This is a genomic window from Chryseobacterium vietnamense (assembly GCF_031454475.1).
GTDB lineage: Bacteria > Bacteroidota > Bacteroidia > Flavobacteriales > Weeksellaceae > Chryseobacterium > Chryseobacterium vietnamense.
The window spans coordinates 1-115,343 of record NZ_JAVDQX010000001.1 but is presented as its reverse complement, the minus strand read 5'-3'; the positions used below and the strand labels follow the sequence as shown (position 1 = coordinate 115,343).

Sequence of the window (115,343 nt, the reverse complement as noted above, 5' to 3'; positions counted from 1 at the left end):
AATGAGGATTTAAAAATTGAATCTGCTGTAATGAGGTTTGGTAATGAGATGACAAAGATTCATAAAAATATAACCGAAGTATCATTACAACAGTCTCTTCAACCAGGTAAAACAGCTTCTCTTAATTTTACACTCTCTTATCAATGGTTGGCTGTCAACGGTCATCAGTCTTTCAATGCCATTATTGAAAACGGCTCTTTTATGAGGATCAGCAGGTATTATCCTACGATTGGTTACGAAAAGGATAATGAAATTCAGGATGAAAAGCAACGCAGCCAATTCAACCTTGGAAAACGTACGGAATTGAAGAAACCGGAAGCTCCTGAAGTACAAAAAAGGGATTTTATCAATCTTACTATGACTGTTTCTACCGAAGGTAACCAAACAGCCATAGGCACAGGAGATCTGGTAAATAAATGGTCACAGTCCGGCCGTCATTATTTCAAATATAAAGCAGATCAGATTCCTTTCCGGTTTGCCGTTTCATCAGCAGAATATAAGATCAAAAGTGAAAACTATAAAGGGATTATCATCAATATCTTTTATCATCAGAAACACTTTGAAAACGTTAATCACCTTCTTGAAAATGCAAAGCTTACTTTAGATTACTGTCAGCAAAACTTTGGTCCATACCCTTTTAAAACCATCAATTTTGCAGAAATTTCTTCTTTTACCAGAGGCTTTGCGGCTACAGCTTACCCTTCTTCGATTTTTATGCCGGAAGACATGATTTTCCACGCCAATATACAGGCAGACAAAAAACAGGATGTCATCAATGAACTGGCCGGGCATGAGCTTTCCCATCTCTGGTGGGGAAACAGTCGGATCAACCCTGATGACAGAGAAGGTGCTGTAATGCTTACTGAAACCCTTGCCATGTATACCGAAATGATGATCTACAAAAAAATGCATGGCAGAGAAAAATTGATGGAAAGAATCAAAGTACATCAACAGATCTACGACAATGAAAAAGGACTGTCTGAAAATGTTCCGATCTATAAAGCTACGGGAGATGTTCCTCATATTTCCTATTCCAAAGGAGCTGCAGCCATGGTACAGCTGAGTAATTTAATCGGTGAAAATAAAGTTAATCTGGCTTTGAAAAATTTTCTAAGCAACAACCAGTACCCCAAAAAACCACGTTCATTAGATTTGATCAATGAGTTTTATAACGTTGCTCCGGATGTTTCCACCAGAAAACAGATTGACAGATTATTCAGATCTATAGAAAATATAACTTTTACTTCGGGGCGTGAAACTGCTTCTGTAAAGGCAAAACCCAAAGAATCCGGTGATAGTTTTTAATTTTTTTTGAAAATATTTTTCAGGAATTGTAACAAAGTAAAATGGTGATTTACTAATTAGTTGATATATCAATAATTGATACATCATTTTAAATCTGAAAATATGGAAAAGTTAAATTCAATTATATTCTACAACATAGACAAAGCAATCAGAGCCTACAGAAATTATGCTCAGCGGCAGCTGAAAGCCCATGGTTACACGATTACGATCGATCAGTGGCTTATCATCAAAGCGATTCTGGAAAACCCGGGAATTACCCAGAACGAAATTGGTGATCTTGTTTTTAAGGACAATGCTTCTGTCACGAGGATTATTGATTTAATGGTAAAATCCGAATACATTATCAGAAAAGTTCATCCTGAAGACCGAAGAAAAACCAATCTGGAAGTGACAGATTCCGGGGTAAAAGTAATCAAAGAGGTTCAGAATATTGTAGAGAAGAACCGTAAAACTGCTTTGAAGGGAATCAGGGAAGAAGAACTGGAAGTGATGTATTCAGCTTTACTGAAAATTTCAGAAAACTGTCTTAACCCTAAAAAGTAAAACGCTATGACCAGAATATTCTCACTTATTATTGCCTGCCTGCTGACACTGTTCAGCAGCATGATTTCTGCCCAACAGGCCATGCAGAATCTCTCTTTGTCAGGAAATATAAAATCCGATAAAGCAGATCAGATGGAAATTAACCTTTTTGATGCAGATCAGAAACTAATGAAAACGGAAGTTGCAGACGGCAATGGCAAGTTCAATTTTAATGATTTAAAAGAAGGAATTTATCAGGTAAAAATTAATAAAAACGGTACTGAGGTTTATCACTCAGAAAATATTTCATTAACCGAAAATAAGACCCTCAATCCTATTGATCTTAATGTAAAATCCATTGAAGGCGTTACCATTACGAAAACCAAACCTCTCATCGAAAGGCAGGATGGAAAAATGATCATGAATGTTGAAAACAGTATTGCCAGCACCGGAAATTCTGCTTTTGAAGTCCTGGAGAAAGCTCCGGGAGTGAATATTGACAATAACGATAATATCAGTCTTCGTGGAAAAGGAAATCTCCTAGTTCAGATCGATGGTAAAAATACACCGATGACGGGAACTGATCTTGCCAATTACCTGAAAGGAATCCCTTCTTCCACCATTGAAAAGATAGAATTCATCACCAATCCATCTTCAAAGTATGATGCTGCAGGATCCGCCATCATCAATATTAAGCTTAAAAAGGAACAGAGAAAAGGGACTAACGGAACTATTTCCAGCTCTTTAGGATCAGGTAAATATGTGAAAAACAACAACAGTTTCAGCATCAACCACAGAAATAAAAACATCAATATTTTCGGAAATTACAGCTTTGCGTACAGGGAAGCTTACAACGGATTGGTTCTCGACAGAAATTTTTATGAAGCCAATACCTTTAAGAAAGCATATGTACAGGATAATTATCTGAAATTCAAATTCAACAGCCACGTGGCCAAAGCAGGAATGGATTATTATCTGAACGACAAGAATGTGCTAGGATTTTCTGTAGGGCTGGTTTCCAACAAATTCAATATCAACGGAGATAATTCCAACGTCACGCTGGGCAGCAGCTATCTTCCGGAAAGCACATTCACAACGGTCAACAGATCGAATGACCGCTGGACCAATGTTTCATTCAATCTTAATCATAAATACACGATTGATTCGCTGGGGTCTGATATTTCTACCGATTTTGACTATATCAATTACTCCAACTCATCTTTACAGCGCTTTGATACCAGTACCCATGATATTTCCAGCGGTACAGACAACCTTGACATTATCAAGGGTGACATGGACGGAAAACTGAATATCTATTCTTTAAAATCTGATCTTACGAAAAATTTCAGCAACGACTGGAAGCTGGAAAGCGGAGTAAAAACCAGTTTTGTAAAAACAGATAATGATCTGAAGTTCTTCAATGCCAGTTCTGGTGTCCCTATTCCGGATCTCGGGAAAACCAATCACTTTATATATGAAGAAAATATCAATGCAGTGTACGGAAATGTGTCCAAAAAATGGGAAAAATTCAAAGCTACAGCAGGTGTAAGAGTTGAAAATACCAATGTAAAAGGAACTCAGATTACCACCAATCAAATCAATAAAAGAAATTATACCCAACTGTTTCCAAGCGCTGTTTTGAGTTACGATCTGACAGAGAAAAGTAATCTGGAAATTAATCTGAGCAGGAGAATTACAAGACCAAGCTACAACCAGCTGAATCCTTTTAAATTCTATCTTGATCCTACCACCCTGAAAGCCGGAAACCCTGATCTGAACCCGCAAATCACAATGAATTATGAGCTAACCTACAGTCTGAGTAATAAATATTTTGCCACTTTAAGCTACAGCAGGAATTCTGACAATATCACAGACATCTTAAAACCTGTTGTAGAAAACGGGCAGGTAGTAACCGTACAAACCATTGAAAACCTCAATTCTGCTTCTTATTTCGGGTTAAACCTGATTGCTCCTGTAAAGGTGACCCAATGGTGGGAAATGAACAACAGCGCCAATTTCTACTATGGTTCATATACCGGAAATGTCTCCGGAACACAGATCAATAATAAAGGGAATTTTACCTTCAGCATCAACAGTATTAATTCCTTTAAACTGGGCAATGGCTTCACTGCCGAACTTACCGGAAATTACAAAGCCAGAGAAATCTATGCTTATCTGAATGTGAGCCCGAACTGGTATCTTAATATCGGAGCTCAGAAGAAGTTTAAGAACAACAGTGTTCTGAAACTGTCATTTACAGATGTATTCTTTACCAGCAATATCAAGGGGCAGACAGTTTACAATGATTATTTAGAAAACTTTGCCGTAAAAAGAGATACACGCGTGGCAACCATTTCCTATACTTACAATTTTGGTTCTTCCAAAAACGGTCAGCCCAGAAAAACAGGAGGCGCGGAGGATCTGAAGCAGAGAGTGGGAAATTAATTGTAAGAAGTTGGAAAACGCAAAGACGCCAAGAAGGAGAAATAAAATACTGTCTTTAAGACGCAAAGATTTTATCTTCGATAAAATTGAGCACCAAATAACTGTACCTGTATTTTAGTCTCTCACGATTGGGCAGGCAAAGCAAATGCAAAAAATAAAACAATATGCTTGCTGAAAATCTTCGATTTTCTTGCGCCCTAATCAATATAAAATTAAAATTACTTTGCGCCTTTGCGTTTTCCAACTTATAACTTATGGTATAAAAAGCAAAAATCCCTCAAATTGAGGGATTTTTTATGTTTAAGAATGAATCTTATTAAGCTTCGTTAGATGGAGTTTGGTTTTCCACAGGTTTTTCGCTTTGCGGCTTTTCACCTTGTGGCTTCTGTCCTTCAGGTCTTCTTTGTCCCTCTGGTCTGCCTTGTCCTTCTGGTCTTCTCTGCCCTTCAGGTCTACCTTGTCCTTCCGGTCTTGGAGGTCTTGGTAAAAGAACTTTACGGGAAAGTTTCATTTTCTTACGGTCATCGTAACCCATGAACTTCACTTCTACCTCATCACCTTCTGCATAAGGAACTTTGTCTAAACGAGCCCATTCAATTTCAGAAATATGAAGAAGTCCTTCTGTCCCTTTAGCAATAGCCACGAATGCACCAAAGTCCATTACTTTCACTACTTTACCTTTGTAAACTTCACCTACAACCGGTACGAAAGTAATCTCATTGATTCTTGCAATAGCAGCATTGATCTTCTCTCTGTCTGTACCAGAAATCTCGATACGTCCGATTTCTCCCATCTCTTCGATAGCAATAACCGTATCCGTATCTTTCTGTAACTGTTGGATAATTTTTCCACCAGGTCCGATTACAGCTCCAATGAAGTCTTTTGGAATCTCCATTACCACCATTTTCGGAGCGTGAGGCTTCACGTCTGCTCTTGGCTGAGAGATTGTTTCTGTGATTTTGTTCAGGATGTGTAATCTTCCGTCTTTAGCCTGCATCAAAGCTTTCTCCATGATATCCATAGAAAGTCCCTGAATTTTGATATCCATCTGACAAGCTGTGATACCGTCTGCAGTACCTGTTACTTTGAAGTCCATATCTCCAAGGTGATCTTCATCTCCCAAGATATCAGAAAGTACAGTAAATTTACCTGATTTTGTATCGGTGATCAGACCCATTGCAATCCCTGAAACAGGTTTTGTAATCTGAACCCCTGCATCCATCAATGCCAATGTACCTGCACAAACTGTTGCCATTGAAGAAGAACCGTTAGATTCCAGGATATCGGAAACAATTCTGATTGTATATGGGTTTTCTGCCGGAATTACTGCTGTTAAAGCTCTTTGAGCCAGGTTTCCGTGTCCTACTTCTCTTCTTGAAGTACCTCTTAAAGGTCTTGCTTCACCAGTAGAGAATGGAGGGAAGTTATAGTGTAGGAAGAATCTTTCGTCGTGCTGCGTAATTACGCTGTCGATCATGTTCGCATCTTTTACAGAACCTAGAGTTACCGCCGTCAAAGACTGAGTTTCTCCTCTTGTAAATACCGCAGAACCGTGAGCTCCCGGAAGGTAATCAATTTCTGACCAGATCGGACGGATCGTTTGAGGATCACGACCATCAAGACGGATATTGTCTTCAAGGATCATCTGACGCATTGCTTCTTTCTCTACATCGTGGTAATATACTTTAACGAAAGGAGTTACTCTTGCCAATTCCTCTTCATTCTCAGCATACTGCGCTAAGAAATCTGCAAGAACCGCTTTGAATTTCTCTCCTCTTTCTTCTTTGTTAGATGGAGTTTTTGCTACTTCATATACTTTATCATAGCACTCTTTCCATACTTTTTCACGAATTTCTTCATCGTGATCTTCGTGGTTGTATTCTCTTTTAGGGAAAGATTTTCCTACTTTTTCAGCTAATCTCTCCTGAGCTTCGATCTGTTTTTTGATCTCAGCGTGAGCGAAGTTGATGGCTTCAAGCATTTCCTGCTCAGAGATCTCCTTCATTTCTCCTTCTACCATTACGATGGAGTCTTTAGTAGCTCCAACCATAATGTCGATATCTGATTTTAATAAATTCTCATAACTTGGGTTAACAGCCAGCTGACCGTCAATTCTTACTACTCTTGCTTCAGACATTGGTCCGTTGAAAGGGATATCTGTAATGGCAATCGCTGCAGAAGCTGCCAAACCTGCCAATGCTTCAGGCATTACTTCTTTATCGTAAGAAATTAATGAGATCATCACCTGTACTTCTGCGTGGAAATCTTCAGGGAAAAGAGGACGCAATACTCTGTCCACCAATCTCATTGTAAGCACTTCATCATCAGATGGTTTTGCTTCTCTACGGAAGAAATTTCCAGGAATTCTTCCACCTGCATAAAACTTTTCTCTGTAATCTACCGTTAATGGTAAAAAGTCTACACCAGGATTTGCTTCTTTGTTGGCTACAACTGTTGCTAAAAGCATAGTTCCACCACATTTCACCACTACAGATCCGTCAGCCTGCTTAGCCAGCTTTCCCGTTTCAATAGTGATTTCCCTGCCGTCTGCAAGGATAATCGTTTCTGTAAACGCTTGAGGTATACTCATAAATTTGCTTCTTTATACTCCGTATTGAGTATGATTAATATTTAAACTCTTTAAATTTTCGTTTGCAAAGGTACTATATAATAATGATATATTAAATTTTTCGATTGCTTAAATAGGCGCTTAAAATACAAAAAATTGGCTATCAATTGATGAAAGTCTGAAAATTTATATCATTAATGTGAACTTATTCACCATTTATGAAAATAAAAAGTACTTTTTTGAGGATAATGTATTGAAAAATCCTGTTGTTTTTGTATTATTGTCTCAAAAAATGAAAATAACACATTGATCTGAAAAAAGTATATGTTTCATTTTAAAAATTAGTAAAATTATTGCAAACCAATAGGCTGATCCCTATATTTGCCCTACTTCACCAATTACAATGCTGTAGGCTAAAAAAGTTAAGGAACTATCCTTATCCAGATAAATAAATGTTTATGATTAATAAAGAAGTACAATCTCAAAGCAGGAATTATACGGTTCCGTTGATTACCATTACCCTGCTGTTTTTTATGTGGGGATTCATCACCTGTATGAATGATATCCTGATCCCGTATCTGAAGCAACTATTCAATCTTACCTTTTTCGAATCCATGCTGGTACAGTTCTGTTTTTTCGGAGCTTACTTTATCGGATCACTGATTTATTTCATCATCTCCATTACCAAAGGAGATCCCATCAATAAATTAGGCTATAAAAAAGGAATTCTGTTCGGAATTTTTCTCGCGGCATTGGGCTGTGTTCTGTTCTACCCGGCAGCTACGTTTTCATATTACCCTCTGTTTCTGGGTGCTTTGTTTATTTTAGGACTAGGTTTTACAGTATTGCAGATTACCGCGAATGCTTATGTTTCACTGCTGGGAAGTGAAGAATCTGCATCCAGCCGACTGAATATGACTCAGGCTTTCAATGCGTTCGGAACAACGATTGCCCCGGTACTTGGAGGTCATCTTATTTTTGAATTTTTCTCTTCTCCGGACGGATCTTTCAGTGCGGTAGCGACAAGAATTCCTTACCTTATTTTTGCAGGTATCCTTTTACTGGTTGCTTTATTGATTTCCAGAGTTAAACTTCCTTCATTCCAGATGGGAGAAGAGGAGATTGTAAAAGGTTGGGGAGCCCTTGAATTCAGCCACCTGAAATTCGGGGTATTCGCCATGTTCTGCTATGTAGGAGGAGAAGTTGCCGTAGGAAGTTTTATCATCAGTTTCCTGGAGCAGCCACAGATTATGGGTTTTAATGAGATCATCAGTAAAAATTATCTTTCTTTATATTGGGGAGGAGCGATGATTGGCCGTTTTCTCGGAGCTATTTCTTTAAACCAGTCTTTAAGTCAGCAAAAAAAGGCTCTATATATGCTGGGAGCAGCAGCAGCCGTTTTCCTTGTGATTTTCAGTATTGTCAATCTTACTTTCAGCCAGATCAGCTTTTTCATTGTGTTTATCATCCTTAATTTTATTGCCTTTTTCATAGGTAAAGCAGCTCCGGCTAGAACATTATCCATCTTTGCCGCCATCAATGTTGCTTTGTTAATTTCTGCTATGGTAAATCATGGAGAGCTGGCGATGTACAGTATTTTAGGGATCGGAATTTTCAACTCTATCATGTTCTCGAATATTTACACACTGGCGATTTCAGGATTGGGTAAATATACCAGCCAGGGATCTTCTTTAGTGGTAATGGCGATTCTGGGAGGAGCTATTGTTCCGATATTCCAGGGATATCTTGCAGATCAGTTTGGAGTACAGCATTCGTTTATTATCCCTGTATTCTGCTATCTGGTTATTCTGATATTCGGGGCTTACTGTACCAAATATCTGGGTCATGTAGAAACTACAGAAACCAAATCAGGTCATTAAAATCAAATTCAAATCAAAATGTATAGGCGGAATATCTCAATGGTATTCCGCTTTCCTTTTTCCAATTCTAAAATGTAACTTTTCATCAGAAAAAAGAACTTATCTTATCAACAGACACTATATTATTATGAAAATACAGTTAAAGCTTGAATATGCCGCATTTCTACTGTTAGGAATCTATGCCTTTGCACAGACCGGATATTCCTGGTGGTGGTTTGCCGGACTTTTCCTTGCACCGGACATTTCTATGCTGGGATACAGTGAATACAAAAGTGGGCGCTTTTTGCTATAATCTCTTCCATCATTTTGGAGTAGCTGTCATTGTTTATTTTGCGGGAACAGCCTTGTCACTGTCTTATTTACAAATGATCGGAGCTATTTTGTTTTCTCACTCTGCGTTTGACAGAATTCTGGGGTACGGTTTGAAGTATCCGGATAGCTTTCAGAATACGCATTTGGGGAAGATTGGGAAGAAGGCTGAGTAGTGATGTTGTAAACCACCCCGTCAAAAATTCTTTGAATTTCCGCCACCCCTCCAAGGGAGGGGAATTATCGCACCTTCAGTTGATATTTTTGGTCAGGATTGAATTTCTGTTGATGCTTTTCTTGTTGGTTTAATGCGGCGGGATTCCTACGGGATGACACAATTGTAACGATGGTCTATCCATGTAGTTTGTCATTCCGTAGGAATTTACCTTTTGCTATTAAAACTCTTTGTAATATAAAACAAAAAAGCAACCTCTTTCGAAGTTGCTTTTTTATTTTGAAAATCTTTATAGATTATTTTCTTAAACCTAGTTCAGCAATAATTGCTCTATATCTTGCGATATCTTTGTTTTTAAGGTAATCTAATAAACTTTTTCTCTTACCTACCAATTTCACTAGAGATCTCTCTGTGTTGAAATCGTGACGGTTAGCCTTTAGGTGTTGAGATAAGTGATTGATTCTGAAAGTGAAAAGAGCGATTTGTCCTTCAGCACTTCCTGTGTCTTGTGCAGATTTCCCGTGTTTTGCGAAAATTTCCTGCTTTTTGTCTGTTGTTAAGTACATTCCAATATTGTTTAATGATTATTATGTAACGGGTGCAAAATTACGACTATTTTTTGATTCTGCAAACATTATTGATTTCATATATCAAATTTGATAGAAAAAAATGTTAAAAATTTCTTAACAAATTGTATGCAATCCAACGAAAAGGCAGTAATTTTGCATACGAATTACAAATGAAAAAAATTATATTCTTTACAGCGGTTACTACTTTTTTATTCATCGGATTTACTTCGGTAAAAGCCCAGAAGAATGCTGATGATAAAATAAAAAAAGTTCTTTACTTCAATCCTGAGGTAGAGCCTGATATTGACGAAATAAAAGACCCTACCAACAACGCTTTCTTTGATGCCGTTACCGATAACTTCAGTAACAGAAGAAATAAAATGCTCCGCGCTGAAGTTCAGGTTCCCTTCGACAGTATAGACAAACAAACTATTGCCGATTACTGTCTGAACAATGATGCAGATTTTGCTATTGTCTCCAAAGTGAGATATTTCAAAGTAGGATTTGGCAAGTATGTTTTCTCCAATCAGGTGGTTGTGAGTATGAAACTCTTTGGTGCTGACGGAACGCTTGTCACCGAAACCGATCATGATACCTACCGCAAAAATATGCGCCTGCTGGGTTCTACCACCAACTCTGTTAAAATAGGAACCGAAGGAGCGATCAAAGGAATCATAAAAAAACTGAGAAAGCTGAAACCGACGGAAGCAGAGCTTTAGGGTTTAAGGTTTTAAGTTTAAGGTTGAAACACACAGCCTTTTATCATCAATAGTCAATTTTGCTTCGCAAGTCAATCGTGAATTTTGTCAGGAAGATTCATGGCTTATCGGACAAATTTATCATTTATCATTTATCATTTATCATTTATCATTTATCATTCATAATACATTTATAGACTTCAACCTGTAGTATATCTCCATGTCTACCAGTGATTTGACAGTTTTCATTAGTTTAGTTTTATCTTAAATCTAAATAATTATGAAAAATTCAAATCTAAAAAAACTGAGCAGAGAAAGCCAGAAAGAAATCCTGGGAAGTATCATACGCCTCCAAAAATGTCAATATCATTTTGAATGTCCAGGAGGCTCGTGCTGTCACAGAGTATGTATTGCTTACGCATGTCCCGAATTATAAATATTTTCATGTTAAATAAAGCACTTGTTCACTCTTAAGAACAGGTGCTTTTTATTTAAAAAACACTATAAACAACTGATTAACAATTAAATATTTTCACCAAATAATGATTTATTAAATATTTTTTACTATTTTAGACTAACATTAAAACCAAAATCTCATGAAAAATTTAAAGAAACTCAGTCGGGAAAAAGCGAAACAAATTAATGGCGGATCCATGGAAAGATGCAGCGAAACGAATCCTTGTGCTGTCGGATGGTGCTGTTTTGGAATCTGTTCACCCTTCATCTGTATTGAATAAAAACTAAACTAACCCACATAAAATCAAACTCATGAAAAATCTAAAAAAACTCAGCAGACAAGTACAAAAGGAAATCAAAGGCAGCGGGCCTTTCAAAAGATGTACAGAGCATTATGAATGTCCGGGCGGATCATGTTGTCACAACACCTGTGTTGTTAATCCATGTCCTCTGGAATAATATATGATCATTACAGACACCTGCATTTGTGGGTGTTTTTATTTAAAACATTAATAAATAACTGATTGATAATAAAATATTTTCACCCCCAAAGGAATAATATAGAAATATTCACTATTTTAGTCTGACATTAAATCTAAACTATAACGCTATGAAAAATCTAAAAAAACTCAGCAGGGAAGCCGCCAGGCAAATTAATGGCGGTTTAGCACCGTTCAGATGCAGTATAACAAGACCATGTTCTGTGGGATATTGCTGCAATGGAGAATGTCTTGATCATGACTGTCCGATAGAGCCTTAATCTTAACTATATTTGATCACCATGAAGAATTCAAATCTTAAGAGGCTGAACAGGCTGGAACAAAAAAACATTAAAGGAAGTGGAATAAAAAAGTGTGGTGACAATTCAGATTGCGGACCATACCAATGCTGTACAAATGCTGTCTGCGTCTACATTCCCACCTCAGAATGCGAACCAATGTAAAGAATATTGGAATTTAAAATTTAATTTTTACACATCCGCTTCGGCGGGTGTTTTTTTTGCTCTTATCCTGAAGCCATAAACTTTAATTAATCCTTAATTTTGCCAGTTTATTGCTCAGTCTTAAAAATTTGAATTATTTTTGCATATCCAAAAAATTTCACGTTTTGAATTCTAGAGACGAACTTATCTTCAACCCTGCCGATATTGCCGAAACTCTCAGCGAACTTCCTGCTGACGAGAGGCTGCTCGCGTTCCTGAAGGTTCCGAAAGAATACAAAGCAGAAGTTTTTTCTCATCTTGACCCTGATTTTCAGGAAGAAACCATCAGAAGTATCGGAAGCGATGAAGTTTCTGAAATCCTGAATGCCATGACTCCGGATGACAGAACGGCTCTTTTTGAGGATTTCCCGGATGAGCTGATCAAGTATTCTATCAACCATCTTAACCCCCAGGAAAGAAGGATTGCCTTAAAGCTTCTTGGATACAACTCGGATTCGATTGCCCGTCTGATGACCCCTTATTATATCCAGATCCGTAAGGAATGGACCGTAAAAAGATGTCTTCAGCAGATCAAAAAGGTAGGAAAAAGAGTGGAAACCATGAACTACCTGTACGTGGTAGACGAAAGAAACCGCCTGATTGATGACCTTGCCATCGGAACTTTACTGCTGGAAGAAGAAGACACACTGGTTTCCGATATCACAGACAATCATTTTGTAGCCATTACCACCACTACTTCCAAAGAAGATGCGGTAACCTACTTTGAAAAGTATGACCGTGGTGCTCTTCCTATTATTACGGAAGCCGGTGTTCTGGTAGGAATTGTGACTATTGATGACATTCTCGATCAGATTGAACAGCAGAACACGGAGGACATCCAGAAGTTCGGGGGATTGGAAGCATTGGATCTTCCTTACATCCAGACTTCATGGACAGAAATGATTAAAAAAAGAGCTACCTGGCTGATTATTTTATTTGTTTCGGAAATGCTGACTGCTTCTGCGATGGGATATTTTGATAAAGAAATTGAAAAAGCAGTTGTTCTCGCTCTATTTGTTCCATTGATTATTTCCAGTGGAGGAAATTCCGGATCTCAGGCTGCAACGTTGATTATCCGAGCCATGGCGCTGCAGGAAATCAGTCTGAAAGATTGGTGGTACGTCATGAAAAAAGAAATTATCTCCGGATTATGTCTCGGAGCAATTTTAGGAGTGATCGGATTTATCAGAATTATGCTTTGGCAGCAGATTGGCTTGTTTGATTACGGACAATATTGGGTATACGTAGGACTGAGTGTTTCTGTTTCCCTGATTGCCATTGTATTGTGGGGAACATTATCAGGCTCTATGATTCCGTTTGTCTTAAAGAAATTAAATCTTGACCCTGCTACTTCTTCTGCTCCGTTTGTAGCAACATTAGTGGATGTGACCGGACTTATTATCTATTTTACCGTAGCCGGACTTTTCTTAACCGGAAAACTTTTGTAATTTTAGGCATCATCTAACATGCCAATATGAAAATCGTTTCACTTGTACCTTCTATTACTGAGGCTTTATTTGACCTTGGACTGACCGAAAATGAAGTGGTAGGAAGAACAAAATTCTGTATTCATCCTCAGGATAAAATAAAAAATGTTGCCGTCATCGGAGGAACTAAGAATATCAATATTGAGAAGATTAAAGCATTACAACCCGATCTTATTCTTGCCAATAAGGAAGAAAATGTAAAAGAACAGGTAGAAGCTCTGATGGACGATTATAAGGTAATGGTAACCAATATTGACACGATTGAGGACAATTATTATCTGCTTAAAAATCTCGGAAAGCTTTTCGGAAAGGAAGACAGAGCACAGCTTTTCAATCTTAAAATTTATGATGTCCTGAATCAGGCAAAACTGGAAACTCCGATAAAAGCAGCTTATCTTATCTGGAAAAATCCTTATATGACCATTGGTTCCGATACTTTTATTCACAGGATTTTAACTGAAATTGGTTTTGAAAATATTTTTAAAGACAAAATCCGTTATCCTCAAATCACCACTGAAGACCTGGCAGACGCGGATGTCATTATGCTTTCGTCCGAACCCTTCCCGTTTAAAGAAAAACATATTGATGAACTAAAGGCCTTTTATCCTGATAAAAAGATCATGATCGTAGACGGAGAGGCATTTTCCTGGTATGGAACCCATATTGCCAAATGCGAGAATTATTTTAAAGAACTTCTCACAGAAATTCATTCAATGCAGCAAAGTTAGTTTTTCACCTCATCTTTACACTTTAAACCCTAAACATTAAACTTTAAATATTCAATTCACATGTCTGGTACAGTTATATTATCTGAAGGAGCAGAATTTGATCACGTACTACAGGAGGTTTCAAAATATATTCACCTGTATGTAATGGCGTTTGAAAAAGAAGAAAGAACCATTACACGTGTAGACAAACGCGAAAATATGTATGGAGGAAACGGTACGGTATACATGATACAGATGTTTGATCAGGAAGAACTTGCCAATAATCGTTTGGCCGCCTATATGGTTTTACTGAACAATGGTGATGAATCCGGGTTTCACACACACAACCAAAGAAATGAACAGGAACTGTACGTTGTGGTACATGGAAACGGAGAATACCGTGAAAGAACCGGAACCGATGGAGCCATACGTAAGAAAGTACTTCAAAAAGGTGATATTACGGCTATCAATTCTATAGGCTATCATTCTATTGAAAATACGGGAGATGAGCCTTTAATCATGTTTGTGATTACTACCAACAATCCATAAAAAACTCCGGCTGATACAGCCGGAGTTTTTATTTTTTTACAGTAAGTTTCGATTACAAAATCTTAGAAACTTCGTTACAAAGCCATTCTAACAATTCACGGTCTTCTTTCGTGAAAGGATCGATGGTGTGAGAATCAATATCAATCTGGCCAATGTTTTTTCCGTCTTTAAAAATCGGAACTACAATCTCTGCTTTCGTATCAATGGAACAGCTTAAATAATTGCTTTCTTCATGTACATCAGGAACTACAAATGTTTCATTAGAAACTGCAACCTGACCACAGATACCTTTTCCGTAAGGAATAATTGTATGATCTGTAGGTGCTCCCACATAAGGGCCTAAAATCAATTCATCCTTATCTCCGTTTTTGAAATAGAAACCTGTCCAGTTGAAGTAAGGAATTTCCTGATCCAACAGGTGGCAGACTTTTTCAAGTTTTTCTTCTGTATTATGTTTGGGACTTTCAAGAATTGAGGAAAGTCTTTTCTTTAATTCTGACATTGTATTTATATTTTTAAGAGAATTGTTTTAGGGAAAGTTCTTCTTTATATCCGAACATTCCGCGCTCTTTAATCATTTCTGCGACGCCTTCCGGAACCTGAGTTTCCCAGCCTTTCACACAACATGCAATTTTTCTCAATATTTCTCTGGAATAAATTTCCAAAAACTCCGGATTATAATTCGTAATATCTACGATACGGTTGTTGTGTTTGAAATATTTGTATAATTCTTTCAGATTTTCTTCTACCTTCAGGTTGGAAGAATCCAACAGCTGATGAGTTTCCGGATCTTTGTAAGGATACAGGTATACTCTCATTCCGTTTCTGAAAAACTTACCGAATGCTTCAAGAATTCCTCCTGAAAGATTTTTATAATATTTCTCATCGAATACCATCAACATATTATTTACCCCCATCGCTACTCCGATATCTCCACTTGTGTAAGAGGCAAAATAATCAATCAGTCTGTAATATTCAGAGAAGTTTGAAATAATAACGGTATACCCCAGTTTGGCAAGAATGTCTACTCTATCGAGGAAATCTCTTTCATCAATATCTCCGTCTGCTCTCAGATTGGAAATAGTGATTTCGATAAGGACTTCTGTTTCTTCATGGGTACAGGTAGCATCTTTGAAGAACATATCCATACCGTTTTTAAGCATATCAATGTTGACTTTCGTTACCGGTCTGAAACTTCCTCTTACCGCGAAAATATTTTTCTTGTACAAAACATCTGCCGGAAGCATATTACTTCCCTGAGAATTGAAGATCACTGCATCAGTCATTCCATTCTTTACCAACTGAAGAGACATCAGTCTGTTATCAACGTAAGCAAAAGCGGGTCCGCTGAAGTCGATCATATCAATTTCCAGATTATCTTTTGCAATATCATCGTAAAGAGATTCTACTAAAGTTCTCGGATTGTCAAAATAATGAAAGGCTCCGAAAATAAGGTTTACCCCAAGGTTTCCTAAAGTTTCCTGCTGAAGGGTAGCATCATTTTCTTTGAATTTTACGTGGATAACGATCTCATTGTAATCTTCATTTTCTTTAGTCTGAAAACGGATCCCTACCCAGCCGTGACCTTTTACAGTTTTATCAAAATTGATAGTTGTTACTGTATTGGCATAAGAAAAGAATTTTCTATCCGGATTATTATCTCTTGAAATTCTCTCTTCAATCAAAGCTACTTCATATCGAAGCATTTTGCGAAGCCTGTTTTGGGTAACGTACCTGTTTTTTACTTCTTTTCCGTAGATGGCATCACTAAAATCTTTGTCATAAGCAGACATTGCCTTAGCAATCGTACCGGAAGCTCCTCCTGCTCTAAAAAAGTGGCGAACAGTCTCCTGCCCTGCTCCAATTTCTGCGAAAGTACCATAAATAGTAGGATCTAGATTAATTGTTAATGCTTTTTGTTTAGGAGTTAGTTTCTGATACATTAGGACATGAAATTTTTTGTAAATTTACCAAAATTAAACCAACCTCAAAACAAAATGAAGTTGAAATTTTTAGGAACCGGTACTTCACAAGGTGTACCCGTTATAGGCTGTACATGTGAAGTGTGTACTTCAGAAAATCCCAAAGACAAACGTTTACGTTCTTCCGTGATGATTACTACGGAGGAAAATAAAAAAATACTGATCGACTGCGGACCGGATTTCAGGCAGCAAATGCTTACCAACCACGAACATACCGTAGACATTGCGTTGATTACCCATGAACATAATGACCACGTCATCGGATTGGATGATATGCGGCCACTGATTTTTAAGAGTGGAAAAGATGTTCCCCTCTACTGCTATTCAAGAGTGGCTCATGAAATAAAAAACAGATTTCCTTATGCTTTTGCGGATGTAAGATATCCCGGAGCGCCTGCTTTTGAACTTCATGAAATTGAAAATAAACCTTTTCAGGTATTGGATACGGAAATCACTCCTGTAGAGGTCATTCACTATAAAATTACCGTATTCGGCTATAAGTTTAAGAAGCTTGCCTATATTACGGATGCCGGTTTTATTTCTGAAACAGAGAAGGAAAAACTGAAAGATCTGGACGTTCTGATCTTAAACTGCATCAGAAAATTTGATCCCCATCCTGCTCATTTTATCCTTCCCGATGTTATTAAATTATTTGAAGAGCTAAAACCTAAAAAATTATTTTTAACCCACATCAGTCATCATCTGGGACTGCATGATATTGAAGATAAGGAGCTTCCATCCGGAATACACCTTGCCTACGATGGTCTGGAACTTAATTTTTAAAAAAATTCTTCAAAAAGCTTTTGAACATTGAAAAAAGTTCCTATATTTGCACACCAATTTGAAACAAACATCAGGTTTGTCATCAACATCAAGCCCAGGTGGCGGAATTGGTAGACGCGCTGGTCTCAAACACCAGTTCTTAGGAGTACCGGTTCGATCCCGGTCCTGGGTACAAAAAACCTCTGAAATCATTTGATTTTCAGAGGTTTTTATTTTAAATATTACATCTTAAGACTGATTCCTCATAATTCCAAATTTTAATATTGAGTATATAGGCTCAAGATTGTTTTCTGAATCCCTGTAATGATCAAAGTCTAACCAGATTCTTCAATAAAAAGTAGAAATATTACTTATAAAAAAACAACAGAAAAATCAATCCTTATTCTTGAAAACAAACCATTAGAATTTTTAGGAAAAATATCCTATAGCTTATATCTTATACATGGACCGCTCCTTGCAATTACAAACCTTTATTTATTGAAAAACTTTGATCTCACCAATGATACCCGGCAATGGATTATATTTGTTTCGATCTTTATTTTAATCATACCTGTAACAACTATTTTTTACAACCTGGTTGAAAAGAGATTTCTCAATAAATAATACTCCATTAAATAATTTCCAGAAATAGAAAAGCTGAATAATAGTTTTATCAGGTAACTTAAAGCCACTAAGTATATGTTACGTATTATACTTCAGCTTATTAGGCAAGAATAAACCAGCTTCTGGTTTATAGTTTCTTGAGGAATAACGGTTAATTCGGATGTCGGTAAAAAACCTATAAAAAATAAAAGATGTCAGAGCTTTTATTTTTATTATCAGACATATAGAATTTTTCAGATAAAAACCCCTGAAAACTATTTTCAGGGGTTATCTTTATTTTACATTATATTTTTCAGTACCATCATCAGTAATTGAAGATTCTATTAACTGTTTATTTTTACTGACTGATCATAATACGAATACTTGTAAAATTTAATTAATATATGTTGAGTTAAAAGAAACAGATATCGGAGTACAAGCCATATTTGCTCCGGACGCAGTTCCGTTATTATATTGTCTGATCATTGCTATGTATAGCATGTGATTGCCGGCAGTTAAAAATTTAACAGAGGATAAATTGAACTGTGCCTGAGCACCTGGCCCTGACTCCTGAACTGTCTGGTAAACATTTGTAGCTACATTATCTATAAACAGAATAGCCTGATAAAAGCCTGTACCGCCACCTGAAGGTAACGAGTAATAATCGATACCCAGCATAAAATTAATAAATAAAGCCTTACCACCTGCTGGTATTGTAATATTTTGAACAGTACCCGGAACAGGAGTATACCCCAGATCATTCACACTAAAGGTTGGTGAGCCAGGAACATTACTAACTGCATTTTCAGTTGTTGATACCTGGGCCGTTGTAGATACTGCAATAACATTACCTGACGCATCCACCCCAATAGCTTGTCCCGTTCCCGTGGGTGAAGACGAGTTTAGATTCGTAAACTTCAATCCTGAAGCATTGGTGGTTCCGGAATTTACTTCTAATCTGGCCCCTGGCGTTAAAGTTCCTACGCCTACATTTCCTGTAGGAGTAATGGTCATTTTGGGACTGTTATTGGTCATCAGATTCAGGGTATTTGAAGTAGTGGTTCCCACGTAGCCCGATCCTCCTCCAATATAAGTTTCCAGACTAACTGTACCATTGGTATGTGTAACACCAAAGCTATTATCAGCTGTACTAACAGTCAGCTTAGTATTGGGTGTTGTTGTGCCTATTCCTACATTTCCACTTGAAGTAACAGTCATTTTTTGGGTGTTATTGGTCATAAACCTCAGATCATTAGCAGTAGTGGTTCCCACGGTAGCTGCCCCTCCTCCGATAAAGGTTTTCAGATTAACTGTACCATTGGTATGATTTAATCCAAAGCTGCTATCAGGCGTACTGATGGTAAGTTTCGTATCAGGGGTTGTGGTACCAAGGCCTACAAGGCCGTTGGCAGCATCCACTGATAAGGTGCTCCCGTCTACAGAAAATGCATTGGTTTGTGTTCCTGTAAAGGCAAGGGTATTGGCTCCCTGTGTAACGGTACGGTTTCCTGTTAAAGTGCCGTCTGTGTTATAAATATTGGCAGATGCAGGTGCTGCCGGCAAAGCTTTCCATGTTGCCACTCCGCTGGCATCGGATGTTAGCACCTTATCTGTACCCTGGGTACCATCTACGATTTTCAAAGCTCCGCTTGTGGTGGATTCAATCTGAAGTTTATTGGTGGGGCTCGTTGTACCAATACCCACATTTCCTGAAGATTTGATCGTCAGTCTTGGTGCGTAGTCTGTTGCATTTCTGGTGGAAAATTGTAACCCGGCATAGCTGTTGGCAGCATCACGGTCAATTCCTGAAATACTGGCCCCGGAAAGTCCTGTTTCAGATGTTGACGGAATGAACCCGAGCTCAGCAAACTGCCCGCCGGAGCCATTTAAATTATACAAAGTAATATTTCTTGATATTCCTTGTGAACATGGAGCTCCGCAATTTTCAATTCCAGCAGAAATGGTATTGGTTGTAGCTCCCGGACTGTTTTGGACTGACAGAGAAGAAGCGGGAGCTATAGTACCGATTCCCACTCTGCTATTTGCTGCATCTACAGAAAAATTTTTCCCATTCACAGAAAATGCATTGGTCTGTGTTCCTGTAAAGGCAAGGGTATTGGCTCCCTGTGTAACGGTACGGTTTCCTGTTAAAGTGCCGTCTGTGTTATAAATATTGGCAGATGCAGGTGCTGCCGGCAAAGCTTTCCATGTTGCCACTCCGCTGGCATCGGATGTTAACACCTTATCTGTACCCTGGGTACCATCTACGATTTTCAAAGCTCCGCTTGTGGTAGATTCAATCTGAAGTTTATTGGTAGGGCTCGTTGTACCGATACCCACATTTCCTGAGGATTTGATCGTTAGTCTTGGTGCGTAGTCTGTTGCATTTCTGGTGGAAAACTGTAACCCGGCATAGCTGTTGGCAGCATCACGGTCAATTCCTGTAATGCTGGCTCCGGAAAGTCCTGTTTCAGATGTTGACGGAATAAACCCGAGCTCAGCAAACTGCCCGCCGGTGCTGTTTAAATTATAAAGCGTAATATTTCTTGCTATTCCTTGCAGACATGCAGCACCACAATTTTCAATTCCTGCAGAAATGGTACTGTTTGTAGCTCCCGAACTGTTTTGCACAGACAGGGAAGAAGCAGGAGCTATGGTACCGATTCCGACTCTGCTGTTCGCTGCATCTACGGAAAAGTTTTTTCCGTTCACAGAGAATGCATTGGTTTTTGTCCCTGTGAATGCTAAGGTATTGGCTCCCTGTGTTACGGTTCTGTTTCCGGTAAGGGTACCATCTGCATTATAGATATTAACGGGATTGGCCAGCTTTGTCCATACGGAACCATTATAATAATAATAGCCAACGGCATCAATATTCACAGCAGTACCCGCTTGCGTTCCGGTAGCTACGCTGTTTACATAAATTAGGGTTGAAACAGCAACACCTGTCATACTTTGAGCTCTCTGTCGGTCCAGTCTGGTAATCAGAACACCATCTACATTGGTAGAAGTGCCTGTTGCATTTTTGGCAGTGATATCAAAAGTAGCAGCCGGGCTGGTGGTATTAATACCTACTTGTGAACGTACTTTGCAAAAAGCAAGCAACAATATCACCACTGGTAATACTTTTTTTTTCATAAATTTTTGTTTTAATTTTAATAATATCGACATTCTAAATTCGATATGGCAAAACTAAAAACAAACCAGAGCTACAACAAGATAAGCACTACATCAAAGATACAACATCAGCATATCAAGCATACATCAAAACAAATAATAAACTGAAACTCAATAACAAAAAATACATCTGAATATTCAAATAATATAAAACAACTATAATTCTTAAGAATTCCAACAACTATTTTATCTTATAGAAAAAATTTACGTTACATTCACTCCACAAGCCTTCCCCACTAATCCCCTAGTCCAATTGTACAAAAAAAAGAATTCTTAACAGCTGTTTTAATACTGAACCCTCTGGCTCTTGCGTACTGGCCATGCGCTCAAATTCTTTTTATTCCCAGCCTAAATTGTAATTTAAAACAGTATCAGCCTTTCATATTCAATCTTTCCTCCTGCAGATCCAATAGCCGCAGGTGTTTTCTGATGATATTTTCATCCAGTAAAAGTTCTTCGCGGTTTTTATGGATGAGCCAGTTTCTTTGGGTGTTGAGAATGTCAATATAAATATGCCTGTATTCTTCGTAGTTTAAAATAATTTCAGAACTGCTCAACTGATTTTCATATTTCTGTAACTGATCCTTCAACGCCGGAAAGCTTTCTATTTTATCAGCATAGTCGTTGCGGATTTTTTCAAGGGCTACTTTTGCCAGACTGTTCTGAATGTCGTAATCTATCTCTTTCGCACTTCTTATGAAATCGCGGTCTACCGGTGGAAATTTTTTAAGTAAAAAAGGAAGCGTAAGTCCTTGTAAAAGCAGTGTCAACAGGATTACAATAAATGTGATAAACAGGATCATATTTCTTTGCGGAAACGGAGACCCGTCATCTAAAGTCATGGGAATGGAAAGAGCTGCTGCCAGGGAAACTACACCCCGCATACCGGTCCATCCAATAATCAGGGGAGTTTGCCAGCCCGGTGACTGTGGATCGGCAACGGTAATAAAATTCCTCATAATTAAGGTTGTTATCAACGCACCATATCCTGCTAAAATTCGGACAATAATCAGCACCACAGTGACTGCAATTCCATAGCCTATCGCAGTATAAATATCAGTGTCACCTAAGCCGGAAACAATTTCCGGTAAATCTAAGCCGATAAGCATAAAAACGATCCCGTTCAACAGAAAGCAAAGACTTTCCCATACTGTTACGGTACGTATCCGGGATGCACTGCTTAGAAAATCATGACTCCGATAAGAAAGAAACAGTCCTCCGGTTACCACGGCCAGAACTCCGGATGCATGAAGTTGTTCTGCCGCCAGATACATAGAAAACGGCGCGATAAAAGTCAGCAGAATATCTATATTTGAATCGGTAGGCAACATTTTATGGATTTTCAGAAAAACGTATGCAATCACAAGTCCTATTCCCAGGCCTCCTAAGCACATCCATACAAAACTTCCGGCTGCTTCATGCCAGACAAACTGCCCGGTTGCAGCAGCGATCATGGCAAACCTGAAAATAATCAAAGAAGAAGCATCGTTCAGCAAGCTTTCGCCTTCCAGAATAGAAGCCAGCCTTTTCGGGACTTTTACAAATTTTAAAATTGCTCCGGCGCTCACAGCATCAGGTGGAGAAACAATTCCGCCCAATAAAAAACCGAGAGCGAGAGAAAACCCGGGAATAAAATAATTAGCAAAAGCAGCAACGGACAGTGCGGTAAAGAAGACCACTACAAAAGCAAAGCTGAAAATAATCCTGCGCCATCTCCAAAGTTCTTTCCATGAGGTTGACCATGCCGCTTCGTATAATAATGGAGGCAGGAAGATGATAAATAATAATTCGGGCTCTATTTTAACAGGTGGCACCCCGGGAATAAAACTTATGACAAGTCCGGCCAATACCAGTAAAACCGGATATGCTACTTTAATCTTATTAGCCAGCATGATCAGCATGGTAATTAAGAAAACCAGGAACAGGTAAAATTCAAAGTTTTTAAGCATAGGAAAAATTTAGAGACTTAAATATATATCAAATTTTTAAAAATTTAATCCTTTACCGGTTTTAGTCTCATCAGAAAAATGTTATCTTTTTCGCTTATACTGCAGCTGTATCAATCCGGTTTCAAATGTTTTTGCGGTAATACATTCAAGTGCATGTTCAGGCCGGCCATCTTTAAAAAGTTTTGTTCCGCTGCCTAATAATACAGGAATTACCGAAATAATAAATTCGTCTATCAGATCATGTTTCAACAATTCATTGATTATTTCAGCACCGCCGTCACAATAAATATTCTTTCCTTCCATGGATTTTAAACGGTTAACCAATTCTGTTATATCTCCGGTATAGAAAGTCGTCCTGCCTTCTTTTGGCCTTGCGGTTCTCGTGATTACGTAAACATCCCGCTGTCCGTTGTCATAATGAGATGAGCTAATTTCTCTCACCACATAATCATAGGTTTTTCTACCTATAATAATGGTATCAATTCCGGCAGTAAAGTCTGCATAGCCGTAATTCTCGCCTTCTTTTTCAACTATTTTCAGAAAACTCAGATCATCATTGGGTTTTGCTATATAGCCATCTAAACTCATGGCAATGAAAAGTGATAGATTTCGCATTGATTTTGATTTTAATATTGCAGCAAATTTACTTCTATACTACGATCTGCACTTTGTAAAAATGCGACAAATTAAAGTAATGAAGGTACAAGTCCGGTATTTCTCTTGATTCCATTGTAAGATGTGACTAATGCCTGTTCTCTATTTCTTCAAAATACCTCATCACTTTTTCCTCAGTGTTGTTTTGCAAATTGACCTTACTGTCAAAAAGTTCTGCTCTTAAGTGCCTGTATAAGGATACTGCGTTTCTCATGCTTTCCAATAAAGATTGTCTGTTATAATCCGGAATGGTAAGTTTTAATTTTTCGAGGTCTGAAGTTTTTAAAGCTGTTTCCACTTTTCTGACTCCACGAGGTAAATTTCCGTTTTTGATGTGGAGTAAAGGTCCAAACACAACCATGCGCAGAAATCCCATAAAGTCGTATGCTTCAAAATATTCTCCACGTCCAGTTTTCAGCAATGCATAATGGATCCAGGTCCAAAAACGGTCCTCTATCCACTGATAATCCGGATAAGGAAACCTGGCTTCTGTGTGATGAATAATGTTCGTAAGCTGCTCACCTTTGTCAATAAGGAGAACCGGAGTTTCAATACGGTTCTGAAATTCTTCAAGGGTTAAAAACTTGATATCCACATGCAAAAGCGGATTGTCATACAGGCATATCAGCAATCTCGGCTCTCCCACGTGCTCGCCTGTAAACCCTGACAAGAAATCTCCCAGTTTTTTTGCATAATCAAGCATTAGATTCTTATCGTGGGAAATTTTTTCTTGGGTGACAAGAATGAGATCAAGGTCTGAAAATTCATCTATTTCATCGGTAAGCCAGGAACCTGCAACAGCTAATCCTATCACATTCCCATCGGGTTCTAAAATCTCTTTTGCTCTGTTTGCGAATTCTTGCTGTATCATGGTTATTCGTTCTTTTAGGTTATCTGTAAGTGTTAAGCCAGCTTTGCAGTATATTTTGAATCACTTTTAAATATACAAAAATATCCCTTTTGCTGATCATTTCTAAGCAAAGCCTTATCTTCAACTACGGCTTATATCTTTAATTTCATTAATAATAAATCCCAGCCTGTAGTCTGGGATTCATTGTTTATAAAACATTCACATGAAATAACATATGTATAGTCGTCTTATTTAAGGATTGCAGTTCTTTTTAAAACAATCTGTTGTGAAGGGATCTTAAAGCTTCTATCTTATACGCAGATGAAACAAGCAGCGAAATATTATTTTCACTTCCTCCATAAGAAATCATTCTGATCGGAATATGTTTTACCGCCTCGGAAACAATAGTGGCATATCCGTTGTTATTTTTCCTGAAGTCTCCTACAATACACACGATAGACTGTTCGTTATCAATTTCAACGGCTGAAAAAGATTCCAGTTCTTTCACAATTTCAGAAAGATAATCGGTTTGGTCTATGGTAAGTGAAACGGCTACTTCAGAAGTGGTAATCATGTCAATAGGGGTTTTGTAGCGTTCAAAAACTTCGAAAACCTTTCTTAAAAATCCGTAAGCCATCAACATTCTTGAAGACTGAATACGAATTGCCGTAATATGATCTTTTGCTGCAATAGCCACAATCTGATTCTGATTGGTAGCTTCTCCGGAGATCAGTGTTCCGGACGCACTCAAATTCATCGTATCCAGCAATCTTACGGGAACATTATATTTTCTTGCCGGAAAAACACTTTGCGGATGAAGAATTTTAGCACCAAAATAAGATAATTCAGCAGCTTCATCGAAACTTAGTCTGGCAATGGATTTTGTATTTTGAACATATCTCGGATCATTATTGTGGAATCCGTCAATATCCGTCCAGATCTGGATTTCTTCAACCTGTAGTGCCGCTCCTAATAATGACGCAGTATAATCTGAACCTCCTCTTTGTAAATTATCAATTTCACCTTCAGCATTTCTGCAGATGTATCCCTGGGTGATAAATAAGGTTTCCTCAGGATATTCTGAAATTTTACGGGCTGCATGTTCTCTGATGTAATCAATATTGGGTTCTTTATCTTCATCAATCAGCATGAAATCAAGTGCTGATAATAATACTGACGGAATTTCAATTTCTTTTAAATGTAAATGGAAGAGCGTTGTTGAAATAATTTCTCCCTGAGCCAAAATAACACGTTCCGCACTGGAATTAAAATTTTTATTTTTAAATTGATAAAACAGATCAAATATTTTGTCAATGAACAGTAAAGCTTCTGAAGTACCTTCTTCCGTTTTAAATAATTCATGAACAAATTTTTTGTATTTTTCATACAGTACATCAATATGTTGGTAAGCAGCTTCAATATCTTTGTTTTCATACAGCGCTGATAACTTTACCAAATCGTTGGTAGTTCCGGAAACAGCTGATAAAACAACCAGATGTTTGTCTGCTGCCTGAGATCTGATGATGGGTAATAACTGTTCGATTCTTTCCGGACTTCCTACTGAAGTTCCTCCAAATTTTAATACTTTCATAATAGATATAATTGTTAAATATTTTCCAAAAAAAAAGAGCTTGTCGTGATGACAAGCTCCTGATATATTTTAGTTTCTAACCAAAGGAAAATGACTCACGACGTTCGACGTAAGTTCTGTTTCTTTGCTTTTTTAAGGTTAGATAAAATCATTTTCTTTTTTTGCTGGGCAAATATACACATTTTTATTGATCTCCGCCTAAAAAAATTGATTTTCCTAAATTCTACGTCCAGGTAGTGTTTTTTTGTAAAATGCAGTATTTATACGTAATCATATCTTTTAAAATAAAAATAAATTTGTGCCATTGAGTTCCATTTTTTCACCAATCACTTTTTTTTAACACCATTAAACTAATACTATGAGTGTATGAATGAATTATTAAAGCATAATAACCTAAATTAAAAACAACTAAGCATGAAAATCAAAAATCTTTATTCCCTGATTACAGTATTTACAGCTACAGCGATCACATACGCACAAGTAGGAATTAATACAGTAACCCCTCAGGCAACATTGGATGTTGCAGGAAATACAAGCACAACTATGAAGGATGGTATTTTACCTCCAAGAGTTTCTAAACAACAGTTGGCTTCTAAAGATGCCGGAACGTATGGAAGTGCTCAGACAGGAGCACTGGTTTATATTACAGATACTACAGCTCCTTCAGGAACTACACCAAGTTTATCACAGGTTGCCGATATCAGCAGCAACGGATATTATTATTTTACAGGATCAGCATGGGTTCCTTTTTCGGTCAACCTTTATAATGCAGATGGAATACTTTCAGGAAACAGAGTGGTAACGCAAGATGCCAGTACACTGGCATTTACTTCAACCTCTACCAATGGTTTTTCTGTGGATGGAGCAACATTTTCTGTGGATGCGGCCAATGACAGAGTCGGATTGGGAACCGCTTCACCTGAAGCAAGATTCCATGTGGTTTCTACCGTTCCAACCTTAAACCGATATAATTTAATTGATGCTACTGCCGGAACCAACCAATATGGAATTATGGCTTTACGAAATACTTCCGCTCTGGCCACAGGAAATTATTCTTTACTTGGGTTTACCAACAGCGGACCCGCTTCGGGAGGCGCCAACTGGGCATTAGGATCAATCCGTACAGGATCAACATTGACCAATGGTTCGGAAGAAGATTTTTATATCGGAAACTCTACCGGTGGAGGTTTAATCGAGAGAATGAGAATTAACCCTACCACAGGAAATATAGGAATAGGAACTTCTTCTGCATCGAATAAACTTCACATTAACGCTACCAACCCGGTAAGACTGGAAGGATTACAAGCCGCTTCAGGAACTTCAGGAAGTTTAACGGTCAACAGTACGGGTGTGGTACAACTAAAGAACTCAGCAAGCATCAGTGCTGCAAGAGGCACAGGGATCGTAACAATTACGACGAACAATACTTTTGTAAACACCTCAGTTTCGGCAAAAACTTTTGATAACCTCAGTGAAATGGCAGGAAATACTTTCATTGCGTCTTCTACAGGATTGTATAAGGTTGATTTCATTGTTAATTATCCTCAACGAGGAGCAACAGAAGATGGTGGAGACGGATATCTTGGATACGCCCAGATCAGTCTGAACGGAATTCAGCAGTCGTTTACCAATACCAAAGTCACTTTACCCGAAGCCAGTGGAGCTCCATCATTTGTTTCATGCACCAATTCTACTTTGATCAAAATGAATGCGGGTCAGGTACTTTCATTTCAGGCACTTTCTTTTGGATCTACCCCCAACACCACCAATATTGTAGCTCCTTTCACCATTAACGTAGTCCGTATCGACTAATCTTTCGGATTACAATGAAACAGGTAAAACATTCCCATTTACCTTACAGGCAAAATTCTATCAACACAAATATAAAAGAACACCGGCAACAATACTGGTGTTCTTATTTTTTGTTTAAATAGGGTAAAACCTTTGAATATTAAGGATATAATAATTTTTATGCTACATTGACTCCGAAAATATGCCCCACCAACGCTGTAATTCCCATCGCAACGGTACCCCAGAAACAGATTCTCAGTACGGCTACTTTGATACCGGAACCTCCGGCTTTGGCAGAAATTGCTCCTAAAAGCATCAGAAAGATGATTGAAAAACCATATTGGAAATACACCATTTGTTTGAGTGGTGCCAGAAGAGAAACGGTAAAAGGTAATAAAGCTCCCACAGCAAATGAACAGAATGAGGCCATTGCTGCCTGCAATGGTTTAGCCTGTGTTATTTCATTAATTCCCAGTTCATCACGGGCATGGGCACCAAGTGCATCATGTTCTGTCAGTTCAATGGCAACCTGCATTGCCGTTTCTTTGGTACAGCCTCTTTTTTCATACACTTTGGCGAGTTCCCTGAGCTCTATTTCCGGCATCTCTTCAAGTTCACGCTTTTCACGGATCAAATCTGCTTTTTCCGTATCCTCCTGAGAGCTTACAGAAACATATTCACCCGCAGCCATAGACATTGCTCCCGCGATCATTCCTGCTAATGCAGCAAGAATAATGATATGACGTTCCGGTTCTGCAGCCGCAACGCCAATGACAATACTTGTGGTGGATAACAATCCGTCATTAGCTCCCAGTACAGCTGCCCGGAGCCAGCCTACCCTGTTTACATAATGTTTCTCCAGCTGATGATGCATAATTTTTATTTTGGTGCACGTTAAAGTTACCCAATATTTCGTCAAGAATCAATTTAAATTACCTCATTTCATTTGGGACAGATTTATTTTCAGACCTTATTTTCAGTATAAAAATCCAGTAACCAATGAATAGTATTTCAAGAATACAATCGATCATATAAGTCCATCTGATCACATTGTTCAGATAATAATAGAGATCAATCCCTGCCAGCCCGGCACAACAGAGCATGATGGCGAGAATAACCAAAGGGCTCTGCTTTATTCTTAGTACATATACAATAAGAAGAATATAAGGAAAAAGCAGTAAGCTGACCGTTTTTACCAGCCATATATCCGTTTTGGGACCCGTGATTTTCAAAAAGCTTTCCAGGTGTACAAATGGCCATATGATGGTCAACAGAAAATAAAACATTTGAATATAGGCCGGAATTTGGTATTTTTTCATGAAGCACGATTTATGAAGTCCATTTTCATGAGATAATTATGTACCTCAATGATCATCTATTTATATCTATGATAAGCCATGTGCTTATTTTCCGGCCTGTCATTATCAGGAATATTTTTTTCTCTGCGCTGTTTTTCGAGATCTTTATAGAACGCATGAAGCTGTTTCATTTCATCGTCTGTAAGATTTTCAATTTCTTTTATTGTGTAGGAGCCTTTGCTTGCTGCCGTCAATTCATCAAGCTTATCCTGAAGCGCTTTTATATCTTTATTCTGTGCATTCCGGATAAAAAATACAGTAAGCCCGGCAATACCTAAAAAGGCACTTCCTTTAATATATACAGGCCAATCCTGCCATCGGTTTAAAATATCTTTAATCATACTTATTATTTTTTAAAATTACTTTTGTAAAAACAAGCCATATGGATTGCTCCATATGACCGGTTTTCAACATTAATCTCTATAAATCTATGCTAACTAAAAGAAGATCTTACGGTTTTCAATTTTAACCGTATTATTTCTTTCCAGCATTTTTATTGTTCTTATCACCGTTTCCACACAAAGCCCGGTAAGGTTAGCGAGCTGCTGTCTGGTAAGGGGTATTTTAAAAGAGAAAGGTGCTTTTTTTTCCTGAAGGTTTTTAAAACATGTCATGATCCCGATAAGCCGCTCAGCCGGATGCAGTGAGGAGTTTTTCTGCAGCATAATATACTGGTAGTACAGATGACTTGACATCGCATGACAGACATTAAAATATAAATGGGGATATGTCCTGAGCAAGCTAAAAAAGTTATTTTTACATAGTCTTAAAATGACACAATCTGTGAGCGTTACCGCATCCACAGGATATTTTCTGCCCAGGAACAGAATGGAGTCTCCAAAACTCTGCCCGGAGGAAAAAATATTCTGGATAAATTCCTTACCATCTTCACTGGTATTGGCAAGTTTTACTTCTCCCTGCATGATCTGATAGTAATAAAGTGCTTCATTTCCTTCCTGGAAAATAAATTCGCCAGGTCCGTATTCTTTAATTTCTGCTCCTGCAGAATGAAGAGTTCTTTCATTGATTGCCATAATTCTTTTTTTAATGTTTCTCCTTCAATATGTTCTTACCAATGAATTCCCATTGAATAAGATACTACTGAATGTTGTAACTTGTTATTTCATAATAAATCGCCCATGCTGCAAACACAATGACAATAATCCATATCCAGAAAGGAATGGTTTGGGGTGTTTCACTTCCATTGATCAGGAAGCTTTTCTGATTTCCTTTATCATACGCATTGATCATTAAAGAAAGTGTTCCGTCCACCACGTCTTTATTTTTAAGGCCTTCTATCCGTATTGCCGGGCCATTGGCTACGGTAAACTGTATTTTTCTGATCCCTTCTTTTCCGGATGGTGAATGACTTATGATTTTAAGGGTATGCTCACCATCTGTAAGCTTTTGGGTATCAAGATCAAAAACAATGGGAGTATCCAGTTCTGCAATAGGAGCCGGATCGTCATCAATAAATAAAAAAACTTTGCTTTTATCTTTAGTCATGATCTTGAATTTTCACCTGAAAAAACGGAATATTTAATATGGGATTTATCTTTTTCTCCCGGTCTGAACAGATATTTGGCAGAAAGTATAAAAGCCAGTACAGTTATCAATACGACAAATCCTACAATGAACCAATCCCAGTTACTTTCCGGGCCGGTTCCGTGGGTAAGGTTTCTTGTCACCTCGGGCTGCTGAAGTTTACAGGCATCGCAGGCAGATACATAAGCTGTAAACAATATTCCAGACAGTATTGCTGTTTTTTTAAAAAAATCTTTCATTGTTATTTTATTTTATCCATTATGGTTTTCACTTCTTCAGCGGTTACTTTTTTGGCATTATTTCCCCAGCTTGTCCGCTCATGATTCATAATTGCAGCCACATCTTCAGGGGTAAAATTGGCATTGGTACCCACCGGCGGCATCGTGGCAAATTCCGGTCTCGGATCATAGCCTTTCATGATGATGGTGACATACAATTCAAGATCTCCTCCAGCAACTACAGGGCTTCCTTTCAATGGCGGAAATGCTCCGGGAACGCCTTCTCCGTTAGCCTGATGACAGCTGGCACAGTTTGCGGTAAAAAGGGCATCTCCATCCGGTAAACCGGCATTTCCTCCCTGTGCTGCTCCTTCTTCTTTTTTCTGTTTATAAAGAAAAGCCGGAACAATAGATTTATCTGTATAATCTGTTTGCTTCAGAGATTTCAGATAGGCAACCAACAGCAAAGCTTCGGGGCCTGCTACAATTTTTTTATATCTGGGACGGAATTTCTCAGGAACTTTCACCTCAACATCCCCTGGCTGGAGATAATCCCTCTCTATAAAAAGCCAGGGATAGGCAGGCATTACAGATTCTTCAACGGCTGCCCTCGGCTGATAGAGATGAATCAGATGCCATTCTGCACTGGGCTGCCTTTCCCCGATACTGGTAAGATCCGGCCCTGTCCTCTGGGTTCCCATCAGATTGGCTGTATTTCTCCAGAAATCTGTACGGGTATTGATGGCAAAATCTGCCGGTATGCTTGGTCTTTTCCCAAAAACATTATCCATTTCTACATTTCTTACCTGCTGCGTATGGCAGGCAATGCATCCGTTATCTATATAAACTCTTTTACCCGCCTGTTCCTCTTTTGTCAGAATTTTAGACTGTCTTGGTAAAGGTTTATTAATCCTTTGATTATCCAAAGCAGGCAATATGGCAATATAAAGGGTAAGAGAAACAAAAAGTAAAAGTGCAGAGCCAAAAAGGATTCGGTGGTCATTTAAAAATATCATGATGTTGATCTTTATGTATTAAACTCTGTATTTCCATATTGTTTCTTTGCTGCCAGAATTTCTGCAGGTGTTCTGGGAACTCTTACCTGATCTTCTTTTCTTACCATTCTGTAGAAATTATACGCAAAAATCAAGTGGGATACCCACATTAATGTTCCTCCGATAGCCCGCCAGAGCCAGAAAGGAGCCATATTGATTACCCCTTCAATAAAAGGTTTTTTCCTGATCCAGAGTTCTCCTGTCTGTGTTCCGCCAATCATTAATGCAATAACATAAAACAACAGTCCAATCAGTGCAAACCAGAAATGAATTCCCACTAAAAGCTTCGGAGGTTCTTTTCCTGTAAGCCGCGGAACCAGCGTATAAAAAAATCCCCAAAGCATAAATGTGATGATTCCGTACATGGTAAGATGCGAATGTGCTACAGTGAAATCCGTAAAATGCCAGAGAAGATTGGTATACCTGAAAGCTTCCACTGTTCCCTGGAATGATCCCGTAAAATAAAATATGATAGACATAAAATAAAACGGAAGCGTATAGCTATTCCTAAGCTGATACCATGCACCATTAAATGTCAGAAGAAAATTGGCTGTACCTGCTGCCACAGGAATCAGCATTCCCGCACTTGCAATGATTGCTGTTGTCTGCAAACGCCAGGGAATTGCACTGAAAATAAAATGATGGGTTCCGATCAGGGTATAAAAGAACGTATGGGTCCAAAAAGCCAGTATCCCTAAGCTGTAGGAATAAATAGGCTTATTGAGCTGTTGCGGCAAAAAATAATACATCAGTCCCAGATTGATCATCATGAACCACATTCCGATGGCCTGATGCATATAATATCCCTGAATAATGGTCTCCCCAACCCCATCCTGCCAGATAGGAATGTACGCAATAACAATCACAATAACGATAAACATTGTTCCTGATACGATATACCAGTTAGACAGATAAATTTCTTTGGTTTTCCTGTGTGCAATGGGCTTAAAGAAATTATGCAGGGAAAGCGCTACTCCTATTCCGAAAGTAATCATGATCGGCCAGATATATTCCCGGTATTCTCCCCCGCCGTTATTTACCCCTGAAAGTACAGAGATTGTTCCGGCAAGAACAGCTGCGTTGACCAGAATAAGAGAAAGATACCCTTGTTTTATATTAAACTTCTCAACATTACTTACCCGTGGTATCACATAATGTGCAAACCCCAGCATTGCCAGGGAAGCCCAGCCCCAGAATACGGCATTGGTATGTCCCGGCCTGAGCCTCCCATAGCTGAACCAGCTTGTGTGCTCTATATCCGGAGCCACAAGCTTTATCCCTGCATATAATCCGAAGGTTGTTCCCAGCACAAGCCAGAAGATAGCTGTTCCAAGGAAATAAAGAATCAGACGGCTCAGTTCAGGAGAGATATATTTCTGAAAAGAGGATGTTCTTCTCTTATCAGGAAATACCCTCAGTTCTTCAACGGAATTGATATTCCTGACCATTCCCTTTGTATCAGCGGGAGGTAAAGTACCGGAAAGGTCATTTTCCGGCAGCCTGAAATTGAGTTCTTTTTCCCTTTGTTCATAATCGGCTACTTCTTCCGGGGAAAGATTCTCTATTTCTTTTTTGGTCTCGGCAGACTCTTTCCGTCTTAATATTTTAGCATAAATGGATAAAAACTTAAGAACAACAATGACAAGGCCGGCTACAATGACCATTAAAGTAAGCAACAGGGTAATCTGTATCCCGGTTTCTTTGAATAATGAGATATCTGCCATAACAGTATTATTATGGATTAATGAATCAAGATTTTTGGTTTATTTTCTTAATAGAATCTCTATTGGTCTCTTTAACAGAGATCAATTCCGCCTTTTAAAACGTTAATGGCTGTAAATACGATTATTTACTTTTTTTAATAGAATCTACGTCATACGCAGAGCTGTCCACCGTAGGTGTTTGATCTGCCGAATCCGGTGAAATCTGGGCAGAGCCGGAAGTAAGGCTGTCAGATGCCATAATGGTATCTGTATTGGTGCGTTGTGTCTGGGGTTCTTTTTTGCAGCTGACGACAAAAAGGCCGGCAAGTACAATGAATGATACGATGAATTTCATACTATTAAATTTTGTGGTGTGTGTAGTATCAAATGTAGACAACATCATGCTAACGCTTTATGACTCAGATCATAGAACTCCTGAACAGCACTATTCTTCCCGGAAAATCCTATTTTCTTATCTTTGCAGCAATGAATTTATTATATATCAACTGGGATATTAATCCCGAAATCGCCAATATCTTAGGACTTCCCATAAAATATTACGGATTATTATTCCTTGCAGGGCTTGTTTTGTCTCTTAATATTTTAAAAAGAATCTATAAAAAAGAAGATCTCAGTTCACAAGCCCACGAAGCTTTATTCTCTTATGCATTGATAGGAATACTGGTAGGTGCCAGATTGGGGCACTGCCTTTTTTATGATTTTGATTATTATTCACAACATCCGCTTGAAATATTTTTACCTATTCAGAAAGGACCTGATGGATCTTACCATTTCACCGGATTTGCAGGTCTTGCCAGTCATGGTGGTGGAATTGGTTTGGTGATTATGCTTCTCATCTATGCGAGAAAATATTCTATTCCGTTCATGACCGTTCTGGATGCCATAGCGATTGTACTTCCGTTGGGTGGTACTTTCATCAGGCTGGCTAATCTTATGAATTCTGAAATTATAGGAATTCCTACTGATGTTCCGTGGGCTTTTATTTTCCGTCAGGTGGATGATCTTCCGAGACATCCTGCCCAGCTTTATGAGGCCATCTCTTATTTTATTATTTTCCTTGCGGTGTATTTTATTTACAGGAGGAATATTTTTAAAATCGGGAAAGGATTCTATTTTGGAATCAGTATTCTGCTGATCTTTATTATGAGAATCCTGATTGAGTTTATCAAGGTGGATCAGGTAGAATTTGAGCACGGAATGATTTTAAATATGGGACAGATACTGAGTATCCCGTTTGTTCTTCTCGGATTATTCTTTATTATCAAAAGTATCCTGGAAAAAGGAAAGGTTAAAACTACTTAATTTCCTTATTTCTATTACCATAAAAAACTCACTGAAAGTTGTTTCAGTGAGTTTCTTTTTTTAAATACATTTTCAATATACTATCTCGTTGTGTATCCGCCGTTGGCAAATATCGTCTGTCCGGTAATCCACCAGCCTTCTGTTACCAGGAATTCTACCAGCGGAGCGATGTCTTTAATATCGGTAAGACCTCCCAATGCGGATGCAGATTTATGATAAGCCACTGCATCATCCGTTTCCTGTCCGTAGAAAAAAGGAGTATCCATAGGACCCGGCGCTACTGCCGTTACAGAGATGCCTCTTGCCCCGAATTCTTTGGAAGCCGCTCTTGTAAAATGCTCTACCGGTGCTTTTGCTCCTGCATATGTAGAATATAATCCGGTGTAAGCTGCCAGCAATGAAGTAACAATGGTACAGATTTTTCCGTGATCGTTTAGTTTTTTACCCGCTTCCTGCAAAAAGAAATACGCAGACTTTGAATTTACATTGAACATAGTATCATATTCAGCTTCTGTAGTTTCTGAAAATGGCTTTTTAAGTACCATCCCTACAGTATTGATTGCAATATCAATTCCTCCGAAGCGGGAAATGGTTTCGTCAAAAAACTTCGTGATATTATCTACTTTGGTAAGATCTCCCTGAAATAAAAATGCTTCAGCTCCTAAAGCCTGCACTTCAGCCAGTGTTTTTTCGCTTTCGGCTTTTGAACTTTCGCTGTTGTAGTGGATAGCCAGCTTTGCCCCTTTGGATGCAAAATCTCTGCTTAATAAGCCTCCTAAATTTTTACCTCCTCCTGCAATTAAAACAACTTTTCCCTGTACATTTTGTGTCGACATGTTTTTATATTTAAATGTTAATGAGACAAAGATCAATAATAAAAATGGCCTCAACATGGTGAAATTTTCGGAAATTTCTATTTATTATTTTTAAACTAAAAGAAAAATGTTTATTATTTTATGTAAACAATAGTTTTTAATAGAATGTTATTTACCAACCAGATACGCCTTGAAATGCCTCTTTTCAGTTAAACACTTTTATATAATTCACAAACACGCATCAATTTTAGGCATAACATTTGATACCTTCCTCCCGTATCACGCACCACCACTTCATTTTTAATATATTTTTTTATAATCCTCAGACTTCTGAGGATTTTTTTATGGTATTATTTTAATTTTATGTACATATTCACACATAACATTATGATCAATTAAAACCATTTCTGATAATCAATCATTTAAATATGATTATTCATTTTATTGTTGTATATTTGCATATTAATAAACCAAGTCTTTACTTTGTTTTCTGTAACGACCCGAATATTTTTTATTCAGTCTTTGCCTTTTGAGCAGCCATCTTTTTAACTTTTATTCTTCTATTAAAGAACAATACTTGTCGGAATTTTAAAGCTCTGTATGATTGGGATTATCCAGGACAGAAAACATAGCCAGGCTTTATAGGGGTCTAACAGACCAGTTTGAACTCATTAATTTATAGAAACTAAATACTAAAAATAATTTATGGCAGATTCTTTTTCTAAAAAGGAAAATTTCAAGAAAAAAATTCAAAAGCAAAAAGAAAAGGCGCTAAGACGCGAAGAACGTAAAACGAACAACAACAAAGGAGCAGAGGATGTCTTCATGTATGTAGACGAATTCGGAAGATTAACATCTACTCCACCTGAACAAAGACAGGAAGTAAATCTTGATGACATTCAATTGGGTGCAGCACCTATCATTGAGGAAGATCCAAGAAAAACAGGAATTGTTACTTTCCTGAGCGAAAAAGGATATGGTTTCATTACGGAAGACAATTCCAAAGAAAACATCTTCTTCCACAATAACAACTGTGCAGAACCGGTAAAAAAAGGAAATAAGGTATCTTTTGAAAAAGAGAAATCTCCTAAGGGATTTTCTGCTGTTGAAATTCAGCTTGTTAAATAATATGTACTTATAAAGTGTTTCTGCCCTGAAAGCAGATTCATTTTAAACCATACACAAAGAGACTGCCCGCGAGGACAGTCTCTTTTTTTAGGGACATATAAAAAAGTTAACTCAACTTATAAAAAGTTAGATTGTAACGCAATATCCTGGATTTATTTCAAATAGCATTACGGGAATCCGTAAAATATCATTAAACAGAAAAGAAGCTGCCTTTTCAGACAGCTTCCTTCATCGTAAAAAAAAGTAAAAATTAATCCAGCTTTCCTCCCAGTGCTTTAAACAGCAGGACGTTATTTCTGGTATTCTGGTGCTGAAACTGCAGTAGATCCAGTTCAGCAGTTAATTTGCTCTTCTGCGAGTTAATCAGCTCAAAATAGTTGGCGTAGCCTGTCAGGTACAGATCGTTGGAAACCTCAACACCGCGGTCAAGGAAACCTACTTCCTCCGATTTCAGTTTTAAGACACGCTCATAGATTCTGGTCTGTTTCAGAATCGACTGAAGTTCATTAAAAGCTGTCGTAATACTTTTCTGATAGTTTAAAAAGGCAATTTCCTGCTCTTTGCTCGCTACCTTAAATTCATATTTCAGCTGTCCTTTATTGAAAACAGGAACCATTAATCCTCCTAATAATTGGCCTGCCAGAGAGGTTGGTTTAAAGAATGTTTCCACAGAAAAAGAATTCAGTCCGAAACCGGCTCCCAGATCAATCTTGGGATAAAAAGCAGCTCTTGCAGCCTTTGCATCAGCCTGCGAAGCTTCCAAAACATAATAGTTTGCGGCTACATCCGGTCTGGAATGGATCACATTTTCTACATTAATGGTTTTATTCAAAACTTCCATATTGGTAGGCATCAGTATTTTTCCGCGTTTCACCTCTCCGCCGTAGCTTCCTGTTAATGTAGTGATTGCCTGTTCTACTGTCACGATTTCCACTCTGATATGTTCAATCTCTGCCAGCCAGTTGTTATTCTGAGCTTTGAACTGCTGTACTGCCAGCTCCGTAGCTTTTCCCACTTCACGCTGGGCAAGGACAATTTCAAAAGCTCTTTGCTGAAGCTTATAGTTCTTCTGATAAATTGCCAGACGGTTATCCAAAGCAACCAGCTGATAATAGAGATTGGCAATATCTGTGAAAAGTTCTACCTGTAATAATCTCAATCCTTCTGTGGATGCCAGATATTTCTTCTGGGCAGCAATTTTCTTATTTTTCAGTTTGCCCCATGCATCAATCTCCCAGCTGCTTCTTGCACCCAGCCAGTAATTAGGGGTAAAATCCCTGTTGATTTTCTGATTTTCCGTAATATTGGGTGAAAGGTTGGTATCATAGTTTCCAACACCTTCCATTGTATATTTTCCGTAACGGTCGCCGGAAGCCTGTACTCCCACTTCAAGAGACGGCAGCAGATCCATTTTTGATCTTTGAAGAAAACTGTTGGCAATCTCTACTCTTTGCTGGGCAATTTGAAAATCCGGATTCGCCTGAACCACTTTATCAAAAAGTTCAAGCAGCTGCGGATCTGTAAAATACGCTTTCAGATTAATCTGCTGGAATTCATCCGTAGATTTACTTTTGTCGGATTTAATGACTTCCTCTGGCAATTCCTGAGCCTTTTTCAGCTCCGTTACTTTGGGAACGGCACATGAAACCAGGCTCAGTGATGCTATTCCATACAATATATTTCTATGATTTAATCTTTTCATCTTTCTTCTTATTTTCAAGTTTCGCAAAGAATATATACAGTCCCGGAATCACCACCAGTCCGAAGATAGTTCCTATCAGCATTCCTCCTGCTGCTGCCGTACCAATGGAACGGTTACCGATGGCTCCGGCTCCTGATGCAATACATAAAGGAATAAGTCCTGCTACGAATGCAAAAGACGTCATCAGAATCGGTCTCAGACGCTGTCTTGCTCCTTCAATAGCGGCCGGAATGATATCAAATCCCTGTTTATTTCTTGCCACGGCAAATTCTACGATCAGAATGGCATTTTTGGCCAAAAGTCCGATCAGCATAACCAATGCTACCTGTGCATAAATATTATTATCCAATCCCATCATTACCAAAGCGATATAGGAACCGAAGATTCCCGTTGGAAGACTTAATAATATAGGCATTGGAAGAAGGAAACTTTCATATTGTGCCGCTAACAAAAGATACACGAATAAAAGACAGATGGCAAAGATATAAACGGTCTGATTTCCTGATAAGATCTCTTCTCTTGTCATTCCAGACCACTCAATATCAAATCCTCTCGGCAAAGATTCTTTGGCTACACGTTCTACTGCTGCAATGGCATCTCCGGAACTGTAACCGTCTGCAGGTTCTCCGTTGATCATCGCAGACATATACATATTATATCTTGTAAGCACTTCAGGGCCGTATACCCTTTCGATGGTAATGAAGGTGGAGAAAGGAACCATTTCGCCTTTATCATTTTTTAGATATAAATTCAGAATACTTTCGGGGGTATCCCTGTGCTCCGGACTTGCCTGCACCATCACTTTATACATCTGGCTGAAGCGGATAAAATTCGTGGCATAATAAGATCCCAGCATCGTCTGCAATGTCGACATCGCGTTGTCTACTGATACTCCTTTCTTCGCTGCCATATCATAATCCACATTGATCATGTATTGCGGGAAAGTAGCATCGAAACTGGTAAAGCTGTTCTGCAGTTCTGGAGCTTCATTGAGTTTTTTAACGAAATTTTTGGTAATCTTATCGGTATTTTCAATGGTTCCTCCGGTTCTGTCCAGCAGACGTAATTCAAAACCGCTGGTATTCCCGAATCCGGGGACGGTTGGAGGTGCAAAGATTTCAATCTGTGCATCTGCGATTCCTTTTGTTTTATCAGAGAGCTCTGCAATAAGATCATTTACGGAAATACTTCTTTCCTTCCAGTCTTTAAGGTTGATCATTGCCATTCCGTAAGAGGAACCTGCAATTTCTGTGACGATACTGTATCCTGCAAGCGTGGTCACGTTTTCGACTCCTTTAATTTTTTTGGCGATAACCGTTACCTCATCCAATACTTTTTCTGTTCTTTCTACTGTTGCACCCTGCGGAGTGGTAACACTTACGTAAACCATTCCCTGGTCTTCCATTGGGATAAATCCGGTTGGCAGGAATTTGCTGGTCACGAAAGTAAGTCCGACAAATAAAAACAGCAGTCCGAAAGTTACCGTAGTTCTTGTGGCAAATTTTGATAAAATACCTACATAACCATTCGTTAGTCTTTCAAAACCAGTATTAAAACTCTGGAAAGCCCTGTCGATGATGGTCTTCTTTTTATCATGATTGTGAGGTTTTAAAATAATAGCACAAAGCGCAGGAGTTAGCGTCAATGCATTCACTCCGGAAATCACAATACTGATTGCCAGTGTCAATGAAAACTGACGGTAAAACACACCCACCGGACCATCAAGGAAAGCTACAGGAATAAATACGGCTGACATTACAATCGTAATCGCTACGACGGCTCCTGCAATTTCTTTGGTGGCACTGATGGTGGCATCCATCGCATTCATTCCTTCTTCCATTTTCACGTGAACGGCTTCAACGACGACAATGGCATTATCAACCACAATTCCGATGGCCAGAACCAACGCGAACAATGTTAAAAGGTTGACAGAGAAATCCAGCATATTCATAAATGCAAAAGTTCCTACCAATGCTACCGGTACAGCCAGTACAGGAATCAATGTAGAACGCCAGTCCTGAAGGAAAATAAATACTACAATTCCTACCAGAATAAAGGCTTCAATAAGGGTTGTCAGTACTGCACTGATGGAAGCATCAAGGAATCGGGAAACATCATAAGCCATGTTGTATTCCATTCCGGGAGGGAAAGAAGTGACTTTTAATTCTTCCATTTTTGCCTTTACACTTTCGATAACTTCAGATGCGTTGGAACCGGGACGTTGTTTCATCATAATCGATGCAGAAGGTCTTCCGTCCGTTTTGGAAACCATACCGTAGTTCATCGCTCCGAATTCTACCTTAGCAATATCTTTAAGCTTTAAAATAGTTCCGTCCACATCAGACCTGATGGGAACTTCTTCATATTGTTTAGGCTCAAAAAACTTTCCTTTATATTTAATGACATACTGAAGCTGGCTAGAGGTTTTACCAGAGGTTTCCCCTACTTTTCCGGGTGCTGCGGAAATATTCTGTTTTTGCAGCGAAGTGATCACTTCATCCGCAGAGATATTGTATGCTGCCATTTTCTGAGGATCCAACCATACTCTCATTGAATATTCCTTCTGCCCCATGATCTCGGCACGGCCCACTCCATCAATACGTTTCAGTTCCTGAAGGACGTTAATATCCGTAAAGTTATAGATGAACTGTTCATCCTGGCTTGGGTCTGTACTCGTGATGTTGAGGTACATCAGCATACTGTTCACCTCTTTTTCAGTGGTAACTCCGGCCCTGATCACCTCTTCAGGAAGTTCATCAAGAATAGTGGTCACCCTGTTCTGAACGTTTACCGCTGCTACATCAGGATCTGTTCCTACTTCAAAGAACACCTGAATAAGGGTAAGCCCGTCATTGGAGGTTACCGTAGACATATACGTCATCCCCGGCACTCCGTTGATGGCTCGTTCCAGAGGAAGAGCTACCGCATTGGCAGATACTTCGGCGTTCGCTCCGGTATATTTTGCTGTAACGGTTACTGAAGGCGGTACAATATCAGGAAACTGGGTGATCGGCATTTTCAGCAATGCCATAATTCCCAGCAATACAAATAATATGGAAATAACCAACGAAAGAACCTTTCGTCTTATAAACATTTCTACCATAGTTGATTGATTTAAAGATTATGAAAGGTTAATACTTCTTTTTGATTTTGATGATATCACCATCTTTCAAAGACTGAGTTCCTTCATAAATGATTAAATCTCCTTTTTTAAGACCGCTTTCCACCACATAAGAGTCTCTTAAGGTAGTTCCGATCTTAATATTGGTCATTTTCACTTTATTCTGTTGATCCACAACAAAAACATAGGTCTTATCCTGAATGGAGAAGGTGGATTTTTGCGGAATAAGGATCGCATTATTCTGCTGTTCGGAAATGATAAGCTTCCCGGAAGTACCGTGTTTGATGAGGCGGTCCGGATTCGGGAAAAGCACTTTATAGCGGATAGAGCCTGTAGTTCTGTCGATTTCTCCTTCAGCTGTTTTTAGAGCTCCGTTAAACTGGTAATTCACTCCATTAGGCAGCGTCAGTTCAATTTTCTGATGGTTTCCGATCTTATCATTGGCCAAAAGCTCAAAATATAAGTTTTCAGGAATGGAGAAGTAGGCGTACACTTCGTTCAGTTGTGAAAGCGTGGTTAAAAGTGTCCCGTTTTCCACTAAACTTCCGTCTTTATGGGGAATAACGTCGATCACTCCATCAAAAGGTGCTGTAATTCTTGTAAAACTTATTTTCTGAAGAACGGTTCTTTTTTCTGCATCGGCAAAGGCATGTTTTGCCTTCGCTGAAGACAGTTTTGCCTTTACCATTTCCAGCTCGTTATTGGCTACAAATTTTTTGGCATGAAGACTCTGAATCTGCTTCAGTTCTACTTCTGCGATGCGGACGTCTGCTTCAGTCTGTTTTAATGCTGCATTGGCTTTCAGAAGCTCCATCTGCAGCTCAGCATCATTAATTTTGAATAAAGCCTGTCCCTGGTGCACAAACTGTCCCTCATTGACATAAATATGCTGTATAATACCTCCGATTCTGGAACGCATTTCAACATTCTTTTTAGCCTGGATATCCGTGACAAACTGGTTGCTCACCAAGGTGTCTTTTTCTTTGATTTCCAGTACGGGAACTTCTTTATCTTTCTGATTGTTTTTTTTCTTGTCTTTACTGCATGACACAGCGAATAATGTTGCAAGAATGCAAATTATTACGTTTTTAAAATACATTTTTAAATGTTTAAGTTATAAGATTTCCGTAAAAATGATTTGGTATTGAGAAACTTAAACCTAGTACAGCTGGAGGAGATGGAGAAAAGATTTAACGCCACAAATAATAGAAATTGCGATCTCAGGAAGAGCAACTTTTGGAATTACTTTTAATATTCCTGAAAAATCTGCAATGGCAGGATCGTTTTTTTTGACTGAATGTTTTACAATTTTGGCAGCCGCAGGCAATGCATGCGTATTCATATCTGTCTCTTCGTAAACATCCAGAACATGAATGTTGGTTACAGGAGGAACATGAGGAATATTCTGCAATGATTTTTCTGCCCAATTCGAATTGAAAAGAGAAAAAACCAGTATAATATAGAATAAGAAAAATGACCTCACACCTGCCATGTCAATCAGAACACATTAGTTTTTCAGTAAAAAACGATAGTTGTGCAAAAATAGGGATTTCTGCTGGGAAATCCGGCCATTGAATTGTTAAAAAAACTTAAACAATTAGTGAATAATTCTGCTCATTCGTATCTGGATTCGTATGTGAAATGACAAAGAGGACGTGAAGTCTGTTATTGCAGTCTGTTATTGCGTAGAAATCCAGTTTTTAAATTCTGAATGAAAAATGGGATCAGGTTTTGGCTAAAGCCAGATGAATTTTGGTTTATTGTTAACGGGCTTCCTTCGTCTAAGCTCAGGATTATAACCCGTTTCTATTAAATAATTGAGACTGAACAGTTAAAACAATTTACTCAAAATCCGAAAACGGTAATCAAAGATATGTTCCAGTTTCTTTCTGACAAAAAGGCGATGGGCCATTTCTCCTAAAAATCCCATGGGAAGTTCATAATCTATGGTATCTCTCATCAGAACGCCTTCTTCATTAGGAATAAATTCATGGTGGTGGTTCCAGAGTTTGTATGGGCCCTTTTTCTGAAAATCAATAAAGCTTTTCCGGAAGTCTACATGGGTGATCTCAGTTTGCCACTTCATTTTAATACCGAATAATGGAGAAACATAATAATCAATGAGCATTCCTGGATAGATTTCGTCATCTTCCATTTCCGTCAATACAATAAAGCCCATATCTTTCGGAGTAATCTCTGAAAGATTGTTGGCTGAGGAAAAGAACTTCCATGCCGCTTCTATATCACAATTGAGCTGTTGTTCACGGAAAAGAGTATGTTTCATAAGATGGAATCATTTACCCTAAATGGTATGAAACAAAGGTATAACAAAGATTTAATTGTAGATCCACATCAGTACAGGTTTTCCCGATTTCTGAATCATCGGATCTATTTCCTTCATTGCCTTGTTGGAAACAGTTGGACAACCCCATCCTTCAGGAGATCCATTGGGAAAAACTTCATCATCACTCATCATATCCCAGGAATGAAATACAATAACTCTTTTTAAAGCATTGCTATTGGTATCTTCAAGGCCATGCATGAGGTATTTTATATTGATTCCCCAATCGCTGTAGCCTCTTCCTTCCAGTTTATATTTTCCTAAAGAAGATAGATGGCTTCCGTCTTCGTTGCTGAATGCGGGGTTTGCTTTAGAATCATCTTTACTCCATGAATTGGAACCGCAGCCATGTCCTACCAGGTATTTTTTCGAAATCTTATTATTTTTAAAATCCCAGATAAAAAAACGGTTAACCCCGGAATGAAGGCTCATATCAATAAGAATACAGAAGTCTTTGCTGAGATTCTTTGAATCACAGAATTTCAATGCTTCTTTCGCTTTACTTTTTATTTTGGAAAGATCGGCTTCAGGCTTCTTTTCAGCTACCTGAGGCGCATCTATTGTTGTTATTGTATTGTTTTTTCTCTCCTGAGAACATGAACACATCCAAAAGATAATGAATAACAGATAAACCCTCTTCATATATTATTTATAATGTTGAAAAATTCCAAAATCTGAAGGTGTCCAAAGTGCAGCTTTTTGTCCTGCAGCTTTTAAAGCGTTATTTGACCAGGTATTACAGGTGTAAAGAAAGCTGTAGGTTCCTTTTGCATCATAGAATGCATCATTATCACCGTACACAGCATTGGTAGGGATCAGCATGAAGTTTCCGTTCTGATCTCTGTCAAATTTATCTTCTACAAATTTCACCAGATTCTGATATTGATTTCTGCTGATCATAATCATTTTACAGTCATCCCCTTCTTTCATCGTATTATAATAGGTACAATGCATTGCGGAATCACTTAGCCAGAAGGCTGCTTTTATCGCTGTTGAAAATTTCAGATCTGCCCAGGTAGGAGTATCAAGATAAAAGCCTTTGTCGCCCCATCCTATTCCGATGTACTGATAATCTGTTTTTTGGGATTTAGTATTGGCAAAAGGTATTTTCCGGCTCCAGTCCTGAAGATCGTTTTTTACAGGCATTACGATATCGGTATGCACTCCGTTGGTATAAATATAGATCGGGATTTCTTTTTTCTGCCCGTCATCTTTTGCAGAAACGGGAATATAGGGAATCAGCAGTCCAAGGATGACATAAATAATCACAATTCCTAAAATAATTCCTACCACTTTCAGGATATACATTAATATCGTTTTCACAGTCATGTTTTTTAATAAAATTTAATCTTTAATTTTTAGTAAAAGTATTTGTTTTAATCGAAAAATTAGCTATATTTAGTTACGAAATATTCACAAATATGCGTAAAAATACTAAATCCCAAAAAAGGTTTAAAGTAAGAGTAAAAACTGCTCCTAAAAGAATACAAAAAAGACGTTGATTTTCGGTGAGATTTTAATCTCCTGAAAATCAATTTTTCTTTATAGGAAAAGCTTTTTAAGAAACTTATTGATGTAAATCTTCACCTCCTTAAAGCGAAAAATTTAAGGAATGGTCAACTATCAGCTCTGGTTTGGAACTTCAAAAAATTCCAAAGGAGGAATTGTCACCGAAAGTTCAGAGAAAAATCAGTCGGAAGACTTCTGTAAAAACTCAATATTTCTCTTGAGACCTGCAAATTTAGTACGTTTTACGGGGGATTTTCTGAAGATTTCTGAGAAAATTTCCTGGGTTAGCTCCTTCCATTCTCCTTTTTTAAAATTTTTCAAGGCTTCATTGGGCTGGAAACGGCTCTGTTTATTGGGAGCTGAGAATCTGTTCCAGGGGCAAACATCCTGGCAGATATCGCAGCCAAACATCCAGTCTTCCATTTTATCTTTAAAATAATCCGGAATTTCATTTTTGAGCTCTATGGTTGCATAAGAGATGCAGCGGCTTCCGTCTATAATCTTTTCAGAAACAATAGCATCTGTGGGACAGGCATCGATACATTTTCTGCAGCCTCCGCAATGATCTGTAGTGGCGTGATCAGGAATCAGTTCCAGATCGCAGATAATTTCAGCCAGAAAATAGAATGAACCACTTTGTTTGGTAATGAGATTGGCATTTTTTCCTACCCAGCCTATTCCCGACTTTTTCGCCCAAGCTCTTTCCATCACCGGCGCAGAGTCTACAAAGACACGAAATCCAAACTCACCTATTTCTTCCTGCAGTTCTGCAACCATTTCACGGAGTATTTCTTTAATTACTTCATGATAGTCTTCTGCGTAGGCATATTTTGAGATTTTGAAATTCTCCAGAACGGATATTTTTTCTTCAGGAAAATAATTATAGGAAAGTGAAATCACAGATTTTGAACCCTCTACCAGAAGCCTTGGATCAAGTCTTTTGTCGAAATGATTTTCCATATACTTCATTTCGCCATTATAATTATTCTTCAGCCACTTTTCAAGGTGAGGAGCATCTTCCTCCAGAAAATCAGCTCTGGAAATGCCACAACTCTGAAACCCAAAACTTTTTGCTTTGGATTTGATCAGTTCGGAATATTTTTCGGCACCGGCATTCATTAATTTCACCCTGCAAAATTAAGATTATTTTATCAATCTTCTGATTTCTGCCAAAGTTCATCCCAATGATGGTCTTTTCTGAAAATTATGTTTTCATTAGGATTTTTTTCAAAAAAAAATTACGTAATTTCGTTTCTAATTTAATGTTTAAACCAACAACTATGTCTTTAATAGAAGTAATACAATCAGGAAACTATGAATTAATCGACGTTCGTGAGCCAATGGAGCTTGAAATGGACGGTAATATAGATGGCGCTAAGAATATTCCTTTAGGTGAAGTAGAAGACAGACAGGAAGAGATCCTATCTGTTGAAAAGCCTGTCATTTTATTCTGCAGAAGTGGAAACAGAAGTGGAAAGGCATTGGATTATCTTAATGCTCAAGGATTAAAGGACGGTTACAACGGCGGAGGCTGGGCTGAGCTGAAGGCTGTACTGGAAGCAAATCAGGGAACTTTTTAAAAGTTCCTTTTTTTATATCTTATTTCTATGAATCTGCAAAATCAATTTGAAGCACTTTGTTCTCCTTTCACTGAAAACAAACCACTGATCAACAGCCTGTGGAACGAGATTGAAACCAGATATTCTGAAAAAGGCAGACATTACCACGATCTTCTTCATCTTGAAAATATGTTTAAAGAACTTGAAGATGTGAAAGGTAACATTTCCGATTATACAGCCATTTCTTTCTCCGTATTTTACCATGATGTTATCTATGATGCTTCTTCAAAGTCTAATGAGGAGAAAAGTGCAGCCAAAGCAGAAAAAAGGCTTGGAGAACTTTATTTGGACAAAGACAGGATCTCACTCATTTCTGCACAGATTCTGGCAACAAAATCACATCAGCGGTCTGATGATGGAGACACCAATTATCTTTTGGATGCTGACCTTTCTGTCTTGGGTAAAGATTTTAAAACTTATCTGGAGTATACTCAAAATATCAGGAAAGAATATTCTATTTATCCTGACTTTCTTTACAAGCCGGGACGCAGAAAAGTACTTAAGCATTTTCTGGAGCTTGAAAGTATCTTTAAAACAGAGTATTTTAAGCAAAAATATGAAGCTCAGGCAAAGGAAAACATTGCTGCTGAACTTCAGTTACTGTAATTGATGGTATATGGTTAGACTTCAGATACATAAAAGGCACCTTTGAAAGATGCCTTAATTTTATATGATTTCAGATTAAAAAAAATTACCAATAAATTCTGCTGTTTTCTTCAATACAAGCTCAGGAATTTCTTTATGCGGAGTATGGCCTATACCGGGAATGATATATTTTTCTGCACTTCCACTGACCTGAGTAACTGTTTTTTCTACCTGATCCAATGTCCCGTATTCATCAGCTCCTCCCTGAATAAATAACAGTGGGGCTTTAATATCTTTCAACAGGTATTCTATATTCCAGGTTCTGTAATCTTCGCGGGTCCAGGTTTCTGTCCAGGCTTTGAAAAGCATTTCTACTTTATCTCCATGGTATTTCTGTAAACGCTCAGGAAGATTGGTTGTTTTGTAGGCTTCCCAGGCATCATAAACACCTTTTAAAGTTATCTCTTCCACAAAAATATGTCCTGCTTCACAAATGACAGCTTCTACTCTTTCAGGATATTTTGCAGCGGTTATAAGGGCTATTGTTCCTCCGTCACTGTGCCCGAAGAGAATTACATTGTCCAGATTCATTTCAATCAATACATCATTCAGGAGATCTGCTTCCAGCTCCATATAGTGTACCGGCCGCTCATGAGTAGACATAGGAAATGATTTTCCATACCCTAAACGGTCATAAGCTAGAGTATTGCATTGTGCAATTTCTGATAGTTTAGCCGGGAAGTCTCTCCAAAGCTGCACTGAACCTAATGAGTCATGCAGAAAAACAATCGTGGGTCTGTCTGTAAACCGATGATCATGTTCTATATATAATTTTTTACCCTTTACATCAATTATTCTTCCCTCCATCGAATAAAATTATATTAAAAAACCGGCATTTTCGTTTCTTCAAATTCTTTTAAAAGGTGTCTGAAAACAGTTTCCACCGGAAGAATTTCATCAATCAAAGCAGAAACCTGCCCTATTTCCAACTCTCCATCTTCCATATCTCCTTCAAACATTCCTTTTTTTGATCTGGCTCTTCCTAATGAAGCAATTAAAGCGTCTTTATCTCTTCCGTTTACATAGATATCTTCCAGTTCATTGAAGAATTTATTTTTAACCATTCTCACAGGTGCCAGTTCTTTCAAAGTAAGATGCGTATCTCCTTCCTGTAATTCTGTAATTTTCTTTTTCCAGTTTTCATGGGCACTTGCTTCAGTTGTTGCAGCAAAGCGGGAACCGATCTGTACACCATCTGCACCTAGAATCATTGCAGCCTTCATCTGTGATCCTAAGGCAATTCCTCCGGCAGCGATCAGCGGCTTAGAAATATGTTTTTTAACATTGGGAATAAGACAGAATGTTGTTGTCTCATCTCTTCCGTTGTGGCCTCCAGCCTCGAAACCTTCTGCAACAATAGCGTCTACTCCTGCATCTTCACATTTTACAGCAAATTTGGTAGAGGATACTACGTGAGCTACTTTTATACCTTCTTTTTGAAGGGTTTCCGTATAGGTTTTCGGATTACCGGCTGACGTAAATACAATTTTTACTCCTTCTTCAAGGATGATCTGAATGATTTCCTCTATATTAGGGTATAACATCGGTACATTTACCCCAAATGGTTTATCTGTTGCCAGTTTACATTTCCGGATATTCTCTCTCAGGATGTCAGGATACATACTTCCAGCTCCTATTATCCCTAATCCTCCACAGTTTGAAACTGCGGAAGCAAGTCTCCATCCGGAATGCCAGATCATACCTGCCTGGATAATCGGATACTTAATATTAAAAAGGTGTGAAATTCTATTGTGTGTTCCCTCCATGTCATGAAGTTTTTTTGCAGCGTTAAAATCTATAAAATTGCTCATGCGTAAAAATACTAAAAACAACGGTTTTACGGGAAAAATATGTCAATATTTTCCATCATGGATTTAAAGTTTAATGATAAAAAAAACCTTCAGAAATTCTGAAGGTTTTAATTTTATTTTGTTAAGGATTGTTTCTTCCAGTTAGACTTAAAGTTACAGGTGTCGTAACGTCCGTCAATTGAAATAAAGGTTGTCGGTAACTTTGAGTTGACAAACTTTTCAACCATTTCACTTTTCTTTTTATTCAGCGCCATTTGCTTAATTCTGCTGAAGTCTGTTTCCAGGGTAATCTGGTGAGAAGGAATCACATCTTCAACTTTGATGATCTTGATTTGTTTTCTCTTATTTTCTTCATCTTCAAAAGCAGTTGTGATATCGCCTTTATTTAATCCTGCCAATTCGTAGCTGATTGTTCCGGGGATACTTTCTCTTTCAATTTTATCAGAACCATCAGCTCCAGGAATGATCCCTGCATTGAATTTTGTTCTCTTATCATCTGAGAATTTAAATGCCGCATCTTTGAAGGTTATCTTCCCATCTGCAATGAGACCTCTGATACTGTCTAATTTTGCTTTTGCAGTTTTGATCTCATCATCAGTAGGTACTGCTTTTAACAAGATATGTCTAGCATCATATACTTTACCAGATCTTTTCACTAACTGAATAATATGGAATCCGAATTCAGATTCAATAGGATCTGAAATTTCATTTTCCTGAAGGTTCAGTGCAGCAGCTTCAAATGGTTTCACCATCTGCCCTTTATTGATATTCTTATATAATCCTCCGTTAGCAGCTGATCCTTCATCTTCAGAATAAATTCTTGCCTGGCTTTCAAAAGTCTCACCTCCGATAATGTCCTGCTTGATTTTTTTCAACCTGTTGATAAGATCTTGTTTGTGAGCTTCTGTCAGTGACGGATAGATCATAATCTGAGCTAAAGTAACTTCATCTTTTACCTGTGGCAGCTGTGTTTTATACATATTATAAAAATCAGTAACCTCATTAGGAGTTACGTCTGCTTTATCTGTAATTCTCTGGTACTTTGCCTGCCCGTAATACTGGTCTGTATCTATTTTTTCAATAGCATTTTTCAGTTCATAAGCGTTTCTGAACTTATAGGCTGCAAGCATTGTTTTTTCATCCGGAAATTGAGAAAGCATCTGACGGTATTTTGCATTAGCCTGTTCTTTGATTGCTGCAGAACGATTTTCAATTAAGGTATCTTTTTTTGCTTCGTATACAAGAAGCTTATTGCTGATAAGATTTTCCAGGAACTCACATTTGTCTGTGTTGGCAGCTCCCTGTTGTTTACCATAATTCATCTGCTCCAGGACATCAGATTCCAATACAATCTCATCCCCGATAACAGCGGCAATACCATCCACCAAATCTCCTTGTTTTAGCTGGGCATTCATCATATTTGAAGAGAATATCATGATGAAAATCCCAAGAAGAAAAGTGATTTTTAGTTTATTTGTCATTTTACTATTTTAACAAGTTGCAAATTTAGAATTCTTAACGAATTTCACTCAATTTTTTATTATAAATATTTCTTAAAAAGACTTATTTACTGCAGTTCAACATCAAATGTCGTTAATTCTTTGAATTGTCTCAATCTGCTGAACATATCTGCTTCGTTTACTTCTTCTATTCTTTCTGTTCCGAATTTCTCTACGGTGAATGAAGCCATAGCAGATCCTACGATAAGGGCAGATTTCATGGTTTCGAAATCTATTTTTTCTTTTTTAGCAAGATAAGCTGCAAAACCTCCTGCGAAAGTATCTCCGGCTCCTGTAGGATCGAAAACATCTTCTAACGGAAGTGCCGGGATAGCAAATACTTTATTGTCATGGAAAAGTAAAGCTCCGTGTTCTCCTTTTTTGATAATTACATATTCAGGACCCATTGTATGGATCTTTTTAGCTGCTTTTACTAAAGAATATTCTCCTGAAAGCTGTCTTGCTTCTTCATCATTGATGGTAATTACATCTGTTTTCGCAATCATATCCATTAAGATATCCCATGCAGAATCCATCCAGAAGTTCATGGTATCAAGGATAACCAGTTTCGGACGGTTGTTCATTTTTTCAAGTACAGATAGCTGAACTCCAGGGTGTAGGTTTCCGAGTAATAGGATTTCGGCATCCTGCATTGAATCCGGGATTTTCGGATCAAAATTCTCCAACACATTTACTTCTGTAGCCAGAGTATCTCTTGTATTCAGATCGTTGTGATATTTTCCGGACCAGAAGAATGTTTTTCCTTCTTTCACGATTTCAATTCCTTCGATGTTTACATCTCTGTCTGTGAACATATCAAGATGTTCCTGTGGAAAGTCTCCTCCTACTACAGAAACAATTCCGGATTTAACGCCTAAAATTGATGAAGTGATTCCGATATACGTGGCTGCACCTCCTAAAATTTTATCCGTTTTACCAAATGGTGTTTCAATTGCATCAAATGCAACACTTCCTACAACTAAAAGTTTCATATATTTTTCAATGTATATTAAAAGTAATTATTTTTTCCATTCAAAAGTGTCCAGCAGATGTTTCATATCATTTTTGATATAGTTTACTGCAGGAGCAAGAGAGTCCGGTTTCGGTCTCGTATTAAAGTATAAGTAAGCAGTCACGAAGTGTTTCGTACTGTCTGTAATGTAAAACTGAAGGTTGGAAGCACTCTGCCCTTTCAATTCATAGAAGTTCCCGTATACTTTCTTTTCAGGGTATTCAAAGGATTTTGTATCTATGGAACTGGCTTTAATGGTATGCTCGTATACCATTTTCTCAGCTTCTTTGATATGGTCAGCAAAGTCGTTTTGTATAGGGTAATAGGTCACGAAAATCTTGGCTTTCATTTTCGGATAGTTCAGATAGAACCAGCAAGGTTTTTTGGCAGGTGCAATCGACGCAAAGTCTGAATATTCAAAGGTGTAGGCACAATCGTTTTCAAACTTTTGGTATTTCGGTGCAGGATATTCAAGACGCAGTTCTCCATAAGGTTTTGGTGAAGGGTCTTTTCCACATGAAATCAAAAGCAGCGATACAAAAATAAAAATGACTTTTTTAATCATTTTGCAAAAGTACAAATTAGATTTCAGATTTCAGAAGACAAATTTCAGTCTTTCAGAGAGTTTTGAATGTAATTTTCCAGGGGCTTCGGAAATGATTTTTCATGAGAGCTTACAACATCTGTAATCAGGTATTGATTTTCAGCGATAAAATCATTCCAGTTTTTTTCTGAAGTGACGTCAACATTCAATATTTCAATGCTTAAATTCTTATGGGTCAGTTTATGGGTAACCGTCTTTGAACCTGTAATGAAGGTTTCCATATCAGTGGGAATAGCCGTAGGAAATTCGAATAATTTCTTCCAGATGAAGTCATCTGCTCTCTGGCGGATCAGAAACTGCCCGTTTCTGTGAACAAAATAATATGTCAAAGCAAGATCTTCTGCTTTTACTTTTTTCGTTTTCACAGGATAATCTGAAATTTTCTGCATAGAAAATGCCAGGCAGTCGGCATTTACAGGGCATTCTCCGCACAATGGATTTTTAGGCTTACAGATTTCCGAGCCGATATCCATCATGGCCTGATTAAAGTCTCCCACATTTTCCGGCATTACCAAGGCAGCCAGTTCAGAAAAATAGGTAAATGCTCTTGAATTTGAAATATCAAAATCATCAGCAAAAAGGCGGCTCAAAACGCGGTAAAAATTTCCGTCAACAGCAGGCATTCTGCCCCCGAAACATATACTTGAGACGGCGGCAGCTGTATATTTCCCTACTCCTTTCAGTTTTAAAATTTCTTCGTATTGATCGGGAAAAACACCATGATAATCATTCATGATCTGTTGAGCAGCTTTATGAATATTGATCGCCCTGGAATAATAGCCTAGGCCTTTCCAATAAAGTAAAACTTCGTTTTCTTCAGCTTCTGCCAACGTTTTAACATCTGGAAATCTTTTAATAAAATTATTGTAATGATTCAATCCCTGGTTGATTCTCGTCTGCTGAAATACGATTTCACAGATCCAGATTTTGTACGGATCTTTTGTCTGTCTGAAAGGCAGATCCCTTGCATTATTTTTATACCATTCTAGGATTTTGCTGCCAATATGCAGAAAATCTGAGGCTGTTTTATTTTTTCTCAAAAACCAATCTTGTTTTAAATCATTGAAGAGATGATTTTCTCTTTATCCCGTGAACATTGTTTCTATGCTGCAAAGATAGGTTTATTTTATTTTTGCTGTTTTTGATGTTGAAGGAGTTTTTTGAGAATCTGTTATTGTATAATTTTTTTACTCTGATCTCTTCCTACTTACTTGAATATGAAAAAAATATAAATCATCATGAGGTTAAAAAGGATTTCATCATTAGAGAAAAGATTAGTATTTTATCATTTCTGGATCATATTTTTCAAATTTAATTGTACCAAAATCTTTAGATGAATAAGTTATACTATTATCTTGGTTTGCATCAGGATATGTTGTTGAATATCCTAATTTATGTAAATAAATAGAGTTGTCTTTTTTGTCAAAAGTGAATGTTGTGTATTTATCCTGTATGGGTTGTGAGGAAATGTTTTCTTCAATAGTAAAAAAATTATTTTTAATTGTTAAGTTTTGAAATCCTTCTGCATAAGAACTATGATTGAATGAATTTATAATTTTATTATTATGATATTCTTTAAATTCTCCTTTTTTGTTATAAATCAACACATAAACGCTTGAAAATCTGTTTTCTGTATTTGAATTTTTAGGTGAAATTATAAGAATCTTGTCTTTTATATTATCCATATTTAGATCACATTCTTTACTTAGGATCAGGCTGTCAGCAGTATTAAACATAATCCTCTGATCTTTGTTGGTAGTATGATTTATTTCTTTTTTAGGAAAACTGGAATTCACTTCAACAAAATCAAAATTATATTCTTTTAGTCTATCATTTTTTCTCTTTTTTTCATTTGGATCCCAATAATTTTCTCTAAGTATGATTTTATTGTCATTAATAATAATTTTATCCGTAAAGGATTCTTCTGTGGTTTGTGTTAAACAAAATGTCTTTGGTTCTTTACCTATTTTAGTTACATATAATGCGGGAAAAAAATCCGCAGATTCATTTTGTGTCACATCTTGATATAAAATAAATTCTTGTTTATCAATTATAAATTTACCTATAAAATCTATTTTAGAAACATTAGTTTGCTTTCCCAATATATTTGTAAATTTTGCATAATTATATATATCTTTCTTTTCAAAAGAATGGTTAACAAACTTTTCATAGTCTTTTATTTCAACAGTATAAGGTAACTTAATTTCATCTATAAAATTTAAATCTTTTTTTGAATTCTGACAAGAAATTAATATTATACCGTAGAGCAAAGCTAAGATTAGTGATATTTGTTTCATTGTTGGGTTATTTTTTTTGCGTTTGTTTCTATATTCTTTAATTCGGTTATAATTGTCATTGGGTCAAGCCTATCTAGTAATCCTTTTCTCACATTTAATTTAGTTCTTACTTCAAAATGTAAATGTTGTGCTTTGGTTGGAAACCTACTGGCATTTCCTGATTTACCGGATAACGCAATTGGCTGCCCAGCCTTAATATCTTTACTTTTATAATTGGATGCCGATAAATGAGCATATGTGAAATAATAGTTAGCCCCTTTGTATTGACCTTCTAAAATAATAACTTTTCCATAGTCTCCGACATTGCCATCAAATACGATTTTACCAGATACACAAGCTTTTAAAGGGGTCCCAGATTTTGCCCATAGATCAATTCCCTGATGAATTCCACTTTTTCTTCTTGGTACTTTACCGAATTTACTTGCTGAAGTATCCCAATCTTTATAATCACCTCCATACCAACCCCTGATCTCCATTATATCAAGAGGGTTATGCCATCCTTCATTTTTTTCTGGATTGTTTTGAGATTTATTATTAAGTGTACATTGTGCTATTTTAAAAATGACTGAAGTTGTACTATCAAATGCTTCCTGTTTCTCTCCATAGTTGGTTTTTCCTTTTGCTAACTGAACGTCTTGCCCTATTTCAGGACATATCTTGCCTTTTACATCTTTAGTGCCATTAGCTATTTCATATAAAGCTTTCCCATTATTTTTCCTAAAGTTAAAATATGCCATTGAGGTTAATACAGCAATTTCTAAATTTGATCCAACAATTTCTGCTTCACTATCAGTTGTTATAATATTTTTATTAGCAAGTTTTAAAGTATAGGCATTAGCTTCAGTATAATTATTTCTTCCTGTTAATTGAATTAATCCCCTTCCTCTAAATCGCCACCCATCTCCTTCTTGGGTATTTCCTAATTTGTACCCAATTGCTCTATTTTTATCCGCATAGACTTTATTTGCAATTACTTTTTGGTTTGCTGCGTGGTTTTCGGTTCTGCCATCTATATAAGCCTCTTTATTATTTCGATAATAACTAAATATAGTTTTGTATTTTTTTTCCTTAGAATCCCATCTGCCCTTGAATAGATCATCTGCACTATAATTCATACTTTCTCCTTGTTTTAAATTTAATGATTTTCCACCTTCAATCATTGCTTGTGCGAAGAAATGAGCTTTGTTCCAACAAGTATTCATATTTAAATTTTCCATATACTTGTTATATGTGTCAGCAACTACTTTGAGTTTATCAGGAGAAGCATCAGGGAAAATATTCTTGAGATCATCAGAAGTTATATCTTTTTCACAATTAGGGCATTTTCCATCAGTTGTTTTATCCCGTTCCGGCTGCTTCTGCACCCCCACCGCACTCTTCATCTTCTCCATTTCCATCAGTCCATCCGAATTTACCCCAAATTTCTGAGATTCTGCAGAAAGATCTGTGGAGATAATTTCTATAAAATAGTTTTGTGTATAGAAATTCGAATTGCTGATAGGAAAGCCTATTCCTTTTTCAGAACTAACTTTTGTAATGATAAATCCTGAGGTATCATATACATCGGCAGGAATTTTAATCATTGCACTTCTATAAAATTCATGAGTGGATGTGGAATCATATTTCCAAATGACATACTGAATGTGTTTTCCCTCCATATTTTTGGAGTGGATTCTTACCCTTACTTTATCTCCTACAGCTACTTTGGATAGCTCATTTCCTTTATTATCAATGAAAACAGCTTCTATAATATTGCCTTTAGGATCCGGTTGTTTGGGACTACCTCCTTGTCCGGCCGGGAATTTTGGGGTGTGTTTCTCAGGCTGCGGCTGCCCTTTATAATCAGGGTTGGCTACATCTACATTCACCTGGCTGGCTCCCTGAATTTTTCCGGAGTAGGTGGCTGTAACATAATACTCATGATTCGCGCCTTCATTCCTGTCACCCTTCATCAAAAACTGATTGGCCATCTGACGAAGGATTTTTTCATCAGACATCAGAGGAATGGAGACTTCCGCAATCCCTTTTTCATTGACCCGAGCCTTGTAGCTACGGGTGTGACAGTTGTTTTTGTTAATATTGGCATCGTGACCTTTTCCAGGAGCATCATCTTCCCAAAGGTGAAACTCAATTTCTTTATTAAACATCGCAATGCAATGAGCCTGCGCAATAAGAGTATCATGATAACTGGCTTTATTGAAATCCTTTACTCCTCTATTGAAGAGTACTACTTTATCGATCTTTGGAACCTTGTTGCTGATAGGAATAATTATAAGGCTGCCAGCGAGTTCTCTGGTAGAAGGAAAGCCAGGTAAAAGACCTTTTTTAATTTCATACACCTTCATTTGAAATTCTATTCCCAGCGCTATTTCCCCAAATTTGTACGTTACCTTTTCACCGGTTTTTGGTTTTCCGGTGATATCTTTCCAGCTTCCGTTTTTCTGTTTCTTAAAAAGATACCATTTATAGTCCCCATTCAGTACTAATGAAAGTCCTGAAGGTTTTATTTCGTAGGAACACGCTGTTCCAACCCGAGGATTCTGATCCCCGGCAATATTCCCTGTCATGGCTAATAGAATTTAACTAACTTCCAGCTGGAAGTTATTCGGACAGGTATTATTTTTCAGATTAAATTGTTGGAGAGGATGTAGGATTATATCCTCATACAGGGTTACATTCTTTTTCATTTTGTTTTTGTGTTTGTTCAAAAACAAAAATAAAAAAAATCATAACATAGTGATATAAAAAACTTGAATTTAAAGTTAATTTTTCTCAACAGAATATACAGGAGCCGCTTTTAACCACTGATATTTAAGGTTTCTGTCTTTAGCTATAAAACGGTATCCTTCAAGCTTTTTCAGATAAACATACATAGAATCCGTGTTCTTTATTTTTAATTTGTATTGGGAAAGAAAAAGCATTGGCATTTCTACAGCAGAATCTCTTACTGTTTTCAATACTTTTCCGGATTTCACTTTATAAAGATAGAACGATTTTCCACGGCCTTTTGAACTGTCTGATAGTTTTACCTCTGAACTTGCAATAACGAGTTCACTTCCATCAAAACACTCATCCCTATTCATGATGTATGCTTTTCCTTCCTGGCGTTCCTGTGCGAAAAGATCATTTTCGTAGGTGCCTGGACTTTGGTATTTTTTTTCGCAGCTTATCAAAAGAACCATTAATAACATTAGTAAACCAATGATAAGTTTCTTATTCATATTCAATTTCATAGGTGTTGGTTGAAAAAAAACCGATGTAAAATTGCATCGGTTTTTGTTATGTAAAGTATGTTGATGTTACTCCTGAGTATATTCTGCATCCCATTCGTTACCATCATCTCCTTTGTGTCCGTCAAGTTTAATAACGAAACTTTTTGTAGGGAAATAAGGCGTCATACGGATATCCAGCCACACTCTGTCTTTGTTTACTCTATCCTGCTCGAAACGAACAATTTTGAATTTTTCAATCAATTTGTCCGGTCCTTTGATATTATCAAGGAAAGTTACGATCTGTCTTCTCAAATCGTCCTCGTTCTTAGCATTCCAGTTTTCAAAAGCTCTTCTGTTCAGGAAGTCTAGAAGTACTTTGGTTACGTAATCGAATACACGAACTACGGAATACGTCTGAAGACCAATATTGTCTCCTGTAAATAATGTCTTTGCAGAGAAAGCCATAATTTTTCCGTATTCGTTAACCATTGGTACAAGACCCATTTTTTCCAGCTGAGAAATTTCACTTTTCTTCAGTTCGAATTTTACGGCGTCTACTTCGTTGATATTACCATGTTTTTTACCTGCTGCTACCTGAGACATCAGTGTTTTGTGGATTTTTCCGGCTAATGAAGTGGAAGGCGGAAGTTCCACGTTTTCTTCTTCACCTACTTCTTCAGCTTTACCACGTCCTACCAGCCAGTTACACGTCATAATAACGTTACTTCTGTGAAGCTCACCTCCTGTAAGGTTTGCAGAGTGGAATAAATCTACTACGTCATCCGGCTTATCAAGGTTGGCGAAGTCTGTAACCATCATTACTTTGTTTTCGTTACAGATTTTTGCCCACTTCTCGATGACCTTATTGGATCCTAAATATCCTGGGATTGCAAGGATTGAGTAGTTATCTCTAAGGTCAAGACGGTCGTAATAGTTTTTGAATTCTTCTGAGATTGCATCAATGAACAGAGGATTATCCAGATCGGAAACCTGCTCAAGGCTTGCATTGACGATACTTACGTTATCCACTTTATCCAATTCTGTATTTTTATAGAATTGAGCTACTGTTCTGTAGTTGGTCTCCAGCATACGAACAGCATCCAGTGTATTTTTTAAGTTTTTCTTTAAGTTCTGATCGGCCTGTTGTGCTTTACTTTTGCACGTATCAGCCATTTTATCAGCAGATTCGCTGCCTTCTAAAAGGTTTACCCAAAGATTGATCTTCTGAAGAAGTTCTTTTCTTTCGTCTGCTTTATTGCTGTCGTTCAGGAAGATTTCTTTTCTTGCCTTTCTTGTTGGGTTCATATTGGCAATACCGTCTACAACGGATTCAACAAAGCCAAATCCTCCCATTTTATTGAGCTCCGCAAGCGGGTTGCCCTTCGGCTGTCCTGCATGTTGCTGCTGCCCCTGCTGCTGGCTTTCTTGTGCCTGTAATTTGCTATCCATGATTTAATGTAAGTCTTTAATTATTTTTCAAGTTCTTGTGCCACTTCTTTCAATACTTCTATGAACGCCGCTCTTGTCTGATCGTTCTCCAGCATATTGCGTAGAATTTTGTTTGTTTTCAGCTGACGTACTATTTTGTTGTACTGCTCCTGTTCCATGCTCAATTGCTGCAGATAATCTGACTTCTGAGTAAGGCTTTTAGGGGTAAAGTCTCCAAGGTTTTGAAAACGGAATTCCTCTTCTACCATTCCTCCGTCTTCTGTTTCGTGTTGTACCGATACTGAAGGCTGAAAATGTTTGAAAACGTCTTCCACTGTTTTTAATCCTGTTACGATTTCAGGGGTATAAGACTCGTCTGTTGTAAGTTGGCTTACTATCAGTGATTTATTTTCCTGTATTTCCTGAATAGCTTCATTAGCGTCTACTTTTACCTCGTTTCCGCCAACACCATAATTAAACATTGCCATATTATTGTTATTTTGAGATTTACTATTTTGGTTTGGATCTGTCTTTGAGTAATTTACCGATGAATCAAATAAATTACCAATCCAATGTTTAAATTTAAAAAAAAACTGTAACATACAAAATTTTACTAAGATTTTTCTTGAATCATCTAAATCTGTTTACATTTATTCAACATAAAATCACCATATTACGATATCACTAAGCTATGAAAAAATAAATAAAGTCTTCCAAGAAAAATAAAATAAAATTTTTGTCCGCTTTACTCTTTTATAAACATGCCTGATGAATGTTAAAATAAGAAATCCTAAGACTTTACCAAAAAATATTTTTATATTTAAACAAAGTGAACAGTTTCATGAAAGATGTAAAAATAGCGTTCAGAAAACCGATATTTCCAGTTTCAGAAGCATTACAACAATATTTGGAAAAATATAACAGAACTACCAAGATTAAGTTTCTGTATGAAGACCTTTTGAGGTTCAGTGACAGTGTGAGAATTCTGGATAAAGATGGCAAAGATACTTTGTGGCTTGGGGTACTGTATTCTGAATATGAGTTTAAAGAAATAGAGGCCAATTTAAATAAAATTTATACGCTCCTTCATTCTGATGGAGATACTGCTACTTTACCTTATCTGAAAGTTGACACGATCGACTTTTGTACTTTCGGAAATTCCAAACCTTTCCGGATTCGGGTAAGAAATGTACTGAACGATAATTATACTTATTTTTATATTAAACAGGCTGATGCCTCCAGGATATTCGGACTGGAACTTGAAGACCTGCTTTCTCCCAACCGGATTAACTTTCTGGTTTATAAAAACACTTTAATTGAAGAGCATATTCTGGGAATTCCCGGAGATGTTTTTATTCAGAAACATTTATCCGGCTGCTCAGAACTTGAAAAAGCACAAATTTCCAAGGAATTTGTGAAATTCAATGAGCGCTGTCTTATTGGGCTTCTTGGCGACATGCGTTCTTATAATTATGTAGTGATTCCCATCCATGATTTCGACCAGGTGATTTACAGAATCCGTCCTATCGATTTTGACCAGCAAACGTATGAGGGAAACCTGAAAGTCTATCTTCCCCAGTATTTTAAAGAAAATAATCAAATGGTAAAAATGGTATTGGAAAAACTGAAACCAAGTTCTATAGAGCAATACCGCAAGGAAGTACGTTCACAAATCGTGAAAAGAGTAACGAGCAGTCAAAACAGATTTGATGAACTGATTTCTATTATGAAAAAAGACAGTATTGCACCGGAAGCTAATGTCATAGAACTAAGGACCGCTTTACAAAAACTCACCTACGATGTCAATTTTAAGTACTGTAAAACCATGGGAGATATTATAGAAACCGGAATAAAGTTTGTTCTTAGGAATTATAAGAAAGAATATTAAAAAGAGAATCCGTCTCATATTGAGGCGGATTCTTTCTTTTCTAACAATTTATGGTAAAATTACCAGATTTTTATTCTGTCCTGAGGAGCTTTATACATTTTGTCTCCCGGTTTGATGTCAAATGCTTTAATGAATGAGTCCTGATTGACCAACGGACCAAATGCTCTGAACATTCCCGGAGAGTGCGGGTCTGTTTTCACCTGGTTGATCATATACTGGTCGGTAGCTTTAGTTCTCCAAACAGTAGCCCAGCTCATGAAGAATCTCTGATCCTGAGTGAAACCACTGATCTTACCTGGGTTCCCTTTATCTTTTAAATACATCTGAAGCGCATCGTAAGCCACTGCTACTCCACCTAAGTCACCGATATTTTCACCACTTGTAAATTTACCGTTCACGAAGCTTCCTTTTACTGGTTCGTAGGCACTGTACTGAGCGGCTAACTGACCTACTTTTGCATCAAAGTTTTTACGGTCTGCATCCGTCCACCAGTTATTCAGGTTACCATCTCCATCGAAACGTGAACCGCTGTCATCAAATCCGTGAGAAATTTCGTGACCGATAACGGCTCCGATTCCCCCGAAGTTCACGGCTGCATCAGCTTTAGGATTATAGAAAGGCGGCTGAAGAATAGCTGCAGGGAATACAATTTCGTTGTTTGATCCGCTGTAGTAAGCATTTACAGTTTGTGGAGACATTCCCCATTCTGTTTTATCAACAGGTTTTCCTACTTTATCTAAACTTCTCTGGTATTGCCATGCAGCAACATTCTGAAGGTTTGAATAAAGTGTAGCCCCTTCTTTTGGAGATTCCACTTTCAGTTGTGTATAATCTTTCCATTTATCAGGGTAAGCAATTTTTACCGTAAACTTGGATAATTTTTCCTGAGCTTTTACTTTAGTTTCAGGAGACATCCAGTCGATATTGGCAATATGTGTTTTGAATGATTTTAGAAGGTAGTCAATATAGGTTTCCATCTGCTTTTTAGCTTCAGGAGTGAAATATTTGTCTACATACAATTTTCCGAAAGCTTCTCCAAGAACACCATTCACAAGGGTAAGCCCTCTTTTGTTCATCGGACGCTGCTCTTTCTGACCCTGCAAGTATTTCGCATAGAAATCGAATCTGATCTGTTCCAAGCTGTTATCAAGATTGCTTGCATTTCCGTTGATGATATGGTATTTCAGATAGTCTTTCAGTAAAGGAAGGTTTTTCTGAGTAATGAACTGATCCATATTCTGGTAATATTTCAGTTCTCCAATGATCACTCTGTCTGTATTTACACCTGCATCTTTAAGGTATTTTGCAAGGTCAACATTTTTTACAAGACCTGATAATTCAGATACATTTTTAGGATTGTATCTTAAATTAGCATCTCTGTTTTGTTCAAGTGTCAGTAAGTAATTGGCAAGCTGTTTTTCAAAATCTACTACATTCTGTGCAGCCTGAGTGGTATTTTTATATCCTAAAACACCAAATAATTTTTCAACATAAGCCTGATATTCGGCCAATGTTTTAGTATTGGCATCGTTTACTTTCTGATAATAATCTCTTCCTAACCCAAGATCCGGACCACCAAGATATACCGCATTCATATTGGAATTCTTCATATCAGCACCCACTCTCCATCCGTAGAAAGAGTTATCGCCTAATCTTGTAGCTTCCAACAGATATTTCTGAAGGTCACCCAGACTTTTAATAGCATCTACTTTAGCAAGATCAGCTTTGATAGGAGCCAGACCTTCTGCATTTCTCTTATTGGTATCCATAAAAGAGGCATACAGATTCTGGATTTTCTGCCCTTCTGACCCTGCAGGATATGATTCTGTAAGGATTTTGTTTAAGATATCTAATGAAGCATCATCTACATTTTCTCTCAACGCATTGAAAGAACCCCAGTTGGCTTTATCAGAAGGAATCTGAGTTGTTTTCACCCAATTTCCATTCACGTAGCTAAAAAAGTCATCTTGTGGACGGACACTGGTATCCATATACGATAAATTGATTCCCTCTTCTTTTGCTTCTTCTTTTACCGGTTCAGCTACTGTAGCTGTAGCTTCTTTTTTATTCTCTGTCCCTGCAGTCTTAGCTGCACCACACGAATTAAGAAATACAATACCTGAAAGGGCAAGTATTCCAATATTTAGCTTTTTCATTAAAGATAATTTTTGATTTTACACAAACTTATCAAATATACAAACTTTAATGATATGTAATGAATGATAATTAATAATTGAGAGTTTAAAGTTCATAATTTAAGGTGTAAAGTTATTATGTATAGAACCACCCCGTCAAAAATTCTTTGAATTTTTGACACCCCTCCGAGAGAGGGGAATGATGCAAGCCGTTATTGTAAAAATTGTCCCTTCGATTGCTCATCACATCCCTTATTACTTATTACTTATTACTTATTACTTATTACTTATTACCTATCATCTATCACCTGCTACCTAAAAAACAAAACCGCCCATTGCTGAGCGGTTGTTATTGTTACCAGATTTTGATTCTGTCTTCCGGAGCTTTGTATAATTTGTCTCCTTTTTTCACGTCGAATGCTTTGTAGAAAGCGTCAACGTTGATAAGCGGACCGAAACTTCTGAAATATCCTGGAGAGTGTGGATCAGTTTTCACCTGATTTACCATATATTTCTCACTTGATAATGTTCTCCAAACGGTTGCCCAGCTTAGGAAGAATCTCTGATCCTGAGTGAATCCGCTGATTTTTCCTGGGTTTCCTTTGTCTTTCAGATACATTTGAAGAGCGTCATAAGCGATGTTTACTCCTCCTAAGTCAGCGATATTCTCACCGTTTGTGAAAGTACCGTTTACAAAAGTTCCTTTTACAGGCTCATATTTGTCATACTGAGAAGCAAGAGCTTTTGTTGCTTTTTCGAAGTTCGCTTTATCTTCCGGAGTCCACCAGTCTACCAGGTTACCGTCTGCATCAAACTGCGCCCCTGAATCATCAAATCCATGGCTCATTTCGTGTCCGATAACGGCACCGATACCTCCGAAGTTTACGGCAGCATCAGCTTTAGGGTTAAAGAATGGCGGCTGAAGGATAGCAGCAGGGAATACAATCTCGTTGTTTACCGGATTGTAATATGCATTTACAGTTTGTGGAGTCATTCCCCATTCTGTTTTATCTACCGGCTTACCAATTTTAGCTAAGTCTTTATTGTATTGCCATTCACCGATGTTCTGAAGGTTTTGATATAAGTTTCCTCCTTTAGCTTCAGAAACGATATTTAATTTTGAATAGTCTTTCCATTTATCAGGATAAGCCACTTTTACCGTGAACTTGTTCAGCTTCTGCATTGCTTTTTCCTTAGTCGTTGAAGACATCCAGGCTAAGTTATTGATATGGACGGCAAAGCTTTTCTTTAAATAGTCAATCAATTCCACCATCTGAGCTTTTGCTTCAGCAGGGAAATATTTCTCAACATATAATTTTCCAAAAGCTTCTCCCAAAGAACCGTTGATCAGCTCAAAACCTCTTTTGTTAAGAGCTCTTTGTTCCTGCTGTCCTCTAAGGTATTTACCATAGAAAGCAAACTTCATGTTTCCTAAGTTTTCACTTAAATAAGAAGCGCTTCCGTGGATCATGTGGAATTTCAGATAATCCTTGATTACGGGAAGATTCTGAGCATTTACCAGTTTATCAAAATTCTTGTAGAATCCTAATTCACTGATAATTACTTTATCAGAATTTACGCCTACTTTTTTAAGGTAACCTGGAAGGTCAACATTTTTTACCAAAGCAGAAAGTTCAGCCATCGTCTTAGGATTGTACTGAAGCGTATTATCACGGCTCTGCTCATTGGTCAGATAAGTCTGTGCAATGCTTTTTTCGTAATTAACGATACCTTTTGCTGCTTCGTCAGCATTTTTGTATCCTAATTCTTTTAGCATGGAAGCTACATATTTCTGATATTCAGCAATAGCTTCTGTATTTTTCTCGTTTACTTTCTGATAGTAATCTCTTCCTAAACCTAGAGAAGCATTACCTAAGTAAACCGCATTCATTTTAGAATCTTTAAGGTCTGCATCCACTCCCCATCCGTAGAAAACGTTTTCGCCTTCTTTGGTTACAGAAGCAAGGTAGTTCTGAAGATCAGCCATGTTTTTAATAGCATCAATCTTGTTCAGATTTTCCTGGATTGGTTTGATTCCGTCTGCATTTCTCTTCTGCATGTTCATGTAAGTAGCATACAGATCCTGAATTTTCTTCCCTTCACTTCCGTCAGCAAATTTATCTTTCAGAAGAGAGTTCAGGATGGTCATGGAATTGTTATCCGTATCCTCAGCCAGTTTATTGAAACTACCCCAAGTTGGTTTGTCAGATGGAATTTTGGCAGTTTTCATCCAGGTTCCACTTACATAGTTGTAAAAATCATCCTGAGGACGTACTGAAGTGTCCATCAAGCTAAGGTCTAAGCCTTTGTCTGTGTTAGTTACTGCTACTTTAGCAGCTTTAGCTTGTGCGCTCATAGTAGTTTGAGTGCAGATCCCTGCTATTAAAAACAAAGAAAGCGTTATTTTTTTCATTATGATAACAATTTATAGAATATGTATGATTTATTTTGAATTTGTTACTTTTTATGAAAACAAATTTAAATAAATAACATTACAGCATTATAAAAATCTATAAAAAATAGAAGTTGCGAGCAGGAAGCTGGAAGTTATGAAAATCGTACAATAACTTCCAGCCTCATTCTTCCGGCTTCCCGGCTTCTTAAGAAGCTGCTATCTCTTTCACATTCCCCGTTCTTTTCAGAAATCCCCAGGATTGCATTTCGCCTTTCAGTGCTTTTCTTAAACTTTTAAACAATACAATATACATCAACCATCTATACCCGAATCTCTGCGGAATAATATACAGCAGATTAATAAGTTTTTCCCGCTGCATGATGAATGCTACTAAAGCTAATGAAGCATCCACCAAAAGGAAGATCAGATAATAGGTAAATATTTTATCTCCGTTTCCGGATAGAATTCCAAAGAACATAATCACGTCTGCCAATGGCGAGAAAAATGGGATGATGTATTGGAATAATAAAATATTCGGCATTGCCCAGAGTCCCAATCCTTTATATCCGGGATTAAGGAAAGTCTGTCTCTGTTTCCAGAACATCTGCATAATTCCGTAGGTCCATCGAAAACGTTGTTTTAAAAACTGTTTCACCGTTTCCGGTGCTTCTGTGACTGCAACGGCCCTGTTTTCATTAGCAACCGTATATCCGGCTTTTAATATTTTTACTGTGATATCACAATCTTCTGCTAAAGTATCGGATGAATAACCACCTGCTTCAATAATCACAGCTCTTTTAAATGCACCGATAGCGCCCGGAATTACGGTAATAGCATTGATGTGAGCATAGGCCAGTCTGTCAAAATTCTGACTGGTTGTATATTCTATAGCCTGCCATCTGGTCAGCCAGTTGACTCTGTTTCCTACTTTCACGTTTCCTGCTACCGCTGCAATTTTTTCTGCAGGGTCTGAATTTAAGAATCTTGCGATCATATATTTCACTGCATCCTGCTGTAGTTTGGTATCTGCATCAATACATACTACATACTCAGCATCCGTCTGTGATATTCCGAAGTTCAGGGCAGTGGCTTTTCCGCCATTTGTTTTGGTGAAGATTTTCAGTTTCGGATGATCAGGAAATGCTTCTGATACCTTTTCATAGGTAGAATCCCTGCTTCCGTCATCTACCATAATAATGTTAAAATTCGGGTAGGTCTGTTTCAACAAATTCTGCAGGGAAGAGACAATATTCACTTCTTCATTATAGGCAGGAACAATGATTGAAACCTTCGGATAAGATTCCATAACCGGAAATTCACCCAGTTTTTTTTCTTTTTTTCTTTCTTTAAAAGCCCAGTATGCCATCAGCATTAGTCGGATCATTCCTAACACAATGAAAATGGTAAACAATGCCACCAGAAAATGGCTTATTCCATAAATGACAGTTGCCAATACAAGGTTCAGCTGCATAATGTAATAGGACTTTGTTTTAGGAACTTCAGGCATCAGTTCGCTTCTGCTTTTGTGCAGAATATTCGTCAGATTAGTAAAATGATAACCTTGTTTCTGAAGAGTGGGAATCAGAATTTTTAAAGCTTTTACGGTTTCTTCTCTGGTGTCTCCGCCTGCATCATGAAGGAGAATGATATTTCCTCTCTCTTGTTTAAGCCCAGCCATGACACGTTTTACAATTTCATCTGCTTTTATTCCCGGCTGCCAGTCTTCGGGATCTATATTTTCCCCGATGTCAAGGTAATTTTGCTGTCTTGCCAAAGCTACCGGAATGATCTCTTCTGAAGTGGTAGGCTCAGAATCGGCATTATAAGGTGCTCTGAACAGAATCGTACTATGTCCCGTCACACATTCTATGAGCAAACGGGTAAGCTTCATTTCAAGTAAAGCCCTTTCCGGACTTACTTTAGCTACATTTTCATGGGTGAAAGTGTGGTTTCCGATCTCATGTCCTTCACGATAAATCCGTTTAACAAGCGGAAGGTTTTTTTCTGCATTTAATCCTACCAGAAAGAATGCTGCCGGAACGTGATATTTGGACAGAATATCCAATACCTGCGGAGTATATGTTTCGTCCGGGCCGTCATCAAAAGTAAGAACGAGCTCTTTCTGAGGAGCACTTCCATATTTTTTCACTTCATAGGAACTTGGATAAGTGATATAATTCTCATCTGTGATAATTTTCTCTTTCGGATCAATTTCCAATGCAATTTTTCCGTCATGAGGGGTATTCAGAACATCCAGTACTTCTCCGTCTCCGATATAATCCACCATGGTCTGCCCTTTTACATTTTCAAGCGATTTCAAATTCACTTTGGAAAGGCCGGCAAACGTAAGATCTTTGTCATAGAAATTCCAGACCCTGCTGTCTTCACTTCCCAGTCTCCAGAGTGCAGTTCCTGCCAAAGGATATTCTGACGAGAAACGCATTGTGTTAAAAATGGAGGCCGCATCATTGAAAAATACGGTATGGGTTAAATTCTTAGAATCTGTATAAGAATAATTCAGATTAAAGGTATTATCATTAAAATCAATAACGGCTTTACTCGCACTGGCTTTTGTAATCGCCTGCATATAGGTAACAGAAGTATTATCATCCGGATTGGAACTCCAGTCATAGCCATACGCTCCAAGACCCAGAATTATTTTTTGCGGAGAGGTTTGTTTCACAATTTTGCCAGTCTGTTCTTCAATCCATTTTTGAGAAGAAACAGGTCCTGCATCACTTCCTGCAGAATATTCATCATAAGCCATCAGTACAAAGTAATCTACATAAGGATTCAGTCTTGGAATATTGTAATCATCATTATCCGTCATAATATCCATCGTTACCAGCAACTGATTCTTTTTGAAGGTTTCTGAAAGCTCTTTCATAAAAGCAATCAGATTGTCATCAGAATTCAGGTTCATATCCTCAAAGTCAATATTAATTCCTTTGAAGTGATATTTTTGACATTGCTGGGTAATTTTCTGAATCAGACGGGTTCTTTTCTGCGGATCATTAAGAACCTTACCCAATCCTTCTGAACGGAATTCTCTGTCGGAATTGTTACTCAGCATGGGCATTGCAGCCACACCTGTTCTTTTGATCACTTTATAACCTTCCGGATCCACATTGGTTTTAAGGTCACCTGTTTTGGGATCAAGGAAAAACCATTCAGGGAAAACAAGATTGACGTGTCTGATATTTCTTTTCAGAGACATCAGCGACTGAGGATCCCAGGCTACATAAAATGCAGAACGGATGCCTCCGGGAAACTGATCCCAGTTCCGGTTCTGATTTTTGTATCGTTCTGTTCTTGCCTTCTGAATTTTGTCAAGGTTGGTATGAATTGTTTTTTCAGAAATAAAGCTCCTGAAACCTTTATATTCTTTGGAAATTTTATTCTCCTGAAGATAAGGTCTGTTGGCTGTAATGACAGCTTTATAATCTTCTTTAAAAGGAATTTTAGGACTTCTGTCCAGGGTCATCATCAGACCTAAAGCAAGCAGAAGCAGTATTCCTATAAAGATAAAAACACGGCTTCCCCATTGTACACTTTTCCAGCGTTTTTTGCTGCTGGTCTGAAAAATCTGTTTGGAATTTTCCACGATTTTTGAAATTTATTGAAGGGCTCTCAAAAAGTGTGAAAAACTATATAAAAATTAATTAAAAAAAAATTAAAAAGATATGCCTGTATTTAACTGTTTACAAGAAGACTAACCAAATCCTGAATTACCTTTTGGGAAACAAAATCCATAAAATCTACTCTTTCCAGATGGGGCATGTATAATTTGGAGGTCACTTCCTGCTCATTGATTCTGATCGTATAGTAAACCGTTCCTATATCTTTGCCATCTTCTCCTTTTCCTGGTCCGGCAACACCTGTTGTAGAAAGAGAAATATGAGTTTCAAACAATTGCTGACAACCTTTGGCCATTTCCTGAGCTACCTGTTCGCTCACCACAGTGAACTCATCAACAGTTTGTCTGGAAACATTTAGAATTTTAATCTTTTTTTCTGTGGCATAGGCTACCATCCCACCAAGGAAATATTTTGAGCTGCCGGAAACTGAAGTGATCATTTTTGCCAGCTCACCTCCGGTACAACTCTCTGCAGTTGAAATTGTGAGATTTCTTTCGGTAAGCATTTCAGCCAGAATATTTTCAATTTTATCCTCAGATACTGCAATCACATGGCCTTCTACCAGAGGAAGCAGCTTCTGAATTTCTTCTTCTGTCTGTTGTTTCAACTGCTCTTCGCTATCTCCGGAGGCTGTCAGACGAAGTTTCACGCGCGTTCCCACCGGAAGATAAGACAGTGCAATATTTTCGGGAAGTGCCAGTTCCCAGTCTTCAATCTTATCTGCAAGAATACTTTCAGGAATTCCTACCACAGAAACAATTCTGGTATGGATATAATGAAGACTGAATCTTTGCTGTAAATAAGGAATAATCTGATCTTTAATAAGCGGTTTCACCTCATAAGGAACACCCGGAAGGCTGTAGCATAGTTTTCCATCCTGCTCCATCATCATACATGGAGCGGTTCCGTAATGATTTTGAAAAACAATGGATTTGGTAGGCACAAAAGCCTGTTCTTTGTTTCGTTCCAGAATATCCGCACGTCCGCGTCTCTCCATATACCCTTTAAGGTGGTTGAAGGTTACCTCATCCAAAGCTATTTCATCGTTGAAATATTCTGCCAGTGCTTTTTTGGTTTTATCATCTCTGGTGGGTCCAAGTCCTCCTGTGGTAATGACCAAATCGCCGGTTTCAAAGGCAGTGCTCAATGTATTTTTAATGGTTTCAATTTCGTCTGAGATTGTAAGAATCTGAATAACTTTTATTCCTATATTTTTAAGTTCAGCAGCAATAAAGTTAGAATTGGTATCTACCGTATTTCCGGAAAGGATTTCATCACCGATAGTAATCAGAACAGCTTTTTCCATATATCTTTTTGTTGAAAAAAATTCTATGCAAATGACGGAAAATTCTATGGCTGTGACAATATAAATTGATTTTTTCTATTTTTGCCTGAATTATCAAAAACTACAACAAGATTATGTCTAAATATGATGATGCTTCATGGCATTATGGTGGTGATTTTCCGGAAGAACTTCCTCAGAAAAACGGGGCTACACACACCGGAATGTTCCTGAACTGGTGTATTCACAACGATCTGATTTCTGATGAACTGAAAGAAGATGGTGAAGAGGAAATAGAAAAACTAAAACGAAGAGAAATTACTGGTGCAGAATTCATTATGGATTCCTGCGACGGAAAATTCTCTGAATATGACCTGAATGAGCTGGGAAATCTTTTTGCAAAGGATTATTATGCAGACGACACAGATTTCGGAAACAGATACAGCTCATTTGCTGATGATTATGTAAATATTTTTGATGCGAAAGCTGAGGAAAGTGACTACGAATATGAGACCTTCTATCACATCGAGGATACCTACGAAAACTATGATCTGATGAAACAGGTTATTGATCACCGTTTTGAGGAATGGAAGGAATATATAAATAGCTAATAATGAAAAGATAAAATCGCAAAACGGCTGATGTACAAATTGATCCTTTTGCGATTTTGTTTTTTATTGATTATGCTTCACCCAGATCAATTCATCGGTATTATAGCCGATTTTTTTTGCTTTCTGAATAAAACGCTGGCGGATACTTTCAGGAATATTGGTAGTACGGGAAAGAATCCATAAATATTTTAGACTGCTTCCTGCTACCAGGGCATATTGATAGTCTTCATCAATATCTATAACATTATAGCCTGCCCAGATCGGTTTAAAAAATGACACTTTCAGACGTGCTTCTGTGGGATCTTTTACAAATTTTGCTTCCCCTATAGATTCATTCCATACTTTTTTGGTGTAATCATAGCCTTTATTTCTGACCTGAACTGTTCCGTCCGGATTCTCTGTATACTCTGCAGTAACATTATCCATATTTTTCTCAAACCTGTAATCAAAACGGGCTATCTCATACCATCTGCCCAGGTATTTTTTCAGATTAAAATTCTTTACCGCAGATGCTCCTCTGGGAATTCTTACAGAATAGGAATTGAAAACAATAAGCCCCAATGCTCCTAACGAAACGGGAAGTATAATTTTATGAATAGTTTTCATGACAGAAAGATTTTGTGTGGTTGCTATAAAAACGTCAAAAATAATGCCTTATGCCTGTTAAGGTACAATAATTTCTATGAAAATACTTTCAGGAAATTATCTTTAAAGCTTCCTGAAACTTCAATTTCTGTATCGTCAGACAACATGACCGTTCCGCTTTTATGATAGGATTTTACAAAACCTGTATTGATAATATGGGAACGGTGAACCCTCACAAAGGGATTTTCCAGAAGATCATCAAAATGTTTCAGAAAACGGCATACCATCTTTTTCGAGCCGTCTGTAAGATACACCTGAGTAAAGTTTCCATCCGCCTGAAGTCTTACGATATCTTCGGTTTTTACCACGTCAAATCCTTGTAAAGTTGGTAAAATCAATTGCTGTTTTTCAGGCTTTAATTTCAGGTTTTCAAGAAGAATCTTATTCCGGTTGAGCTCTTCTTTTTTCTCAAGGCTTTCCGCTACTTTATTCACCGCAAGAATCAGCTCCTGAATGTCAATAGGTTTTAAAATATAATAACTTGCTGATTTATTCAAAGCCTGCAAAGAATATTGTGAAAATGCGGTAATGAAAATGGTTTCATAGGAGAAATCTTTGGTGGCTTCAAGAACGTCAAAAGCATTTCCAAAAGGCATTTCTACATCCAGGAAGACCAGTTGAGGTTGTTTTTCAGCAATTAACGGAACGGCTTCTTTAATATTTTCGGCTTCACCCAAAATCTCCACTTGCGGACAGTATTTGGTAAGATAGCTTCGTAAAACTTCTCTAGCTATGAGTTCATCATCTACAATGACAGCTTTTATTTTCATACATCAGATTTTAGATGGCAGGCAATAGGTTGCAGATGCAAATTAGGAATATTTAACCAACCTTACAATTTGCTGACACAAGTTCTCAAGCCATACTTTTATTCATTTTTATTGCAAGAAAGATGCAAAAGAATTATTTTAGAGATTAAAATTAATAAACCAGACAACATCATATGAAATCAAAGCTTCTTATTCTTTGCTGCATGAGTGTATTCAGTTTTTCTTTTTCACAGATGAAAATTTCGGAAAGAGAGGATATCAGTAAGATCAACAACAACTGGAGACTTACAAAAACCAATTCCGGGACGTATGGAATTTCAGATATAAGCGGAAAAATCATCACTCAACCTGTATATTCCAGGATTAATAAATTCGGTGAATACTCCGAGGATCTGGCATTGGTAAAAAACATAACGGGAACCTATGGATTTATTAACCGTTCCGGTGCTGAAATCATTCCTGCTCATTATGAACTGGACTATATCAAAAAGAATTTTTCTGTTTTAAAGAAAAAATACATCAAATAGAACCGCAGATCAATCCGGATTCAATTACTTCAGATTGATACGGATTGTTACCAAAACACCATTATTATTTTCCTTATCCTTTACAGAGCAGGTGATCTCTTTTTTGTATAAATCATTCAGCAACTGAATTCTTTCCAATGTATTTTTCATGCCTCTGCCCTCTCTTGTTTTCTGATGTTCTGTTTTTTGCTTTTTACTTTCTTCAATACCTATTCCGTTGTCTTCGATAAGAATTTTAAGATGGGATTCACTTTTCTCAAAGCTTAATTTTAAAAATCCTTTTTCGGTTCTGTAGCGGAGTCCGTGCCAGACAGCATTTTCCAGAAACGGCTGTATCAGCATTCCCGGAACCTGAAGGTTTTGCATATTCAAACTTTCATCTACTTCAATTTCATAATCGAATTTATCCGCAAAACGGGTCTTTTCAAGCGCCAGATAATTTTGCAAAAGGTCGAGTTCCTGCTGAAAAGGAATAAAATCTTCAGTGGAATTTTCCATTACGCCACGCATCAGCTTGGAAAATTTTGTAAGATACTGATTCGCTTCCAGTTCATTATTGGTTGCGATAAAGTGATTGACACTATTTAAACTATTGAAGATAAAATGAGGGTTCATTTCTCTACGAAGCGACTGAAGCGCTATCTTTTTATTTTTTGTCTGAACCTTCTTCAGCGTTCTGAAAATAAAAATAATTAATCCTGTCAACAGAATTAAAGCTCCAATCAGACTGTAATTAAAAACGTTCTTCTTTCTGATCAATTCATCTTTAAGCTCTTTTTCTTTTTCCAGCTGTGAAATTCGCTGTTCCGTATCTTCCAGAATTTTATTATCAACAAGACTTCTGTCTTTAGAGACAAGATTCGGAAGTTTTCCCAAAAAATCTCTGTACAGCTGAACGGAAGCATCTACATTTCCTGAAATTGCATAAAGGCTGTCCAGTTTTTTTACACTTTTCTGAGCTTCCAGTGTATGGCCTTTATCTAAAGCAATTCCATAGGCATTTTTCAAAAGATCCACAGCTTCCTTCGGATCGTTTTTCTTAATATAAATATCTGCCAGCTCCTGAATCTGGTTGACTTTTTCCTGTGAGTTTTCTTTTACGAAATCTTCTGTCAGAACTTTCTTTTTGGCTTCAATAGCTTTCTCAAAATTTTTGTTTTCTACATAAAGATCTGCCAGTTTTTGATTGATGGCCAGAGCCTGTTGAGGAGCTTCCTTTTTAGAAATTCTATAGGCTGTATTCAGGTTTTCTTCAGCACTGGAAACATCTTTCTGTTTCAGATTAACCTCCGCCAATTGGCTGTAGCTTTCTGCAAGATCGCCTTGCTCATTTTCTTTTTTAGTCAGATTGATATTACTCTGGATGGCTTCTGCTTTCAGTTCCGGCGTGGGAGAAGAAAGTCTTGCCGCATCATTAGAATTCACAGCCCTGCTTTTTTCGCTGTAGCTCATCTGTGCTGCCATGCTGTAATTGCTGATGGCAGGAGTTATTTTATTCTGTTTTTCCTGTGACTGGGCTAATCTTCGGGTTACTTTTTCAATATTGGCCTTGTCATTGAGCTTTTCATACAGTTTTTTTGCTTTTGTATAATACTCTTCACTTTTCGGAAAATTTCCGCCATTGAAGAATGTTTCACCAATATTATAATAAGAATCTGCCTGCGCGGGTTCATTTTTGGAATCCATTGCTTTTTTCAGCTTCTTTGTTTCTACCTGTACCTCTTCCACAGCAGCACTGCTGTTATTAGTGGTTTGGGAATGGATCATATTTCCCCAAAACACCAGTAAAAAGATAGTAAAGAGTGTAAGCATTTTCATAAAACAAAGATATACATATATATAGTGTACTCAAAACTATTCACCAAGTGAAAGCTCTGTTTCACCAAGTCTCCCGGTTTCGGGCTTCTGATCGGCGTAATTTTACATCAGTAATTAAAAATTTAAAAACAGGAAATTATGAAATTGAAACATTTTTTATTAATCGGAATTTTAACCCTTGGAAGCTTTGTAAATGCTCAGGAAGTAAAGAAAAACGCCATTGAAGTAACAGGCGTTGCCGAAATGGAAGTGGAACCGGATGAAATTATCTTCAGCATCGGGATAAAAGCTGATAATAAAAACGATCTGGCAGAAAATGAAAAGAAGTTATTTGATATTTTAAAAAATGCAGGTGTAAAGAACGAGGACATCAAGTTCAAATCTATGTACCAGAATATCTATTCTAAATCAGCTAAGTTTTCTAAGAACTATCATTTTAAAGCCAGTGCAAAATCAAATCTTAGCAAAATCTTTGAAGACCTGAACCAAAAATGGGTAAGCAGCCTGAACATTGCAGAGGTAAAGAATACCAAAATTGCAGATTTCAGAAAAGCAGTAAAGATCAATGCTCTGAAAGCCGCTAAAGAAAAAGCAGATTATTTATTGGAAAGTATGGGCAAAAAGACAGGTAATGCTCTTGAAATTGTAGAAATAGAAGATTACACCAGCGATATGATCATGCCTGTAGCTTATAAAGCAAGAACCAGCAATATCCAGTTGGAAATGGCGGATGCTCCGGTAGATTTCTCTTTTGATAACATTGAAAATATCAAACTGAAATACAGCATTAAAACAAAATACGAAATCCTTTAAAATAACAGATTTAAAAGACAGTTCCTTTGGAGCTGTTTTTTATTTCTTTACCGCTTCCCAACTCACCAAGTCAAAAGCCCGCTTCACCAAGTTTCCCGATTTAAAGCTTTAAATAGAGATAATTTTACTTCAGGAATTCAAAATAACAATAAAACACTATTCCCTAATTACAACAAATAACCAATAAAAAATACGACTATGACAACGTTAAAAATCTTAGCACTTGCAGCGGGAACAGCTTTTTTAAGCTCCGGTAATATTCCGGAAAACCGCTCTGCAAAAAGTAATATTGACAGCCATTTACCGGCACAAAAAGGAACATTGATTCCGGCCAACGCAACCTTAAAGGACAATAAAATTCAGGTTGCCCTTTTACTGGATACCTCGAATAGTATGGACGGGCTGATTGATCAGGCAAAATCCAGATTATGGAATATTGTAAATACTTTAACAACACTTAAGTACAACGGGAAAGCTCCCCAGATCGAAATTGCGCTTTATGAATATGGTAATGACGGAATCCGCGATGAAAATTATATCCGTCAGGTAACTCCTCTTACTCAGGATCTTGATCTGGTTTCTGAAAAATTATTTGCCTTAAGAACCAATGGCGGAAGTGAATATTGCGGTGCTGTCATCCGTGATGCTGCTGCCAACCTCAATTGGGATGGAAATGAGAAAAGTATGAAACTGATTTATATTGCAGGAAATGAAGCATTTGATCAGGGTAAAATAAATTATAAAGATGTGATTTCAAAATCAAAGGCTAAAAATATATACACCAACACTATTTTCTGTGGAAGCCGGGAAGAAGGAATCCAGACTTTCTGGCAAAATGGAGCCTCATTAGGAGGTGGGAAGTATTTCAATATTGATAGTGACAGAAAGGTACTTTATATTGAAACTCCTTATGACCTCAAAATTTCCGAATGCAATGCAAAGCTGAATGACACTTATATCTATTACGGAAATCACGGTTCGGAATACAGACTAAAGCAGATTACACAGGATAAAAACGCAGAAATGCAGTCAGCTTCCAATCTGGTAGAAAGAACAGTTGCAAAATCCAAAAAGAATGCCTACAAAAATGATCACTGGGATCTGGTGGATAAAGCTGAAAAAGATGCAGGATTTATTGCTACTGTAAAAGAAAGTGAACTGCCTGCAGAGTTGAAAGGAAAAAGCAAAGAAGAAATTCAAAAAACAATTGCTGCCAAATCTGCGGCACGCGATAAAATTCAAAAAGAAATAGAAGAACTATCCAAGAAACGCCAGACTTATATTGATTCCGAAATGAAAAAACGGGGAAATGATGATTCTGATGATCTGGGAAAGGCCATTGAAAGTTCTATTGTTGAACTTGCGAAAAAGAATGGGTATAGTTTGTAGTTTAAGCGGGTTGAGGCCCGCTTTTTTGCTATTCACTACATTATGATAAGTGCTCTATATCTTACAATAATTTAGATTAGATTCCTATGGAACGACACAATTGAAATAATGATTTATCCAGGCAGTTGTCATTCCGAAGGAATCTAAATAACCTTTTTATAACTGGCATTCGCAAATCTGAAGCTTAAAATGTGTAAAAACTTATGTGAACTTATTAAGCGCAAAGATATCCCCGAAAGCTTATTGAAGTGTTTAAAAACTTTTGTGGCTTTTGTGGTTTGTTTCTTCCCACAGATTTCACAGATTTTTCAAAGATGATTACGGTTAATATTTGCAGTTATAAAAAATCAGGTTTTTAAAAACTTATGTGGCTTTTGTGGTAAAAATATCATCTTCCAAACTTAAAATACCTTGATAACGGATGCTTTTTGCCTTTCATAAACAAAGAAGCCATTTCCATTCCCGCTACTGAAAAGGTAATTCCGTTTCCTCCGAAACCTAACACAAAATAAGAATTTTTAAATTTTTTATGCTCGCTGATATAGGGTAAGCCGTCTTTTGTTTCCCCAAAAGTTCCAGCCCACACAAAGTCTGTATAGAAATGATAGTCAGGTTTTATTTTCTTTAGTGTTTTGATGATCTTTTCTTCTTTTTTATCTAAAATAGCATCACGCTTTTCTGCATTATAAAAATCTTCATCTTCACCTCCTATTAAGAGCCTTCCGTCATCGGTAGTCCGCATATAGAGATAAGGAGTATCGGTATTCCATACTAATGTGCTGCTGATGTTTTTGAACTTGTCTTTATCAATTTCAGAGACGGCCGCGTAGGTACTTTTAAGATTGACAAAGTTTTCTTTGATCAGATTTTTGCTTTCGTATCCTATACAGTAAATCATTTTTTTGGCTTTGATCTGAAATCCGCTGTCTGTGGTAACCAGATTAAATCCTTTATGTTCTTCTACTTTTACCATTTCAGTTTTATCAAATATCTTCAATCCTTTCTTTACATTATGCATAAAAAGCTCATGGGCAAATTGAAAAGCATCAATGCTTGCGCCCTGTTTTGACAAGATTCCGCCATACGTATTTTCAAACCCGAACTGGTCCAGAACATGATCTGCAGACAGCCACTTTACTTCAAATCCCGCAGCTTTTCTCGCTTCATATTCTTTTTTCAGCCATTCCAGATCTTTCTTTTTTGAAACATAATACAATGATTTTTTGCGTTTGAAACCTGCTTTGGACCTGATGGTTTTTGTAATTTTTTCCAGTGTATCAATAGCATCGCTACAGGCTTTATAGCTTAAGACCGCTCCTTTTTTCCCTATCTGATCAATCAGCTCATACAGGGGAACATCTATTTCATATTGTAACATTGAAGTGGTAGCGGAAGTACTTCCGTTGCAAAGCTCGCGTTTATCAATCAGGATGGTTTTGTACCCGTCTTTTATCATCTGATGAGCGATCAGGCTTCCCGTAATGCCGCCTCCAATAACGAGAACATCACATTCTTCATTTGATTTTAAAGATGGATAAGATGCTAACAATCCGTTTTTTAGAAGCCAGAAAGGTTCATTTGATTTGAGATTCATATTAATATTTTACACTGAAACTAACAACATTTATACCTTTTTTAACAATTTTCTACTAAATTATGGTGTAATTATTGTTATTCTTTTAAACTGAACCACCATAAAATATTGATTATGATAACAATTATTCCAGAAGCTCCGGAGAATGTTGCAGCATTTAATGCAACGGGAGAAGTAACGAAAGAGGATTTTGAAAAACTGGTAATTCCGCGCGTAAAAGAGAAGGTAGAGCAGTTCGGTGAGCTGAATTATTTATTGTATTTGGATACCGATCTGGATAATTTTACCATGGGTGCATGGCTTGAAGATTTATTGTTGGGACTGAAAAATCTTACCAACTGGAATCGTTCAGCTATTGTTACAGATAAAGAAGGGATACGTGATTTCACCAGTGTTTTCAGTGTTCTGATGCCGGGAGAGTTTAAATCTTTCCCCAAAGAAAATTTATACAATGCACTCTACTGGTGTAAAAATGGAGATGAGGTAGAGGCATAAAGATTATTTGATAAAAAATCGCCTGTTTCTTACTGAAACAGGCGATTTTATTCTTAACTAAGGCTCATTTTTATTTATCGCATGACACACATTCAGCAGCCACTTCTTTTTCATCCTGAGTCTTTGAACCATACAGGTACATATATCTTACACTGATAACCACTCCAATAAAAGTCATGCCTACTCCTACCAACGATGGATATTTGAATGAGTAGCCATATTCTAAAGGAATTCCGCCAAGGAAAGCACCCATTGCATTCGCAATATTGAAACCGGCCTGCATAAAAGCGGCGGCCATCATTTCACTTTTCGGGGCAGCTTTCATCATCATAATATTGATGGGTGAGGCGATTGACATGGATAGAGCACCGCACATAAATGTCAGTACCAAAGCAATATTCGTATATTCTGCAAGGAAGAAAACACCTCCGAGAGAAATCATCATCAGGAAAATCAGTAATACGCACGTTTTTTCAGGTCCCAGCTTATCAGAAACGATACCTCCCACCAGGTTTCCAACTACCATTCCGGCTCCGGCAAGAACCATTACATAAGCCATCTGACTGCTTTTAATCCCTGCAACAATAGTCATCAAAGGAGTAATATAGCTCAGCCATGTGAACAATCCTCCAAATCCAATGGCTGTAATAGCCAATACCAGCCACGACTGTTTATTTTTAAGGAATTTTAGCTCTTCCATGAAGTGGGTATTCTGATTGGATTCCAGATTTGGAAGCCACAGTTTTAAAAATAAGATGGCAAAAAGCCCGATAACAGCCACAATAGCAAAGTACAGCCTCCAGTGGAACGTATGTCCGATATAGGTAACCATAGGCACCATTGCCAGATTGGCAACTGTAAGCCCCGTAAACATCATCGATATATAAAAGGCTTCTTTTCCTTTTCCTGCCATTCTTGAAGCTACCACTGTTCCAACTCCGAAGAAGGCTCCATGTGGAAGTCCGGACATAAAACGGATAACAAGCATACTGTTGTATCCCGGAGCAATGGCCGAAAGTGCATTAAATAATGTAAAAAGGATCATGAAAGCCATCAGGACTTTTTTCGGAGGAAATTTTACAGAATATCCAATCAGAATTGGCGCTCCGATAACTACGCCCATGGCATATGCTGAAATCAAATGTCCGGCTTGCGGAATCGTAATCTGTAATGTTTTGGCAATATCCGGCAGCAGTCCCATTACGGTAAATTCCGTAGTTCCTATTCCTAAGCCACCGATTGCCAGCGGTATTATTCTTTTATCAATCTTCATTGTATCTAAATCTTTTTTCTGAATTAATTTTGTTCAAATTAAAGGATCGCCTGAGTATCTTTATTTTGAAAGTGCAAAAATCGAAAGAAAGTTTGAATTTCACACCTCTTTGAATGATAAAAATTTGCTCCATATTAACCTTTTTATTTAATTTTAAATTCAGAAACAATCAAATCAGGACAAAATGAAAATCCAGAAAGAAATTATTGAATTTGAAAATGGGAAATCATTCAAGCTATTTTCTCCCTCTTTGAAAAACTGCTTTTTCTGGCATTATCATCCGGAAATTGAACTGGTATATGTAGAAGCTGTGAACGGAATCCGCCACGTTGGAAAAAATATTTCGGGCTTTACAGACAGTGATCTTTTACTGATTGGTTCCAATGTACCTCACCTTAATTTTGACTATGGTATTCAGACCGAATGCAAGCAGCTTGTATTGCAGATGAGGGAAAGCTTCCTTCAGGACATTATTCTTCCTGTTCCTGAATTTGAAAATATTAAAAATCTTTTAGAACGTTCCTACCTCGGACTTTCATTTTCAGGTGAAACCAAAAATACAGTTGTTGAAAAACTACAGGTTATTAAAGATAAAAACTCTTTTGAATCTTTGGTTGGGTTAATTGAAATTCTGCAAATTCTCGCCGGATCTACCGAAGTAAAGGAACTCAATAAAGATGATACCCGGATTAAATGGTTTTTGAATGATAAAATCAGAATGGGAACCATTTACGACTATATCCACGAAAATTATGACAGAAAACCCAACGTAAATGAAGTGGCCAAAGTTGTAAGTTTGAGTACTCCTGCTTTCTGCCGGTATTTTAAAAAGCAGACGAATATGACCTTTACAGATTTTGTCAACAATTACAGGATCAATCAGGCTAAAATATTTCTGCTGAAAGACCAATCTGTGACGGAAGTTTGTTTTCAGGTAGGTTTTGAAAGTCTTTCTTATTTCAATAAATTATTCAAGCAGCATACGGGAGAAACGCCTTCTGAATTCAAGAAGAAACATTTCAGGCCTATTGAAATTAATGGAAGAATCGGAGTGATTAAGAAGGATACAACTTGTTAAATAATTTTTAATGAAAGTGGACTAAATTCGGCTGCTGTGGATGTTTTTGTGAGTGTTGTATGAACCACCCCGTCAAAAATTCTTTGAATTTTCGCCACCCCTCCAAAGGATGGGAATAATGGCAGCCATTAATGTAAAGATTGCACATTCATTAGCTGACCACTGATATCTACAACCTATTACCTATAATCCACTACCTAATATCTGCTACCTGATCCCTGCCACCTGAAAAAACAAAAAACCGTTCATTGCTGAACGGTCTGTATTTTAATGAATATGTTTTTCCGCGTGGTAAGAACTTCTTACGAGTGGAGAACTTTCCACGTGTCTGAAACCTAAACTTCTTGCAAAATCCCCGAACTCATCAAATTCCTCAGGCGTGATAAATTTCTTTACCGGAAGATGTTTTTTCGTCGGCTGCAGATATTGTCCAAGTGTGATTACATCTACATTAGCGTTTCGGATATCTTCGATTGTCTGGAAAACCTCATCTTTAGTTTCACCTAATCCAAGCATTACTCCTGTTTTGGTTCTTCTTTGTCCGGCTTCTTTCAGATATCTTAATACTTCAAGGCTTCTTTCATATTTTGCCTGGATTCTCACTTCTCTGGTCAGACGTTTTACGGTTTCCATGTTGTGAGAGATCACTTCAGGAGCTACCTCTACTAATCTGTCAAGATGTTTTGTAAGTCCCTGGAAATCCGGAATCAGAGTTTCCATAGTTGTTCCCGGAGAAATTCTTCTTACAGCATTCACTGTTTCTCCCCAAAGAATAGATCCCATATCTTTCAGATCATCACGGTCTACAGAAGTAAGAACGGCATGTTTGATCTTCATTAATTTGATGGATCTTGCTACTTTTTCAGGTTCATCCCAGTTTACATCAAGCGGTTTTCCTGTTTTTACACCACAGAATCCACAGCTTCTTGTACAGATATTTCCTAAAATCATGAAAGTAGCTGTACCTTCACCCCAACATTCTCCCATGTTCGGGCAGCTTCCGCTTTGGCAAATGGTATTTAATTTATATTTATCAACCAAACTTCTCAGCTCTCTGTAATTCTTTCCGGTAGGAAGTTTTACGCGGATCCATTTTGGTTTTTGAACGGTAGTGTCTTGAACTGAATTTTCCATTTCTAAAATTGAAGTTCAAAGTTAAGGATTTTTTAATGGAAACCATCAACCGGATATATTGATGAAATTGATCATTCAGATTTCCTTTGTATATTTATCTCTTCAAAATATTCTTATGAAAAAAATATTCTTCTTTTTATCCGTGATATGCGGAACATTTTGTCTTGCCCAAAAACAATTTCAACCCACAGGTTCTACCATCATTGAAACAGTAGATGGAGATCTTGATGGTGATAAAATTCCTGAAAAAGTAATTATTTACAATACAAAAGACACCACAGATATGGGAAACATCCGTGAAATTCAGATCCTGAAAAAAGCTGGTGGAGCATGGACAGTTCTTGAAAAATCCAGAAATGCTGTTATGGAAAGCAATGGTGGAGGCATGATGGGTGATCCTTACAGAGAAACTAAAATAGAAAAAGGAATTCTGATCATTTCTCAAAACGGCGGAAGCAGCTGGAAATGGGATGTTACAGACAAGTACAGATTTCAGAACGGTCATTTTGAACTGATAGGAACTTCTTCTACTTCGGGAAGACCTGGAGATTACTGGAAAGATGTTGATTTTAATCTTTCAACGGGGCAGCTGAACTATTCAAAAGAGGTGGAGAATACTGCTGAGTATGGTAAATCTTTAAAGGAAACTTATATTAAAAAAGGGCTAAAGATCAATCTACAGAACAGAAATCAGGAAAAGCAGCAAAAAATAGTTCTTCCGAAAACAAAGGAAGAGGTTTATTTTTAAATAAAAGTTGTGGGATATAAGTTTGGGCTAAAGCCCATTCTGGATTTATATTTTTAGTAAACGGGCTAAAGCCCGTTTCTATTGAATAGTATGTATTGAATTATCAAGCTTAATGATCATCAAATTCATTATTCTTCAACAACTCAGCTAAGACTTTTTTGGCACGCATTACCCTTACTTTGGTATTGGCAACGGAGATTCCCAGTTCATCAGCAATTTCTTTGATGCTTTTTTCTTCAAAAAATCTCAGCTTGATAATATCCTGATAATTAGCATCCAGGGATTCTATGGTTTTGATGATCTTCTTTTGTTCTTCTTCAGAAATCAACAGTTCTTCGGGAGATTTTGCATATTGGTTTTTGACCTCATCAAGGTTTTCCACGGCGTCTTCATTGTCCCGGTTTTTCTTTCTCCAAAAATCAATAACGGTATTCTGGGCAATAGTCAGTATCCAGGTTTTAAACTGAAAATGAGGATCAAACATATCCAGTTTCGACAATACTTTTGAAAAAACATTCACTGTAATTTCATCAGCATCATTTTCGTCTCTTACCTTTTTCATGACAAAAGAGAAAACATCCACCCAAAAAACATTAATGAGTTTAGTCTGGGCCTTCTGATCTTTATCTTTGGCCTTCTGGATGAGCAGGAATAGCTGTTCGTCGTTCATTAATAACAAATATAGATTATTTGGGCTGAAAAACAAAGTATAGGAAAGGTAAAATGGTAAAAAGGCTTTACCCTTAATACTTATGAATTTACTATCTTTGCAACTTAAAATTTTAAAGTTAAAAATCAATGAATTCCTTTATAGAAGAACTGAAATGGCGTGGTCTGTTTGCCGATATGATGCCAGGAACCGATGAACAACTGAATAAAGAGGTAACTACTGCATATATTGGTTTTGATCCTACCGCCGATTCTTTACATATCGGAAGTCTTATCCAGATAAAAATTTTGGCTCACTTCCAGTTGCATGGCCACAAGCCCATTGCTTTGGTGGGAGGTGCAACAGGAATGATTGGTGATCCATCCGGGAAATCTGCTGAAAGAAATCTTTTGGATGAGGAAACTCTTTTACACTATGTTGACTGTTTAAAAAATCAGCTTTCAAAATTTTTAAATTTCGAAGGAAACGAGCCTAACAAAGCTGAGTTAGTGAACAATTACGACTGGATGAAGAATATTTCTTTCCTTGATTTTGCTAAAAATGTCGGGAAAAATATCACGGTCAACTATATGATGGCTAAAGATTCTGTGAAGAAAAGGTTCTCTGGAGAATCAGGGGCAGATGGAATGAGTTTTACAGAATTTACCTACCAGCTTATCCAGGGATATGATTTCCTGCATTTATACCAAAACAACAATGTGAAGCTGCAGATGGGAGGTTCTGACCAGTGGGGAAATATTACTACAGGTACAGAATTGATCCGTAGAAAAGCTCAGGGTGAAGCATTTGCATTAACAGTTCCATTGATTACCAAGGCAGACGGTTCGAAGTTCGGGAAGTCTGAAAGCGGTGAAAATTACTGGCTGGATAAAAAGAAAACTTCTCCTTACAAGTTCTACCAGTTCTGGCTGAATGCTACTGATGAGGATGCTGAAAGATTTATCAAGTTCTACACATTCTTAGGAAAAGAAGAAATTGAGACTTTAATTGAAGAGCACAAAACAGCTGCCCACGAAAGAAAATTACAGAAGAAACTTGCAGAAGAGGTTACAGTTTGGGTACATGGAAGAGAAGAGTATGAAAAAGCGCTTAAAGCTTCTGAAATTCTTTTCGGCCGTTCTACGGCTGAAGATCTTGTAAGTCTTGATGAAGAAACATTCCTTGAAGTTTTTGACGGGGTTCCTCAGAAAGAAATTGCAAAAGCTGATGTTTTAGGAGTAAATATTATTGATCTTCTTTCTGAAAAATCAGGGTTCTTAAAATCTAAGAGTGAAGCTCAGAGAGAGATCAAAGGAAATTCAATCTCTGTCAACAAGCAAAAAGTGAATGATACTTTTACCGCTAATGAAACAGATCTTATCGATGGTAAGTTCTTATTATTACAAAAAGGTAAGAAAAGCTACTTTATTGTAAAAGCAAACTAGTAGAAAATATATATAAAAAGCGGCGCTGAGAATGATCTCAGCGCCGCTTTTTTGTCCTAAATAATTTAATATTAAAATGTATAGCTTGTAGAAGCTGACAGATATTGTCCGCTGGAAGTTCCTTCTTTCTTCAACTCTCCGTCTACCCAGATCTGAACCTTCAAAGTTGCGGAAGCATTCGGTCCAACTGCGTTTACGGCAACATTGGCACTGTATGCTCCGGGTTCTGATGTCACTTCAGGGCTGGACCATGTTGATCCGCTCAGACTTGATGCTGTAGTTGGGTTACCGTCAATTCCGTACACCGCTACGTCAATATTACTTCCTGAAGAAGCGATTGCTTTAAAAACCACTTTATGACTTTTCCCCGCTCCATTCTCATTGTCATCGTTATCTTTACTGCATGAAGCCGTAAATCCAATAAACATTGCTGCTATTACTGCAACAAATGCTCCTCTTAACAGCTGATTCATTCTCATTTTTTTCATAATCTTTTTGTTTAAATTTTAGTTACTATATTGAATATTCTATGATTCATGATTTGATGTTTGCAAAGCTATGAGCATCACCTACGTCTATCAATCCTGAAAAACCAGTAATTTTTTCTACCTAAATTCAGGTATTTTTTATGCTAAAATTTTTAGTTAAATTGAGCGTTTAAAAAAATATTCTACAGAATAGATCCATAATGAAGAGATTACTTGTCCTGTTAAGCCTGTTTTTGTCTTTTGCGTTACAATCCCAACAAATCATTCCGCTTAATGAGAAATCTTATATAGACAGCTTACAAAACATTACAAAAGGAACTTATCCCGATACATCAAAAGCAACGGCTTCATTCCTTTTATCAAATTATTACAGGAACAGTGATTCCGTTTTAAGTAAAAAGTATCTTGCAAAAGGGAAAATACTGGCTCAAAACAATCCTTTTATTTCAGCAAAATATTATTATTACGAAGGACAGTATAATCTGGACAGGAATAAGAAGAAAGCTTCGGCTTCCTATCAACAGGCTATACAATCGTTATCGAAGTTCAAAAATGAAGAGTCTGATTTCTTTCAGGCACTTGCGTGGTACAGCTACGGAGTTTCTCAAAAGGATAAAGAGGGTTATATTCCTTTGGTCAAGATAATGCTTGAAAAAAGTATCCCACTGGTTGAAAAATATGAAAACAGCAGGAATTTAGGATTTCTATATACTCAGCTTGCGGTTATTCTTACTTATAATGCTCAGTTTAAAAAAGCTGAGGATTACAATAACAAAGCCCTGGAAATCCTTGAAAAAAACTACCCCAATTCTGCTGAGTTATTTTTTACCTATCTCAATGCTGCCAACAATTTCTGTTATCAGGCCCATGGAGATGAAGCGGAAAAGTATCTGCGTAAAGCTGAAAAACTTATCAAAGCATATCCTGAATCTTCATCCAATGCTTTTTATTATTACAGTAAAACCTTATTGTATATTACCCGCCAAAAAAATGAAGAAGCACTTCCTGTGATAGAAAAGGGAATTTTTTATACCAGAAAGTACAATCAGAATCTTCTGGCTCAAATGTTTTATTTCAACAAGTTTGATATTTTAAAGAAACTTAAAAGGTATAAGGAGGCCAAGACTACCCTGGAAGATGTTTTAAAAGAAAAATCTTTAGCTATTGATCTTAATAACAGAAAAACCTTTTACAAACAGCTTTCTTTACTTAATGAAGAATCGGGAGATACCAAAGAAGCGCTGATATGGGAACAGAAATACTCCAGGTTGAATGACAGCCTTAATACAGAGAATGTAAAAATTGAAATCAACAAACTTGAATCTAAATTCAATACAGCTGAGAAAGAAAGAAAAATAGCAACCTTAAATGCTGAGAAAAATCAAAAAGATCTGGAAGTAAACAAGAAGAACTCTTATTTGTGGGGAATGGGTCTTGTTTTATTACTGGCATTAAGTCTTCTGATCTTCCTGTTTATTATTTTCAGAAAAAACAAAAAAATAAACGAACAGAGAATCAATGATATTAAGCAAAAGGAAGAATTATCGTTAACCAAAGCCATTCTTGACGGTGAAGAAAGGGAAAGAGAACGTATTGCAAGAGACCTTCATGATGGTCTGGGAGGAATGCTTGCCGGAGTAAAGATCAATTTTTCTACCTGGTCTTCCAACCACCTGCACCCTGAAAAAGATCAGGAGTTTTATAAGATACTGGGACAGCTGGACAGCTCTGTAAGTGAACTCCGGCATGTAGCCAGAAACTTGATGCCCGAATCATTGCTTAATTTTGGTTTGGAAACCGCTATACTCGACCTGTGTGAATTTTACAACAGAAAAAACCTTGAAATTGATTTTCAGGCTATTGATATTGAAAAGAAATTACCTTTAAATGTCCAGCTTAATATCTATCGAATTGTACAGGAGCTATTGGCCAATGCTGTAAAACATGCCGAGGCCAGCAATATCCTGCTTCAATGCTCACAATCCGGCGAGAATTTTCTGATAACGATTGAAGATAACGGAAAAGGATTCGATAAAAATATAGAAAACACTACCAAAAGTATGGGACTTCGTAATCTGAAAAACAGAGTCAACTACCTGAAAGGAAAAATGGAAATAAGTTCTGATAATCAAGGAACAACAATTAATATAGAACTCAACATCCATGGAGAATGAAAAAATAAATATTGTTATTGTAGATGATCATCCTATTGTTATTGAAGGACTACGAATGATGCTGAAAAGCCAGCCTTTCTTTAATGTAGCAGGAAGTTTTGCATCCGGAGCGGAAACATTAAGTTTCATCCGTTCAGAAATGGTAGATATTGTTCTTCTGGACATTACCCTCCCCGATTCTAATGGAACGGAACTCTGCAGGGAAATCAAAAAAATATCGCCAAATACCTCTGTGATTATGTTCAGTAACCGTTCGGAACGAAGCATTATTATGCAGTCTATACAAAACGGAGCGAGCGGTTATCTTCTCAAAAACACGTCCATTGATGATCTTGTAATAGGTATAAGAGGGGCACTTTCGGGAGATATAGTTTTCTGCAATGAAACCAAACAGATTATCAGTCTTCCTTCCCAGACTCATCTTCCTGTTCCCAGACTTACTAAAAGGGAAAAACAAATTCTACAGATGGTGGCACAGGGAAAAACAAGTAATGTAATTGCTGAAGAACTGTTTTTAAGTCCTCTTACCGTGGACACTCACCGTAAGAATCTGCTACAGAAATTTCAAGCAAAGAACTCAACAGAACTGATCAACTTAGCGTTACAGCAACGTCTGATTGAAGAATAAAAAAACCGCTTTTAAAGCGGTTTTTTTTATAATGTTAAAGTAATTTACGGTTCTAAGAAGCTGTAATCAATAGAAGCAACCAATACACCTTTACCTTTCTTCTTCACTGTTCTTGCCACCTCACCATCAATGTAAAGGGTGATTGTCAATTCAGAATTATCATCCGGCATTGAAGCGTTAGCATCAAGATTCAGCTGTGCCTGGCTGGAATTCACAAAGAATTCTCCACTTGTCCATGGTGAAGTTACAGGAGACTGCGGAGTATTGTATATTGTATTCTGAGCTGTACCTACTTGTGTTACAACACTTATAATACTTCCTCCGGAAGTTGTCTTCACTTCGAATTGAACCACATGATCCTGAAATTCTTCATCGTCATCTTTTTTACAAGAACTAACAACGGTGATTACAGAAAATAATAAAACGAATAAAAAAGAAAGTCTAAGTAAACTTTTTGAATTGTAAAATTGCTTCATTTCTCCAAATAGATTTTTTAATGTTTCAAATATAAGTTTTTTATTAATATAAAAATAACTTTTATGAAAATTTTCCAATAAAGATTTCCAAATAATATCAAATCAATAAAAATAAAAAGCGTGTGGAAAATTCAAAAATATACTCCAAAGAATTAATCTTTACACATAAACCATTATGTGGCAGAAGTTCGTTGTGTGAATAATAAAAGTTAAGATTCTGCAGGTAATTTAATTATCTTTGCTGTATGAATTTAGATTATCTAGTAAGAGAGCCGGAAAATATTACTTCCCAAACTCCCATTCTTTTTATGCTTCACGGCTATGGCAGCAATGAGCAGGATCTTTTCAGTTTTAGAGAAACACTTCCCAATGACTGGATCATTGTAAGTTTCAGAGCTCCGCGTGATACTCAATTTGAAGGATACTCATGGTATGATATCAATTTTAATGATCCCGAAAATTTCATCGATGTTCCCCAGGCAGAGGAATCTTTACATGCAGTTCTGGAAAGTATGCTGAAGATTATCAACCATTATGGACTTACGGAGAGTAAAGCTCATCTTTGCGGCTTCAGCCAGGGCGGTATATTATGTTATGCTTTGGCTTTAAAACATCCTGAGCTTTTCAATCGTGTTGCCTGTATGAGCAGTTACCCTGAAGATAAAATTCTGGACGGTATTGTAAAAGATAAAAAGAAACTGGAGGGACTTCGTTTTTTCATTTCTCACGGTACGGACGATGCTGTAATTCCACTTGAATGGGGAAGAAAAGCGGCAGACCTTCTTTATGATCTTAGCTGCTACTTCACTTTCAGAGAATATATGAGCGGGCATGGGGTCAATCAGAAGAATTATATGGATTTAATGGACTTCTTTTCAAAGTAAATAAAACCGTTTTAGAACAAATTCAATAAAAAACACTACTTCATTGTAGTTTATATAAACATTCCAGCTTTTGGAATGTTTTTTTATTATTATAAAGATAAAATCACTAAATTCAGTAAATGAAATTTAAATTGCTTTTACTGGGATTATTTCTAAGCATTTTTGTAAATGCCCAGAATACTTTTGAACTGATCAATACTAAAAAAGCAGTTATTCCTTTTCAGTTTATCAACAATCTTATCTTTATTCCGATCAATATAAATGGTGCTGAACTTACCTTTCTTCTGGATACGGGAGTTTCTGAAACCATTCTTTTTAGCCTGGAAAACAAAGAAGTGAAGCTAAGCAATGTTGAAAAAGTCAAATTTTCCGGCCTTGGCGGTAGTTTAAGTATTGATGGGCTGAAGTCCGAACGCAATATTGGTAAAATAGGTGATGGGATCATCAATACCACTATGTCTCTTTATATCATTATTGATGAAGAATTCAACATTTCTCCACACGTAGGAATTCCTGTAAACGGAGTGATCGGATATCATTTCTTCAAAAACCACCCTATATATATTGATTATTCATCCAAGAAAATAACTGTGTTTGAAAATACAGCTCTTTCAGAAAAGAAAATCAGAAAATTTGAAGAATTCCCCATTACCATTGAAAGAGATAAACCCTATCTGTATGCAGGTGTAGAAATGACGAATGAAAAGAAAGATTCAAAACTGCTGATTGATCTTGGAAACAGTGATGCGATATGGCTCTTCCCCACTCTTATTAAAAATTTTGTTTATAACAGACCTAATATTGATGATTTTCTCGGCCGTGGTTTCAATGGAGATATTTATGGTAAAAGAAGCCGTATTCATAATTTTTACCTTGGAAATTTTAAGTTTGAAAAACCTCTTACTTCAATGCCGGATGAATTCTCTATACAGCACGTTAATTTAGTGGAAAACAGAAAAGGTTCTATAGGCAGTGAAATTATGCGCAGGTTTACAGTGATTTTTGATTATCCCAACAAAAGGTTATATTTGAAAAGAAACAGATACTTTAATGATCCTTTTCATTTTAATATGAGCGGATTGGATTTCAAACAGGACGGACTGGAATGGCAGCAAGACAGAATAAATATTGAAACCCAAAAATCTACAACTATCGTAAACGGTGCCTATAAAGATGCATTTCAATATAAATTCAGTTTAAAACCTATATTTTCCATTGCCGGAGTAAGAAAAGATTCTCCGGCCTATGAAGCAGGCCTTAAAAAGGATGACAGAATTTTAAGTATTAATGGAGACCAGACTTCTGAGATGACACTGGAGAAAATTGTAGAGCTTATGAAATCTAATGAAGGGCGAACTATCAATATGCTCATTCAAAGGAAAAATGAAAAACTTATGCTAAGTTTTACCCTTCAAGATCCTATTCCATATCAAGAATAATCATATGAATACTGAAGAAACCACCTTAGACAGAATAAGAACCAGACCCAGATTTAAAATGTTTACGCATCTTACCAAGGAAGAGTATGCTGAAAATCTGAAAAAATATATGGAAGAGCATAAAGATGAGTTTTCAGGAAACATCAATAAAGAAGTGGCTACGATCTGGATAAAAACAGAAGATGATAACTACTGGAAACCCTGTCTTGCCTTACGGATAGAAATGGAGGATGAGCATACGGCAATACGCGGAGTATTTGGTCCAAGTTCTGCTGTGTGGACATTCTTTATGTTTCTTTATTTTTCTTTTTCTATTCTCTGGATGACCTTTTTCACTATGTATTATGTAGAAAAGCAAATAAAAAGCGCCGAATACCCCTGGGCACTGAGCGCTTCTTTTATCATGTTATTTTTTATTCTTCTTACGTATATTGCTGCCAGATTCGGACAACATAAAGGTAAAGAGGAAATGCTTAAGCTTAGAAAGTTTGCTGAAGAATCTACGTTACAGTTTGAAAAGAAAATTAATTAGATAGAGGTTCTACAGGTTTTTCATTCTGAATAGGTGCTGCTGCTTTTGCTGCTTTGATAGAATCTGCCACTTTTTCTCTGTTGCTTTGTTCTTTAAGCATCTTCGGAACATCTGGTTCTAAAAGTTTCGTCAATTCTTCAACGGAAATATTGTTGGCATTAGGATCATCCAGAAGATATCTCCATGGTTTTCTTCCTCCCCATTTATAATCTCCGAATACCATTACTGCTGTACCTCTGGCTTTAGTGGTAGCACCACCGGGATTCAGAATCCAGGTATCTGCATAGGAATACAGCCATTGGGCATCTTTTCTCAGCAATCGTAAACATGAGTGTGAGGCAGGATATCCGGGAAGTGTATATTCATGCCACCCTATCCCTCCTATGTTGTGGATATTAAAATTATAGGGCAGTTTCCATTCGCTGCTCACGGTGGAAATAGCCAGTTTCTTTTTCCAGTTGGCAAAAGTAAGTCCCCTTGTGGTCTGGGCTGCTTTTTTCCCCATACTTGTCGGACCCCATTTTACAAGGCTTCCATTAGAGTATACCGCAAAAGCCTGTATAGGATATGAGAAAATGACAAACTTTTTCACTCCGCTTAATACATCCAGCTGCATTGGAAATGGCGAATACGCCATCAATGTTGTATCTATTTTCGCAGGGACTACCAATGTATCGGCATTCCATTTACTTTTAGAATCTAATCTGTTTAAGGCTAAAATAGCTGTTCTTTCCTCTACACTATACTTCTTGCTGAATTCTGCATAAACAGAATCACGCATTTTTTTATCTTTTGGAAGAACAAAAGCATTATAAAAACCATTCTCCTGCATGACAGGCGGAACGGATTCTTTTTTTACTACAGGAACAGAATCTTTCTTTATAGAATCCTTTTCTACCTCCGAAACTTCCGAAGAAGAAACAGTATCTTTAAAAGTATCACTTATTTTTTCTATTTCCTTTTTACAGGAGACAAGAGAAAAAACGCATAAGCAGGCATAAAAAAAGGATTTTTTCACAGATATGTTTTTCATAAATAAATCGGCCATTTAGTTTGGCTACCCAGTACAAATATCAGACCTAAATTTGAATCCTAAAAGACAATCTTAAAAATACCGTAAAAAAACGGGGGCTTTATCACTGTAAATGAGGAGTTATCCTTAACATTCTCAAAAAAATAATAGATTTTAAAGGTATTTCCAACGATTGAAAATAAAAATTATTCATCAGTATTTTCTCTTGTAGAAATCCATTCTAAATTTCCTTTTTTGCTAAATCGGTAAACATCCTGATGCCATCGTGCCCCGCCTCTGCATCCTGTTATTAAAAGTTTCTTATCTTTTTCTACAGTGACATCACATAAGCAGGAACAGCTTGAGTGGGAATAATCTGGTTCTTTGAGCTTTTCAAAACGTTTACTCTGGGGATAATACAGATATATTTCAAACATCCTGTAAACGCCCATTCCATCGTCTGGAACAGAAAATGCGATATCATCGTAACCGTCAAAATTATAGTCTTCTATAATACTCTGTCTGGCAAAAGAAGGTGTATCCGGAGCCGGAAGTTCTGTGGCTGTCTTTTTTCCATCAGGATAAGTAATAATAAGATGATTGTTATAAAAATGATTAAAGGTAAGAATCACATCATGAAGAAGATATTGATTGCCTCCGTCATATTTTTTTTCATCCTCCATCTCCATCTTAAACTTTCTATTGTCTTTTGTTCTTGTATAAGTAATGTTTGAAGCCGTATGATGCATCATTTCGAAGGTATATATTCCGGTGACTTTACCATCAATTTCTTCATTCCAGACGTAATAATTAATATCCGGCTGTCCGTCACTTCTTCCGCTGTCATCTACTTTAAAACTTTTTATCTGTAAGGGAATAATTTCTTTCTTTCCGGAATATTGTACAAACGCTCCTTTACCCTGAGTTCCGTAATAAAGCTTCAGTCTGAATTCTTTTGCTTCTCCTACAGACTTTAATGTAAAAGGCTGGGCATAGATCGCAACTGAAAAAAGGGTCATACAGACTAGCAATAATTTTTTCATAAGAATAATTTACATAATCAGATTCACTACAAATCTAATCATCCATAAGAATACGATCAACAGCAGTAGTGAAAACTGGACTTTATTGACGTTTTTATTTCCGAATTTCCATACGGAAATCCGGTCTATGATAATCACAAGTAATATTGGAATCAGGCTGAAAAGAATATACATTCCGAACAATCCATCAGCGGCAGAAACTCCTGTCATCAGAATAACAGAAGCAATCAATCCCGCAATTATCGCAATGATTCCTAATATAAAAAAGAGAGTCCAGTTTTGAAATTGTTTTTTCATGATTAATATGGTATTAACGGGTGGTTATATTAAGACGGATGCTCAATCTGTTATAATAAAACATCCAAAAAGCCAGCCACGGCAGATTCAGAAGCAGAAAAACAATGACTTTTTCTCTGCCAACCTTTCCATCTGTAATCGTAAAAAATGAAAAAACAGAGGCAGCAGAAACCTTTGTATTTTCCCATGAAAGTATAAATAAAAAAAAGTCTTCTATTTCTAGAAGACTTTTTGCGATCCGGACGGGACTCGAACCCGCGACCTCCGCCGTGACAGGGCGGCATTCTAACCAGCTGAACTACCGGATCAATAAGGTAGTTTGCTTTTAACTGGTGCAAATATATAGTTTTTTTTAGCTTTTCCAAAGAAACGCATTCCTTTTCTTTCAAAGCTTTTGTTAAGGTACAGATTGTCAAATACAAAAAAATAAGATTTCTTACTGTAAAAGCTTTTTAAGAGCTTATCCTTCAAAATTCAGGTAATTTTTCTTCTACAGTAACAATCAACTTTTTTTAAATATTCATCCGATATTTAGTATTTTCTGCCCACTCTTATGATGGTATCTGTAAAAAATAACTGAACAAATACCTACTTGCACTTATGTACGAAATGCTTTCTCCTGATCACTTATTCTGTCTGTTCGATAACGTCAACAAATTTTTTGCACAGGATAGATTTGTCGTACACTGTTTCAGCCAGTTTCCTTGCATTCTGTCCCATTTTCTTTACCAATTCAGGATTGTCTTTCAGATGAAGTACTTTTTGTACAAGCTCTTCAGGACGGTTTGGATTTACATAATATCCGCAATGGTATTTTTCAGCAATATCTTTCGTCCACCCTGCAGAGTTTACAATAATAGGTTTTCCTGCAGACAACGAATCGAAAAGTTTATTGGGAGAGTTGGTATACAAAATCGGGAGATCCAAAAAGGAAATCATAGAAACATCTGAAAAATTGACAATCTCAGATACGTCAGTCATAGGAAACTTTCCTAGAAATTTCACATTTTTAAGATTGTTTTTTTCTACTTCATCTATCAGATCTTTTTCGGTAGAACCTCCTCCTACAAAAAGAAATTCTATATCTTCCCTATCTTTTAATAATTTGGCGGATTCAACAATTGAATGAGCTCCATTTGCCAATCCCAGAGATCCAAAATGAACTATTTTGAAGGAGTCCTTTTTTAAACCAAGCTTTTCCATCAGTTGATCGTTTTTTCCTCTGGGCCAGAATTCGTCCATTTTAGCCATATTAGGAATCATTGATGTTTTTTCTTTTGGAATATATTTTACGACTCCATCCTGCATACCCGGAGAAAGTGCAATAACACGGGAAGCATTTTTATAAATCGTTTTTTCCAGCAGACGGGTTGTTTTTATAGTCCATCTGTTTTTTATGGCTCCCATCTGTATTGGCACCTCCGGCCAAAGATCCCTTACTTCAAAAACAAAAGGTTTCTTTTTAAACCACTTTAATAAAAGTGCCGGAATACCTATTGTAAGAGGCGTTGATGTAGCAATTACCAAATCGATATCTTTCTGTTTCAATCCCAGCACCGATGATTTGTACATAAATTTCAGGAAAGCCTTTAATCTTCGGGAAACACTCATATTCTGGTCGTAGTCTTCTTTTATATAAACGACTTCAATACCATCAATTTGTACAACTTTAATATCCTCTGAAAATTTGGATGATGAGGTGAGCATAGTAACTTTATGCCCGTTTTTAATAAGTTCCTGTGCCAGCCAATATGATCTTGTTCCTCCGGGTTCCTGAGGAGTTACGAAATATTGGTGTATGTATAATATATTCATTATTTTTTTTCTGTATATAATTGTTGGTATACTTCAGCTATTCTCTTCCAGTCATGATTTTCTAACAATTGTTCAATATCAAAACTATAATGATTTTGTTTTTGGATTAAACGTTCAAGCGCCCGTTCGATCGCAGAAACAGAAGTGTCTTCTACTTTTTCCCCGATAGAATCGTCATAAAAACCGTCGATTCCTTCATTTTGCGTGTACATTACCGGTAAGCCCTGCAGAAGCGCTTCTATATAGACCAAACCAAAGGTTTCTGCTTTGGAAGGCATAGTAAAAAAGTCACTTCGTTCGTAATAGGATTTTAGAACAGGCAGACTGTCTACTTTTCCTATAAACTCAAAGGAATGATCGTTTTTAATGGAATCCAGAATCCTTTTTTCATCATTTCCTCCTCCTCCAATCAGTGTTAATTTTATTCTGTTCTGAATTTTGTGATTGTGGTTCTTAACAGCATTAACAAGGTTAAAGACATTTTTTCCCTTATCAAATTTCCCAACATACAGCAGCTGAACGCTTTTTTTGTCCTCAGCAATTTTTCTCTCCGCAACCTTTGATTCTATCCAGTAAGGGTCTACACCATTTGGGATCACCATTACTTTTTGCTGTACATCATTCATAATATGAGACAGACGGGGATCTTCCAGCATTCTTTTTTTATAGACAGCCGAAATCGTTATGATCTTATTGGCATTCTGAAGTATTTTTTTTCCGTAACCTCTTTCGTGCAGAAAATACTTCAAAAACAGGTTAAGATCTGTATTGCGCACTGCTACTATGTATGGAATATTATATTTTTTATGAAGCTCATAAGCCACTCCACCATCGCTGTACCATGTGTGAGCATGAATAAATCTGACGGTCTTGAGGTCTATTTTTGCTTCAATGTCTTGTACTATTTTTTTAATTTTTTTCTGATACAAAACCCGATCTGCATATTTTGATAAAATATGACTGTAGATAATCTGAGAGCCAGTATTTTCAAAATCTATTTTATTTTTCCCTATTCTGGAGGCCTCCCGAACGGGATTATAAACAATCTGCCCTGCCCCGTTATTATCCAGCTCCCTCACTAAATTTTTATAAACTGTAGATCCTGAGTAATCGTTTGTAATGTGAAGTATCATTATGGATAGATTGAATTAAACTGCAGTTCTAAAGAAGAATTGCTAATTTTATTACTGTAATTTGAAAGGTTTTTTTCAACTAAAGGGTATAAACTTGTATCAAAATAAATAAGCTTCATCCAGCCATCAGATATTTTCCATCCTGTATTCTGGACACTTGGATCTGTAGTACCATCTACATTATCGGCAATACTGTTTCCTTTCAGAATCTTAAGCTTCAGGGTATTGCAGAGGTAGCTGAAATTAAAGTCAGCCCAATTGGCATTTCCCAATTCTTTTGCTTTTATTAAATATAATACGACATGATTTCCATGTGATACATCCTGTACAACAGGCTTATAATTTTTAATTTTCTGTAGCGCCTTACAAAAAGCATCCGGATAGGTACTGTTCCATGTATAATACAAAATGCTACCTGTGCTTTTGTTTAAAACCAGTGCTTTTTTCAGCTGCTGATCAAACTGATTAACAAATGTAGCATATGAACTTTTATCAGATTCATCATACTTCATCAGATATAGCGCCACAACTGCCCAGTTTGCTCCTGTATGAAGCCTCTGATGAAACAATAAAGAATAATCTCCATATTGGCTAAAGCTTCTGGCTTTCCATTTATCGAAGGAGTATTTTAAACCGCTTTCTATCGCCGGCTGATAATTTGTATACAGTTTATTTTTGCTTAAAATATCCAAAAACTCCCCGATGTATCGGAAAAAGTATCCTTCTGAAATTAAATGTTCCTGGCCGTTCGCTTTTGCATTCTGATTGCCTTTTCTTACATTCATCACCCAGCCGTTTTTCTGGTATGAGGTATTTGAATTGGTATCAATCAGAATTGGTTTTATGACAGAAATATTAGTATCAATATATTTTTTATCTTTTGTTTTAAGATACATATTGTTATTGGCATTGATAAAATATCCCAATGCCATGAAATCGTAAGTATTTTTACTGACCGATGACAATTCCATTTTCTGCAGACCATAACTTTTGGATGCCTGCATATCTGCATTATATCTGCTTACTCTGTTTTGCTGAGCAAACGAAAAGCTAAATAATAATACCGCACTAAGCTTTATAAAATTACCTAAATATTTCATAATGATCAATATTATAATTTTGAATCAGATTCTGTAACTGCTTATCATTACCTCCATCCGCAACATTTTCCTGACTTAACTTAAAGAGCGAATTCTTATTTTCAATGGGAATTAAGTTTGAAAAATAACCGGATTTCACGGTCTTTGTCTTATTCAACTGAGCCATCATATTCAACCAGACATCGTCCGCCATAAAACATAAGCTGACAAATGCATCTTTATTCAGAACTTCTCCACTAAAAAAGTTACTCTTATATAAAGTTCCTCCCCCACTTGTGTGAAATAGATCAAATGTCGGTCCACAATTTCCGAAGACTTTTTTCCATTTAGAATATTTGCTTATTGTATTATCATCATTTCTCACGATTTTATGCGCTCTGTGACAACAAATTGTATCAGGAAATTTTTCGTGCAAATCCATTAAATCTTTAATGATATTGGACGGATAAAAAATATCATCATCTATTGTTATGATCACATCATTTTGATATTCCTTAAAGGCATAGTAATATTTTTTATGAGACCTTAAATCTTCCTCTACAAATTTTATTTCCAATTGCTTCTTATTGTAGTAACCCATCAGATTATCCGGTAGATCTTTTAACTCATTCGGAAACTGATCTTTTGCCAAATACAATACAATTTTATTGGGAAGCAGAGTTTGTCGTAACATACATTCTATAACCATCCATAATTTGGATATTCTTCCCGGAAATGTTGTGAGTGATACGATAATATTTTCCGACAATTTTTCGGGAAGTAAAATTTCTTTCTTCGTGTTTTTTAGATATATCGGAAAGACAAAATTTGAAAATTTTCTTATAGAAAATCTTGCTAAAGACTGCGCTTTAGAAATTTGTCTTAACGATGAATATTTTTTATCTATATAATCAATTAACATTTTTAGCTGTCGTTTTATAAAATGATGATATACAATAAAGACTTGCTAGCCAAATCCACATGTAAGGATTATTTAAATAAACACTATTAATTGTAAATGCTAATGGCATTACCAATAATGATCCTAATAAAATATAATTTGGAATTTCACGCTTTTTAAAAATCCTTCTCGGATTGAAAATTTTAAATAACAATAAGAGAAATGCAACAAAGACAATGATCCCATATTGAGAAAGTAATTCTATAAATAAATTATGGGGTACAAGGATAGGATTGTTCGTCATTTTACTAGCTGTTTCCGAAAAATTTCCAGCTCCCACACCCAGAAATTTTGAGTCTATAAACATGTCGATACCGACATTAATCATTTCCTTTCTTGAATTGTCTTCCAGCCCTTTTTGCTCGATTCTTGTCTTTAAGTAAGCAAATGCGGCATTATTCATTACATATAAATACCCTGCAAAGGATGCTATTATTGAAATGAATGTGTAAATAATGGTTTTGCTTATTGACTTACTGGAATAAAAAATAATATAAATAATTGTAGAGATTAACAAGCACAGCATCGTTCCGCGGCTTGCATTAGTCAGTACAACCCAGACGATCGCTAAAACAAAAACAATATAAAATATTTTAAATAACTTGTTCGTAATGAACTTAAATTTTGCTAAAATAAAGGGAAATGAAATCGCCAAAAGGTGATTGTACAAATTATAATTTCCAAAAGTAATAGCTGCATATTTTCTAAGCGTTCCAACCCCTCCTAATACCGTATCATCTCCAAATTTAGAATTGGAAAAGTGCAAATTAAAATTAATTTCTATAATTGCAATCGGAATACTTAGTAATACAAATATAACCCAGCCATTTATCAGTTTATTTAAGCTGACATACTTGCTAAAAGTCAGTATTTCAACGAAAATGATAAAATTTATTAATGCATATGCAAACTCTTTTAGGGATTGGTCATTATTAAATGTTAATAATAACATTGACAATACACAATAAATAATAAAAGAAAAGAAAAAGAATAAAAACTCTTTCCCTTTTATAAGTTTTTTATTTAACTCCCTTATTAATAATGGTAAAAATAAAATAGCAAGAATTCTCGGTGCCTGTAACATACCACCGTATAAACCAAATATTTGAGAAATAATTAATATTGGGGTTATATTTTTCTTTAAGTAATTCATCTATTAATCAAATTATCCAATCGTATCAGAAGGAAAATAAAGGTCCAGTTTTTATAAATAAAAATCGATTTGGAAGGAAATAGCTTTCTTTTAATATGCTTCACAATAAAAGAATCATACTGTCTGGTAAAAACAAAAAAGTTTTTGGCACTGATAGTATTTAAAAGATCCATAATTTCATCTTTTTTCATATTGCTCTTATGTAAAAAAATGAACAGCAAACTAAAATAGTAGTGATGCCTATTTATGATGAACTTTTTTGGAAAAAAGTCTATTATTTCCTTCTTATTATAGAGTTCTAAAATTTTTAATACTGATTGTACATTTTTGATAGTCTGCTTTTTCTTCATGATCGACTCTCCCCTCTGTACATAATTTACAAAGATATTGTCAATAACCTGCAGCTCAGGATTTTTACTGTATACTTGTGTATTAAATAATACATCCTCGTATATGGCTCCTTTTTCAAATATGATATTATGCTGATCTAAGAATTTTTTGGAATAGATCTGTGTCCATGCCTGAATACCGTAGTTATTATACTTTAACAGCAAATTGTGGCCACTGATCTTTTCTTCATTTTCAAATTTTTCAAATTTGACAATTTTATTTTCATAAATTTCCTGATAATTAAATAAGAAAATATCTGTCTCTTTATTAATTTTTTTAAAAAAGATGTCAATACTATCACTTTCAATATAATCATCACCATCAACAAACCAAATATATTCCCCTTTGGCTATTTTATATCCTGCATTTCTGGCATCAGAAAGCCCTCCGTTTTCTTTTTCCAGGATGACAATTCTTTTATCAGTCTCTTTGTATTTATTACAGATACTGATACTATTATCCGGAGATCCGTCAATTACCAGAATCAGTTCAAAATTAGCAGAAGTATTTTGTACTATACTGGCAATACATTTTTCTATATAATTTTCAACATTATATATGGGGACGATAATTGATAAAAAAACATCATTCATTTACATTCTCTATTAATGGTAAGTAAAACTTCCTTATCTCCTGAGGATTATATTTTTCGTAGTTATCGTTACTCAATAACTCATCTATTGCTTTGTTTGCTTCCTCTACATTCTTAACAAACTTTACATATTTCAGATATTTAATCCAGTTGTAGGTTCCTATAACTTTTTGATTATAATTTGAAAAAACCACGCATGGCGTTCCAGAAATTATGCAAAGAACCATTCCGTGTAATCGATCAGTGACCACTATTTTTGCTTTAGAAAACTGTAATAGTTTATTAGTCAATACTCTCTTTCTAACTGATTTTATATCTAAATCTGTTATTTTATCACAATGCATATCAGATTTAATTATTTTGTCAAATCTTTCTTTTAAGATTTGGGTAATTTTATCTTTATCATCAGCTGTCAGTATTGATTCCTGATCATTTCTGATTACTTCCAATGCATATTCTCTTTCATTTTCAAAGCTATATTCAGTGTAAAGAACAATATCGGGAGTCAGAATTACTTTATTTTTTGGAAAATATTTTTTCATTAATTCAAATGACTGTTCCTCTCTGGCTGTCAAAATCAAGTTTGCATGTTTTTCAAAAATATCCTGTGTTCTTTTTAATTCAGCTTCACCAATCTGATCATTGCTGTAATAGATTGTTTGTGGAAACAATATAGTTTTATTTTCAGGGAAGTTTTGAATGACCATTCTTCTCAAATTTTCTTCCCTCATGTATTCATTCCCAAAATTTCCACCACCATGAATGAATATCAAATCATCAGGATGAATAGTATGTCTGTACTTTTCTATAAAATACTTCATCTGAGACTGGTTAATCTCAAAAATATGATGTTCGGGTAAATTTTCCTGAAAAAACTTCAGCTGTCCTTCAGCAATAGCATGATCCCCAATATTAGTATGGGTAGGAGTTTGAAATAAAAATACTCGCTTCGACTTGCAATTAGTAATCTCATCAGCAATTTTGTCTACTCTGGCATTATTATTTATATTATTAATAATTGAATTTGCTTTATTTTTTATTCTGCTAAATAAATCCATATTTATTTCCTATTTTTTTAATGATTTTTTTCTTAACCTGTAAATACTCTTCCCGCTTAATACCAATAAGAATAATTAATACAAACAAAATAATCTCAGCTCCTATGGTTGAAGATATTGCAAAAAAGTAGCTGTTAAAATGTACTTTTTTTATGAGCCATACCAGAATAAAACAAGAGAAAATAACCAGGAAGGTCTGTTTTAAATAAAGTAGTACATCTGGCAAATCATATTTCAGTTTATGGTTAACATAAAGAAAACGAAACACAAATGTGCATAAATTCAAAATAACGTTTAAACTCATAATATAGACAGGAGAAAAACCTAATTTTAAGAATATATATGCCAGTGGGAGATTTAATAATAATATCAATGAAACACCTAACTGATAATTTCTGATATTTCCAATTGCATTAGCAGACATCCAAAACGGCCCAACTATAGCATTAATGATAGAACCAATGATAACGATTTGGGTAAAGCTTACAAGATATTGAGGTAAATTAACTCCCAGCCATAATTTTAAAATAAATTCAGTATGTAATAAGATCGGTATTGATAAAACCAAAAAAAGAAATACTGAATATTTCGAAGTGTTTAAGACTAATTTTTTATGTGTTTCCAAATCATTTGAAGCATAACTTTGTGTAATCTGTGGATTAAATGCTACCTGCATATTGGAAACAAAACTATACAAAACACTGTTGACCTGATTCGCAATACCTAAGGCTGCATTTACAGTAACACCTATGAATATATTCATAATCATATTCAATCCCTGCGTTGAGCTCAAAACAGCCACTTGTCCGAATAAGCTCCAGCCGGAAAAAGATAACAGTTCTCTGAACAATTTTTTGTCAGAAAAATAATGGTAAGCAGTTTCTTCCTTAAAGTTGGTAAAGCAATAAATTTTATAGATTACATTCACTATAAGATTGACCAGTAATAATAAAAAGGAGTAAATTATCAGCTGATCATAATCAACAAAAAGCGATAATAAAAATACAATAGCTAGTTTTAGCACTGTCTCTGCTATCCCCAGATAGGCATAGAATGACATCCTTTCATTCGCAAGTATAGTAGCATTGAAAGGTATTCTAATGATATTAATGATTGTTGTAATTATAGAAAACTGAAATACAAAATTTGCTGCATTAAGCCGGTTAACAGGAATATTTAATTTGTAATTTAAAAACCACAATCCAATAGTCTCTGACAAAATCAATACGATAACTGAGATAATTATATGAATATTGAGACTCATACAAAACACCCTATTAACTTTTTCTTTACTATTTGAAGCTAATTCAATATTCAAAAATCGTTGAGTAGCACTTGTCATTGCATTATTTAAAAAAGAAAATAATACAACTACCCCAGCCACTAAATTATATATTCCAAAATCCTCTACTCCTAACTTCTGTAAAATAATCCTTGAAGTATATAAGGAGATCCCCATATTGATGATCATCCTTATGTAGAGTAGTATTGTATTTTTTGCGATCTTTTTTGTACTCGACAATTTATTTACTTTTAATCATTACCAAATAGATCCCTTGTGTACACTTTTTCCTGTACATCAGCAAGTTCCGAAGCATTACGGTTAGAAATAATTACATCGCATTCTTTCTTGAAAAGCTCTAAATCTTTTACCACTCTGGAACCGAAAAAAGACTCTTCATTAAGTGCCGGTTCAAATACTTCCACTTCTACTCCCTTGGCTTTAATCCTTTTCATTACTCCCTGTATGGCAGATGCTCTGAAATTGTCGGAGCCTGCTTTCATGATCAGACGGTAAACGCCTACCTTTTTTGGTTTTCTGGCGAGTACAGAATCTGCTATAAAATCCTTACGGGTTCTGTTTGCATCTACAATTGCCTGAATAATATTATTGGGAACAGCATTATAATTCGCAAGAAGCTGTTTGGTATCCTTAGGAAGGCAGTATCCTCCGTATCCAAAAGATGGATTATTATAATGCGAACCAATTCTTGGATCCAGACCAACACCTTCTACAATCTGGCGGGTATCCAGTTCGTGGATCTGTGCATAGCTGTCTAATTCGTTAAAATAAGCCACACGCAATGCCAGATAGGTATTTGAAAACAACTTAATAGCTTCTGCTTCAGTAGGATTAGTAAACAAAACAGGAATATCCTTTTTTACGGCTCCTTCTTTCAGTAATTCTGCAAAAATCCTTGCTCTCTCGCTTTGTTCCCCGACAATAATTCGGGATGGGTATAAATTATCATATAAAGCTTTGCCTTCTCTTAAAAATTCCGGAGAAAACACCACGTTATCTGAATGCATTCTGCTTTTTAAATCTACGGTATACCCCACCGGAACTGTAGATTTAATAATAATTACAGCATCAGAATTATATTCTGCAATTTCCTTAATTACATTTTCAACACTGCTTGTGTCGAAATAGTTGGTAGTAGGGTCATAATCTGTGGGGGTGGCAACAATAATATATTCAGCCTTATCATAAGCTTCCTTTTTATCTAAAGTAGCTTTGAAATTAAGTGGTTTAGTACTTAGAAAGTTGCTGATCTCGTCATCTTCAATAGGAGATTTTTTAGAATTAAGCAATTCTACTCTTTCCTGAACAATATCTAAAGCTACAACTTCATTATGTTGGGCCAATAGAACGGCATTAGATAAACCTACATATCCTGTTCCTACAACTGCTATTTTCATTCTCTAATTTTTTATAAACGATTATCGTATTTCTCTAAAATTCCTTTAACATCATATAAAACTCCTCCTTCCTTCAGATAACGGGAAAGATCAATATTCAGGAATTCGTCATGAGAAACTGTGAGAACAACTGCATCAAACTGTCCCTCCACATCTTCAAGAGAATTTGTAGATTTTATACCATATTCGTGCATTACTTCTTCTGGATTTGCCCACGGATCGTACGTTGTAACTTCGATGGAATAATCTTCCAGCGCATTGATAACATCTGCTGCTTTCGTATTCCTCACATCCGGACAGTTTTCTTTGAATGTGATTCCAAGATTCAGCACTTTGGCATCCGTAATGTTGATTCTTTTCTTAATCATTGTTTTTACCACCTCAGAAGCTACAAACTGTCCCATAGAATCATTCAGCCTTCTTGCGGTAAGGATCAGCTCAGAATAATATCCTACGTCCTGCGCTTTCTGGGCAAGATAGAATGGATCGACCCCGATGCAGTGTCCTCCTACCAGTCCTGGCTTAAATTTCAGGAAATTCCATTTCGTTCCTGCTGCCTCCAAAACTGCATGAGTATCAATGTCCAAAAGATTAAATATTTTTGCAAGCTCATTCACAAAAGCAATATTAATATCACGCTGTGAATTTTCGATCACTTTTGATGCTTCAGCTACTTTGATAGTTGGTGCCAAATGGGTACCTGCTGCAATTACAGATTTATATAATTCATCTACTTTTTTACCAATTTCCGGTGTAGAACCTGAAGTTACCTTTAAGATCTTCTCTACGGTACGTTCTTTATCTCCCGGGTTGATTCTTTCAGGAGAATATCCTGCAAAAAAATCTTCGTTAAATTTCAATCCCGAAACTTTTTCCAGCACAGGGATACACTCTTCTTCTGTAACACCGGGATAAACAGTAGATTCATAAATAACAATATCCCCTTTTTTCAGTACCTTTCCTACTGTTTCAGATGCTTTATATAAAGGTGTCAGATCCGGACGACTATGTTTGTCTACCGGTGTAGGAACAGTTACAATATAGATGTTAGCCTCTTTAATATCTTCTATATTAGATGAGCAAAGCAATCCTTTTGATAAACCTGAAAATGGATTCTCTTTTACTAAAACCGGCTGCAGTACTTCATCTTCCACCTCCAAAGTAGAGTCTTTTCCGCTGTTAAGTTCTGCAATTCTGGCCTGATTAATATCAAAACCAACTACCGCGTATTTTGTTGCAAATAAACGGGCCAGAGGTAATCCTACATACCCCAGTCCGATTACCCCAATTTTATTCTGTATATTCATATTATATGTGATGTTCTTACTTTATTTTAATGTTTATTTTGAAGATAATTTGATTTATTTATTAAAAAGCTTCTGCCACCATTTTTTCTTCGTATCAGCTGAATATCCGTAACCATAGCCATAGTTGTATCCATACCCGTAACCACCGACATTTTTAGCAACATCATTGATCACGAAAGAGACGTTTGATATTTTTGATTCTTTAACGAGTTTATTTGCAAAATCTAATAATATTTTTCTTGATACTCCCGATCTCACTACGTATAGAGAAGCGTCGGCTGTATCGGAAATACTCAATGTATCTGAAACAAGCATCAGTGGAGCAGAATCGATCACAATATATTCGTAACGGGAAGACATCTCACTGATAAGCTTCTGATAACGACCATTGGAAAGAAGTTCCTGAGGATTTGGAGGAATAGATCCCGCATAGATTACATCACATTCAGGATTGGTATCAGAAGTATGGATAAGGTCTTCTACATCTGTCGTTTCATCATATAAATATTCCGTAAGACCAGCATTCTTAACACGCTCATCATCATATCTCTGTATCTGCGGATTTCTAACATCCGATCCAATTAGTAATGATCTTCCGTTTTTGCTTCCCAATGTCAGAGCAAGATTCACTGAAACCAATGTTTTTCCTTCTCCTTTCACTGAAGAAGTTACCAGTATAACTTTCGCCGAATCTTTCTTAGGAAGCAGAAATTTAAGATTGGAAACCAATATTCTGAACGCTTCCGCCAATTCTGAGAAATCATTTTTCTGTACAAGGTGAAGCTGATCATCTTTAAGAGCAGGAATATCGGCCAGTACCCCAAGTGATGAATTTTCTGAAATATCTGTACGGTTGTAGATTTTATCATCCCACATAAAGAAAAGGTAGAACACCACAAGTGGTAGCATTAATCCCAATAAAGCAGCAGCCAAAAGAATAATATTTTTCTTAGGCGAAACCGGAATATCATCAGTGTAAGCAGGGTTTACAATTTTAGCTTTCGGAACATTAACAGAAAGATTGATTGCATTTTCTTCTCTTTTCTGTAAAAGGAAAAGAAAAAGCTGTTCTTTAAGATTCTGCTGACGTTCGATACCTCTATAAATTTTCGACTGTCCGGGAACTTTTTCAATCATTCCTGTACTGGCTGAAATCTGGCTGTTTATCTGCGCAATAGATGCCTGAATCGTTGCTTTTTGCTGGCGGATGTTATCCCTCACAATTTCTTTCAGCGAAGAAATTTCTTTATTCATTTCTATCACAGCAGGGTTTTCATTGGTAGCCTGCTTCAAAGTTTTATTTCGGGTGATAACAAGAGTGTTATATTGTGAAATTGCCTGTTCCAAAGCAGGATTAAGTCCTAAATTTGAAGGCATAAGCTGATTATCTCCTTTTGCAGCTTCATTTTGAAGAGAGTTAAGAAGATCAACCTGTGTTTGCTGCTGAAGCAGTTGTTTTGTGTTATCGTTTGTATTTTGAAGTGCCAGCTGCGCCTGCGCCTGCAAGTCTACAATTTGGTTACGATTCTGGAAATCTTCTTTCTGATTTTCAACTCCGGAAAGATCACGTGAAATAACTTCTAATCGTTTATCGATAAATTCCTGTGTATTTTGAGCTTGTAAATTTTTATCTCTTAGCCCATCCAGATTATACTGTTTGGTTACTTCATTAAGAATGGCTTCTGACTTTTCAGGAACAGTTCCTACAATCTTAATGTCCATAAGCATCGCTTTCTGGTCCGGAAGATCAACCTGAATCTTTTTTTCCAAAGATTTTATCTTCTCTATCGGATTCCAGAATACAATTTTATATTTATCTTTAAAGGTAAGACCCGGAACTTTTTGAAGAACTACAGTTCCGAAATCAAGTGCCAGACTTTTATCGAAAGCTCCCTTTATTTTTTTGTTCTCCTTATCTTCCAAAACAAATTCATTTCCGTTAACTTCCTTTACCATATATTGGGAAGAAATGAACTTTTTGGTGTTATTGTAAGAAATAATTTTCGCAACAATTGGTACTTTGACAAATAATTCGGAATCCCTTATCTCACCCGAATTATAATATTGTATATTAAGGTTTAAGTTTTCAACAACTTTCATCAGGATAGGTCTGGAGCTTACTACAGCTACTTCACTTTTAAGCTCATCTGCATTTCCTAAACCAAGTCCCAAGTTATCAAGATCTATTAATGCTCCTGTTAAATCAGACTGCTTTTTATCAAATTTTAAGGTAGTTGTCGATTCATATTGAGGTACAGCGTATCTTAGATATATAAAGGCCACAATAACGAATAATAACATCGATGCTATAAACCAAGGCCATTTGACTAAATACTTTCCAATGATCTTTCTTAAATCCAAAGATTCTTCACTTTCCTGAAATTCTATCTGCTGCATATTTTATTTACGAGTTAAAGCAATAATAAGTGTACCAGCTGTCAGTAAAGCACCAATAATCTGGAATGTAAGGGCTCTGTTCGGATTCGAGTTAGCCTGAACCTGTTTATTTTTGTCAGGCTGTACATATAATATGTCATTTTGCTTCATATAATAGTATGGCGAACTCACAACATCAGATCTTGTAAGATCGATATTAACAATCTGGTCTGTTCCGCTATCATCAGTACGAATAAGCTTTACATTGGTACGGTCTCCGAAATCCGTCATATCACCTGCAAGTCCAAGTGCCTGAAAAATATTGATTTTCTGAGAAACACTTTCTTTCTGCCCCGGCTCTTTCACTTCTCCTAAAACACTTACATTGAAATTTTTAAGGGTAATGGTCACCAATGGATCTGTCAGATATCTCTTAAGACGTGATTCAAGTTCCTGTTTTAGCTGCACCTGTGTCATTCCTTTAGTATAAACATTTCCTAAAACCGGAAAGGAGATATAGCCTTCTTCATTAACAAGATATTGACTTGGTTCTACATACTGGTTAATTCCTCTGCTACCATCACTTCCTACCTTGTTTGCAGTATTAAGGTTAAAAGGCTTCACAGCAATTTCATCCAGTGCAGATACAAGAATCAGGAGAACATCTCCTTCCTGAATATGCAATCCCTGAAATTTAGCTTTTGCAACCTCTTCTTCCATATTATGTTTTGACATATAAACCATATTCTGCTTCGGTCGGCACGATAGCAAAATAACCGATAACAGTGTTATATATGTAATAATCTTTTTATTCATATGTTATTTATTCTAAGTCTACTTGTGTTATTATTTTAAATCTATCTCTATTAATTTAAGATACTTACTGTAAGAAAGCCATCCCCATATAATTCACTACATATATTAGTAAATTTAGTGATCTGAAGCCTTTTATAATCTGTATATTTAAATTAATTCTTTCTCTAGCAATTTTCATTCCGTTTGGAATTAAAATAGCAAAATTATTATTTTATATTAATTTTTCATGTATTTTATTCTTTAATTCCATTCACACACTTCATATTAAGATACGCTGTCAAGTATTTCAAACTCCGAATTATTGCTTATAAATTCGGGAACAATAATTTTTAATATTCTCACAATCTGTAAGCTATTTTTATTCATTGCTGCCAGGATTATTTGTTTACTCAAATTCTCTATATCTTCAAACTCCATTAATGGATCTCTGGATATCATAATTTTCTCATGGTGCGTAGGAATTGTTGTAGCATTATCTGTTAAAAGTTCTTCATACAACTTTTCACCAGGTCTTAAACCAATAAAATCAATTTTAATATCAATACCCGGAGTATATCCTGATAATTTTATCATTCTTTCTGCCAAATCCAGGATTTTAACAGGTTTTCCCATATCAAAAACATAAATTTCACCCCCTTGCCCCATTGTTCCTGCCTGAAGTACCAATTCGCATGCCTCTGGAATAGTCATAAAATAACGAATGATATCGGGATGAGTAATCGTTACCGGACCTCCTTTTTCAATTTGTTTTTTGAAGTGCGGGATGACAGAACCATTAGAACCTAATACATTTCCAAAACGTGTGGTAATAAATTTTGTTGTATTACCTGAAGAATTTTGTAAAGACTGTACAAAAAGTTCAGCTGCTCTTTTTGATGCTCCCATCACGTTGGTAGGATTCACAGCTTTATCCGTAGATACCATCACAAAACGATTAACACAATATTTTTTTGATAAGAGCGCTACATTCTTAGTTCCTCCGATATTTACAAAAATAGCTTCATGAGGATTATCTTCTATTAAAGGCACATGTTTGTATGCGGCTGCATGATACACTATTGAAAACTGATAATCATCAAACAATTTTTCCATTCTGGAATAGTTTGAAATATCTGCCAATATAAATTTGAACCTTTGATTGGGAAATTTTTCCAATAATTCAAGCTGCAGCTCATATAAAGGAGATTCAGCCTGATCTACCACTACAATAAGTGATGAATTTAGTTGAGCAACCTGTTTTACAATTTCGCTACCTATAGATCCGGCTCCTCCGGTTACCAGAATATTTTTATTAATATGATAACATTTTACCTCATCATTCTCTATTCTGATTGTCGGACGATTCAGTAGATCTTCAATCTGAAGAGGATGAATGTCTCCCACCTTATGATCATCTTTTATGATATTGGTTACCGGTGCTTTTAATACTTTCAGTCCTTTTTCCAAAGCAAAGCTCGTCCATTCTTCTATTTCCAGCTTTGTCATCATATCTTTGATCAAAACCGCATCAAATTGTTCTTTCAGATTATCACTCCTAAGAAATTGCGCTTTATTATAAATTTTATGACCAAGCAACATTGCTTTTTTTGAATCCGATCTTGCACTAAGAAATCCTGCAAGCTGATAAGGATGATCGGGATTATGAATAATAGCTTTTGCTAATGAAACAGAAGTATCCTCTACCCCTACAATAGCAATCCTTGCTTTGGATGGAGTATCCTTAGTATCTAAGACACCAAAAAGCTCTTGGGTTATCATTCTGAAAAAAAACATCAGAAAAATAGAAATAAAGAAAAATAAAAAAAGAACAGGGTATAGAAATATAGGTTTATCCAACACCAGTTCCGATATAAAATTCAAAACCAGCAAGACGATAAGAGCACTGCCAGAAGACCATACAATTTTAAAAAAATCAAAAAAAGTAGAGTGTCTGATAATTCCTGCATACGTTTTGAACAAAACTATACACAGAATATTAATAAGGACGACTGAAAATATTTTTTCTTTTTGATACTTAATAAAGTTAAGCTTTACCTCTAGACTGCTCAAAAGAAAATATGAAACTAAAACTGAAAAGAAGACGACAGAAACATCAATAAGAAAAACCGACCATCTGGGTATATATCTTAACTCCCTGATTTTAAAAACATTCCCCATACACAAATAAACCTAAAGTATCTTTTCCATTAATTCAACAACCTGTGGTTTCTATTATCGAGCGAAGATAATAATTATAATTAATATTTTTAATCTTACATGTTATTTTTTATTTAAAATATAATTTGGAAATACTTCCGAAAACACATTCAAAAACAAGGCATAAAATTGATTGATTTTTTTATTTTATTTATTATCAAAACTTTAAAGTTCATCATATAATCCATCCAAAAAACTAAATCTCCGGTAAAATAAAGCAAAATAACAAATGTTGTATTAGTGTTGTACCCCTTTATTTTTTTCAAATTTCCATATCCTGTAGATTTGCGGCACAATACAGAATGATTTAAAAAAGATGAAAAAAAATGTTTTATTATTAGGTAGTATTTTAATTTCATTACCTCTATTTTCCCAGGTGGGGATCAATACTGCAACTCCTCAGGCCAGTTTAGATGTAACAGGAAAGCCCACTTCTACCAATGTACTGGACGGTATTATTGCACCGAGAATTACAGGAGCCCAGCTTAGAGCAAAGACCTACACAGCCAGCCAGGCAGGAGCAATGGTGTATGTTACAGCCGCTGATACAGCCCCGGCAGGCCAGACTGTTGATATTAAGAGCTCCGGTTATTATTATTTTGACAGCAGCCTGAATAAGTGGCAAAAGCTGAATGCAGGAAATATACCCGCCGGAGACCTTACGCCGGATGCTTTTATTGATGATCCTGTTAATACAATGGTAAAATTAGGGAATACGTCTTCCGGTGCAGGAAGGGCAGCCAATACTGATTTTGTGATTAAAGACAATGGCTTGGTGGGAATCGGCATTTCATCTCCCGACAGCGGATTACATATAAAAGAAAGTTCTACAGCAGGAAGTAATCAGCTAAAAGTAGAATCTGTAAACAATTCTCCTTGGCTTGCATTAGAAAGAACCGGAACCAATAACTTATCTTCCGGAACGGAACTTGGAAAATTATCCTTTAATGGAAAGATTTCAGGAGCTGATTTTCCACTAGCAGGGATAAAAGCCGATTATTGGGGAAACGGAACAAGCAATTCTTCATCTCTTACATTCTCTACCAGTGACCGACCAGCTGTCGTAATTAATGAAAACGGGAATATGGGAATAGGGCGTTCTGATATCAATTACGCCATGTCTCCCAGCCAAAAGCTGGATGTAGACGGAAATGTAAGATTCAGAGGTGTTCCGGATGAAACAGGTGTAGCCGCTACAGAAAGAATTGTAGTGTTGAAAAGTGACGGAACAGCAAAAAAAGTTCCTGTGGAAGCTATGTTTCCTCCTGATAAATTCAGTTTAGATGATATATTCGTCAATAAGGCAGGAACTTCTGTACATTATGATTACAACTACCCTATTATAAGCTACTCAAATATAGATTTAGTTAATTTCAGCAGAACTATTACCATCCCTCCCAATACTGTTGGCAGAGTCATTTTGAACTACTCTATTCCCGCTGGTACTCATGATTTAAATTGCGCAAATCCGGATAGGCTCTCTTACATCGGGGTTACATTTTACAAAGATGGTGTAGAACAGCAGGAAGGCTCCAGAAAGATATCCCTAAAAGGATTAGCTTCATCTTCAAGAATGGGAACTATCAATGGTAATTTTTCAGAAGACATCACTAATAATACCTCTTCTGATATGACCGTGACCTACAGGTTAGCAGGATATGCAGAAGGGAGTGGAGCGGGAACCTGTATGATTGTTTACAATATGTGGGACGGAGGAAACCAGCCGAATTACAATTGGGGACGGGGAACCATGACCATTCAATTGTTTAAAAAATCTTTATAGGTAAATACCATAAATGATATATTTGATAAAAAGGTTACAGAATCCGGAATAGCAATGTTCCGGATTTATAATTATAATATCCCTGTCATTGCAGTCAAAGCTGCTTTGGAAAAGGAGTAAGAATATATTTTCCGATCTGCATTTTTTAGCCTTTTATCTAAAAAAACTTGTTTATGCATTCTTAGAAAATGATTTTGGGTTTCTATCAGAAAGATATGCTGTATGCCTTATTCAATAAAAATACAGCACAGACTTTGTTATTCTGAAAGACTCTACACATCTGCAGATAATATTTCCACAGGAATACGTAAATAAGTTAAGCCCTATTGATATTAAGAACCAAGTCCACACAGAATAAGCACAATTGAATCTTCATTAACAAATAAAAAAGCCTGTAAAAAATTACAGGCTTTACTTATTGCGATCCGGACGGGACTCGAACCCGCGACCTCCGCCGTGACAGGGCGGCATTCTAACCAGCTGAACTACCGGATCAATTTTTTTAAAGTAAATTGAGAAAACTTCTGCGATCCGGACGGGACTCGAACCCGCGACCTCCGCCGTGACAGGGCGGCATTCTAACCAGCTGAACTACCGGATCAATTTTTTAAAAAGAAATTGAGAAAACTTCCGCGATCCGGACGGGACTCGAACCCGCGACCTCCGCCGTGACAGGGCGGCATTCTAACCAGCTGAACTACCGGATCAATTTTTTTAAAGTAAATTG

At 36.7% G+C, this 115,343-nt stretch carries 100 protein-coding genes, 5 tRNA genes and 1 pseudogene (1 of these 106 running past the window's edge); 35 read left to right on the top strand and 71 right to left on the bottom strand.

The genetic code is table 11. The annotated features are described in order from the left end of the window. The 3 genes from J2786_RS00525 to J2786_RS00515 form a co-directional block, all read left to right on the top strand. A protein-coding gene (locus J2786_RS00525; RefSeq protein WP_047432696.1) for a M1 family aminopeptidase crosses the window boundary here: on the top strand, window positions 1-1,305 show its 3' end. 1,938 nt of this gene lie to the left of the window's left edge; the window shows 1,305 of its 3,243 coding nt (coding positions 1,939-3,243); its start codon lies off the left edge, out of view; the stop codon is at window positions 1,303-1,305. A 102-nt stretch (window positions 1,306-1,407) separates the two neighbouring features. Beyond that, the gene (locus tag J2786_RS00520) at window positions 1,408-1,848 is read left to right on the top strand and encodes a MarR family winged helix-turn-helix transcriptional regulator (protein ID WP_047432699.1); all 441 of its coding nucleotides are present in this window, start codon (window positions 1,408-1,410) and stop codon (window positions 1,846-1,848) included. Window positions 1,849-1,854: 6 nt separating this feature from the next. After that, window positions 1,855-4,272 carry a TonB-dependent receptor gene (locus J2786_RS00515; RefSeq protein ID WP_047432702.1) on the top strand — a complete coding sequence of 806 codons (2,418 nt, stop codon included), beginning with the start codon at window positions 1,855-1,857 and terminating at the stop codon, window positions 4,270-4,272. Window positions 4,273-4,588: 316 nt separating this feature from the next. Here the strand turns inward: J2786_RS00515 and J2786_RS00510 are convergent, their stop codons facing one another. Then, the gene (locus tag J2786_RS00510) at window positions 4,589-6,862 is read right to left on the bottom strand and encodes a polyribonucleotide nucleotidyltransferase (RefSeq protein ID WP_047432705.1); all 2,274 of its coding nucleotides are present in this window, start codon (window positions 6,860-6,862) and stop codon (window positions 4,589-4,591) included. A gap of 437 nt (window positions 6,863-7,299) precedes the next feature. Here J2786_RS00510 and J2786_RS00505 point away from each other — a divergent pair, with 437 nt between their 5' ends. Next, window positions 7,300-8,721, top strand: coding sequence for a sugar MFS transporter (locus tag J2786_RS00505; protein ID WP_047432709.1), 1,422 nt, complete (start codon window positions 7,300-7,302; stop codon window positions 8,719-8,721). Between the two features lie 127 nt (window positions 8,722-8,848). Further along, window positions 8,849-9,206 (top strand): annotated as a pseudogene (locus J2786_RS00500) (DUF4260 domain-containing protein). Between the two features lie 295 nt (window positions 9,207-9,501). Here the strand turns inward: J2786_RS00500 and rpsO are convergent. Next, a complete protein-coding gene (gene rpsO / locus J2786_RS00495) occupies window positions 9,502-9,771 on the bottom strand; it encodes a 30S ribosomal protein S15 (RefSeq protein ID WP_034692246.1) in 270 nt (89 codons plus the stop codon). A gap of 173 nt (window positions 9,772-9,944) precedes the next feature. Here rpsO and J2786_RS00490 point away from each other — a divergent pair, with 173 nt between their 5' ends. From J2786_RS00490 to J2786_RS00460, 7 genes are all read left to right on the top strand, one after another. Further along, window positions 9,945-10,493 (top strand): hypothetical protein, encoded by a 549-nt coding sequence (locus J2786_RS00490; protein WP_047432712.1) that lies wholly within the window; start codon window positions 9,945-9,947, stop codon window positions 10,491-10,493. A 259-nt stretch (window positions 10,494-10,752) separates the two neighbouring features. Further along, the gene (locus tag J2786_RS00485; protein WP_156121470.1) at window positions 10,753-10,908 is read left to right on the top strand and encodes a bacteriocin-like protein; all 156 of its coding nucleotides are present in this window, start codon (window positions 10,753-10,755) and stop codon (window positions 10,906-10,908) included. Window positions 10,909-11,240: 332 nt separating this feature from the next. After that, window positions 11,241-11,387, top strand: coding sequence for a bacteriocin-like protein (locus tag J2786_RS00480; protein ID WP_002980914.1), 147 nt, complete (start codon window positions 11,241-11,243; stop codon window positions 11,385-11,387). Window positions 11,388-11,538: 151 nt separating this feature from the next. After that, window positions 11,539-11,688: a bacteriocin-like protein gene (locus J2786_RS00475; RefSeq protein ID WP_156121474.1), complete on the top strand. Its 150-nt coding sequence runs from the start codon at window positions 11,539-11,541 to the stop codon at window positions 11,686-11,688. 347 nt (window positions 11,689-12,035) lie between these two features. Then, entirely contained in the window at window positions 12,036-13,358 is a 1,323-nt protein-coding gene (gene mgtE, locus J2786_RS00470) for a magnesium transporter (RefSeq protein WP_047432715.1), read from the top strand. Window positions 13,359-13,384: 26 nt separating this feature from the next. Further along, window positions 13,385-14,125 carry an ABC transporter substrate-binding protein gene (locus J2786_RS00465; protein WP_047432718.1) on the top strand — a complete coding sequence of 247 codons (741 nt, stop codon included), beginning with the start codon at window positions 13,385-13,387 and terminating at the stop codon, window positions 14,123-14,125. A gap of 60 nt (window positions 14,126-14,185) precedes the next feature. Beyond that, the gene (locus tag J2786_RS00460) at window positions 14,186-14,653 is read left to right on the top strand and encodes a cupin domain-containing protein (protein ID WP_052187015.1); all 468 of its coding nucleotides are present in this window, start codon (window positions 14,186-14,188) and stop codon (window positions 14,651-14,653) included. 52 nt (window positions 14,654-14,705) lie between these two features. Here the strand turns inward: J2786_RS00460 and J2786_RS00455 are convergent, their stop codons facing one another. Then, window positions 14,706-15,155: an XrtF-associated fRMsr-like GAF protein gene (locus J2786_RS00455; protein WP_034692242.1), complete on the bottom strand. Its 450-nt coding sequence runs from the start codon at window positions 15,153-15,155 to the stop codon at window positions 14,706-14,708. Window positions 15,156-15,168: 13 nt separating this feature from the next. Continuing rightward, window positions 15,169-16,596 (bottom strand): hypothetical protein, encoded by a 1,428-nt coding sequence (locus J2786_RS00450; protein WP_047432722.1) that lies wholly within the window; start codon window positions 16,594-16,596, stop codon window positions 15,169-15,171. A gap of 54 nt (window positions 16,597-16,650) precedes the next feature. On the opposite strand from J2786_RS00450, the gene J2786_RS00445 reads away from it, so the two are divergent. From J2786_RS00445 to J2786_RS23025, 3 genes are all read left to right on the top strand, one after another. After that, complete coding sequence (locus tag J2786_RS00445; protein WP_047433369.1) at window positions 16,651-17,418, top strand: MBL fold metallo-hydrolase; 768 nt, start codon at window positions 16,651-16,653, stop codon at window positions 17,416-17,418. 92 nt (window positions 17,419-17,510) lie between these two features. After that, window positions 17,511-17,590 (top strand) — tRNA-Leu (locus J2786_RS00440). 158 nt (window positions 17,591-17,748) lie between these two features. Beyond that, window positions 17,749-18,021: an acyltransferase family protein gene (locus tag J2786_RS23025; protein ID WP_142018041.1), complete on the top strand. Its 273-nt coding sequence runs from the start codon at window positions 17,749-17,751 to the stop codon at window positions 18,019-18,021. Between the two features lie 372 nt (window positions 18,022-18,393). Here the strand turns inward: J2786_RS23025 and J2786_RS00435 are convergent, their stop codons facing one another. The 5 genes from J2786_RS00435 to J2786_RS00415 form a co-directional block, all read right to left on the bottom strand. Further along, window positions 18,394-21,138, bottom strand: a complete 2,745-nt coding sequence (locus J2786_RS00435; protein ID WP_310023592.1) for a beta strand repeat-containing protein — start codon at window positions 21,136-21,138, stop codon at window positions 18,394-18,396. A gap of 410 nt (window positions 21,139-21,548) precedes the next feature. Next, window positions 21,549-23,126: a Na+/H+ antiporter gene (locus J2786_RS00430; protein ID WP_047432868.1), complete on the bottom strand. Its 1,578-nt coding sequence runs from the start codon at window positions 23,124-23,126 to the stop codon at window positions 21,549-21,551. Window positions 23,127-23,207: 81 nt separating this feature from the next. Next, window positions 23,208-23,741 carry a dihydrofolate reductase family protein gene (locus tag J2786_RS00425; RefSeq protein ID WP_047432871.1) on the bottom strand — a complete coding sequence of 178 codons (534 nt, stop codon included), beginning with the start codon at window positions 23,739-23,741 and terminating at the stop codon, window positions 23,208-23,210. Window positions 23,742-23,868: 127 nt separating this feature from the next. Next, window positions 23,869-24,651: a nucleotidyltransferase domain-containing protein gene (locus J2786_RS00420; protein ID WP_047432874.1), complete on the bottom strand. Its 783-nt coding sequence runs from the start codon at window positions 24,649-24,651 to the stop codon at window positions 23,869-23,871. 250 nt (window positions 24,652-24,901) lie between these two features. Next, entirely contained in the window at window positions 24,902-26,221 is a 1,320-nt protein-coding gene (locus J2786_RS00415; protein WP_047432876.1) for an aspartate kinase, read from the bottom strand. 414 nt (window positions 26,222-26,635) lie between these two features. On the opposite strand from J2786_RS00415, the gene J2786_RS00410 reads away from it, so the two are divergent. Continuing rightward, window positions 26,636-28,033: a phage tail-like protein gene (locus J2786_RS00410; protein ID WP_047432880.1), complete on the top strand. Its 1,398-nt coding sequence runs from the start codon at window positions 26,636-26,638 to the stop codon at window positions 28,031-28,033. 157 nt (window positions 28,034-28,190) lie between these two features. Here the strand turns inward: J2786_RS00410 and J2786_RS00405 are convergent, their stop codons facing one another. From J2786_RS00405 to J2786_RS00365, 9 genes are all read right to left on the bottom strand, one after another. Next, window positions 28,191-28,886 carry a VIT1/CCC1 transporter family protein gene (locus J2786_RS00405; protein WP_047432883.1) on the bottom strand — a complete coding sequence of 232 codons (696 nt, stop codon included), beginning with the start codon at window positions 28,884-28,886 and terminating at the stop codon, window positions 28,191-28,193. A gap of 58 nt (window positions 28,887-28,944) precedes the next feature. Next, window positions 28,945-29,331, bottom strand: coding sequence for a hypothetical protein (locus J2786_RS00400; RefSeq protein WP_047432885.1), 387 nt, complete (start codon window positions 29,329-29,331; stop codon window positions 28,945-28,947). A gap of 56 nt (window positions 29,332-29,387) precedes the next feature. Then, window positions 29,388-29,711 (bottom strand): low affinity iron permease family protein, encoded by a 324-nt coding sequence (locus tag J2786_RS00395; RefSeq protein ID WP_052187027.1) that lies wholly within the window; start codon window positions 29,709-29,711, stop codon window positions 29,388-29,390. A gap of 96 nt (window positions 29,712-29,807) precedes the next feature. Then, window positions 29,808-30,404 (bottom strand): Crp/Fnr family transcriptional regulator, encoded by a 597-nt coding sequence (locus tag J2786_RS00390; RefSeq protein WP_047432888.1) that lies wholly within the window; start codon window positions 30,402-30,404, stop codon window positions 29,808-29,810. Window positions 30,405-30,468: 64 nt separating this feature from the next. Continuing rightward, window positions 30,469-30,876 carry a hypothetical protein gene (locus J2786_RS00385; protein WP_047432891.1) on the bottom strand — a complete coding sequence of 136 codons (408 nt, stop codon included), beginning with the start codon at window positions 30,874-30,876 and terminating at the stop codon, window positions 30,469-30,471. Beyond that, entirely contained in the window at window positions 30,873-31,154 is a 282-nt protein-coding gene (locus J2786_RS00380; RefSeq protein WP_047432893.1) for a hypothetical protein, read from the bottom strand. Before J2786_RS00380 ends, J2786_RS00385 begins: the two co-directional genes overlap by 4 nt. 2 nt (window positions 31,155-31,156) lie before the next feature. Continuing rightward, entirely contained in the window at window positions 31,157-32,149 is a 993-nt protein-coding gene (locus tag J2786_RS00375; RefSeq protein ID WP_047432895.1) for a cbb3-type cytochrome c oxidase subunit II, read from the bottom strand. 11 nt (window positions 32,150-32,160) lie between these two features. Beyond that, on the bottom strand, window positions 32,161-33,912 hold the full coding sequence (locus tag J2786_RS00370; protein WP_047432896.1) for a cbb3-type cytochrome c oxidase subunit I: 1,752 nt from the start codon (window positions 33,910-33,912) through the stop codon (window positions 32,161-32,163). Between the two features lie 121 nt (window positions 33,913-34,033). Continuing rightward, window positions 34,034-34,246, bottom strand: coding sequence for a hypothetical protein (locus J2786_RS00365; protein ID WP_047432899.1), 213 nt, complete (start codon window positions 34,244-34,246; stop codon window positions 34,034-34,036). A gap of 131 nt (window positions 34,247-34,377) precedes the next feature. On the opposite strand from J2786_RS00365, the gene lgt reads away from it, so the two are divergent. Beyond that, window positions 34,378-35,214: a prolipoprotein diacylglyceryl transferase gene (gene lgt, locus J2786_RS00360; RefSeq protein ID WP_310024848.1), complete on the top strand. Its 837-nt coding sequence runs from the start codon at window positions 34,378-34,380 to the stop codon at window positions 35,212-35,214. Between the two features lie 80 nt (window positions 35,215-35,294). Here lgt and J2786_RS00355 read toward each other — a convergent pair whose 3' ends face one another. Beyond that, entirely contained in the window at window positions 35,295-36,050 is a 756-nt protein-coding gene (locus J2786_RS00355) for an SDR family oxidoreductase (protein WP_047432901.1), read from the bottom strand. 684 nt (window positions 36,051-36,734) lie between these two features. Between J2786_RS00355 and J2786_RS00350 the strand changes: the two genes are divergently transcribed. Further along, complete coding sequence (locus tag J2786_RS00350; RefSeq protein WP_047432903.1) at window positions 36,735-37,157, top strand: cold shock domain-containing protein; 423 nt, start codon at window positions 36,735-36,737, stop codon at window positions 37,155-37,157. A gap of 250 nt (window positions 37,158-37,407) precedes the next feature. Here J2786_RS00350 and J2786_RS00345 read toward each other — a convergent pair whose 3' ends face one another. The 8 genes from J2786_RS00345 to queG form a co-directional block, all read right to left on the bottom strand. Next, complete coding sequence (locus J2786_RS00345; protein WP_047432905.1) at window positions 37,408-38,859, bottom strand: efflux transporter outer membrane subunit; 1,452 nt, start codon at window positions 38,857-38,859, stop codon at window positions 37,408-37,410. Then, on the bottom strand, window positions 38,840-41,962 hold the full coding sequence (locus J2786_RS00340) for an efflux RND transporter permease subunit (RefSeq protein ID WP_047432908.1): 3,123 nt from the start codon (window positions 41,960-41,962) through the stop codon (window positions 38,840-38,842). The genes J2786_RS00345 and J2786_RS00340 overlap by 20 nt, the downstream gene beginning before the upstream one ends. A 28-nt stretch (window positions 41,963-41,990) precedes the next feature. Beyond that, window positions 41,991-43,079 carry an efflux RND transporter periplasmic adaptor subunit gene (locus tag J2786_RS00335; RefSeq protein ID WP_047432912.1) on the bottom strand — a complete coding sequence of 363 codons (1,089 nt, stop codon included), beginning with the start codon at window positions 43,077-43,079 and terminating at the stop codon, window positions 41,991-41,993. Between the two features lie 60 nt (window positions 43,080-43,139). Further along, a complete protein-coding gene (locus J2786_RS00330) occupies window positions 43,140-43,391 on the bottom strand; it encodes a hypothetical protein (RefSeq protein ID WP_156121482.1) in 252 nt (83 codons plus the stop codon). Window positions 43,392-43,811: 420 nt separating this feature from the next. After that, the gene (locus J2786_RS00325; RefSeq protein WP_047432916.1) at window positions 43,812-44,264 is read right to left on the bottom strand and encodes an SRPBCC family protein; all 453 of its coding nucleotides are present in this window, start codon (window positions 44,262-44,264) and stop codon (window positions 43,812-43,814) included. 51 nt (window positions 44,265-44,315) lie between these two features. After that, window positions 44,316-44,963 carry a murein L,D-transpeptidase catalytic domain-containing protein gene (locus J2786_RS00320; protein ID WP_047432918.1) on the bottom strand — a complete coding sequence of 216 codons (648 nt, stop codon included), beginning with the start codon at window positions 44,961-44,963 and terminating at the stop codon, window positions 44,316-44,318. Window positions 44,964-44,966: 3 nt separating this feature from the next. Continuing rightward, window positions 44,967-45,650 carry a TIGR02117 family protein gene (locus tag J2786_RS00315; protein ID WP_052187028.1) on the bottom strand — a complete coding sequence of 228 codons (684 nt, stop codon included), beginning with the start codon at window positions 45,648-45,650 and terminating at the stop codon, window positions 44,967-44,969. 360 nt (window positions 45,651-46,010) lie between these two features. Continuing rightward, window positions 46,011-46,949: a tRNA epoxyqueuosine(34) reductase QueG gene (queG, locus tag J2786_RS00310; protein ID WP_310024845.1), complete on the bottom strand. Its 939-nt coding sequence runs from the start codon at window positions 46,947-46,949 to the stop codon at window positions 46,011-46,013. 161 nt (window positions 46,950-47,110) lie between these two features. Here queG and J2786_RS00305 point away from each other — a divergent pair, with 161 nt between their 5' ends. Together J2786_RS00305 and J2786_RS00300 are read left to right on the top strand one after the other, a co-directional pair. Then, entirely contained in the window at window positions 47,111-47,410 is a 300-nt protein-coding gene (locus tag J2786_RS00305) for a rhodanese-like domain-containing protein (RefSeq protein WP_047433386.1), read from the top strand. A 27-nt stretch (window positions 47,411-47,437) separates the two neighbouring features. Beyond that, the gene (locus J2786_RS00300; RefSeq protein ID WP_082001983.1) at window positions 47,438-48,055 is read left to right on the top strand and encodes an HD domain-containing protein; all 618 of its coding nucleotides are present in this window, start codon (window positions 47,438-47,440) and stop codon (window positions 48,053-48,055) included. Window positions 48,056-48,130: 75 nt separating this feature from the next. Here J2786_RS00300 and J2786_RS00295 read toward each other — a convergent pair whose 3' ends face one another. The 11 genes from J2786_RS00295 to J2786_RS00245 all read right to left on the bottom strand — a co-directional run bounded on the left by J2786_RS00295 (window position 48,131) and on the right by J2786_RS00245 (window position 60,445). After that, window positions 48,131-48,901 (bottom strand): alpha/beta fold hydrolase, encoded by a 771-nt coding sequence (locus J2786_RS00295; protein ID WP_047432927.1) that lies wholly within the window; start codon window positions 48,899-48,901, stop codon window positions 48,131-48,133. 14 nt (window positions 48,902-48,915) lie between these two features. Next, window positions 48,916-49,905: an NAD(P)H-dependent flavin oxidoreductase gene (locus J2786_RS00290; RefSeq protein WP_310023575.1), complete on the bottom strand. Its 990-nt coding sequence runs from the start codon at window positions 49,903-49,905 to the stop codon at window positions 48,916-48,918. Window positions 49,906-50,018: 113 nt separating this feature from the next. Then, complete coding sequence (locus tag J2786_RS00285; RefSeq protein WP_047432930.1) at window positions 50,019-51,386, bottom strand: peptidylprolyl isomerase; 1,368 nt, start codon at window positions 51,384-51,386, stop codon at window positions 50,019-50,021. Window positions 51,387-51,472: 86 nt separating this feature from the next. Then, window positions 51,473-52,396, bottom strand: coding sequence for a PfkB family carbohydrate kinase (locus J2786_RS00280; protein WP_047432933.1), 924 nt, complete (start codon window positions 52,394-52,396; stop codon window positions 51,473-51,475). A 27-nt stretch (window positions 52,397-52,423) separates the two neighbouring features. After that, window positions 52,424-52,981 carry a gliding motility lipoprotein GldD gene (gene gldD / locus J2786_RS00275; RefSeq protein WP_002981020.1) on the bottom strand — a complete coding sequence of 186 codons (558 nt, stop codon included), beginning with the start codon at window positions 52,979-52,981 and terminating at the stop codon, window positions 52,424-52,426. A 44-nt stretch (window positions 52,982-53,025) separates the two neighbouring features. Continuing rightward, window positions 53,026-54,060 (bottom strand): A/G-specific adenine glycosylase, encoded by a 1,035-nt coding sequence (gene mutY / locus J2786_RS00270; protein WP_047432935.1) that lies wholly within the window; start codon window positions 54,058-54,060, stop codon window positions 53,026-53,028. Between the two features lie 234 nt (window positions 54,061-54,294). After that, a complete protein-coding gene (locus J2786_RS00265; RefSeq protein ID WP_047432936.1) occupies window positions 54,295-55,317 on the bottom strand; it encodes a hypothetical protein in 1,023 nt (340 codons plus the stop codon). Continuing rightward, a complete protein-coding gene (locus tag J2786_RS00260) occupies window positions 55,314-57,884 on the bottom strand; it encodes a peptidoglycan DD-metalloendopeptidase family protein (protein WP_052187029.1) in 2,571 nt (856 codons plus the stop codon). Before J2786_RS00260 ends, J2786_RS00265 begins: the two co-directional genes overlap by 4 nt. A gap of 195 nt (window positions 57,885-58,079) precedes the next feature. Further along, window positions 58,080-58,538: a hypothetical protein gene (locus J2786_RS00255; RefSeq protein WP_310023570.1), complete on the bottom strand. Its 459-nt coding sequence runs from the start codon at window positions 58,536-58,538 to the stop codon at window positions 58,080-58,082. Between the two features lie 78 nt (window positions 58,539-58,616). Then, on the bottom strand, window positions 58,617-59,978 hold the full coding sequence (locus J2786_RS00250; RefSeq protein ID WP_047432939.1) for a DUF5458 family protein: 1,362 nt from the start codon (window positions 59,976-59,978) through the stop codon (window positions 58,617-58,619). Between the two features lie 20 nt (window positions 59,979-59,998). Beyond that, window positions 59,999-60,445, bottom strand: a complete 447-nt coding sequence (locus J2786_RS00245; protein ID WP_034692320.1) for a type VI secretion system contractile sheath small subunit — start codon at window positions 60,443-60,445, stop codon at window positions 59,999-60,001. Between the two features lie 353 nt (window positions 60,446-60,798). Here J2786_RS00245 and J2786_RS00240 point away from each other — a divergent pair, with 353 nt between their 5' ends. Beyond that, window positions 60,799-61,845 carry a hypothetical protein gene (locus J2786_RS00240; RefSeq protein ID WP_047432941.1) on the top strand — a complete coding sequence of 349 codons (1,047 nt, stop codon included), beginning with the start codon at window positions 60,799-60,801 and terminating at the stop codon, window positions 61,843-61,845. 59 nt (window positions 61,846-61,904) lie between these two features. Here J2786_RS00240 and J2786_RS00235 read toward each other — a convergent pair whose 3' ends face one another. The 4 genes from J2786_RS00235 to J2786_RS00220 all read right to left on the bottom strand — a co-directional run bounded on the left by J2786_RS00235 (window position 61,905) and on the right by J2786_RS00220 (window position 71,319). Then, on the bottom strand, window positions 61,905-64,001 hold the full coding sequence (locus J2786_RS00235) for a M13 family metallopeptidase (RefSeq protein WP_047432943.1): 2,097 nt from the start codon (window positions 63,999-64,001) through the stop codon (window positions 61,905-61,907). 334 nt (window positions 64,002-64,335) lie between these two features. Beyond that, a complete protein-coding gene (locus J2786_RS00230; protein WP_047432946.1) occupies window positions 64,336-66,393 on the bottom strand; it encodes a M13 family metallopeptidase in 2,058 nt (685 codons plus the stop codon). A gap of 187 nt (window positions 66,394-66,580) precedes the next feature. After that, entirely contained in the window at window positions 66,581-69,979 is a 3,399-nt protein-coding gene (locus J2786_RS00225) for a trifunctional glycoside hydrolase family 18/polysaccharide deacetylase/glycosyltransferase family 2 protein (protein ID WP_047432949.1), read from the bottom strand. Window positions 69,980-70,068: 89 nt separating this feature from the next. Continuing rightward, entirely contained in the window at window positions 70,069-71,319 is a 1,251-nt protein-coding gene (locus J2786_RS00220) for a CinA family nicotinamide mononucleotide deamidase-related protein (protein WP_047432951.1), read from the bottom strand. A gap of 113 nt (window positions 71,320-71,432) precedes the next feature. Between J2786_RS00220 and J2786_RS00215 the strand changes: the two genes are divergently transcribed. Then, the gene (locus tag J2786_RS00215; protein ID WP_047432954.1) at window positions 71,433-71,906 is read left to right on the top strand and encodes a DUF7832 domain-containing protein; all 474 of its coding nucleotides are present in this window, start codon (window positions 71,433-71,435) and stop codon (window positions 71,904-71,906) included. Window positions 71,907-71,969: 63 nt separating this feature from the next. Here J2786_RS00215 and J2786_RS00210 read toward each other — a convergent pair whose 3' ends face one another. Both J2786_RS00210 and J2786_RS00205 read right to left on the bottom strand, forming a co-directional pair. Next, on the bottom strand, window positions 71,970-72,512 hold the full coding sequence (locus tag J2786_RS00210) for a lipocalin family protein (protein ID WP_047432956.1): 543 nt from the start codon (window positions 72,510-72,512) through the stop codon (window positions 71,970-71,972). 74 nt (window positions 72,513-72,586) lie between these two features. Next, complete coding sequence (locus J2786_RS00205) at window positions 72,587-73,321, bottom strand: LytR/AlgR family response regulator transcription factor (RefSeq protein ID WP_047432960.1); 735 nt, start codon at window positions 73,319-73,321, stop codon at window positions 72,587-72,589. 173 nt (window positions 73,322-73,494) lie between these two features. On the opposite strand from J2786_RS00205, the gene J2786_RS00200 reads away from it, so the two are divergent. Next, window positions 73,495-73,848: a WG repeat-containing protein gene (locus J2786_RS00200; RefSeq protein WP_082001984.1), complete on the top strand. Its 354-nt coding sequence runs from the start codon at window positions 73,495-73,497 to the stop codon at window positions 73,846-73,848. A 24-nt stretch (window positions 73,849-73,872) separates the two neighbouring features. Here the strand turns inward: J2786_RS00200 and J2786_RS00195 are convergent, their stop codons facing one another. Continuing rightward, complete coding sequence (locus tag J2786_RS00195; protein ID WP_047432964.1) at window positions 73,873-75,666, bottom strand: tetratricopeptide repeat-containing sensor histidine kinase; 1,794 nt, start codon at window positions 75,664-75,666, stop codon at window positions 73,873-73,875. Window positions 75,667-75,804: 138 nt separating this feature from the next. Between J2786_RS00195 and J2786_RS00190 the strand changes: the two genes are divergently transcribed. Both J2786_RS00190 and J2786_RS00185 read left to right on the top strand, forming a co-directional pair. Next, window positions 75,805-76,479 (top strand): SIMPL domain-containing protein, encoded by a 675-nt coding sequence (locus J2786_RS00190; protein WP_047432967.1) that lies wholly within the window; start codon window positions 75,805-75,807, stop codon window positions 76,477-76,479. A gap of 198 nt (window positions 76,480-76,677) precedes the next feature. Then, window positions 76,678-77,868, top strand: coding sequence for a VWA domain-containing protein (locus tag J2786_RS00185; protein WP_047432970.1), 1,191 nt, complete (start codon window positions 76,678-76,680; stop codon window positions 77,866-77,868). Window positions 77,869-78,256: 388 nt separating this feature from the next. Here the strand turns inward: J2786_RS00185 and J2786_RS00180 are convergent, their stop codons facing one another. After that, entirely contained in the window at window positions 78,257-79,462 is a 1,206-nt protein-coding gene (locus tag J2786_RS00180) for an NAD(P)/FAD-dependent oxidoreductase (RefSeq protein WP_047432972.1), read from the bottom strand. A 114-nt stretch (window positions 79,463-79,576) separates the two neighbouring features. Here J2786_RS00180 and J2786_RS00175 point away from each other — a divergent pair, with 114 nt between their 5' ends. Beyond that, window positions 79,577-79,957: a SpoIIAA family protein gene (locus tag J2786_RS00175; RefSeq protein ID WP_047432974.1), complete on the top strand. Its 381-nt coding sequence runs from the start codon at window positions 79,577-79,579 to the stop codon at window positions 79,955-79,957. A 70-nt stretch (window positions 79,958-80,027) separates the two neighbouring features. On the opposite strand, the gene J2786_RS00170 is transcribed toward J2786_RS00175, so the two are convergent. Further along, window positions 80,028-81,230 (bottom strand): MFS transporter, encoded by a 1,203-nt coding sequence (locus J2786_RS00170; RefSeq protein WP_310023557.1) that lies wholly within the window; start codon window positions 81,228-81,230, stop codon window positions 80,028-80,030. A gap of 184 nt (window positions 81,231-81,414) precedes the next feature. Between J2786_RS00170 and J2786_RS00165 the strand changes: the two genes are divergently transcribed. Then, window positions 81,415-82,308: an AraC family transcriptional regulator gene (locus J2786_RS00165; RefSeq protein ID WP_047432977.1), complete on the top strand. Its 894-nt coding sequence runs from the start codon at window positions 81,415-81,417 to the stop codon at window positions 82,306-82,308. Window positions 82,309-82,575: 267 nt separating this feature from the next. Here J2786_RS00165 and lipA read toward each other — a convergent pair whose 3' ends face one another. Further along, window positions 82,576-83,442: a lipoyl synthase gene (gene lipA / locus J2786_RS00160; protein WP_047432979.1), complete on the bottom strand. Its 867-nt coding sequence runs from the start codon at window positions 83,440-83,442 to the stop codon at window positions 82,576-82,578. 115 nt (window positions 83,443-83,557) lie between these two features. On the opposite strand from lipA, the gene J2786_RS00155 reads away from it, so the two are divergent. Beyond that, on the top strand, window positions 83,558-84,190 hold the full coding sequence (locus J2786_RS00155) for a hypothetical protein (RefSeq protein WP_310023553.1): 633 nt from the start codon (window positions 83,558-83,560) through the stop codon (window positions 84,188-84,190). A gap of 109 nt (window positions 84,191-84,299) precedes the next feature. On the opposite strand, the gene J2786_RS00150 is transcribed toward J2786_RS00155, so the two are convergent. Then, window positions 84,300-84,860, bottom strand: a complete 561-nt coding sequence (locus tag J2786_RS00150) for an RNA polymerase sigma factor (RefSeq protein ID WP_047432984.1) — start codon at window positions 84,858-84,860, stop codon at window positions 84,300-84,302. Window positions 84,861-84,988: 128 nt separating this feature from the next. On the opposite strand from J2786_RS00150, the gene tyrS reads away from it, so the two are divergent. Then, the gene (gene tyrS / locus J2786_RS00145; protein ID WP_047432987.1) at window positions 84,989-86,284 is read left to right on the top strand and encodes a tyrosine--tRNA ligase; all 1,296 of its coding nucleotides are present in this window, start codon (window positions 84,989-84,991) and stop codon (window positions 86,282-86,284) included. 71 nt (window positions 86,285-86,355) lie between these two features. Here the strand turns inward: tyrS and J2786_RS00140 are convergent, their stop codons facing one another. Next, window positions 86,356-86,772 (bottom strand): hypothetical protein, encoded by a 417-nt coding sequence (locus J2786_RS00140; RefSeq protein ID WP_047432990.1) that lies wholly within the window; start codon window positions 86,770-86,772, stop codon window positions 86,356-86,358. Window positions 86,773-86,972: 200 nt separating this feature from the next. On the opposite strand from J2786_RS00140, the gene J2786_RS00135 reads away from it, so the two are divergent. Then, the gene (locus tag J2786_RS00135) at window positions 86,973-88,946 is read left to right on the top strand and encodes a tetratricopeptide repeat-containing sensor histidine kinase (RefSeq protein WP_047432991.1); all 1,974 of its coding nucleotides are present in this window, start codon (window positions 86,973-86,975) and stop codon (window positions 88,944-88,946) included. Further along, window positions 88,936-89,574 carry a response regulator gene (locus tag J2786_RS00130; protein ID WP_047432994.1) on the top strand — a complete coding sequence of 213 codons (639 nt, stop codon included), beginning with the start codon at window positions 88,936-88,938 and terminating at the stop codon, window positions 89,572-89,574. Before J2786_RS00135 ends, J2786_RS00130 begins: the two co-directional genes overlap by 11 nt. A 44-nt stretch (window positions 89,575-89,618) precedes the next feature. On the opposite strand, the gene J2786_RS00125 is transcribed toward J2786_RS00130, so the two are convergent. After that, a complete protein-coding gene (locus J2786_RS00125) occupies window positions 89,619-90,050 on the bottom strand; it encodes a hypothetical protein (protein ID WP_226798587.1) in 432 nt (143 codons plus the stop codon). Window positions 90,051-90,295: 245 nt separating this feature from the next. Here J2786_RS00125 and J2786_RS00120 point away from each other — a divergent pair, with 245 nt between their 5' ends. From J2786_RS00120 to J2786_RS00110, 3 genes are all read left to right on the top strand, one after another. After that, a complete protein-coding gene (locus tag J2786_RS00120) occupies window positions 90,296-90,934 on the top strand; it encodes an alpha/beta hydrolase (protein ID WP_047432999.1) in 639 nt (212 codons plus the stop codon). A 119-nt stretch (window positions 90,935-91,053) separates the two neighbouring features. Next, window positions 91,054-92,373, top strand: coding sequence for a PDZ domain-containing protein (locus tag J2786_RS00115; RefSeq protein WP_047433001.1), 1,320 nt, complete (start codon window positions 91,054-91,056; stop codon window positions 92,371-92,373). Window positions 92,374-92,377: 4 nt separating this feature from the next. Further along, window positions 92,378-92,905: a hypothetical protein gene (locus J2786_RS00110; RefSeq protein ID WP_047433004.1), complete on the top strand. Its 528-nt coding sequence runs from the start codon at window positions 92,378-92,380 to the stop codon at window positions 92,903-92,905. On the opposite strand, the gene J2786_RS00105 is transcribed toward J2786_RS00110, so the two are convergent. From J2786_RS00105 to J2786_RS00025, 17 genes are all read right to left on the bottom strand, one after another. Then, window positions 92,898-93,938, bottom strand: a complete 1,041-nt coding sequence (locus J2786_RS00105) for a L,D-transpeptidase (protein WP_185097545.1) — start codon at window positions 93,936-93,938, stop codon at window positions 92,898-92,900. The two genes, J2786_RS00110 and J2786_RS00105, sit on opposite strands and share 8 nt — an antisense overlap. 185 nt (window positions 93,939-94,123) lie before the next feature. Next, window positions 94,124-94,960, bottom strand: coding sequence for an XAC2610-related protein (locus J2786_RS00100; protein ID WP_052187030.1), 837 nt, complete (start codon window positions 94,958-94,960; stop codon window positions 94,124-94,126). A 9-nt stretch (window positions 94,961-94,969) separates the two neighbouring features. Beyond that, window positions 94,970-95,257, bottom strand: a complete 288-nt coding sequence (locus J2786_RS00095; protein WP_047433007.1) for a hypothetical protein — start codon at window positions 95,255-95,257, stop codon at window positions 94,970-94,972. Window positions 95,258-95,491: 234 nt separating this feature from the next. Continuing rightward, window positions 95,492-95,565: transfer RNA gene (locus J2786_RS00090), tRNA-Asp, on the bottom strand. 319 nt (window positions 95,566-95,884) lie between these two features. Then, entirely contained in the window at window positions 95,885-97,072 is a 1,188-nt protein-coding gene (locus J2786_RS00085) for a glycosyltransferase family 4 protein (RefSeq protein ID WP_047433011.1), read from the bottom strand. Next, entirely contained in the window at window positions 97,072-98,205 is a 1,134-nt protein-coding gene (locus J2786_RS00080) for a glycosyltransferase (RefSeq protein ID WP_052187031.1), read from the bottom strand. Before J2786_RS00080 ends, J2786_RS00085 begins: the two co-directional genes overlap by 1 nt. Next, entirely contained in the window at window positions 98,205-99,305 is a 1,101-nt protein-coding gene (locus J2786_RS00075) for a hypothetical protein (protein ID WP_047433016.1), read from the bottom strand. Before J2786_RS00075 ends, J2786_RS00080 begins: the two co-directional genes overlap by 1 nt. Further along, complete coding sequence (locus J2786_RS00070; protein WP_047433017.1) at window positions 99,289-100,206, bottom strand: glycosyltransferase; 918 nt, start codon at window positions 100,204-100,206, stop codon at window positions 99,289-99,291. Before J2786_RS00070 ends, J2786_RS00075 begins: the two co-directional genes overlap by 17 nt. Next, window positions 100,196-101,398 (bottom strand): O-antigen ligase family protein, encoded by a 1,203-nt coding sequence (locus tag J2786_RS00065; RefSeq protein ID WP_047433019.1) that lies wholly within the window; start codon window positions 101,396-101,398, stop codon window positions 100,196-100,198. The genes J2786_RS00070 and J2786_RS00065 overlap by 11 nt, the downstream gene beginning before the upstream one ends. Next, the gene (locus J2786_RS00060) at window positions 101,395-102,381 is read right to left on the bottom strand and encodes a glycosyltransferase (protein ID WP_052187032.1); all 987 of its coding nucleotides are present in this window, start codon (window positions 102,379-102,381) and stop codon (window positions 101,395-101,397) included. Before J2786_RS00060 ends, J2786_RS00065 begins: the two co-directional genes overlap by 4 nt. After that, on the bottom strand, window positions 102,374-103,438 hold the full coding sequence (locus J2786_RS00055) for a polysaccharide pyruvyl transferase family protein (RefSeq protein ID WP_047433022.1): 1,065 nt from the start codon (window positions 103,436-103,438) through the stop codon (window positions 102,374-102,376). The genes J2786_RS00060 and J2786_RS00055 overlap by 8 nt, the downstream gene beginning before the upstream one ends. Next, window positions 103,425-104,960 (bottom strand): oligosaccharide flippase family protein, encoded by a 1,536-nt coding sequence (locus tag J2786_RS00050; protein ID WP_047433026.1) that lies wholly within the window; start codon window positions 104,958-104,960, stop codon window positions 103,425-103,427. Before J2786_RS00050 ends, J2786_RS00055 begins: the two co-directional genes overlap by 14 nt. Window positions 104,961-104,971: 11 nt before the next feature. After that, window positions 104,972-106,138: a nucleotide sugar dehydrogenase gene (locus tag J2786_RS00045; RefSeq protein ID WP_047433029.1), complete on the bottom strand. Its 1,167-nt coding sequence runs from the start codon at window positions 106,136-106,138 to the stop codon at window positions 104,972-104,974. Between the two features lie 11 nt (window positions 106,139-106,149). Further along, entirely contained in the window at window positions 106,150-107,445 is a 1,296-nt protein-coding gene (locus tag J2786_RS00040; protein WP_047433032.1) for a nucleotide sugar dehydrogenase, read from the bottom strand. A 54-nt stretch (window positions 107,446-107,499) separates the two neighbouring features. After that, window positions 107,500-109,842 (bottom strand): GumC family protein, encoded by a 2,343-nt coding sequence (locus J2786_RS00035; RefSeq protein ID WP_047433034.1) that lies wholly within the window; start codon window positions 109,840-109,842, stop codon window positions 107,500-107,502. Window positions 109,843-109,845: 3 nt separating this feature from the next. Next, window positions 109,846-110,556 (bottom strand): polysaccharide biosynthesis/export family protein, encoded by a 711-nt coding sequence (locus tag J2786_RS00030; RefSeq protein WP_226798586.1) that lies wholly within the window; start codon window positions 110,554-110,556, stop codon window positions 109,846-109,848. A gap of 345 nt (window positions 110,557-110,901) precedes the next feature. After that, window positions 110,902-112,794, bottom strand: a complete 1,893-nt coding sequence (locus tag J2786_RS00025; RefSeq protein WP_374710460.1) for a polysaccharide biosynthesis protein — start codon at window positions 112,792-112,794, stop codon at window positions 110,902-110,904. Between the two features lie 355 nt (window positions 112,795-113,149). On the opposite strand from J2786_RS00025, the gene J2786_RS00020 reads away from it, so the two are divergent. Beyond that, window positions 113,150-114,616 (top strand): phage tail-like protein, encoded by a 1,467-nt coding sequence (locus J2786_RS00020; RefSeq protein ID WP_047433041.1) that lies wholly within the window; start codon window positions 113,150-113,152, stop codon window positions 114,614-114,616. A 421-nt stretch (window positions 114,617-115,037) separates the two neighbouring features. Here the strand turns inward: J2786_RS00020 and J2786_RS00015 are convergent. The 3 genes from J2786_RS00015 to J2786_RS00005 form a co-directional block, all read right to left on the bottom strand. Further along, window positions 115,038-115,111 (bottom strand) — tRNA-Asp (locus tag J2786_RS00015). Between the two features lie 32 nt (window positions 115,112-115,143). After that, window positions 115,144-115,217 (bottom strand) — tRNA-Asp (locus J2786_RS00010). A 32-nt stretch (window positions 115,218-115,249) separates the two neighbouring features. Continuing rightward, window positions 115,250-115,323, bottom strand: a tRNA-Asp gene (locus J2786_RS00005). Window positions 115,324-115,343 lie beyond the last annotated feature (20 nt).

What these genes read in the sequence shown, in the direction of transcription:
- J2786_RS00130 (WP_047432994.1), top strand. Translation starts at nt 88,936, where the DNA reads ATGGAGAATGAAAAAATAAATATTGTTATTGTAGATGATCATCCTATT.
- J2786_RS00365 (WP_047432899.1), bottom strand. Translation starts at nt 34,246, where the DNA reads ATGAAATTCATCGTATCATTCATTGTACTTGCCGGCCTTTTTGTCGTC.
- rpsO (WP_034692246.1), bottom strand. Translation starts at nt 9,771, where the DNA reads ATGTACTTAACAACAGACAAAAAGCAGGAAATTTTCGCAAAACACGGG.
- J2786_RS00170 (WP_310023557.1), bottom strand. Translation starts at nt 81,230, where the DNA reads ATGAAGATTGATAAAAGAATAATACCGCTGGCAATCGGTGGCTTAGGA.
- J2786_RS00420 (WP_047432874.1), bottom strand. Translation starts at nt 24,651, where the DNA reads ATGATACAGCAAGAATTCGCAAACAGAGCAAAAGAGATTTTAGAACCC.
- J2786_RS00315 (WP_052187028.1), bottom strand. Translation starts at nt 45,650, where the DNA reads ATGACTGTGAAAACGATATTAATGTATATCCTGAAAGTGGTAGGAATT.
- J2786_RS00300 (WP_082001983.1), top strand. Translation starts at nt 47,438, where the DNA reads ATGAATCTGCAAAATCAATTTGAAGCACTTTGTTCTCCTTTCACTGAA.
- J2786_RS00135 (WP_047432991.1), top strand. Translation starts at nt 86,973, where the DNA reads ATGAAGAGATTACTTGTCCTGTTAAGCCTGTTTTTGTCTTTTGCGTTA.
- J2786_RS00110 (WP_047433004.1), top strand. Translation starts at nt 92,378, where the DNA reads ATGAATACTGAAGAAACCACCTTAGACAGAATAAGAACCAGACCCAGA.
- J2786_RS00205 (WP_047432960.1), bottom strand. Translation starts at nt 73,321, where the DNA reads ATGAAAATAAAAGCTGTCATTGTAGATGATGAACTCATAGCTAGAGAA.
- J2786_RS00235 (WP_047432943.1), bottom strand. Translation starts at nt 64,001, where the DNA reads ATGAAAAAGCTAAATATTGGAATACTTGCCCTTTCAGGTATTGTATTT.
- J2786_RS00355 (WP_047432901.1), bottom strand. Translation starts at nt 36,050, where the DNA reads ATGTCGACACAAAATGTACAGGGAAAAGTTGTTTTAATTGCAGGAGGA.
- J2786_RS00155 (WP_310023553.1), top strand. Translation starts at nt 83,558, where the DNA reads ATGAAAAAAATATTCTTCTTTTTATCCGTGATATGCGGAACATTTTGT.
- J2786_RS00075 (WP_047433016.1), bottom strand. Translation starts at nt 99,305, where the DNA reads ATGAAATATTTAGGTAATTTTATAAAGCTTAGTGCGGTATTATTATTT.
- J2786_RS00490 (WP_047432712.1), top strand. Translation starts at nt 9,945, where the DNA reads ATGAAAAAAATTATATTCTTTACAGCGGTTACTACTTTTTTATTCATC.
- J2786_RS00025 (WP_374710460.1), bottom strand. Translation starts at nt 112,794, where the DNA reads ATGGGGAATGTTTTTAAAATCAGGGAGTTAAGATATATACCCAGATGG.
- gldD (WP_002981020.1), bottom strand. Translation starts at nt 52,981, where the DNA reads ATGATTAAAAAAGTCATTTTTATTTTTGTATCGCTGCTTTTGATTTCA.
- J2786_RS00510 (WP_047432705.1), bottom strand. Translation starts at nt 6,862, where the DNA reads ATGAGTATACCTCAAGCGTTTACAGAAACGATTATCCTTGCAGACGGC.
- J2786_RS00380 (WP_047432893.1), bottom strand. Translation starts at nt 31,154, where the DNA reads ATGAAAGATTTTTTTAAAAAAACAGCAATACTGTCTGGAATATTGTTT.
- J2786_RS00165 (WP_047432977.1), top strand. Translation starts at nt 81,415, where the DNA reads ATGAAAATCCAGAAAGAAATTATTGAATTTGAAAATGGGAAATCATTC.
- J2786_RS00450 (WP_047432722.1), bottom strand. Translation starts at nt 16,596, where the DNA reads ATGTATCAGAAACTAACTCCTAAACAAAAAGCATTAACAATTAATCTA.
- J2786_RS00445 (WP_047433369.1), top strand. Translation starts at nt 16,651, where the DNA reads ATGAAGTTGAAATTTTTAGGAACCGGTACTTCACAAGGTGTACCCGTT.
- J2786_RS00260 (WP_052187029.1), bottom strand. Translation starts at nt 57,884, where the DNA reads ATGACAGGGAATATTGCCGGGGATCAGAATCCTCGGGTTGGAACAGCG.
- J2786_RS00305 (WP_047433386.1), top strand. Translation starts at nt 47,111, where the DNA reads ATGTCTTTAATAGAAGTAATACAATCAGGAAACTATGAATTAATCGAC.
- J2786_RS00290 (WP_310023575.1), bottom strand. Translation starts at nt 49,905, where the DNA reads ATGAGCAATTTTATAGATTTTAACGCTGCAAAAAAACTTCATGACATG.
- J2786_RS00350 (WP_047432903.1), top strand. Translation starts at nt 36,735, where the DNA reads ATGGCAGATTCTTTTTCTAAAAAGGAAAATTTCAAGAAAAAAATTCAA.
- J2786_RS00370 (WP_047432896.1), bottom strand. Translation starts at nt 33,912, where the DNA reads ATGGCAGATATCTCATTATTCAAAGAAACCGGGATACAGATTACCCTG.
- J2786_RS00395 (WP_052187027.1), bottom strand. Translation starts at nt 29,711, where the DNA reads ATGATTAAAGATATTTTAAACCGATGGCAGGATTGGCCTGTATATATT.
- J2786_RS00280 (WP_047432933.1), bottom strand. Translation starts at nt 52,396, where the DNA reads ATGAAACTTTTAGTTGTAGGAAGTGTTGCATTTGATGCAATTGAAACA.
- J2786_RS00150 (WP_047432984.1), bottom strand. Translation starts at nt 84,860, where the DNA reads ATGAACGACGAACAGCTATTCCTGCTCATCCAGAAGGCCAAAGATAAA.
- J2786_RS00220 (WP_047432951.1), bottom strand. Translation starts at nt 71,319, where the DNA reads ATGGAAAAAGCTGTTCTGATTACTATCGGTGATGAAATCCTTTCCGGA.
- J2786_RS00340 (WP_047432908.1), bottom strand. Translation starts at nt 41,962, where the DNA reads ATGGTAGAAATGTTTATAAGACGAAAGGTTCTTTCGTTGGTTATTTCC.
- J2786_RS00195 (WP_047432964.1), bottom strand. Translation starts at nt 75,666, where the DNA reads ATGAAAATGCTTACACTCTTTACTATCTTTTTACTGGTGTTTTGGGGA.
- J2786_RS00120 (WP_047432999.1), top strand. Translation starts at nt 90,296, where the DNA reads ATGAATTTAGATTATCTAGTAAGAGAGCCGGAAAATATTACTTCCCAA.
- J2786_RS00455 (WP_034692242.1), bottom strand. Translation starts at nt 15,155, where the DNA reads ATGTCAGAATTAAAGAAAAGACTTTCCTCAATTCTTGAAAGTCCCAAA.
- J2786_RS00085 (WP_047433011.1), bottom strand. Translation starts at nt 97,072, where the DNA reads ATGAATATATTATACATACACCAATATTTCGTAACTCCTCAGGAACCC.
- J2786_RS00460 (WP_052187015.1), top strand. Translation starts at nt 14,186, where the DNA reads ATGTCTGGTACAGTTATATTATCTGAAGGAGCAGAATTTGATCACGTA.
- J2786_RS00080 (WP_052187031.1), bottom strand. Translation starts at nt 98,205, where the DNA reads ATGATACTTCACATTACAAACGATTACTCAGGATCTACAGTTTATAAA.
- J2786_RS00505 (WP_047432709.1), top strand. Translation starts at nt 7,300, where the DNA reads ATGATTAATAAAGAAGTACAATCTCAAAGCAGGAATTATACGGTTCCG.
- J2786_RS00475 (WP_156121474.1), top strand. Translation starts at nt 11,539, where the DNA reads ATGAAAAATCTAAAAAAACTCAGCAGGGAAGCCGCCAGGCAAATTAAT.
- J2786_RS00140 (WP_047432990.1), bottom strand. Translation starts at nt 86,772, where the DNA reads ATGAAAAAAATGAGAATGAATCAGCTGTTAAGAGGAGCATTTGTTGCA.
- J2786_RS00425 (WP_047432871.1), bottom strand. Translation starts at nt 23,741, where the DNA reads ATGCGAAATCTATCACTTTTCATTGCCATGAGTTTAGATGGCTATATA.
- J2786_RS00390 (WP_047432888.1), bottom strand. Translation starts at nt 30,404, where the DNA reads ATGGCAATCAATGAAAGAACTCTTCATTCTGCAGGAGCAGAAATTAAA.
- J2786_RS00230 (WP_047432946.1), bottom strand. Translation starts at nt 66,393, where the DNA reads ATGAAAAAAATAACGCTTTCTTTGTTTTTAATAGCAGGGATCTGCACT.
- J2786_RS00045 (WP_047433029.1), bottom strand. Translation starts at nt 106,138, where the DNA reads ATGAAAATAGCAGTTGTAGGAACAGGATATGTAGGTTTATCTAATGCC.
- J2786_RS00335 (WP_047432912.1), bottom strand. Translation starts at nt 43,079, where the DNA reads ATGTATTTTAAAAACGTAATAATTTGCATTCTTGCAACATTATTCGCT.
- J2786_RS00430 (WP_047432868.1), bottom strand. Translation starts at nt 23,126, where the DNA reads ATGCTTAAAAACTTTGAATTTTACCTGTTCCTGGTTTTCTTAATTACC.
- J2786_RS00175 (WP_047432974.1), top strand. Translation starts at nt 79,577, where the DNA reads ATGATAACAATTATTCCAGAAGCTCCGGAGAATGTTGCAGCATTTAAT.
- J2786_RS00125 (WP_226798587.1), bottom strand. Translation starts at nt 90,050, where the DNA reads ATGAAGCAATTTTACAATTCAAAAAGTTTACTTAGACTTTCTTTTTTA.
- J2786_RS00265 (WP_047432936.1), bottom strand. Translation starts at nt 55,317, where the DNA reads ATGAAACAAATATCACTAATCTTAGCTTTGCTCTACGGTATAATATTA.
- J2786_RS00185 (WP_047432970.1), top strand. Translation starts at nt 76,678, where the DNA reads ATGACAACGTTAAAAATCTTAGCACTTGCAGCGGGAACAGCTTTTTTA.
- J2786_RS00385 (WP_047432891.1), bottom strand. Translation starts at nt 30,876, where the DNA reads ATGACTAAAGATAAAAGCAAAGTTTTTTTATTTATTGATGACGATCCG.
- J2786_RS00095 (WP_047433007.1), bottom strand. Translation starts at nt 95,257, where the DNA reads ATGAAAAAACAATTTCAAAACTGGACTCTCTTTTTTATATTAGGAATC.
- J2786_RS00285 (WP_047432930.1), bottom strand. Translation starts at nt 51,386, where the DNA reads ATGACAAATAAACTAAAAATCACTTTTCTTCTTGGGATTTTCATCATG.
- J2786_RS00215 (WP_047432954.1), top strand. Translation starts at nt 71,433, where the DNA reads ATGTCTAAATATGATGATGCTTCATGGCATTATGGTGGTGATTTTCCG.
- J2786_RS00040 (WP_047433032.1), bottom strand. Translation starts at nt 107,445, where the DNA reads ATGAATATACAGAATAAAATTGGGGTAATCGGACTGGGGTATGTAGGA.
- J2786_RS00240 (WP_047432941.1), top strand. Translation starts at nt 60,799, where the DNA reads ATGAAAGATGTAAAAATAGCGTTCAGAAAACCGATATTTCCAGTTTCA.
- J2786_RS00020 (WP_047433041.1), top strand. Translation starts at nt 113,150, where the DNA reads ATGAAAAAAAATGTTTTATTATTAGGTAGTATTTTAATTTCATTACCT.
- J2786_RS00485 (WP_156121470.1), top strand. Translation starts at nt 10,753, where the DNA reads ATGAAAAATTCAAATCTAAAAAAACTGAGCAGAGAAAGCCAGAAAGAA.
- J2786_RS00100 (WP_052187030.1), bottom strand. Translation starts at nt 94,960, where the DNA reads ATGAAAAAATTATTGCTAGTCTGTATGACCCTTTTTTCAGTTGCGATC.
- J2786_RS00065 (WP_047433019.1), bottom strand. Translation starts at nt 101,398, where the DNA reads ATGAATTACTTAAAGAAAAATATAACCCCAATATTAATTATTTCTCAA.
- J2786_RS00295 (WP_047432927.1), bottom strand. Translation starts at nt 48,901, where the DNA reads ATGGAGGGAAGAATAATTGATGTAAAGGGTAAAAAATTATATATAGAA.
- J2786_RS00435 (WP_310023592.1), bottom strand. Translation starts at nt 21,138, where the DNA reads ATGAAAAAAAAAGTATTACCAGTGGTGATATTGTTGCTTGCTTTTTGC.
- J2786_RS00190 (WP_047432967.1), top strand. Translation starts at nt 75,805, where the DNA reads ATGAAATTGAAACATTTTTTATTAATCGGAATTTTAACCCTTGGAAGC.
- J2786_RS00055 (WP_047433022.1), bottom strand. Translation starts at nt 103,438, where the DNA reads ATGGATTTATTTAGCAGAATAAAAAATAAAGCAAATTCAATTATTAAT.
- J2786_RS00345 (WP_047432905.1), bottom strand. Translation starts at nt 38,859, where the DNA reads ATGAAAAGATTAAATCATAGAAATATATTGTATGGAATAGCATCACTG.
- J2786_RS00255 (WP_310023570.1), bottom strand. Translation starts at nt 58,538, where the DNA reads ATGAATAAGAAACTTATCATTGGTTTACTAATGTTATTAATGGTTCTT.
- J2786_RS00405 (WP_047432883.1), bottom strand. Translation starts at nt 28,886, where the DNA reads ATGCATCATCAGCTGGAGAAACATTATGTAAACAGGGTAGGCTGGCTC.
- lgt (WP_310024848.1), top strand. Translation starts at nt 34,378, where the DNA reads ATGAATTTATTATATATCAACTGGGATATTAATCCCGAAATCGCCAAT.
- J2786_RS00250 (WP_047432939.1), bottom strand. Translation starts at nt 59,978, where the DNA reads ATGGATAGCAAATTACAGGCACAAGAAAGCCAGCAGCAGGGGCAGCAG.
- J2786_RS00200 (WP_082001984.1), top strand. Translation starts at nt 73,495, where the DNA reads ATGAAATCAAAGCTTCTTATTCTTTGCTGCATGAGTGTATTCAGTTTT.
- J2786_RS00115 (WP_047433001.1), top strand. Translation starts at nt 91,054, where the DNA reads ATGAAATTTAAATTGCTTTTACTGGGATTATTTCTAAGCATTTTTGTA.
- J2786_RS00325 (WP_047432916.1), bottom strand. Translation starts at nt 44,264, where the DNA reads ATGAAACATACTCTTTTCCGTGAACAACAGCTCAATTGTGATATAGAA.
- J2786_RS00180 (WP_047432972.1), bottom strand. Translation starts at nt 79,462, where the DNA reads ATGAATCTCAAATCAAATGAACCTTTCTGGCTTCTAAAAAACGGATTG.
- J2786_RS00480 (WP_002980914.1), top strand. Translation starts at nt 11,241, where the DNA reads ATGAAAAATCTAAAAAAACTCAGCAGACAAGTACAAAAGGAAATCAAA.
- J2786_RS00415 (WP_047432876.1), bottom strand. Translation starts at nt 26,221, where the DNA reads ATGAAAGTATTAAAATTTGGAGGAACTTCAGTAGGAAGTCCGGAAAGA.
- J2786_RS00400 (WP_047432885.1), bottom strand. Translation starts at nt 29,331, where the DNA reads ATGAAAAAATACCAAATTCCGGCCTATATTCAAATGTTTTATTTTCTG.
- J2786_RS00105 (WP_185097545.1), bottom strand. Translation starts at nt 93,938, where the DNA reads ATGAAAAACATATCTGTGAAAAAATCCTTTTTTTATGCCTGCTTATGC.
- J2786_RS00030 (WP_226798586.1), bottom strand. Translation starts at nt 110,556, where the DNA reads ATGTCAAAACATAATATGGAAGAAGAGGTTGCAAAAGCTAAATTTCAG.
- J2786_RS00245 (WP_034692320.1), bottom strand. Translation starts at nt 60,445, where the DNA reads ATGGCAATGTTTAATTATGGTGTTGGCGGAAACGAGGTAAAAGTAGAC.
- tyrS (WP_047432987.1), top strand. Translation starts at nt 84,989, where the DNA reads ATGAATTCCTTTATAGAAGAACTGAAATGGCGTGGTCTGTTTGCCGAT.
- J2786_RS00410 (WP_047432880.1), top strand. Translation starts at nt 26,636, where the DNA reads ATGAAAATCAAAAATCTTTATTCCCTGATTACAGTATTTACAGCTACA.
- lipA (WP_047432979.1), bottom strand. Translation starts at nt 83,442, where the DNA reads ATGGAAAATTCAGTTCAAGACACTACCGTTCAAAAACCAAAATGGATC.
- J2786_RS00375 (WP_047432895.1), bottom strand. Translation starts at nt 32,149, where the DNA reads ATGATATTTTTAAATGACCACCGAATCCTTTTTGGCTCTGCACTTTTA.
- J2786_RS00320 (WP_047432918.1), bottom strand. Translation starts at nt 44,963, where the DNA reads ATGAAGAGGGTTTATCTGTTATTCATTATCTTTTGGATGTGTTCATGT.
- J2786_RS00520 (WP_047432699.1), top strand. Translation starts at nt 1,408, where the DNA reads ATGGAAAAGTTAAATTCAATTATATTCTACAACATAGACAAAGCAATC.
- J2786_RS00035 (WP_047433034.1), bottom strand. Translation starts at nt 109,842, where the DNA reads ATGCAGCAGATAGAATTTCAGGAAAGTGAAGAATCTTTGGATTTAAGA.
- J2786_RS00060 (WP_052187032.1), bottom strand. Translation starts at nt 102,381, where the DNA reads ATGAATGATGTTTTTTTATCAATTATCGTCCCCATATATAATGTTGAA.
- J2786_RS00210 (WP_047432956.1), bottom strand. Translation starts at nt 72,512, where the DNA reads ATGAAAACTATTCATAAAATTATACTTCCCGTTTCGTTAGGAGCATTG.
- queG (WP_310024845.1), bottom strand. Translation starts at nt 46,949, where the DNA reads ATGAATGCCGGTGCCGAAAAATATTCCGAACTGATCAAATCCAAAGCA.
- J2786_RS00465 (WP_047432718.1), top strand. Translation starts at nt 13,385, where the DNA reads ATGAAAATCGTTTCACTTGTACCTTCTATTACTGAGGCTTTATTTGAC.
- J2786_RS00070 (WP_047433017.1), bottom strand. Translation starts at nt 100,206, where the DNA reads ATGTTAATTGATTATATAGATAAAAAATATTCATCGTTAAGACAAATT.
- J2786_RS00515 (WP_047432702.1), top strand. Translation starts at nt 1,855, where the DNA reads ATGACCAGAATATTCTCACTTATTATTGCCTGCCTGCTGACACTGTTC.